99 protein-coding genes, 2 tRNA genes, 3 rRNA genes and 1 other RNA gene (2 of these 105 cut by a window edge) are annotated in these 115,343 nt (G+C 54.8%); 70 read left to right on the top strand and 35 right to left on the bottom strand.

The window, feature by feature from the left end:
* Positions 1–163, top strand: partial view of a WhiB family transcriptional regulator gene (locus tag CCASEI_RS10795; protein WP_147581137.1) — the 3' portion only. 86 nt of this gene lie to the left of the window's left edge; the window shows 163 of its 249 coding nt (coding positions 87–249); its start codon lies beyond the left edge, outside the window; it ends in the stop codon at positions 161–163.
* Positions 164–284: 121 nt separating this feature from the next.
* Here the strand turns inward: CCASEI_RS10795 and CCASEI_RS10790 are convergent, their stop codons facing one another.
* Entirely contained in the window at positions 285–755 is a 471-nt protein-coding gene (locus tag CCASEI_RS10790) for a metallopeptidase family protein (RefSeq protein WP_006821976.1), read from the bottom strand.
* 117 nt (positions 756–872) lie between these two features.
* On the opposite strand from CCASEI_RS10790, the gene CCASEI_RS10785 reads away from it, so the two are divergent.
* From CCASEI_RS10785 to CCASEI_RS10760, 6 genes are all read left to right on the top strand, one after another.
* A complete protein-coding gene (locus CCASEI_RS10785; RefSeq protein ID WP_006821977.1) occupies positions 873–1,325 on the top strand; it encodes a DUF3499 domain-containing protein in 453 nt (150 codons plus the stop codon).
* Positions 1,326–1,414: 89 nt separating this feature from the next.
* A complete protein-coding gene (locus CCASEI_RS10780; protein ID WP_006821978.1) occupies positions 1,415–2,782 on the top strand; it encodes a phosphomannomutase/phosphoglucomutase in 1,368 nt (455 codons plus the stop codon).
* A gap of 242 nt (positions 2,783–3,024) precedes the next feature.
* A complete protein-coding gene (locus tag CCASEI_RS10775; RefSeq protein ID WP_025387985.1) occupies positions 3,025–4,704 on the top strand; it encodes a nitrite/sulfite reductase in 1,680 nt (559 codons plus the stop codon).
* Positions 4,701–4,940, top strand: coding sequence for a hypothetical protein (locus CCASEI_RS10770; protein WP_025387984.1), 240 nt, complete (start codon positions 4,701–4,703; stop codon positions 4,938–4,940). The genes CCASEI_RS10775 and CCASEI_RS10770 overlap by 4 nt, the downstream gene beginning before the upstream one ends.
* Positions 4,937–5,689, top strand: coding sequence for a sirohydrochlorin chelatase (locus tag CCASEI_RS10765; protein ID WP_006821981.1), 753 nt, complete (start codon positions 4,937–4,939; stop codon positions 5,687–5,689). Before CCASEI_RS10770 ends, CCASEI_RS10765 begins: the two co-directional genes overlap by 4 nt.
* 27 nt (positions 5,690–5,716) lie before the next feature.
* Positions 5,717–6,685: a sulfite exporter TauE/SafE family protein gene (locus CCASEI_RS10760; protein WP_006821982.1), complete on the top strand. Its 969-nt coding sequence runs from the start codon at positions 5,717–5,719 to the stop codon at positions 6,683–6,685.
* A gap of 3 nt (positions 6,686–6,688) precedes the next feature.
* Here the strand turns inward: CCASEI_RS10760 and cobA are convergent, their stop codons facing one another.
* Positions 6,689–7,444, bottom strand: a complete 756-nt coding sequence (gene cobA, locus CCASEI_RS10755; protein WP_051461214.1) for a uroporphyrinogen-III C-methyltransferase — start codon at positions 7,442–7,444, stop codon at positions 6,689–6,691.
* A 54-nt stretch (positions 7,445–7,498) separates the two neighbouring features.
* On the opposite strand from cobA, the gene CCASEI_RS10750 reads away from it, so the two are divergent.
* Both CCASEI_RS10750 and manA read left to right on the top strand, forming a co-directional pair.
* Positions 7,499–8,521 carry a hypothetical protein gene (locus CCASEI_RS10750; protein ID WP_025387983.1) on the top strand — a complete coding sequence of 341 codons (1,023 nt, stop codon included), beginning with the start codon at positions 7,499–7,501 and terminating at the stop codon, positions 8,519–8,521.
* Positions 8,521–9,756, top strand: a complete 1,236-nt coding sequence (manA, locus tag CCASEI_RS10745) for a mannose-6-phosphate isomerase, class I (RefSeq protein WP_006821985.1) — start codon at positions 8,521–8,523, stop codon at positions 9,754–9,756. Before CCASEI_RS10750 ends, manA begins: the two co-directional genes overlap by 1 nt.
* Here manA and CCASEI_RS10740 read toward each other — a convergent pair.
* Positions 9,753–10,538 (bottom strand): hypothetical protein, encoded by a 786-nt coding sequence (locus tag CCASEI_RS10740; protein WP_025387982.1) that lies wholly within the window; start codon positions 10,536–10,538, stop codon positions 9,753–9,755. The two genes, manA and CCASEI_RS10740, sit on opposite strands and share 4 nt — an antisense overlap.
* 329 nt (positions 10,539–10,867) lie before the next feature.
* Between CCASEI_RS10740 and CCASEI_RS10735 the strand changes: the two genes are divergently transcribed.
* From CCASEI_RS10735 to secA, 8 genes are all read left to right on the top strand, one after another.
* A complete protein-coding gene (locus CCASEI_RS10735) occupies positions 10,868–11,221 on the top strand; it encodes a DUF4259 domain-containing protein (protein WP_025387981.1) in 354 nt (117 codons plus the stop codon).
* The gene (locus tag CCASEI_RS10730) at positions 11,221–11,835 is read left to right on the top strand and encodes a dTMP kinase (protein ID WP_006821988.1); all 615 of its coding nucleotides are present in this window, start codon (positions 11,221–11,223) and stop codon (positions 11,833–11,835) included. The genes CCASEI_RS10735 and CCASEI_RS10730 overlap by 1 nt, the downstream gene beginning before the upstream one ends.
* Before the next feature lie 2 nt (positions 11,836–11,837).
* A complete protein-coding gene (mtrA, locus tag CCASEI_RS10725) occupies positions 11,838–12,536 on the top strand; it encodes an MtrAB system response regulator MtrA (RefSeq protein WP_006821989.1) in 699 nt (232 codons plus the stop codon).
* Between the two features lie 119 nt (positions 12,537–12,655).
* Positions 12,656–14,167: an MtrAB system histidine kinase MtrB gene (mtrB, locus tag CCASEI_RS10720; RefSeq protein WP_025387980.1), complete on the top strand. Its 1,512-nt coding sequence runs from the start codon at positions 12,656–12,658 to the stop codon at positions 14,165–14,167.
* Entirely contained in the window at positions 14,164–15,855 is a 1,692-nt protein-coding gene (gene lpqB, locus CCASEI_RS10715; RefSeq protein ID WP_025387979.1) for an MtrAB system accessory lipoprotein LpqB, read from the top strand. The genes mtrB and lpqB overlap by 4 nt, the downstream gene beginning before the upstream one ends.
* A 99-nt stretch (positions 15,856–15,954) precedes the next feature.
* Positions 15,955–16,461, top strand: coding sequence for a ComF family protein (locus tag CCASEI_RS10710; protein WP_225868398.1), 507 nt, complete (start codon positions 15,955–15,957; stop codon positions 16,459–16,461).
* Between the two features lie 140 nt (positions 16,462–16,601).
* Entirely contained in the window at positions 16,602–17,261 is a 660-nt protein-coding gene (gene hpf / locus CCASEI_RS10705) for a ribosome hibernation-promoting factor, HPF/YfiA family (protein ID WP_025387977.1), read from the top strand.
* 151 nt (positions 17,262–17,412) lie between these two features.
* The gene (secA, locus tag CCASEI_RS10700; RefSeq protein ID WP_025387976.1) at positions 17,413–19,959 is read left to right on the top strand and encodes a preprotein translocase subunit SecA; all 2,547 of its coding nucleotides are present in this window, start codon (positions 17,413–17,415) and stop codon (positions 19,957–19,959) included.
* A gap of 11 nt (positions 19,960–19,970) precedes the next feature.
* On the opposite strand, the gene CCASEI_RS10695 is transcribed toward secA, so the two are convergent.
* On the bottom strand, positions 19,971–20,354 hold the full coding sequence (locus CCASEI_RS10695) for a hypothetical protein (protein ID WP_025387975.1): 384 nt from the start codon (positions 20,352–20,354) through the stop codon (positions 19,971–19,973).
* A gap of 120 nt (positions 20,355–20,474) precedes the next feature.
* On the opposite strand from CCASEI_RS10695, the gene CCASEI_RS10690 reads away from it, so the two are divergent.
* Together CCASEI_RS10690 and CCASEI_RS10685 are read left to right on the top strand one after the other, a co-directional pair.
* Positions 20,475–20,885, top strand: coding sequence for an HAD family hydrolase (locus CCASEI_RS10690; protein WP_006821996.1), 411 nt, complete (start codon positions 20,475–20,477; stop codon positions 20,883–20,885).
* A 1-nt stretch (position 20,886) separates the two neighbouring features.
* Positions 20,887–21,393, top strand: coding sequence for a DUF6912 family protein (locus tag CCASEI_RS10685; protein WP_179943917.1), 507 nt, complete (start codon positions 20,887–20,889; stop codon positions 21,391–21,393).
* A 12-nt stretch (positions 21,394–21,405) separates the two neighbouring features.
* On the opposite strand, the gene rsgA is transcribed toward CCASEI_RS10685, so the two are convergent.
* Positions 21,406–22,395, bottom strand: a complete 990-nt coding sequence (rsgA, locus tag CCASEI_RS10680) for a ribosome small subunit-dependent GTPase A (RefSeq protein WP_025387973.1) — start codon at positions 22,393–22,395, stop codon at positions 21,406–21,408.
* Positions 22,388–23,662, bottom strand: a complete 1,275-nt coding sequence (aroA, locus tag CCASEI_RS10675; RefSeq protein ID WP_025387972.1) for a 3-phosphoshikimate 1-carboxyvinyltransferase — start codon at positions 23,660–23,662, stop codon at positions 22,388–22,390. The genes rsgA and aroA overlap by 8 nt, the downstream gene beginning before the upstream one ends.
* Before the next feature lie 9 nt (positions 23,663–23,671).
* Between aroA and CCASEI_RS10670 the strand changes: the two genes are divergently transcribed.
* Positions 23,672–24,322 carry an SOS response-associated peptidase gene (locus CCASEI_RS10670; protein WP_025387971.1) on the top strand — a complete coding sequence of 217 codons (651 nt, stop codon included), beginning with the start codon at positions 23,672–23,674 and terminating at the stop codon, positions 24,320–24,322.
* Here the strand turns inward: CCASEI_RS10670 and ybaK are convergent.
* Positions 24,291–24,770, bottom strand: coding sequence for a Cys-tRNA(Pro) deacylase (gene ybaK, locus CCASEI_RS10665; RefSeq protein ID WP_025387970.1), 480 nt, complete (start codon positions 24,768–24,770; stop codon positions 24,291–24,293). The genes CCASEI_RS10670 and ybaK overlap by 32 nt on opposite strands.
* Before the next feature lie 18 nt (positions 24,771–24,788).
* On the opposite strand from ybaK, the gene CCASEI_RS10660 reads away from it, so the two are divergent.
* Both CCASEI_RS10660 and CCASEI_RS10655 read left to right on the top strand, forming a co-directional pair.
* Positions 24,789–25,391, top strand: coding sequence for a sigma-70 family RNA polymerase sigma factor (locus tag CCASEI_RS10660; RefSeq protein WP_006822001.1), 603 nt, complete (start codon positions 24,789–24,791; stop codon positions 25,389–25,391).
* Between the two features lie 596 nt (positions 25,392–25,987).
* Positions 25,988–27,172 carry an IS1249 family transposase gene (locus CCASEI_RS10655; protein WP_025387088.1) on the top strand — a complete coding sequence of 395 codons (1,185 nt, stop codon included), beginning with the start codon at positions 25,988–25,990 and terminating at the stop codon, positions 27,170–27,172.
* 141 nt (positions 27,173–27,313) lie between these two features.
* On the opposite strand, the gene CCASEI_RS15725 is transcribed toward CCASEI_RS10655, so the two are convergent.
* Positions 27,314–27,388, bottom strand: coding sequence for a 50S ribosomal protein bL37 (locus CCASEI_RS15725; RefSeq protein ID WP_095066802.1), 75 nt, complete (start codon positions 27,386–27,388; stop codon positions 27,314–27,316).
* A gap of 86 nt (positions 27,389–27,474) precedes the next feature.
* Entirely contained in the window at positions 27,475–27,735 is a 261-nt protein-coding gene (locus CCASEI_RS10650; protein ID WP_006822003.1) for a WhiB family transcriptional regulator, read from the bottom strand.
* A gap of 463 nt (positions 27,736–28,198) precedes the next feature.
* On the opposite strand from CCASEI_RS10650, the gene CCASEI_RS10645 reads away from it, so the two are divergent.
* Positions 28,199–28,651, top strand: a complete 453-nt coding sequence (locus CCASEI_RS10645) for a hypothetical protein (protein WP_035094455.1) — start codon at positions 28,199–28,201, stop codon at positions 28,649–28,651.
* Here CCASEI_RS10645 and CCASEI_RS10640 read toward each other — a convergent pair.
* Together CCASEI_RS10640 and CCASEI_RS10635 are read right to left on the bottom strand one after the other, a co-directional pair.
* Entirely contained in the window at positions 28,641–29,879 is a 1,239-nt protein-coding gene (locus CCASEI_RS10640) for an Rv3212 family protein (protein ID WP_025387969.1), read from the bottom strand. The two genes, CCASEI_RS10645 and CCASEI_RS10640, sit on opposite strands and share 11 nt — an antisense overlap.
* Entirely contained in the window at positions 29,876–31,108 is a 1,233-nt protein-coding gene (locus tag CCASEI_RS10635) for a DEAD/DEAH box helicase (protein ID WP_006822006.1), read from the bottom strand. Before CCASEI_RS10635 ends, CCASEI_RS10640 begins: the two co-directional genes overlap by 4 nt.
* A gap of 103 nt (positions 31,109–31,211) precedes the next feature.
* Here CCASEI_RS10635 and CCASEI_RS10630 point away from each other — a divergent pair, with 103 nt between their 5' ends.
* From CCASEI_RS10630 to CCASEI_RS10595, 8 genes are read left to right on the top strand one after another with little or no spacing between them, the layout of a single operon-like run.
* Positions 31,212–31,436, top strand: a complete 225-nt coding sequence (locus CCASEI_RS10630) for a DUF3107 domain-containing protein (RefSeq protein ID WP_006822007.1) — start codon at positions 31,212–31,214, stop codon at positions 31,434–31,436.
* Positions 31,437–31,457: 21 nt separating this feature from the next.
* Positions 31,458–32,408, top strand: coding sequence for a DUF3152 domain-containing protein (locus CCASEI_RS10625; protein ID WP_006822008.1), 951 nt, complete (start codon positions 31,458–31,460; stop codon positions 32,406–32,408).
* A 12-nt stretch (positions 32,409–32,420) separates the two neighbouring features.
* On the top strand, positions 32,421–33,197 hold the full coding sequence (locus CCASEI_RS10620) for a hypothetical protein (protein WP_038574673.1): 777 nt from the start codon (positions 32,421–32,423) through the stop codon (positions 33,195–33,197).
* Positions 33,194–36,358: an ATP-dependent DNA helicase gene (locus CCASEI_RS10615; RefSeq protein WP_025387967.1), complete on the top strand. Its 3,165-nt coding sequence runs from the start codon at positions 33,194–33,196 to the stop codon at positions 36,356–36,358. Before CCASEI_RS10620 ends, CCASEI_RS10615 begins: the two co-directional genes overlap by 4 nt.
* Entirely contained in the window at positions 36,345–39,578 is a 3,234-nt protein-coding gene (locus CCASEI_RS10610; protein ID WP_006822011.1) for an ATP-dependent helicase, read from the top strand. The genes CCASEI_RS10615 and CCASEI_RS10610 overlap by 14 nt, the downstream gene beginning before the upstream one ends.
* A 60-nt stretch (positions 39,579–39,638) precedes the next feature.
* Entirely contained in the window at positions 39,639–40,742 is a 1,104-nt protein-coding gene (locus CCASEI_RS10605; protein WP_006822012.1) for a potassium channel family protein, read from the top strand.
* 3 nt (positions 40,743–40,745) lie between these two features.
* Positions 40,746–41,474, top strand: a complete 729-nt coding sequence (locus tag CCASEI_RS10600; protein WP_025387966.1) for an NAD(+) diphosphatase — start codon at positions 40,746–40,748, stop codon at positions 41,472–41,474.
* Positions 41,471–43,549, top strand: coding sequence for an ATP-dependent DNA helicase UvrD2 (locus CCASEI_RS10595; protein ID WP_025387965.1), 2,079 nt, complete (start codon positions 41,471–41,473; stop codon positions 43,547–43,549). The genes CCASEI_RS10600 and CCASEI_RS10595 overlap by 4 nt, the downstream gene beginning before the upstream one ends.
* A gap of 24 nt (positions 43,550–43,573) precedes the next feature.
* Here the strand turns inward: CCASEI_RS10595 and CCASEI_RS10590 are convergent, their stop codons facing one another.
* The gene (locus tag CCASEI_RS10590) at positions 43,574–44,440 is read right to left on the bottom strand and encodes a hypothetical protein (RefSeq protein WP_006822015.1); all 867 of its coding nucleotides are present in this window, start codon (positions 44,438–44,440) and stop codon (positions 43,574–43,576) included.
* Between the two features lie 67 nt (positions 44,441–44,507).
* Here CCASEI_RS10590 and CCASEI_RS10585 point away from each other — a divergent pair, with 67 nt between their 5' ends.
* Entirely contained in the window at positions 44,508–45,038 is a 531-nt protein-coding gene (locus CCASEI_RS10585) for a M48 metallopeptidase family protein (protein WP_006822016.1), read from the top strand.
* Here the strand turns inward: CCASEI_RS10585 and CCASEI_RS10580 are convergent, their stop codons facing one another.
* Positions 45,039–46,505 (bottom strand): zinc-dependent metalloprotease, encoded by a 1,467-nt coding sequence (locus tag CCASEI_RS10580; protein WP_006822017.1) that lies wholly within the window; start codon positions 46,503–46,505, stop codon positions 45,039–45,041.
* A gap of 81 nt (positions 46,506–46,586) precedes the next feature.
* Here CCASEI_RS10580 and CCASEI_RS10575 point away from each other — a divergent pair, with 81 nt between their 5' ends.
* Positions 46,587–47,654: a YlbL family protein gene (locus CCASEI_RS10575; protein WP_025387963.1), complete on the top strand. Its 1,068-nt coding sequence runs from the start codon at positions 46,587–46,589 to the stop codon at positions 47,652–47,654.
* A gap of 90 nt (positions 47,655–47,744) precedes the next feature.
* Here the strand turns inward: CCASEI_RS10575 and CCASEI_RS10570 are convergent, their stop codons facing one another.
* Both CCASEI_RS10570 and CCASEI_RS10565 read right to left on the bottom strand, forming a co-directional pair.
* Positions 47,745–48,410, bottom strand: a complete 666-nt coding sequence (locus CCASEI_RS10570) for a hypothetical protein (RefSeq protein WP_006822019.1) — start codon at positions 48,408–48,410, stop codon at positions 47,745–47,747.
* Positions 48,411–48,469: 59 nt separating this feature from the next.
* Positions 48,470–49,000, bottom strand: coding sequence for a PPA1309 family protein (locus CCASEI_RS10565; RefSeq protein WP_006822020.1), 531 nt, complete (start codon positions 48,998–49,000; stop codon positions 48,470–48,472).
* A gap of 124 nt (positions 49,001–49,124) precedes the next feature.
* Between CCASEI_RS10565 and CCASEI_RS10560 the strand changes: the two genes are divergently transcribed.
* Positions 49,125–52,103 carry a UPF0182 family protein gene (locus CCASEI_RS10560; protein WP_025387962.1) on the top strand — a complete coding sequence of 993 codons (2,979 nt, stop codon included), beginning with the start codon at positions 49,125–49,127 and terminating at the stop codon, positions 52,101–52,103.
* A gap of 136 nt (positions 52,104–52,239) precedes the next feature.
* Here the strand turns inward: CCASEI_RS10560 and CCASEI_RS10555 are convergent, their stop codons facing one another.
* Positions 52,240–53,868 carry an IS30 family transposase gene (locus CCASEI_RS10555; protein WP_025387961.1) on the bottom strand — a complete coding sequence of 543 codons (1,629 nt, stop codon included), beginning with the start codon at positions 53,866–53,868 and terminating at the stop codon, positions 52,240–52,242.
* A 179-nt stretch (positions 53,869–54,047) separates the two neighbouring features.
* Between CCASEI_RS10555 and CCASEI_RS10550 the strand changes: the two genes are divergently transcribed.
* Positions 54,048–54,124, top strand: a tRNA-Met gene (locus CCASEI_RS10550).
* Between the two features lie 119 nt (positions 54,125–54,243).
* Positions 54,244–54,594, top strand: a complete 351-nt coding sequence (locus CCASEI_RS14805) for a hypothetical protein (protein ID WP_006821877.1) — start codon at positions 54,244–54,246, stop codon at positions 54,592–54,594.
* An 18-nt stretch (positions 54,595–54,612) separates the two neighbouring features.
* On the opposite strand, the gene CCASEI_RS10540 is transcribed toward CCASEI_RS14805, so the two are convergent.
* On the bottom strand, positions 54,613–56,274 hold the full coding sequence (locus CCASEI_RS10540; RefSeq protein ID WP_006821876.1) for an MDR family MFS transporter: 1,662 nt from the start codon (positions 56,272–56,274) through the stop codon (positions 54,613–54,615).
* A 145-nt stretch (positions 56,275–56,419) separates the two neighbouring features.
* Between CCASEI_RS10540 and CCASEI_RS14505 the strand changes: the two genes are divergently transcribed.
* From CCASEI_RS14505 to CCASEI_RS10515, 5 genes are all read left to right on the top strand, one after another.
* Positions 56,420–57,028 carry a TetR/AcrR family transcriptional regulator gene (locus CCASEI_RS14505; protein WP_006821875.1) on the top strand — a complete coding sequence of 203 codons (609 nt, stop codon included), beginning with the start codon at positions 56,420–56,422 and terminating at the stop codon, positions 57,026–57,028.
* Positions 57,029–57,186: 158 nt separating this feature from the next.
* On the top strand, positions 57,187–58,503 hold the full coding sequence (locus CCASEI_RS10530) for a HAMP domain-containing protein (RefSeq protein ID WP_025387960.1): 1,317 nt from the start codon (positions 57,187–57,189) through the stop codon (positions 58,501–58,503).
* Positions 58,481–59,941, top strand: a complete 1,461-nt coding sequence (locus CCASEI_RS10525; RefSeq protein WP_035094351.1) for an SLC13 family permease — start codon at positions 58,481–58,483, stop codon at positions 59,939–59,941. Before CCASEI_RS10530 ends, CCASEI_RS10525 begins: the two co-directional genes overlap by 23 nt.
* Before the next feature lie 13 nt (positions 59,942–59,954).
* Positions 59,955–61,190, top strand: coding sequence for a glycerate kinase family protein (locus tag CCASEI_RS10520; RefSeq protein WP_006821872.1), 1,236 nt, complete (start codon positions 59,955–59,957; stop codon positions 61,188–61,190).
* A gap of 165 nt (positions 61,191–61,355) precedes the next feature.
* Positions 61,356–62,777 (top strand): phytoene desaturase family protein, encoded by a 1,422-nt coding sequence (locus CCASEI_RS10515; RefSeq protein ID WP_006821871.1) that lies wholly within the window; start codon positions 61,356–61,358, stop codon positions 62,775–62,777.
* Here the strand turns inward: CCASEI_RS10515 and CCASEI_RS14500 are convergent.
* Positions 62,774–63,559: an AraC family transcriptional regulator gene (locus CCASEI_RS14500; RefSeq protein WP_025387958.1), complete on the bottom strand. Its 786-nt coding sequence runs from the start codon at positions 63,557–63,559 to the stop codon at positions 62,774–62,776. The two genes, CCASEI_RS10515 and CCASEI_RS14500, sit on opposite strands and share 4 nt — an antisense overlap.
* 291 nt (positions 63,560–63,850) lie before the next feature.
* Here CCASEI_RS14500 and CCASEI_RS10505 point away from each other — a divergent pair, with 291 nt between their 5' ends.
* From CCASEI_RS10505 to CCASEI_RS10475, 7 genes are read left to right on the top strand one after another with little or no spacing between them, the layout of a single operon-like run.
* A complete protein-coding gene (locus CCASEI_RS10505; RefSeq protein WP_025387957.1) occupies positions 63,851–64,921 on the top strand; it encodes a FecCD family ABC transporter permease in 1,071 nt (356 codons plus the stop codon).
* A 5-nt stretch (positions 64,922–64,926) separates the two neighbouring features.
* Positions 64,927–66,003: a FecCD family ABC transporter permease gene (locus CCASEI_RS10500; RefSeq protein WP_025387956.1), complete on the top strand. Its 1,077-nt coding sequence runs from the start codon at positions 64,927–64,929 to the stop codon at positions 66,001–66,003.
* Between the two features lie 21 nt (positions 66,004–66,024).
* Positions 66,025–66,912, top strand: a complete 888-nt coding sequence (locus CCASEI_RS10495; protein ID WP_006821867.1) for an ABC transporter ATP-binding protein — start codon at positions 66,025–66,027, stop codon at positions 66,910–66,912.
* Between the two features lie 26 nt (positions 66,913–66,938).
* Positions 66,939–68,714 carry a siderophore-interacting protein gene (locus tag CCASEI_RS10490; protein WP_006821866.1) on the top strand — a complete coding sequence of 592 codons (1,776 nt, stop codon included), beginning with the start codon at positions 66,939–66,941 and terminating at the stop codon, positions 68,712–68,714.
* Between the two features lie 10 nt (positions 68,715–68,724).
* A complete protein-coding gene (locus tag CCASEI_RS10485) occupies positions 68,725–70,473 on the top strand; it encodes an ABC transporter transmembrane domain-containing protein (RefSeq protein ID WP_006821865.1) in 1,749 nt (582 codons plus the stop codon).
* Positions 70,470–72,224, top strand: a complete 1,755-nt coding sequence (locus tag CCASEI_RS10480) for an ABC transporter ATP-binding protein (protein WP_006821864.1) — start codon at positions 70,470–70,472, stop codon at positions 72,222–72,224. The genes CCASEI_RS10485 and CCASEI_RS10480 overlap by 4 nt, the downstream gene beginning before the upstream one ends.
* Positions 72,221–73,252 (top strand): ABC transporter substrate-binding protein, encoded by a 1,032-nt coding sequence (locus CCASEI_RS10475; protein WP_006821863.1) that lies wholly within the window; start codon positions 72,221–72,223, stop codon positions 73,250–73,252. Before CCASEI_RS10480 ends, CCASEI_RS10475 begins: the two co-directional genes overlap by 4 nt.
* 110 nt (positions 73,253–73,362) lie before the next feature.
* On the opposite strand, the gene CCASEI_RS10470 is transcribed toward CCASEI_RS10475, so the two are convergent.
* A complete protein-coding gene (locus CCASEI_RS10470; RefSeq protein WP_025387955.1) occupies positions 73,363–74,286 on the bottom strand; it encodes a substrate-binding domain-containing protein in 924 nt (307 codons plus the stop codon).
* On the opposite strand from CCASEI_RS10470, the gene CCASEI_RS15720 reads away from it, so the two are divergent.
* Together CCASEI_RS15720 and CCASEI_RS10465 are read left to right on the top strand one after the other, a co-directional pair.
* Positions 74,202–74,489, top strand: coding sequence for a fumarylacetoacetate hydrolase family protein (locus tag CCASEI_RS15720; RefSeq protein WP_050808034.1), 288 nt, complete (start codon positions 74,202–74,204; stop codon positions 74,487–74,489). The genes CCASEI_RS10470 and CCASEI_RS15720 overlap by 85 nt on opposite strands.
* Before the next feature lie 121 nt (positions 74,490–74,610).
* Positions 74,611–74,687, top strand: a tRNA-Met gene (locus CCASEI_RS10465).
* Positions 74,688–74,823: 136 nt separating this feature from the next.
* Here CCASEI_RS10465 and CCASEI_RS10460 read toward each other — a convergent pair.
* The 4 genes from CCASEI_RS10460 to CCASEI_RS10445 all read right to left on the bottom strand — a co-directional run bounded on the left by CCASEI_RS10460 (position 74,824) and on the right by CCASEI_RS10445 (position 78,911).
* Complete coding sequence (locus CCASEI_RS10460) at positions 74,824–76,008, bottom strand: IS1249 family transposase (RefSeq protein ID WP_025387088.1); 1,185 nt, start codon at positions 76,006–76,008, stop codon at positions 74,824–74,826.
* A 204-nt stretch (positions 76,009–76,212) separates the two neighbouring features.
* A complete protein-coding gene (locus tag CCASEI_RS10455; RefSeq protein WP_025387954.1) occupies positions 76,213–77,307 on the bottom strand; it encodes a HigA family addiction module antitoxin in 1,095 nt (364 codons plus the stop codon).
* Between the two features lie 13 nt (positions 77,308–77,320).
* A complete protein-coding gene (locus tag CCASEI_RS10450; RefSeq protein WP_006823442.1) occupies positions 77,321–77,701 on the bottom strand; it encodes a type II toxin-antitoxin system RelE/ParE family toxin in 381 nt (126 codons plus the stop codon).
* A 73-nt stretch (positions 77,702–77,774) separates the two neighbouring features.
* Complete coding sequence (locus tag CCASEI_RS10445) at positions 77,775–78,911, bottom strand: YkvI family membrane protein (RefSeq protein ID WP_006823441.1); 1,137 nt, start codon at positions 78,909–78,911, stop codon at positions 77,775–77,777.
* A gap of 220 nt (positions 78,912–79,131) precedes the next feature.
* On the opposite strand from CCASEI_RS10445, the gene CCASEI_RS10440 reads away from it, so the two are divergent.
* Together CCASEI_RS10440 and CCASEI_RS10435 are read left to right on the top strand one after the other, a co-directional pair.
* Positions 79,132–79,437, top strand: coding sequence for a hypothetical protein (locus tag CCASEI_RS10440; RefSeq protein WP_025387952.1), 306 nt, complete (start codon positions 79,132–79,134; stop codon positions 79,435–79,437).
* Positions 79,438–79,773: 336 nt separating this feature from the next.
* Positions 79,774–80,940: a S1 family peptidase gene (locus CCASEI_RS10435; RefSeq protein ID WP_404825246.1), complete on the top strand. Its 1,167-nt coding sequence runs from the start codon at positions 79,774–79,776 to the stop codon at positions 80,938–80,940.
* A 227-nt stretch (positions 80,941–81,167) separates the two neighbouring features.
* On the opposite strand, the gene CCASEI_RS10430 is transcribed toward CCASEI_RS10435, so the two are convergent.
* The 4 genes from CCASEI_RS10430 to CCASEI_RS10415 all read right to left on the bottom strand — a co-directional run bounded on the left by CCASEI_RS10430 (position 81,168) and on the right by CCASEI_RS10415 (position 83,546).
* The gene (locus CCASEI_RS10430; protein ID WP_139017220.1) at positions 81,168–81,605 is read right to left on the bottom strand and encodes a hypothetical protein; all 438 of its coding nucleotides are present in this window, start codon (positions 81,603–81,605) and stop codon (positions 81,168–81,170) included.
* A gap of 32 nt (positions 81,606–81,637) precedes the next feature.
* Complete coding sequence (locus tag CCASEI_RS10425) at positions 81,638–81,850, bottom strand: hypothetical protein (protein ID WP_006823437.1); 213 nt, start codon at positions 81,848–81,850, stop codon at positions 81,638–81,640.
* Between the two features lie 87 nt (positions 81,851–81,937).
* Complete coding sequence (gene hisN / locus CCASEI_RS10420; RefSeq protein ID WP_006823436.1) at positions 81,938–82,720, bottom strand: histidinol-phosphatase; 783 nt, start codon at positions 82,718–82,720, stop codon at positions 81,938–81,940.
* Entirely contained in the window at positions 82,713–83,546 is an 834-nt protein-coding gene (locus tag CCASEI_RS10415; protein WP_025387950.1) for an inositol monophosphatase family protein, read from the bottom strand. Before CCASEI_RS10415 ends, hisN begins: the two co-directional genes overlap by 8 nt.
* 70 nt (positions 83,547–83,616) lie before the next feature.
* Between CCASEI_RS10415 and prfB the strand changes: the two genes are divergently transcribed.
* From prfB to ssrA, 5 genes are all read left to right on the top strand, one after another.
* Entirely contained in the window at positions 83,617–84,717 is a 1,101-nt protein-coding gene (prfB, locus tag CCASEI_RS10410; RefSeq protein WP_025387949.1) for a peptide chain release factor 2, read from the top strand.
* Positions 84,718–84,801: 84 nt separating this feature from the next.
* Positions 84,802–85,488, top strand: a complete 687-nt coding sequence (gene ftsE / locus CCASEI_RS10405) for a cell division ATP-binding protein FtsE (protein ID WP_025387948.1) — start codon at positions 84,802–84,804, stop codon at positions 85,486–85,488.
* Positions 85,489–85,493: 5 nt separating this feature from the next.
* Complete coding sequence (gene ftsX / locus CCASEI_RS10400; RefSeq protein ID WP_025387947.1) at positions 85,494–86,396, top strand: permease-like cell division protein FtsX; 903 nt, start codon at positions 85,494–85,496, stop codon at positions 86,394–86,396.
* 120 nt (positions 86,397–86,516) lie between these two features.
* A complete protein-coding gene (smpB, locus tag CCASEI_RS10395) occupies positions 86,517–87,026 on the top strand; it encodes an SsrA-binding protein SmpB (protein WP_025387946.1) in 510 nt (169 codons plus the stop codon).
* Between the two features lie 133 nt (positions 87,027–87,159).
* Positions 87,160–87,540, top strand: a transfer-messenger RNA (tmRNA) gene (gene ssrA, locus CCASEI_RS14800).
* Positions 87,541–88,207: 667 nt separating this feature from the next.
* Here the strand turns inward: ssrA and CCASEI_RS10390 are convergent.
* The 3 genes from CCASEI_RS10390 to CCASEI_RS10380 are packed head-to-tail and all read right to left on the bottom strand — an operon-like array spanning position 88,208 to position 91,184.
* The gene (locus CCASEI_RS10390; RefSeq protein ID WP_025387945.1) at positions 88,208–88,876 is read right to left on the bottom strand and encodes a hypothetical protein; all 669 of its coding nucleotides are present in this window, start codon (positions 88,874–88,876) and stop codon (positions 88,208–88,210) included.
* An 11-nt stretch (positions 88,877–88,887) separates the two neighbouring features.
* Entirely contained in the window at positions 88,888–90,204 is a 1,317-nt protein-coding gene (locus tag CCASEI_RS10385) for a hypothetical protein (protein WP_006823429.1), read from the bottom strand.
* Positions 90,201–91,184, bottom strand: coding sequence for an ATP-binding cassette domain-containing protein (locus CCASEI_RS10380; protein WP_050808132.1), 984 nt, complete (start codon positions 91,182–91,184; stop codon positions 90,201–90,203). Before CCASEI_RS10380 ends, CCASEI_RS10385 begins: the two co-directional genes overlap by 4 nt.
* A 1,740-nt stretch (positions 91,185–92,924) precedes the next feature.
* Here CCASEI_RS10380 and CCASEI_RS10370 point away from each other — a divergent pair.
* The 13 genes from CCASEI_RS10370 (at position 92,925) to CCASEI_RS10310 (ending at position 110,351) form a co-directional block, all read left to right on the top strand.
* Positions 92,925–94,001, top strand: a complete 1,077-nt coding sequence (locus tag CCASEI_RS10370; protein WP_025387942.1) for a sensor histidine kinase — start codon at positions 92,925–92,927, stop codon at positions 93,999–94,001.
* Between the two features lie 126 nt (positions 94,002–94,127).
* Complete coding sequence (locus CCASEI_RS10365) at positions 94,128–94,784, top strand: response regulator (protein WP_006823426.1); 657 nt, start codon at positions 94,128–94,130, stop codon at positions 94,782–94,784.
* Positions 94,785–94,835: 51 nt separating this feature from the next.
* A complete protein-coding gene (locus CCASEI_RS10360; RefSeq protein WP_006823425.1) occupies positions 94,836–95,195 on the top strand; it encodes a DUF488 domain-containing protein in 360 nt (119 codons plus the stop codon).
* A 253-nt stretch (positions 95,196–95,448) separates the two neighbouring features.
* Positions 95,449–97,155, top strand: a complete 1,707-nt coding sequence (locus CCASEI_RS10355) for an AbgT family transporter (RefSeq protein ID WP_006823424.1) — start codon at positions 95,449–95,451, stop codon at positions 97,153–97,155.
* A 1-nt stretch (position 97,156) separates the two neighbouring features.
* Positions 97,157–98,560, top strand: coding sequence for a M20 family metallopeptidase (locus tag CCASEI_RS10350; protein WP_025387940.1), 1,404 nt, complete (start codon positions 97,157–97,159; stop codon positions 98,558–98,560).
* Between the two features lie 291 nt (positions 98,561–98,851).
* Positions 98,852–99,895, top strand: coding sequence for a siderophore ABC transporter substrate-binding protein (locus CCASEI_RS10345; protein WP_025387939.1), 1,044 nt, complete (start codon positions 98,852–98,854; stop codon positions 99,893–99,895).
* Positions 99,896–100,012: 117 nt separating this feature from the next.
* Positions 100,013–101,044: an ABC transporter permease gene (locus CCASEI_RS10340; RefSeq protein WP_025387938.1), complete on the top strand. Its 1,032-nt coding sequence runs from the start codon at positions 100,013–100,015 to the stop codon at positions 101,042–101,044.
* Positions 101,045–101,057: 13 nt separating this feature from the next.
* Positions 101,058–102,083, top strand: coding sequence for an iron chelate uptake ABC transporter family permease subunit (locus CCASEI_RS10335; protein ID WP_025387937.1), 1,026 nt, complete (start codon positions 101,058–101,060; stop codon positions 102,081–102,083).
* Complete coding sequence (locus tag CCASEI_RS10330; RefSeq protein WP_006823419.1) at positions 102,080–102,835, top strand: iron ABC transporter ATP-binding protein; 756 nt, start codon at positions 102,080–102,082, stop codon at positions 102,833–102,835. The genes CCASEI_RS10335 and CCASEI_RS10330 overlap by 4 nt, the downstream gene beginning before the upstream one ends.
* A gap of 755 nt (positions 102,836–103,590) precedes the next feature.
* Positions 103,591–105,113, top strand: a 16S ribosomal RNA gene (locus CCASEI_RS10325).
* A 522-nt stretch (positions 105,114–105,635) separates the two neighbouring features.
* Positions 105,636–108,713, top strand: a 23S ribosomal RNA gene (locus CCASEI_RS10320).
* Positions 108,714–108,883: 170 nt separating this feature from the next.
* A 5S ribosomal RNA gene (gene rrf, locus CCASEI_RS10315) occupies positions 108,884–109,002 on the top strand.
* Together the 16S, 23S and 5S rRNA genes form the textbook arrangement of a ribosomal RNA operon.
* Positions 109,003–109,235: 233 nt before the next feature.
* Positions 109,236–110,351 carry a hypothetical protein gene (locus CCASEI_RS10310; RefSeq protein WP_006822932.1) on the top strand — a complete coding sequence of 372 codons (1,116 nt, stop codon included), beginning with the start codon at positions 109,236–109,238 and terminating at the stop codon, positions 110,349–110,351.
* Between the two features lie 18 nt (positions 110,352–110,369).
* Here CCASEI_RS10310 and CCASEI_RS10305 read toward each other — a convergent pair whose 3' ends face one another.
* The 5 genes in view from CCASEI_RS10305 to CCASEI_RS10285 are tightly spaced (at most 51 nt apart) and all read right to left on the bottom strand, a layout consistent with a single transcriptional unit that may run on beyond the window.
* Positions 110,370–110,654 (bottom strand): hypothetical protein, encoded by a 285-nt coding sequence (locus CCASEI_RS10305; protein ID WP_139017187.1) that lies wholly within the window; start codon positions 110,652–110,654, stop codon positions 110,370–110,372.
* 51 nt (positions 110,655–110,705) lie between these two features.
* Positions 110,706–111,851, bottom strand: coding sequence for a pyridoxal phosphate-dependent aminotransferase (locus tag CCASEI_RS10300; RefSeq protein WP_006822934.1), 1,146 nt, complete (start codon positions 111,849–111,851; stop codon positions 110,706–110,708).
* Positions 111,852–111,856: 5 nt separating this feature from the next.
* The gene (locus tag CCASEI_RS10295) at positions 111,857–112,498 is read right to left on the bottom strand and encodes a DUF3239 domain-containing protein (RefSeq protein ID WP_025387935.1); all 642 of its coding nucleotides are present in this window, start codon (positions 112,496–112,498) and stop codon (positions 111,857–111,859) included.
* Between the two features lie 49 nt (positions 112,499–112,547).
* Positions 112,548–114,179, bottom strand: coding sequence for a DNA repair helicase XPB (locus CCASEI_RS10290; RefSeq protein WP_038574660.1), 1,632 nt, complete (start codon positions 114,177–114,179; stop codon positions 112,548–112,550).
* Between the two features lie 33 nt (positions 114,180–114,212).
* On the bottom strand, positions 114,213–115,343 hold the 3' portion of the coding sequence (locus tag CCASEI_RS10285) for a helicase-associated domain-containing protein (protein ID WP_006822937.1). It continues 1,110 nt past the right edge of the window; 1,131 of the gene's 2,241 nt are visible here — the last part of the coding sequence; the start codon falls outside the window, past its right edge; its stop codon occupies positions 114,213–114,215.

Genomic DNA, 115,343 nt, shown 5'->3' with positions numbered 1-115,343 from the left:
CCCAGAAAAGGGGGGTTCGACCCGCGAAGCTAAGCGCATTTGCCAGGCTTGTGCCGTCCGCGATGAGTGCTTGGAATATGCACTTGAACATGATGAAAGATTTGGTATTTGGGGTGGACTCTCAGACCGTGAGCGTCGCCGCCTTAAGCGCCAGATTGGCTAATTGCGTTCAACTTTCAACGCGTGAGAGATTAGTGCCAGTGCCCTGACTGGTAGTGGTGTTGACGCGGCTAGGGGCAAAATTTAACAACATAACCTCACCATGTGGTGGGGTTGTTGTTTTGTCACCAGTTAAACCGGGGATCGATGACCTCAGGATCGATGTTGAGGTAATTGGCTACTAGGGCAGTCAATACTGCGCTGAGTAGTTCTTCGCGCTCTTGCCGGTTGGCACACCGGGACTCAATGGGCTTGCGAAAGACCACCAAACGCGCGCGAGTAGGGCGCCCCTCAGCGTCCACGCCGGCAGGCACAATGCGTCCCAGGGGGACAGGGCCATCAGCCACGATATCATCGGGCAAGATGGTGATGTCCGCGCGCAGGCGCATACGCGGCACGGTATCGACTGCGATGTCGAGGCCCAACAGCTCATCCAAATAAGCATTGTGGATGGGGGAGTAGGCTTCCAGTACCTCCATGTCGAAGTGCTGGCCACGGGTGCGAAAGCGTGGGGTTTGCTGCGGCAACATCGGTCCACGCAAGCCGCGACCATGTCGGTCGCGCGCGGGGCGAATGTGGTTGCGCGCTGTACTCATGCCCCACATTCTAAGACTTGCGCATTGAAATCTGTGCCGCGCCACGCGAGGGGGCGTGAGGGTGAGATTTGCTGGGGGACTATCTAAATCTCAAGTTAGGGTTTAGACTTGTTTCTCGTGAATGAGTTTCGTCGTTGTACCCGCCCTGGCTGCGGCCGTCCGGCCGTAGCGACGTTGACATATGCCTACAGTGAGCAAACCGCCGTTGTTGGCCCGTTGGTTGAAGAGCATGACCCGCATTCCTGGGACTTGTGCTCAGACCACGCGGATAAGATTACTGCTCCTCAAGGCTGGGAGCTCGTGCGCGTTGACCACATTGAGCTCTTTGATGATGAAGAGCTGATGGCCTTGGCCGAGGCAGTGCGTGAGGCTGGCCGCGTGACCACCGGCTTGGTGGATGACAACACTGCCGGCGCTGGACGCGACCCAATTGATTATCAGGCAAACTTTGATGGTGCAGATCCGCAGCGCTCAAACCATCCAGTCTTCCGCACTCGCCGCGTCGCAGATGCGCACCAGCGCCGCCGCGCTCACCTGTCGGTTGTGCCGGATGTGACCCCGGAGCCTTAAAAGGTTTTTCCTATGATGTCGGCAACACGGCCGCCAAATGAACTGCCCGATAGCCGCCTGATTGCTGAAGGCGGCTAAACTTTCGGGTTATGCGTAACCGTGAAGCACTGGATGTAGTGATTAAAGCCTATGACGTTCGTGGCGTTGTCGGCCAAGACATTGATGAAGCATTTGTCCGCGATGTAGGAGCAGCGTTTGCTGACCTCCTGCGCGGGGAGGGCGAGACCACTGTGGCTATCGGCCACGACATGCGCCCATCATCGCCTGCGTTGGCAGATGCCTTCGCTGAGGGTGTCACCTCTCAAGGCTTGGATGTTGTGCAGCTGGGCCTGTGCGCTACCGACCAGCTCTATTTCGCAGCGGGCACTTTCAACTGTGCCGGCGCTATGTTTACTGCCTCGCACAATCCGGCGCAGTACAACGGCATCAAGTTGTGCCGCAAGGGTGCAACTCCAGTGGGTGAGGCAACCGGCCTGGCAGATATCAAAGACAAGATGGTCGAAGGTATTGCGCCTGCCGATGTCACCCCGGGTACTGTCTCCCACCGCGACATTTTGGATGATTACGCGGACTTCCTCAACGACCTGGTTGACCTGAAGACCTCGCGTCCACTGGTTGTTGCCGTGGATGCTGCTAATGGCATGGGTGGGCACACCGTTCCAGCTGTCTTTGAAGCATTGCCTTTCGATGTCCGCCCGCTCTACTTCGAACTCGACGGCACCTTCCCGAACCATGAAGCTAATCCACTGGATCCAAAGAACCTTGTGGACTTGCAGAAATTTGTGGTTGAGCAAGGCGCAGATATCGGTCTAGCCTTTGACGGTGATGCTGACCGTTGCTTCGTAGTTGATGAAAAGGGCGATCCTGTGTCCCCATCGGCTATCTGTGCACTGGTAGCGGAGCGCTACTTGGCAAAGTTCCCAGGCGCGACCATCATCCACAACCTGATCACCTCCAAGACGGTGCCAGAGCTGGTTGCAGAACACGGTGGCAAGGCCGTGCGCACCCGTGTGGGGCACTCTTTTATTAAGGCGCAAATGGCAGAGCATTCCGCGGCCTTTGGTGGAGAGCACTCCGCGCACTACTACTTCCAGGAATTCTGGAACGCAGATTCTGGTATGCTCGCCGCCCTCCATGTGCTTGCCGCACTGGGGCAGACAGAGCAGTCTCTTTCGGAACTTATGGCTCAGTACTCCCGCTATCAAGCCTCCGGTGAAATCAACTCCACCGTGGCTGACCAAGCGGCTAGCCAGAAGGCCATCCTGGATGAGATGGCAGATGACATTGAGTCTGTTGATGAACTTGATGGTGTCACCGTGGAATTGAAGGGAACCGACGCCTGGTTTAACGTTCGCGCCTCCAACACCGAGCCGCTCTTGCGCCTAAATGTCGAGGCCAAGACCCAAAAAGAGGTCGACGGCATAGTCGAACGCGTGCTCGGAATCATCCGCGCTTAAGGTCATAATAGGAGGAGAAAACACTCCTTAACGCACTAAAACTCGCCTCTAAAGCAACCGCTTTGAGGCGAGTTTCGTGTTTTCCCGCATCATTATATTCGGCGGGACACTTTTCCATTCGTGCTGCTTGGCGGTGAAACCGGCATAAATAAATCTATAGACCGCTCTGTCTGTATTGTGCGAACTAAGTGGTGTGATTAACTTGGTTCTAAACGATTTAACTCCCCACGTTAGGACCAAACATGACCACTGCGACAGATAAAAAGCCACGCGCTCGGCGCGCGCCCAAGCCTGAAGGCCAGTGGAAAATTGACGGCACCGAACCGCTCAATAATGATGAGCGCATTAAGCAGGAAGATCCCGGCCTTTCTGCCAAGCAACGCGTTATTGATATTTACTCCAAGCAAGGCTTTGCTTCTATCCCGCCGGAGGACTTAGCACCACGCTTTAAGTGGTTGGGTATTTATACCCAGCGTAAGCAGAACCTTGGTGGTGAGCATACGGGACAGTTGTCCAATTCGGAGCTTCAAGACGAGTATTTTATGCTTCGTATCCGCTTCGACGGTGGCCGAGCTACTCCACAGCAACTGCGCGTTGTGGGTGAAATTTCTAAGGAATTCGCTCGTTCTACTGCGGACTTCACAGACCGTCAGAACATTCAGCTGCACTGGATTCGTATTGAAGACATGCCTGAAATCTGGGATCGTCTCGAAGCAGTAGGTCTTTCCACCATGATGGGGTGTGGCGACGTTCCACGTGTCATCTTGGGATCGCCTGTAGCTGGTGTTGCAGAAGACGAAATCATTGACGCCACCCCGGCGATTGAGACCATTGTCAATGAGTACCTTAACCGCGATGACGTGCAGAACCTGCCACGTAAGTTCAAGACCGCGATTTCTGGCAACGCCCGTCAGGACGTCACCCATGAGATTCAGGATGTTTCTTTCGTTGGCACCAACCACCCAGAATTTGGCCCGGGCTTTGACTGCTTCGTGGGCGGTGGCTTGTCCACTAACCCGATGCTTGCGCAATCCATTGGTGCTTTCGTGCCGCTTGAGCGCGTTCCAGAGGTTTGGCATGGTGTGGTCTCCATCTTCCGTGACTACGGCTTCCGTCGTCTGCGCAACCGTGCGCGCCTGAAATTCCTTGTTGCTCAGTGGGGCCTTGAGAAGTTCCGTCAGGTGCTCGAAGATGAATACTTGGAGTCCCCACTGCAAGACGGCATCCCAACCGTTCCACACATGGGCAACCGTGACCATGTTGGCGTGCACAAGCAGCAAGACGGCAACTTCTACGTGGGCGTGAAGCCGACCGTTGGACACACCACCGGCGAGCAACTCATCGCGATTGCAGAAGTTGCTGAATCCTTCGGCATCGAACGCGTTCGCACCACCCCGATGAAGGAGCTGTTGTTCCTCGACGTCAAGCCAGAAATCATCGAGCCACTATCCAAGGCACTCGATGAGACCGGTTTGTACTCCAACCCATCGGAGTTCCGCCGTGGCGTCATGAGCTGCACCGGCCTGGAGTTCTGCAAGCTGGCGCACACCACCACTAAGTCCCGTGCGATTGAACTCGTGGACGACCTAGAGGAAACCCTGGGCGATCTGGATGTCCCAATCTCCATCACGTTAAACGGTTGCCCGAACTCTTGCGCCCGCACCCAGGTCGCAGACATCGGTTTCAAGGGCCAGACTCTGACTGATGAGGACGGCAACCGCATCGAAGGTTTCCAGGTGCACCTCGGTGGCGCAATGGGCCTGAATGCGGACTTTGGTAAGAAGCTGCGTGGACACAAGGTCAAGGCAACTGAAGTAACTGAGTACGTCACCCGCGTGGTCACCAATTTCAAGGACCAGCGTCAACCCGGCGAGCAGTTCCGTGACTGGATTCTGCGCGCCGATGATGAGGACTTGTCATGAGGTTTCGTCGCGAGCCTAATCCCAACCGTAACCACCCACTGCACTGCCCATACTGCGCCGGTGAGCTGCTGTTTCCAGATGAGGAAACAGACTTCGCCTGGTCTTGCCAGGATTGCTTGCGCGTATTTTCCGTCTATTTTCACGGACAGGATGAAGCGCCAGTCACTCCGGCTGCAGCGCCGTCATCCCAAGAAGCACTGGCCAACTCGTTGAAGAAGAAAGGGCACGACCTATGAACCAGGCATTTATCGCATTGTCGCACGGGTCGCGCCATGCGCAGGCAGCACCAGGTATCGATAAGCTCGTTGCGCGAACCGCGGAACTGACTGGGGCTTATGGCAAGGCAGCTCACTTGGAGTTCAATACGCCTTCGCTTGTTGATGCCTCGCTAGAACTACGCGAGCACGGCTTCGACGAGGCCACATTGATGCCTTTGCTGTTTACCAACGGTTTTCACATGCGCTATGACGTCCCGAATGTCATGGAAGAAGCCCGTCGAGTAAGCGGCGTGGAGTTGCATCCCACCCCACGGTTGGGCACGGGAACTGAGCTACTGGAAATCCTCGAGACCCAGCTGGCACGCGATGTAGCGCCGGAGGAAAACCCACACGTCATCTTGTACGCGGTGGGCTCATCCAATGCCCAAGCCAATGAGTCCGTCGTGCGTTTGTCGGTTCGTCTGGCTGATGCCACTGGGCTGCAGACCAGCACCTTGTTCGCCACCTCCGGTGCCGGCAAAGCTGGCTACCTGTGGGGGAGTGAAGGCTTGCGCTTGCAGGCAACCGCACATCCACGAATGCACATGCTGCCACTGTTTGTAACGCAAGGGCTTTTGCTGGATTCTTTGAACCACTCGCTGCCAAACATGATGCAGCTCACGGGTTCGAATATTACCAGCTCACAGCCCTTGGGAACGCTACTTTCTGAAGTATTAGCTACCCGCCTTCACCAATCCCGTCGCGCCACCGCTGCTTTGTCAGCATGAGTGCCCCAAACTACTTAGGATGAACACATGCCCACGCTTATTTTTATTGCTATAGCAGGCTTTGCTGCGCAACTAGTCGACGGCGGAATTGGCATGGGCTTTGGCGTCACCTCCACGACGCTGCTGCTATTTCTAGCCGGACTGGGCCCTGCCCAAGCATCAGCTGTGGTTCACACAGCAGAACTGGGCACCACGTTGGTTTCCGGATTTAGCCACTGGCGCTTTGGCAACGTGGACTGGAAGATTGTTTTCTCCCTAGCCATTCCCGGTGCTATCGCTGCATTTATCGGCGCGACCTTGCTGTCGAATCTTTCTTTGGATGCAGCTGAACCCATTACCTCTACGATCTTGTTCATCATCGCGTTGAACCTGATGTGGCGCTTTAGCCGCGGAAAAATCAAGCGCACCGTTTCTAATAAGCCGCACTCCGCACCATTTTTGATTGGTCTCGGATCTGTCGGTGGCATGGTTGATGCCACCGGTGGCGGCGGCTGGGGGCCGGTCACCACGTCCACCTTGTTGGCAGCAGGCCGTGAAAAGCCACGCCGCGTAGTCGGTACCGTTTCGGCGGCTGAATTCTTGGTCACTCTTGGCGCAACCTTGGGCTTCGTCTTTGGCCTGTGGGAAGAGCTCGTCGCTCACCTCGGTGCTATCGTTGCCCTACTTATTGGTGGTTCAATTGCTGCTCCCATCGCAGCCTGGTTGGTCTCTCGTCTCAACCCGATTGTTCTTGGTGGCCTAGTTGGCACCGCCATTGCGGCGCTGAATATCTCTACCGTTTACGGTGGCCTCGGCTTCGAGCCTTCCACCTTCTGGGCATGGTTTATTCACTTAGGCATCATTGCAATCGGAATCGCTGCAACCTTGCGTGGACACTTCCGTGCCCGTGCACAGCGCGCCCAAGATGCAGAAGAGGAAGCAGCGGAAGCTGCCAAAGAAGGTGATGGTGCGGACGCGAAAGCAGTCCGCGCACCCGAAGAAGCAACCGCCCGCTAGTTCTTAGCGCAGGTCCGCGACTTCACCAATCACAAACACCGCCGGTGGCACAATCTGTGCCTCGGCGGTCTTTTCACCCATAGACGCCAACGTCGTCTTAAAGACACGCTCTTCATCTATGGTGCCGTTTTCAATAATGGCAACCGGCGTTGTCGCGGCGAGGCCACCGGCGAGTAGTGCATCCGCGATGGCACCCGCATTGCGAACACCCATGATCACGCTCAAGGTCGCACCGGAGCGCGCCAATGCTGCCCAGTCCACCTGGCTCTTTTCGTGTCCTGGAGGCAAATGCCCGGACACAACCGTAAACGCATGCACGATACCGCGCTGGGTAACTGGCACGCCGGCACTCGCCGGAACCGAGACCGCAGAAGTCACGCCGGGGATAACCTCAGTCGCGATACCCGCCTCGGCCAGGGCCTGGACCTCTTCAAAGCCACGGCCAAAGACGAAAGGGTCACCGCCCTTTAAACGTGCAACCTTCTTACCCGCGTGCGCATGTGAAATGAGAAGCTCGTTTATCCGGTCCTGCGACACTGACTTTTTATAAGGCAGCTTGGAGACATCAATTATTTCTTTTGAGTCCACATCGCACAGTTTGTTTAGCTCAGCGGTGGGGCCCAAATGATCCGCGAGAATCACATCAGCATTCTGCAGCGCATGCATGCCGCGCACCGTGATCAAATCCCACGCTCCTGGTCCACCACCAATGAGAACAACAGGTTGGGGACTTACCGGGGAATCTGCTGAAAAAGTCATGCAAATAGATTACCGCGCCACCACCGAAGTACACCTTTTACTAGGCTTGAACGCATGACAGATGATGGTTATTTTTCCGGGGCTTCGTATGACCCGGAAACCGTGCGATTTTTCGATGTCGCACACGAAGGTGCGCAAATCCGCACCATCGCCGCACATACCCAGCACCTGGGAACGCTACGCGGGGCAGAGTTTCGCTCCATCGTTATCCTGCCAACAGACCAAGTCGCGCGTGCGGCGGCAGAGATGGTTATTGAATTAATATCGCCGCTTCCATGGCCAATGTCGGTCACGGATAAGCTGCCACATTTTGTGGGTCCGCTGGACTTGGTCATCGTGGTGGGAGAGCGCGCGGATGCTGATTGGGCATCCTTGGCGCTCATTAGCGCCGCGCGTCGTGGTGCTACAACTGCACTCATCGGCCCAGGCCGCGGTCCGCTGAATGAAGACGCCCCCGCGGACACCATTAATTTCCCAATTCCGCCAACGGCGGATGGGGCATCACCAAGTCGCTATATCACCGGGCTTTTGGCATTGCTGTGGTCAATCACCGATGACGGTGTCATGGTGGCAGATCGTTTGCATGAGCTTGCCGATGCCGCGGATGCAGAGCTAGAGCAACTCTCGCCAGAGCGCGATGCCACCGTCAACCCTGGCCGCGCACTGCGTGACTTTACGGCGGATGCACGCGTGATCCACACTGGATCGCGCATTGATCAGCCGGCGGATCTCCCCGCGAGTATAAACGTCGGTCTTGCTGTGGCACGGTGTGCGGCAAGCATCTGGTCGACGCGTGGTCTTTCGGGAGAATTCCTCGAACCCGAACAAGTGCCGGTTGTATTAGAACGCAGTCAGGAATCTTCGGCGAGCGACGACATTTTCCATGACCCTTTCCTGGATGGGGAAAAGTCTCTAGTATCCTTGAAAGTAATTGTTTGGGGGCAAGCACAGTCACAACTGCCAAACTCGCTTGCCATGGCATGCACCGACACTGACACCAGTGATCTGGTTTGCGCCGTCCAACTACTCACGCGTGCATTCGCCGCGACCGCTTACGATGTTTCAAAGGAAGATTAATGCAGCTGCTTAACAGTGCGACCCGAACCTATTCATGGGGTTCAAAGACACTAATTCCGCACTTGCAAGGACAGGCCGCATCCAACCATCCCATCGCAGAGCTGTGGTATGGAGCGCACCCTGGGGGACCAGCCACCGTTGATGGCAAGCCATTAGAAGCTATTATTGCCGCCGACCCGCAGGCTGCGTTGGGGGAGCACGTGGCTTCGACCTATGACAATAAGTTGCCGTTCTTGCTCAAGATTCTCTCCGCCGATGAGCCTTTGTCTTTGCAGGCGCACCCTTCGAAGGAACAGGCCGAAGAAGGCTTCGCGCGTGAGAATGCCAAGGGTGTTGCGATGGACGCATCCAACCGCAGCTACAAGGACGACAACCACAAGCCCGAGTTGATTGTGGCACTGACTGACTTCTACGCCATGGCAGGTTTCCGGCCATTGGTTCACACGCGTGAGCTGTTCAATGCTCTCAATTGTGAAGAACTCAGCCGCTACGCCAACATGCATATCGCTGATGGCCGTCTTACCAGCGCGGATGAAGCAGATAGCCTGCGTGCACTGTTTACCACCTGGATTACCATCCCAGCAGTCAAGCGCCGTGAGCTCATCGCCGCCTTGCTTGAAAGCGCGAAGCAGCTACTGGCCACCGTGAACCAAGACTCTTGGATGCGTCCAGTGCTCAAGACCATCATTGAGCTGAACGAGCTCTACCCAGGTGATGTGGGCGTACTGGGTGCGATTCTGCTCAACCATGTCCAGTTGAGCCCCGGTGAGGCCATCTACCTCGATGCCGGTCAGCTGCACGCCTACGTGCGCGGGCTGGGCGTGGAAATCATGGCGAATTCTGACAACGTCTTGCGCGGTGGTCTCACACCAAAGCATGTGGATGTTCCCGAGCTAGTCAAAGTCTTGTCCTTCAACACCGTTGCTGACCCACGCGTCAAGCAAATTGACCGTTCAGATTCTGCACCCGTCCACGGCGCGCAGGCAATGAACTATCCCGTCCCAGTCGATGAGTACGCGCTGACCCGCTGCGAGTTGGGTGCTGGCGATGAAGTGGAATCGGAAAGCGAAGGCCCCGGCGTTATCTTGTGTACCTCCGGCACCTTAGTGTTGACCGCCGAAGACGGTTCCGTCCTGGAGCTGACGCCTTCTCAGGCAGCATGGGTTCCAGCCTCCGATGGCAAGATCATCATGACCACCCCAGATAACGCCCAAGCTTTTATCGCCCGGGTTTAGTTCTGGTCTGAACTATTTGGAGCTTGCGCCTCATCAGTAGGCGTAGGCTCCTCGCTGTCTTCTGGCTCACTTGGCTCAGAAGGTTCCGCCGGCTTTGAAGGCTCTGACGGCTTTGAAGGCTCTGACGGTTCAGCAGGCTCAGACGGCTCGCCAGGCTCTGAAGGTTCCGATGGTTCCTCAGAAGGCTGGGACGGACTTGGGATACCCGTTGTTGGATCATCGTCATCACGATCCGAGTAATTCGGACGTGTACGCGTTGGCGAATTGTCCGAAGTCTCATTATTCGGAGTCTGCGAATTAGAGGTACCGGGCTGTGGGGACTGGCTTTGGCCTTGACCCTGGATAGCAGAGATCTGCGTTGGAGTCTCGGTATCCGTTGCTACCGTGCCTTGGTCAGGTGCCTGCGCATAGTTATCAGGCTGCTGGCCAAAGATTGGCTCGGGACGGTACACATTCGTTGGGCTGGTGGTCTCACGGTGAGGATTAACCACGGAATTAGGTGCCAAGAAAGGATCGTCTGAGAAATCAGGAGTGTTGTCCTGGCTGCGTGAAGAATTATTCGATGAAGAATTCGCCCGGCGGTTCTCTGAATCAGACTCTTCCGACTCATCACGGTCCTGCGCGTCACGCTGAGTGGTTTCCGTCGTGGACTGCGTTGCCATCGTCGGATCGGCGTTAACCGAGGTCGGGGTGCCCATTCGCCACACACCAAAACCCACGGCAGCTGCCACAAGCAGTCCTACCGTGAAAAATATGGTGACGCGACGAACATCTGAATTCACAGGCGCCCTTTCGGTTGGTAACGAATTAGTAACGAGATTACCACGCTCTGCTGAGAATGGAAATAGGTCCACCTCAACTTTTTCCCGCGTGGAAAAATTAGGGCTGTTCTGCTGTTTCGCTCTGCGAACACTTGCCAAAAGGGGCTGTTGTGTTCAACCTTACCCAGGTGGTTAAGTGAGTCTTGATACTTGGTTGTTATTCAGTGCCGCCATGCCCGGCGGGTTTTACTAGGCTTCATGTATCAAGTTGGCTAGTGTCGATTGTGCAGTACTGTCATGGCAAGCAAATGCGTTGTGAAGGATAACGAAAATTAAAAGGAGCAAAGCCCATGAGCACTTGGGATGAGCATATTTTCACCAGTGACGTCAATGTTGAGTTTCTGGATGATCTGATCTCTTTGGAAGAAGACGACATCATTGAAGCGATCCGCGACGCAATCGTGTTGGCCACCGATGACAGTGGGGCAACCGAAGACGAAGAGCAGAACGCTCTGGCCGCAGCGACCATCGCCGCAATTTGGGCCGGTGCACCATTTTCTGCCGGCGAGGTTGTCTCCAATTACCCGTACATCCGTGATTTGGTGGGATACTCTTCGGAGACTCTCAATGAGAAGGCCACCTCTTTGCTGGAAGACGTGGAAGAAGAATACGACCTCGAGCCTTTCCTTGAAGCTCTCGCTTAATGATTATTGCGATTGAAGGGATTGACGGCGCCGGAAAAAACACGCTGGTGCAACACCTGCGTGGGGAGCTAGATATCCCAGTCGGGGTTTTGGCCTTCCCGCGCTACGAGGAATCTATTCATGCCCAGCTCGCCCAGGAGGCGTTGTATGGCCGCATGGGTGATCTGACTTCTTCGGCGTATGCCATGGCAACGTTGTTCGCGCTTGACCGGCATGGTGCAAAAGAGCAGTTACTAGCAGCAGCGGATAGCCCAGAGTTGTTGATTTTGGATCGCTATGTGGCATCGAATGCAGCGTATTCCGCAGCACGGCTTGCTGATGACTCGGTGATGGACTGGGTCTTTGACCTGGAATTCGGGCGTCTGGGCCTGCCCAAGCCGCAGTTGCAGATTTACTTGGCCACCGATGTGGAAGTGGCCGCAGATCGTGCTTCTTCGCGCTCGGCACAAGATGCCAGCCGTGAAAAAGACGAGTACGAAAAAGACGGAAACCTTCAGGCGGCAACCGCTGCGGCTTATGGCCGACTCGCCGAGTCCAATTGGGCAGGCCAGTGGATTGCCACTGCTGATAAGGGTATTATCATCGACAATGTTCGAAAACTTGTAGGGGAGTAAACGTGGCGCCAAAGATCCTGGTGGTGGATGACGATCCTGCCATTTCGGAGATGTTGACAATTGTTCTGGAATCCGAAGGATTGCAGCCTATTCCCATCACCGACGGCAATGATGCAGTCGCCGCTTTTGAGCAGCACAATCCTGAGCTCATCTTGCTTGACTTGATGCTGCCTGGAATGAACGGTGTGGATATTTGCCGCGCCATTCGCCGCGATTCCAATGTGCCGATTGTCATGCTCACCGCAAAGACCGACACTGTTGATGTCGTCCTGGGCCTGGAGTCCGGTGCGGATGATTACATCACCAAGCCCTTCAAGCCGAAGGAATTGGTGGCTCGTATCCGCGCGCGCCTGCGCCGTACAGAGACCACGTCGACGGAGATCATCGAAGTCGGCGATCTGCATGTTGATGTCTCTGAGCACACCGTGACCCGCCGTTCCCCGGACGGTGGCCCGGGCGAAGAGCTGTCTTTAACCCCGCTGGAGTTTGAACTTCTGGTGGAAATGGCTCGCAAGCCTGGTCAGGTGCACACCCGTGAGGAGCTGCTGGAGAAGGTGTGGGGCTACCGCCACGCATCCGATACCCGTCTGGTCAATGTTCACGTGCAGCGCCTGCGCGCAAAGATTGAACATGATCCGGAAGACCCGCAGATTGTGTTGACGGTGCGTGGTGTTGGCTACAAGACCGGCAAGAACGACTAGTAAATAGGTTCGTTCCTTCTGGTTGATGGAGGCAGTTAGTTATTAAGTCCCGGTTGCGTCATTTACGTGACGTGCTCAGTGAGCTGTGGCGTACCTCGTTGCAGGTACGCGTCATCGGCATGATCTTGATTGCCTCCACCGTGGTCATGATCATCTTGGCCTACGCACTGGTGTCGGTGCTTACGCAGCGTCTTGTTGATCAGAAAATCGACATCGCTGATCAAGAAATTGAACGCGCGCGTATTGCAGTAGAGCAGCAGATTAATGCCACTGGCTCAGCGAACTCAGTCCAAGTCAGAATCAACTCGGCCCGCGCTTCATTGACGCAAATGTCGGCTGAGGGCGGCGAATCCCACGCGGTGTATGAACCGGTCATCGTGGTTGAAAACACTGCCGGTGAAATCACCACTTCGCCAGAGGGCTATCGCATTCCGGAACCATTGCGTGCCTCGGTCGCAAATGACCAGGTGATGTACCAGTTCACCACGATTGACCAGCCGGGAGGTTCTTCTTACCGCGCGCTGGTCGTGGGCACGCCTACGATGGCGGATATTCCTGACCTCCAGTTGTATCTAGTGATGTCGATGGAAGATGAAGAATCCACCATGGCTCTGATGCGCGGCCTACTTTCGGCCGCTGGCGTCGTGGTCGTTGTATTGCTCGTAGGTATTGCCTGGCTGGCTATTCAGCAGGTTATTACCCCGATTCGTTCGGCCTCGCGCATCGCTCAGCGTCTAGCCGCCGGTCACCTGCGTGAGCGCATGGTGGTTGATGGCGAGGATGAAATGGGACGCCTGGCAGCGTCTTTCAATGACATGGCGGACAAGCTATCCAAGCAGATTACCCAGTTGGAAGAATATGGTGACCTGCAACGGCAGTTCACCTCTGACGTCTCCCATGAGCTGCGTACCCCGTTGACCACGGTGCGCATGGCCGCAGACCTTATCGCTGATGATGCTGAAAACCTGGAACCGCACACCCGCCGTGCCAGCCAGTTGATGACGCGCGAGCTTGATCGCTTCGAGGAACTGCTCGCGGACCTTTTGGAAATTTCTCGCCACGACGCTGGCGTTGCAGACCTGCAATCAGCCAACATCGATATCCGCTCCTGCATTGAATCAGCTATGCAGCAAACAGAGCACCTGGCCAAGGAACTCGGCGTCGAGGTCATTTCGAACGCGCCTGAGACTCCCGTGAACGTGCAGGCTGACTCACGGCGTATTGAACGCGTCTTGCGCAACCTGCTGGCCAATGCCATTGACCACTCTGAAGGCAACCCCGTCACCATCGATGTTGGGCATACTGAGACTGCCATTGCAGTTGCGGTTACCGATGAAGGCGTGGGGCTGAAGGAAGGCCAAGAGGAACTCGTCTTCAACCGTTTCTGGCGTGCGGATGCCTCCCGTAAACGCCACTCCGGCGGCACGGGCTTGGGCCTGGCCATTGCGCGTGAGGACGCGGTGCTGCACGGCGGTACCCTCGATGCCACTGGCATCCCGGGCGTGGGCTCGCGCTTCCGTCTGATTATTCCGCGCACCCCTGGTGCTCCTTTCGGAGACGAGCCTTTGCCGCTCATGGTGCCAAATGCGCCAGTTGTGGTTGAGGAAGAGGATGAGGAGGCAAATTCATGAAGCGCTTTATCGCCGCCCTCGCTATAACAGCATTATCTTTGTCAGCTTGTTCCACGCTGCCGAGTGCCTCCGACCCGCAAGTTCTGCGTTCTTTCTCACCTCAGCCCGAAGTAGACCCTGCGGTGGGCCCAACCCCTGGGCAAGAAGCTGACCTGTTGGTCCGTGAGTTCTATTCGGCGGCGGCTATTCCGTCCTCGGACTACAGCGCTGCGCGTTCATTCCTGTCTCCGGAAGCGGCAGAGAACTGGAACCCGGAAGAATCCATGCGCATCGTGGATCTCATTGAGCTGACTTCACAAAATACTCAAGGCTCTAACCAGCGCACGTTTACCGTTCGCGGCAGCGTCATTGGTTCCATCGCATCGGGCGGAAGCTATGTTCCAGAAAACTCTGGCTACGAAACCACCATCCGCATGGAGCAAGTCGACGGCGAATGGCGCATTACTGACCTGCCTGATGGCGTGGTGTTTGAACGCACCGAGTTACGCAACCATTACCAGCCGCTGCCGGTGTATTTCTATCGCCAGACGGGCAGCGTTCTTGTTACTGATAGGCGTTGGCTCTTCGGCAGTCAAACCTCCTTAGACGCGCAGCTGATTACGTTGTTGCTGGAAGGTCCATCGGCACGCATTGCACCGGCGACCACCACCGTGGTGCCGGAAGAAGCTACCTTCGTGGGCGTCGAAGACGGCGTCTACAACTTCGCGGGCATGCAGAACATGTCCGCCGATGACCGCCTGCGTTTTGCAGCTGAACTGGTGTGGACACTGTCACACGCAGGGGTGCAAGAACCATATTCCGTGACCGCTGATGGTGCGCCGTTGGTGGAAAACCTGGAATCCATGACCACCGATGACTTCGCGGAATACAACCCTCGCGTGGCATCAAACTCCGTTGCACCGTTGTACGCGCTCAATGACGGCAATATTTTGCAGGTCTCCGGCAACGCTGCCGAACCGCTCGAAGGTTCATTGGGCGATAGCGGCAATATTGAATCCGCTGATATCTCTGCCAATGGCGTCGTTGCCGCGGTGCGCCGCGAAGGTGATGAATCGCAGCTGATCTTCGGCGAAGTCGAAGGTCAACCAGAAGAAGCTCTGCAAGCAGAAACCATTTCCCGTCCGACATTTGAAAACGCCGGGCAGGCCGCATGGGCTGTGGTCGAAGGCGATGAAATCATGCGTTTGGTGCGCTCACCGCAAACCGGAGAAGTCACCACCACGCGCGTAGATAAATCTGAACTGGATGACATCGACGGGGAAATCTCAGTTATTCGCCTGTCCAACTCAGGTGCCCAGGCCGCGATGATTATTGGCGGTGAGGTCTACATCGGCGTTGTGGAGCGTCAGCGCTCCGGCGATTTCCGCCTCACCAACGTCTACAACCCGGCCAGTGAACTCGGTGGCACCGCGCTTAGCTTGGACTGGCAGGCGGACGGCTCGCTGGTGGTGGGCACTTCCACGCAGGAAACCCCAGTGTGGCGTGTTGAGCAAGATGGCTCTTCGGTCTCTACCTTGCCATCGGGCAATATCACCATTCCAGTGGTGTCCATCGCTGCTTCACCGTCGACGTTGTACATCACCGATTACCACGCCATGCTGCAACTGCCAGTGGAGACAGAATCCACCTACTGGCGCGAAGTCCCAGGCATGCAAGGGCTGCGCTCAGCGCCGATTGTGGCGAATTAAATGGAGCTGCTCCTCCCGCGCGCGTGCGCTGGCTGCCGGCATCCTGGCGCCGTATTGTGCCGGGAATGCCAGGAGAGCTTGCGGGAGGTTCCACAGCGGGTGTATCGCACTTCGCTAATCGGTGTCCCCGTATTTTCCTTAGGCGCCTATTCCGAATTAAGGCGCAACATCATCATCGCGATGAAGGAGTACAACAACCGGGCGGTGCGGCCCTATGTAGGCGCGGTGGTGCATGCGGGTTTGAGATATCTCATAGCCCGCGGAGACATTCCCGATGATGTGGTGTTGGTACCCGCCCCAACGCGTGCCAAATCAGCATCCTTGCGCGGCGGCGACCCAGTATTACATGTCTGCCAAGCAACGGGGATGAACGTTGAAAACTGCGTGCGCATTTTCAGGGGTGCTGCGGACCAGTCGACGCTTTCTGCCGAAGCGCGCCGGGATAATATGCGCCGCAGCGTGGAACTGTTCACCCCAGTGGTAAAAGCCCCGCTCATCCTCATTGATGATGTCATGACCACAGGTTCTACCTTGTCCGCGACGGTGGAAGTTTTGCGCGGAGCGGGGGCAGAAGTAGCGGGGGCATTAGTTTTTGCTGACGTTTAGGGCACATTGGTTATGACCACTGGTAGGATTAATAGTGTCACACACAGTAGATGTAAACATCGAAGTCACACCTACTGATTGTGAGTACATCCGGCCCCAGGGGCCCAATGTTTGGCCCCGCGAATACAGGGAGGCAAGTCATGACCGACACCACCACCACCACCGCAGCACAGGTCACCATTACCGGACGAAATGTGGAGGTGCCAGAGCACTTCTCCGACCGGGTCAAAGGGAAACTTTCCAAGATTGAACGCCTCGACCCGACGTTGACCTTCTTCCACGTCGAGCTGCAGCATGAGCCAAACCCTCGCCGTGATGCTCAGTCAGAGCGCATTCAGATCACTGCAACGGGCAAGGGACACATCGCTCGCGCTGAGGCGAAGGAAGACTCTTTCTACGCAGCACTTGAAACAGCCATGGCAAAGATGGAACGTTCTTTGCGCAAGGTCAAGGTTCGCCGTGAAGCAACCAAGTCCGGTCACCGTGCTCGTAAGGGCACTGGCGAATTGGCTGCAGAGATCGTTGCGGATGCTGAGGCAGCACGCGAAGATCAGCGCGAGGAGCGCTACGTTGACCCATACGCAGAGACCATTGAGGATCAGCGTCCAGGCCAGGTAGTTCGTTCCAAGGAGCACCCAGCAACGCCAATGAGCGTGGATGATGCTTTGAGCGAGATGGAGCTTGTCGGCCACGACTTCTACCTCTTCATCAATGAAGAAACCCAGCGCCCATCCGTGGTGTACCGCCGCCACGCTTTTGACTACGGCCTGATTTCTTTGACTGAGGACCCAGAAGCTTAAGCCTTAAGCTTTACGCCCAGTCGTGTTACTTCGGTAACGCGGCTGGGTTTTACTGTTTTATTTGGGGAGCTAAGGCAGTACTTAATAAATCCTTGCGTACAATAGCGGGGAGCTAGTCAACAATGTCGTGGAAGTAAAGGAATAATTACAAGTGTTTGGACTTTCCAAGCTGCTGCGTGCGGGTGAAGGACGCACCGTTAAGCGGCTCGACAAGATGGCTGACCAAGTCATTGCTCTCGAAGACGATTTTGCAGCGCTTTCCGATGAAGAGCTGAAGGGCAAAACCGACGAGTTTAAGAAGCGTCTGTCTGATGGGGAGGACCTCAACGACATCCTCCTTGAAGCTTTCGCTACTGTCCGTGAGGCTGCATGGCGCGTGCTGAACCAGAAGCACTACAAGGTGCAGATTATGGGCGGCGCGGCTTTGCACTTCGGCAACGTTGCCGAGATGCGCACCGGTGAGGGCAAGACCCTGACCTCTCTGCTCGCGGCTTACCTTAATGCGCTGGATGGCAAGGGCGTTCACATCGTGACCGTCAATGACTACCTGGCGCGTCGTGACGCGGAGATGATGGGCCGTGTTCACCGTTGGCTTGGTCTGTCCGTCGGCGTGATCTTGAATGACATGCGTCCGCCAGCGCGTAAGGAAGCTTATGCGTGCGATATTACGTACGGCACCAACAATGAATTGGGCTTCGATTATCTGCGTGACAACATGGTCCGCAATCTCAAGGATTGCGTGCAGCGTGGGCATAACTACTGCATCGTTGATGAGGTGGACTCCATCCTTATCGATGAGGCCCGTACCCCGCTGATTATTTCCGGCCCGGTTGATGGTTCTTCGCAGTTCTATGGTGTCTTCGCTACTTTGGCGCCGCGCATGCGTGAAGGCATCCATTATGAAGTGGACATTAAGAAGCGCACCGTTGGTGTCTTGGAAGAAGGCGTTGAATACGTCGAGGACCAATTGGGCATTGACAACCTTTACGCTCCTGAGCATTCCCAGCTGGTCAGCTACCTCAACAACGCGCTGAAGGCGAAGGAACTGTTTACCCGCGACAAGGACTACATCGTTCGCGATGGCGAGGTTCTCATTGTTGACGGTTTCACCGGCCGTATCCTGGCTGGCCGCCGCTACAACGAAGGTATGCACCAGGCGATTGAAGCCAAAGAGGGCGTCGAGATTAAGAACGAGAACCAGACTCTGGCGACCGTTACTTTGCAGAACTACTTCCGACTCTACGAAAAGATTTCCGGCATGACCGGTACCGCAGAGACTGAGGCAGCGGAGTTGAACTCCATCTACGAACTCGATGTGGTTCCAATCCCAACCAACCGTCCAAACCAGCGTGCGGACCACTCTGACCGTATTTACAAGACGCAGGAAGCAAAGTTCGCAGCGGTGGTAGATGACATCGCTGAGCACGTTGAGCAGGGCCAGCCAGTGCTGGTTGGTACCACCTCCGTGGAGCGCTCTGAGTACCTGTCCCAGTTGCTGGATAAGCGCGGGGTGAAGCACTCGGTGCTGAACGCGAAGTACCACGAAGAAGAAGGCAACATCATTGCCCGCGCGGGCCGTCCTGGCAACGTCACTGTTGCAACCAACATGGCTGGCCGTGGTACCGATATCGTGCTGGGTGGTAACCCAGAAGTCATCTTGGACATGAAGTTGCGCGAGCGCGGCCTGGATCCATTTGATGATGAAGAGAAGTATCAGGAAGCTTGGGACTCGGAGATTGAAGATGAGCGTGAGCGCTCTAAGCGTCTCGGTGATGAAGTGCGTGAATCCGGTGGCCTGTACGTTCTGGGCACCGAGCGCCACGAGTCCCGCCGTATTGATAACCAGCTGCGCGGACGTTCTGGCCGCCAGGGTGACCCAGGCGAGTCCCGTTTCTACCTGTCCATGCGCGATGAGCTCATGGTGCGCTTCGTGGGTCAGTCCATGGAAAACATGATGAACCGTCTGAACGTTCCAGATGATGTTCCGATTGACTCCAAGATGGTGTCTAACTCCGTCAAGGGCGCGCAGGCGCAGGTGGAGAACCAGAACTTTGAAATGCGTAAGAACGTCCTGAAGTACGATGAGGTGCTCAATGAGCAGCGCAAGGTTGTTTACGCGACGCGTCGTTCGATCCTGGATTCCTCGGACATCAAGGACAACATCCGCACGATGATCGCGGATACGGTTACCGCTTATGTCTCTGGCGCAACCACTACCGGTTATGTTGAGGACTGGGACTTGGACCAGCTGTGGAACGCGCTGGACGTGCTCTACGGTCCGACCATTGACGCACAAGAACTTGTTGATGGTTCTGAGTACGGCGCCCCGGGCGAGCTCACCGCAGAACAGCTCACGGACGCGTTGGTCAATGATGCTCTGGCTCAGTACGACGACTTGGAAGCAAAGATTTCTGAGATCGGCGGCGAGAAGCAGATGCGCGACACCGAGCGCATGATCATCTTGCCTGTCATCGACAGCAAGTGGCGTGAGCACCTGTATGAGATGGACTACCTCAAGGAAGGCATCGGCCTTCGTGCCATGGCTCAACGTGACCCTCTGGTGGAATACCAGAAAGAGGGTGGCGACATGTTTAACGCAATGAATGAGGGCGTGAAGGAAGAAACTGTGCGCCAGCTATTTATGTTGCGTAAGCAGATGACCAAGCAAGAGCAGGAACAAGAAACCAAGCAGGCTTAGAGCAAGCATGCTTAAAGCAAGCGAAAGGCACGCAGCTTATTGTGGCCTTTCGCTAGCCTTCCGGTGAAGGCAATCTGCTTGTCCCCATAGATGGCGGTACCAAAGTACTCGCCATCTTCGCGTCCATGCAGTGACTTCATCCACATCCGCAAGTTCTCAGAACGGTGAGCGCGGGACCATGAGCTCAGGTGCATGGTGATGGATGGGTCGAAATATGTGGGCGTGAGATGCGATAGCGGGCGAAGCCCTGCTGCGACATCGAGCGCGATGCCCACGAGTTTGCTGATTAAGACTCGCTGCGCTGCGTCCATATTGGTGGACGGGGCGGAGTAAATGACCGTGTCTTCTGGAATAAAGCGCAGCAAATGAGCGCATCCAGGAATCGGTTGATACACGTTGCGGGACCTTTCGTTGTAAGGTCCCAGGCGGGTACATTGTGGGCTTAGTAAACATTGTGTCATGAGATTGCGCTAGTCTCGAGTTAAATTTATTTATTATTTGGAGGAACCACACCCATGCGAGGACTAATCGTTGACTATGTCGGGGTCTTGGACGGACCAGACGAAGATGTAAAGCGTTGGCAAACACTCTTATCGGCAGCGAAAGCAAACGGTGTAGACCTAGCGATTTTGTCCAATGATCCAGGCGGCCCAGCAGCGGAACCTATCCGTGAATGGGAGTACAAAGGCCTGGTAGATGCGGTTATTCTCTCCGGCGAGGTGGGTGCTGAAAAGCCAGACCGTGCAGCCTTCCAGGCAGCAGCGGATGCGCTGGAGCTGCCTCTGAGCGACTGCGTGATGATCGATGACAACATCCTCAATGTCCGCGCCGCTGTTGAAAATGGCATGGTGGGCATGTTGTACACCGTATTTGACCGAACCAGCGTGGAAATTCAGGCAGTCTTTGACCTGGAGGGTGAGTTTTAGAGTGCGCGTATACCTACCCGCTACTTTCAACATGCTGGTTGAACTCAATGAGACCAGCGAAGTCTTCGCGCGCTCCGGTTGGGGCTTTGCCTCCACCCAGGCGTTGAAGGAATTTTATACCGAGGGCGATGAGGAAGAGATTTCCTACTCGGCGTTCCTCGAAGCTTCGATGGCCTCACTGCGTTTGCTGGCCATTGGGGATGAGCCACACTTTGCGAAGCGCCGCGTGGTTATCTCCGCCGACATTGATGACTCAGCGATTACCCCGATGCCGGATATGGGCGACCCGGTGGTCAAGCTGGAACCAGCCAAGGTGAGCCTGGATGACATCGTGTGCTTCCACATCGATGTTGAAGAATCCGAGGAAGCCACGGCCAAGGCCATTAAGGTCATTGATACCGCGGACCTTGGTGATGAGGACGCTGAGCTCGCTGTCGGTGACGCCCTGGATAACTTCATGGCGTACTACGATGTCAGCGAGCTGCCTTTCCTCGTCGAGCTTTTCTAAAAGTCGAGTTTTCTAGTACTCGTCGTTACTGCGCAAGGCAGTTAAGAGGGCCCTAACCGCATCGCGTCTGCGAGCGGTGGAGGTGCCCTCTTCCATTTTGTCCAAGGCACACTCTGGGTCAGCTGGGGGACCGGCGTGGGTGCAACCACGCGGACACTGCTCGACGATGGCGTCAAGGTCGGAGAAGACGTCCAAAACGGTGTCTGCATCCACGTGTGCGAGCCCGAAAGAGCGGATTCCGGGGGTGTCGATGATCCAGCCGTCATCGTCAGGCAAACGCAACGCTACAGACTGCGTGGAAGTATGCCGACCCTTGCCCACAGCAGAGACCTCACCGGTATCACGGAACGCGTCAGGCACGAGCCGATTAACGAGGGTGGATTTGCCGACGCCGGAGTGGCCAATGAACGCCGTGACGTGCCCGGAGATAAGCCCGGAGACTGCATCAAGAGTGTCATCAACGCCGGCTTCGACCACAGTGACATCCAGGTCGGCGAAGGTCGCTGCAAAGGGAGCTGCGTCGGCCAAATCTGTCTTGGTCAAACACAAGATGGGATGCACATTGCCGACGAACGCAGCGATGAGGGCACGTTCCACAAAACCCGCACGCGGTGGGGGATCTGCGACAGCGGTGACAATCAACATTTGGTCAGCGTTCGCCACCACGATGCGCTCATAAGGATCCGTGTCATCGGCTGTGCGGCGAAGAACAGATGTGCGCTCTTCTAGTTTGACGATTCGCGACAGCGTATCTTTCTTGCCCGAGGTATCACCCACCACGCCGACGCGGTCGCCGACTTCTACCGGGGTGCGGCCCATTTCGCGGGCACGCATGGCAACCACCACGGGACCATCATCAAGTGCTACGCCCCAGCGTCCGCGGTCTTTGGTGATGACCATGCCGAACTTGGCATCATCATGCGTCGGCCGGTCCTTGGTGCGCGGACGCGAGCCTTTACCAGGGCGGACTCGGACATCGGATTCGTCATAACGTCTAGCCATTAGGGTTCAGCATCTTCTCCCACATGCGGGCAAAGCCAGGCAAGGTCTTTGCAGTGGTATCAATATCGTCTACCTCAACGCCTTCAACCCGCAGGCCAATAATCGCGCCAGCGGTAGCCATCCGGTGGTCAGCGTAGGCATGCCACAGACCGCCGTGAAGTGGGGCAGGGTTGATCTGCAGACCGTCATCGAGTTCGGTCACGTCACCGCCGAGGCTGTTGATTTCGGTTGCAAGTGCCTTGAGGCGATCGGTCTCATGACCGCGCAGGTGCGCGATGCCAGTGAGCCGCGATGGCGTCTCCGCCAAGGCTGCGAGGGCCGCCACGGTGGGGGTGAGCTCACCGATCTGCGACATGTCCAGGTCGATTCCAGTGATACGTCCATCTGGATTGCCAACGGCGCGCAGGTATTCAGGAGTTTGCTCCACTGTTGCGCCCATATCGGTGAGGATTTGGCGGAAGGCATCACCCGGTTGGGTGGTGGTCGCTGGCCAGTCATTGACGGTCAGTGAGCCGCCAGTGACTGCTGCGGCAGCGAGAAATGGGGTGGCGTTAGAAAGGTCTGGTTCGATATTCCAGGTGCCGCCCTGGACGATTCCAGGATGCACCTTCCACCAGTTCTCGCCTTGTTCGACGGTGATGCCCGCCTGGCGCAGCATAGCCACGGTCATTTCGATGTGCGGCATGGAAGGCAGCGTGCCGCCCTCGTGGCGCACGGTGATGCCATTGCCGTAGCGCGGAGCGGACAGCAGCAGGCCAGAGACGAACTGGGAAGAACCAGAAGCGTCGATGGTGATTTCACCGCCGGCCGGAACACCGGTGGAGGTGACCGTCAAGGGCAGGGTGTCACTGGAGACTTCCACGCCGAGCTCGCGCAAGGCCTTCGCCATGGTTGCCATGGGGCGCACACGTGCTTGCTCATCGCCGTCGATTTCAACTGGCCCGGAGGCCAGTGCGGCGACCGGTGGGAGGAAACGCATGACTGTTCCTGCAAGGCCGCAATCAATTGAACCGCCGGACAGTTCACCTGGAGTGATACGAATATCGGTGCCTTCAGCTTCGACGCCAATACCAAGATTGCGCAATGCTGCTGCCATCAATTCGGTATCGCGGGAGGTGAGCGGGTTGCGAAGAAGTGAAGGTGAATCCGCGAGCGCAGCCAAAATAAAGGCGCGGTTCGTAATCGACTTGGAACCAGGAATCTGTTGGGTCCATTGAATTGGGCCTTGGGCCACGGGTGCAGTCCACGAATTTGTCATATCGTCCATAATAGGGGCATGTGCGGACGATTTGTTTTATTCACCTCAGAGTTACTCGGCCATGTCGGTGAGCTGCCCGGCGTCGAAGAAGTACACGCTCCCGATGGCGTCCCCAGACCGCGATATAACATCGCGCCGACCATGATGGTGCCGGTCGTGCGGGTGCAAGAATCCCTGGCCAACGTCGAACCGGGGCGCTGGGGGCTGCTTCCACACTGGAAGAAAGACTTGGATGGCCCGCCATTGTTTAACGCGCGCGGAGAAACCGTTGCTTCCAAGCCGTCATTTCGGGATGCATATAAAGGAAAGAATGGCTCCGGCCGCTGCCTGATCCCCATGAACGGTTACTACGAATGGCACGAGAAAGTACCGCACTATGTATCTCGCCCCGATGGAAAGCTCATGTGGGTCGCGGGTCTATGGTCCAGCGGGCTGGACCGGCTCTCCGCCACGATGGTGACTACTGAAGCACTAGAACCCATGGACTGGCTGCACAATCGGTTGCCGCGGTTTCTTTTAGAAGAAGAAATGCGCCCGTGGCTCGAAGGAGACATGGATGAAGACTTGCTGCAGCCCTCACCGAAAGAACTGCGTGAACTCTTTGAAATACGCCCAGTAGATAAGCCTGTAGGCAATGTCAGGAATGACTATCCAGCGTTAATCGGCTAAAGGTGGCATCGGCAAGCAATGCGAGGTCTTCAGCGGAAATCTCCAACTCAAGGCCCCTGCGACCAGCTGAAACATAAATGGTTTCATGTTCTTTCGCACTGACGTCGATGACCGTGGCCAGTTTCTTCTTTTGTCCCAACGGCGATATGCCGCCTGGCACATACCCTGAGGATCTCTGCGCCTTGGCGGTATCTGCCATCGCAGCTTTCGGCGCACCCAACGCTTTTGCCGCACGTTTCAAACTCAATTTCTCCGGCACAGGAATCACGCACACCGCAAGGGTGCCGGTAGACAGCTCAACCACCAGAGTTTTGAAAATCCGCGCGGGGTAACCACCAATGGATTCAGCGGCTGCCTCGCCAAAGTTACTGGTGCCGGAATCAAAAGAATGCACCTGATGCGGCACGCTGGATGCTGCAACTACCTGTAGTGCTGGAGTCTTGGCCATGTGACTAGAATAGTAAAAATGGCCGCCAATACTACGAGGAGGACGCCAGTGGCTGATTCTTTTGAGGAACAAGCCCTTCCATTGCTTGATCAGCTCTATGGTGGCGCCCTGCGTATGACCAGGAACCCACAAGATGCTGAAGATCTGGTTCAGGAGACGTACCTCAAAGCGTTCAATGCCTTCGATTCTTATAAGCAAGGTACGAACCTAAAAGCCTGGCTGTACCGAATCATGACCAATACCTATATCAACTCCTACCGGAAAGCGAAACGCCGCCCGACGGAGTCATCCGCGGATGAGTTGACAGACTTTCAGCTGTACACAACCTCCGGGCATGATTCGACTGGTTTGGAATCTGCCGAGGTTGCGGCGTTGAAAGCAATGCCGGATTCGACCATTTCCGAGGCCATGAATGACCTCCCGGAGGACTACCGGATGGTTGTCTACTATGCCGATGTGGCCGGTTTGGCGTACAAGGAAATCGCAGAAATTATGGATACTCCCTTGGGAACCGTGATGAGTCGGCTTCATAGGGGAAGAAAATTACTGCGAAAGGCGTTGAAGGATGTAGCTCGTGATCAAGGAATTGGATTAGGACACCCGGATATGGAGGACAACTAATGTCGCATGATGATCACTCGCGGTGTAGCTCCGAAGAAATAGAGGCGCTATGCTGCGAACTCTTAGACAATTGCACCTCTGAGCAGCGCGCGGAAGAAATCCGTGCACGTATCTCAGAATGCACATGTTGTTCCACGCGCTTGGACTGCGAAGAAGAAGTCCGCCAGATGGTAAAAGGGTGCGATGAATCCACGCACGCGCCAGAGACGCTGCGCGCGCGAATCAGTTATCAGATTCACGTGTCGCAAACCGAAGTACACTGGCAGGGCTAAGCCCACGCCGAGTGTGACATGGAAGTACCCAACGGGGGAGTGCTTCCAGTGTGGCCGGTGCAGGCGCGAAAACGCGAGTACGCGTGCGCGGTGTTTAAAAGCACGGCCCAAAAACAGCCTTGCGCGCCCTTCTAAGGCCTTGAACCCAAGCCATGGGTATTTAGGGCTAAGTAAAGAAAAGTGTGTCTGAATTAGCTTACTTCTGCCAGCTCAACAACTGTTTTTAGCCGGTTAATAGGTCTCCAAGAGCTATTAACCGGCCTTTTGCGTTCAATACCGAGATCCCGTGAAAAGTGTGCTAACCGGTTCTGGTTTGATTTTCCGGTGAGTACAAACAGACCAAGATGCCCCATCTGTACAGGGCTAATGAAGAAAAACGGATACACACAAGCCGGCACCCAACGCTGGCGATGCACACAAGGCTGCCGCGGATCCTCAGTAAGAAACAGCCAACAAGCCAGCAAAGACGCCGCAACCTTCCGACTGTTCTACACCTGGATCACCACGGGTCGTTCCCTCAACAGCCTCGCACAAGAACACAACACCACCCGCCAAACCCTGCACGCACGCATGAAATGGTGCTGGCTGATACAACCTAACGTAGAAATCGACCACAATAGGGTCTATGACCAGCTATTTATCGACGGCACCTACCTCAACAAACAGTGCCTGCTCATCGCCGCAAGCCTCGACCACGTCGTCGCATGGCTGTGGTGCGATAAAGAATCCACCACCAACTACATCAAACTCATCTCCCAACTACAGCCCCCACTGATCATCACCCTCGACGGCGGGACCGGAGCCTTATCAGCAATCAAAAAATGCTGGCCCACCAGCCACATTCAACGCTGCACCGTCCACGTTCAACGCCATATCAGACGCCAAACCACCTCCAGGCCACGCACAGAAGCAGGCAAAGCCATCTACGCACTAGCCCTGTCGCTGACCAAAGTAGAAACCCCCGACGACGCCTACCAATGGACTACAAACCTGCTGGCCACCCACGAGTTTTACAAACCCACACTCGCTAAGAAAACCTTTTATAAACGCGGTCAACACCCCAGCGGGAAAACCTGGGACTGGACACACAAACGAGACCGCACAGCCATGAATTCGCTAAACAACCTCAACAGCAAAAAATGGCTATTTACCTGGATAGAACCACCCGAAGGATTCATTGGAACACCAAAATCCACCACCAACAGCCTTGAAGGTGGCATCAACTCACCGCTCAAACTCCTCGCCAGAAACCACCGCGGAATGAGCAAAGAACACCAACGCACCGCCATCGATTGGTGGCTCGCATCAAAAACGCAGCTGCCTGCCGAGCCCGTAAAGACCGCCAGGCAGCAACGCTGGGGTAAAGACGCACTCGCCAAAGTCAACGCCTTACTCGAAGCGGAATCACCCACACCACCAGAAATCGGTGGCCCAAGCGGATACGACACCGCAATCGATACCACCTACCAGCACTCTATGGGAATACAGAAAGGATGGCTAGGTAGATAACACAATGTCCGCCGGCAACACACCGACAGACACACTTTTCTTTACTTAACCCGGTATTTATCAACCAAGACGTTAGTCTGTCCACAGAATGCCGAACACCCCGTCGCCTTGTGAAAGGTGACGGGGTGTTCGGTGCTTGTCTTATGAGTTAGGACGCTTGCCGCGGTTAGCGGACTTCTTGCGGCGATCCTTACGCTTACGACCACGCTTGCTCATCGCATACTCCTTTTATTGAAGGTAAATGAACTTCTGCTTACTTTAGCGGCAAAGAACGCCAGAACATAAATCGGGGTGGGTATCTCTTAAGCAGAGATACGGGTGCGACCGCGACCGCGGTTGCGGCGACGCTTGAGTGCGCGACGCTCTTCTTCAGAGAGCCCGCCCCATACGCCAGCATCCTGGCCGGATTCCAGAGCCCACTTCAGGCACTGAGTTGCAACAGGGCAACGGTTGCAGACAAGCTTTGCTTTTGCGATCTGGGTGAGTGCAGGGCCAGAGTTTCCTACTGGGAAGAACAGCTCTGGGTCTTCATCTCGGCATACTGCTTCGTGGCGCCAATCCATGATTTATTCTCCTAACTAGATAATGAAAGACAGCGTTTTCAAACGTTGCATAGATGCAACGCATGAGGGTGTTCGTGGGTTGTGCCAGGCTGTGGCGAGTCAGTGGGAATCAGGCTCTTGGCCCGTTCGCGTCGCTGCGCCGTGTGGTTTGCCTGGCGTTAACTTCAAGCTTTCCTGAAGTTAAGAACTGATTAAACAGCTCGTTGTTTTTGCTACTTGGAAATAATCGCATGTTTCCCTACAGTTGGCTAGAGGTAAACGTCAAATTGTGACCAAGCTAACCCCGATTGCCGCTGGTGACTTAAGAATTTTAAGCAGGTTAGGGTTGGCTAAGTTTGGCCAAACCATTGATAACCTGCACCTTTTTGTTGAGGTGCTTGAGTGTGGTCGAACTTACTACGTCAAATCGCATGTGGGGAAGGGGTGGGCGGCGGTTAACCATGGCCGAACATTCCAAAGTATGATGTCCCGCGTGAGCCAAAAGAATGAGAAACAAGTGAAATCGGGTCCAAAACCGCCACCATCAGTTATTTACGCTGCACTTCTGGCGACGCTGCAATCCATTGCGGCCATCGTATTCGGAGTCTTATTGCTGGTGCGTGACTTGTCGGGGGCAGAAAATGAATCGATGGTGACATCGACAAGCACCGCGTCCCACGTCGGTACTGGTACCGCGATCTTTATCTTCATCATCTTTGGTTTTGTGATCGCCTCATCCTGGGCGATGATTCGCGGCTGGCGGTGGGGGCGCGGCGCGATCGTGCTGGTGCAGTTCATTTTGGCCGCCAGCTCGTTTCAAATGATGACCGGCGGATCCGTGCTGTTGGGCATTGTCACCCTCATCTCAACCTTGTTGACCTTGTTCCTCATCTTTATGGTCAAGACCTCCAACGAATGGTTCGCGCTTAACTACTAGTTAAAGCCACCAATTCGCCGTCGCGCGACTCGACGATGTTGCCATCGGCGACACCCAAGTACACCTCACCATTGTACCCGCCCCGGTCCACGGGGATGGTGCGCTCGGTTTCACCCGTGGTCCAGTTGACCACGTCAATGCCCTCGCGGGTAGGAATCAGCGCGCGGTCGCCTGCTGAAACGCCGGTGCCGATAGCTTGTTCCAACACGTGGTCTACGCGCAGAGCGGTGGGAGTGAACAGGTAGAGCCTTTCGCCATCAAACCACGTCATGTGGTGCGGCAAATCGGCAGTGGCCGGCGCGAAGGGGGAAGCGGAGTCATTGATTGCCTGCGAAGGCGCAACATCCGTGCGGGAGGTCTCATTGCCGTTGTCGTCATAGGAAATGACGGCTGGCGTCTCACCCGGCACGTACACAGCGGCAGCGGATTGGCCGACTGCAACCAAACGAATTCCATCACCGGTGACGGATACATCCTGGGAGATTTCAGGCTCACGCGAATCTTCCGGGGTGGTGTTTTGGAAGCGTAAGAAATTCGTTCCCTGTGCCGACGGGCAGGTTTCAGAAACCACGAGCAATTCCGTACGCGTCAACGCAGAGTTAATAGTGCAGGACTCATTGGGCTGCAAGTCAGGTTCTTGTTTGGCCTCAACATCACCGTATTCGACGGTGCGCACTAAATCAGAGCGCCACAAATCAACCCGGTCGGAGCTGACGGTGCCAATGCGGTCATTGGAGTAAATCGCGTGGACAGTATCTGAGTTATTCGCGCTGCGGGTATCGGCATACATGCCCGTGGCGGCATCAATAGACACCACATCGCCGCAACCACGGCCATTGCGATAAGTGACAACCACGCGGTCCCAGGCAGTGCCCATGGAACAAATCTCAACATTGTCACGGGTGTAGGTCCACGCGGTGGAACCATCCGGGTTGGTGGCAGTGACCGTGTGGTCATCATTGCTCATGACCAAGCCCCGGCTGGCGATGGGACGAAACTGCCCCGCGACGGACTCATTAGGCAATCGGAATGCTTCGGTTAAGGCTTCCGGCGCTGCTTCCAGATAGCTTGCCTGATGCTCAGCACCAGGGGTGTTTTCCCGCTGCAGAGAGGCGTGCGAAATATCTGACGTTGCAACGCTGAATCCGAGTGCAACAGCGGCGATAGCCGTGATGGCACCCACCGCAAGCCAGTCAGCTTTGGTGCGGCGTAAAACTGGAACGTTCATCGGCGGCGACCACCACCACCGCCATCACCGGCAACCTTGCGTGCCGGCCCGACTGAGTCTTTGGCATCCGCTGGAATATCGAGTGCTTCGAGGAACTCCGGGGACGTGCTAAACCACTGCGGTGGCTCAGGCTGCTCAAGGCCCAGCTCGGAGTTAATACCTTGCCATTTCACAAGCTCATCGTAGCCCACCAGCGTGATTGCGGTGCCGGAGTTGCCGGCACGGCCGGTGCGGCCAATGCGGTGCACATAGGTCATCGCATCATCGGGGACTTGGTAGTTGATCACGTGGGTGACATCATCAATGTCAATGCCGCGCGCTGCAACATCGGTGGCCACCAAAATTGGCACTTTGCCGTCGCGGAAACCACTTAAGGCGCGTTCACGGGCCTGCTGGTGCAAATCGCCATGGACTGCGCCAACGGTGAAACCAAGGTCAGCTAATTCTTGCGCAACCTGCGCCGCGGTGCGCTTAGTGCGAGTAAACACAATGGTGCGCTCGCGTTCGGGAATCTGCAGGATGCGGGAGAGCACCGGCAGCTTGTCCATGCGGTGCGCCTGGAAAACAACCTGGCGGGTGGACGCGTGCGTGTGCGCCGAAGACTCAGCATCAGCGCGAATATGCACGGGCTGTTTCATAAAGGAGCGCGCCAAGCGCACAATCGCACCCGGCATGGTGGCCGAAAACAGCATGGTCTGATGCGGGCTGTCCTCGAGTGCCGCCAGAATCTTTTCAATATCGGGCAAGAAACCCAGATCCAACATTTCATCGGCTTCATCCAAGACCAACACGGAGACCTTATCCAGACGCAAATCTTTGCGCTGATAGAGATCAAGTAGTCGGCCTGGAGTACCCACAACAACGTCCACACCACTGCGCAAAGCTTGCTTCTGCGCATCGAAATCCCGCCCGCCCAAAATGGTGGTTATCCGGACCGGGATTTGAGCAGCTGCAATCGACAGATCACTAGCCACCTGCACCGCTAGTTCGCGGGTGGGGACAACGACCAGCGCGCGCGGGGTTCCGTCCAGCTCAGGGACGTCGGCAGCGTCAAAAACGCGGTCCAATAATGGGACGCCAAAGCCGTAGGTTTTGCCCATGCCGGTGCGCGCTTGGCCGATGAGATCGGTGCCGTTTAGCGCAATCGGCAACGTGAGTTCTTGGATGGCAAAAGTATGGTTGATGTCCCGGGCTGCAAGTGCATCGCAGATCTCTGCTGCAACACCCATGGCGGCGAAGGTCGGTGAAGACGTATTGTTAATTGACACACCTAGATACTAACTGTCGGGGTTATAGTGGGGCTAGTAAGTGAAAAAGTTAGGAGAATATTTCGTGGATATTAAGTTTGGTTTTGCAGATACCCCTCGTGAGCTTGTCATTCGGGTAGCTGGTGATCAGGATGAGCACCTGCAGCGCGTCAATGATGCACTGGCTAATAACACCAACGTGGAGTTGGAGGATGAAAAGGGCAAGAAGTTCATCGTTCGCACCGAGCGTGTCGTATACGTTGAACTGGGTAGTTCCAGCCAGCACCAGGTTGGTTTCGCCGGAGTATAAAATCCCGGTAATCTAAGGCACATGGATTCTTCTAGGCAGAACTCTGACCACGCGCCCGAGCGTCTAGAATCTAACCCTATTGTGCGCCATATTGTGCGCTTCGCCGAGGAATTTGGATGGTGGCGGGTTGTCGCCATCCCAATTCTGGCGGTGATCACAGTGTGGGTTTTGGTAGACATTCTGATTGCTAAACCAGTTGATGGTTCAGAGCCAGAGCTTTCCGATGTTCCAGTGACCACGTCACAACAGGCCACCACGGGAGAAGAAGACCCCGAGGCAACAGGCCCTGACCCAGCAGAAGTCAGCGCGGCGATGGCTGCGGTGACAGATAATCTTCCAGCTGGCGGCGCTTATTCTGAAGGCGGCAATGGCACATTCCGTCCGGTTGGCACCCCAGGCCAGGACGTGGGCGAGGGCAACGAAATCATCATTCGCTACTCCATTGAAGTAGAAAACGGTATCAACACCATTCCTTATGGTGGGGACACGGCGTTTGCCACGATGGTGGACGCAACACTGGCGGACCCACGCGGGTGGACTGAAGATGACCGCTTTAAGTTTGTGCACGTACCAGCAGATTCCAACCCGGATACGCGTATTCAGTTGACCTCACTGTCAACAGCGGCCGAACTCTGCGGTGCAGAGTTGGCGATGGAAACTTCCTGCCATACCCGCATTACTGGTGAATCCACGGTGTTGCTCAATGAAGCACGGTGGGTACGCGGTGCCGTTCCTTTTGAAGGCGATTTGGGCAATTACCGCCAGTATTTGATCAACCATGAGTTTGGCCATGCCATTGGTTATGCCGACCACCAAGCATGCGGCGGTGACGACCAGCTCGCACCAGTGATGATGCAGCAGACCTTGTCGCTGAACAATGCTCAGTTGCATGAGATGTCCCCGGAAGAGGTTTACCCGGATGAGGATGTCACGTGTAACCCGAACCCTTGGCCTTACCCACAAGCTAACTAGGCAGGAGAGTCCATGCCACAGATTGCTTCACCACAGCCGTCCGAACAGGTTTTAAGCGCGTTTAATGCCAGCATGACCCAGCCGGAAAAGATGTCTTCGGCCTGGGATTATGGGTGGCGCGTGGACGATGTGGTTTTCGCTCGCGCAACCGATATGGCACCGTGGTCAGCGAAGCTGCGTTTGAAGTTAGACATCCCGGGCGCACGCGTTGTGCGCCCGATGCGCTCGACGGATGGCCGTTTTGTGGTCGGCGGCTGGAAAGCGAATCGCCATGTCGCGGGCTCGTTGAGCAAGCGTGTTGATGAGACTGCGGCGTTGGCTCTTCGCTGGGATGAAGAAATGGGCACCCGGGGTGATTCGGCTCCGCAGCGTGATGATGTTTTCTCGCGCGCGGAAATGCTCGCCTGGGAAGAAACGGGTGAGGGCTATCAGGACCTGCCGAAGAACCTTGCCACGGTTATTGGCCATGCGGATTTGCTGGCCACCACCATCTACTCGGGCTCGAATGCACCGGTGATTGTGGATGTTATTCCAACTGCTGCACTGCGTCCGAAGGGCTACTCGGCGGCGCTGGTAATCATTGACGGGCTAATTGCGGGTGCATGTGATGACGGCATCTGCGACCGTTTCGCCCATGTCCCCGGTATTGACCAGCTTCTTCTGCGTGCTGTGGCATATCGCCGGCACGTGAATAACCTGCATCCGGAATCGAAATCGTACACCCGTTCACACATTGAAAGGGTGGAAGAATATCTGTTGTCCCGTGTCAATGCGACAATGGGTTCATGAGTGTTGAGCCAACCACCAACCCCCTAACGCGACTGATTCCGCGTGATGTGGACATCACGCCGCGGACCTGGGATATTCCGTTCCCAACCAAGGGATCCTATGTGGTCACCGGCAACGCGGGAACAGGGCTAACAAGCTTTCTCGCAGACACAGTCATAAACCAGATTGCTCAAGGCCAAGACCCAGACAGCATTTTGGTGGTAGCGGCCTCGAAAGAGTCCGGCTCGCGTTTGGGTGAAGACATCACCACTCGATTGGCCGCACACAACGGCCAGGACTTTGTTTCGGAATCCGCCATCGTGCGCTCGGTACACTCTTTGGCTTTTGCGCTCTTGCGCTCAGATAGCACTGAGGAAATCCGCCTGATTACAGGTGCGGAACAAGACGCGGTTATCCGTGAACTTCTCAAAGGCCACGTTGAGACAGGTGCTGGGCAGTGGCCAGCCGATATCCGCCCGGCGTTGGGCTACATTGGCTTTGCACGCCAACTGCGCGACTTCCTTTTGCGCGCGATTGAACGCCAGCAAACCCCAGATTCACTCATTGCCCTCGGCCAGCAATACTCGCAGCCGATGTGGAGCTCCGCTGGGTATTTCCTGCGTGAGTATGAGCAAGTCATGGCGTTGTCTAACCTGCATTCTTATTCTGCAGCAGAACTTGTCACCCAAGTGCTCTTGCGTGAGCACCTGACAGATAATCATCCGTGGGAGACCATCGTGGTGGATGAAGCACAGCTGCTGGATCCAACCTCGGGTGAGCTCATCCGCAGGCTCGCCGCCACGGCGAAGCTGGTGGTCATCGGCGGTGACGCTGAGCAAGCAGTGTTTGCTTTCCGTGGTGCGACAACAGATTTCTTAGAGACTTTCCCAGCGGATCATCGCATTGAACTTTCTTCCTCACGCCGCCGCCCGGAACCAGCAGGTGTGGCGATTGTGGATTCGGAGCGCACGCAGCGTGATGTGCTCGCGGACTTTGTACGCCGCCGCCACTTGGATGATGGCGTGGCCTGGAAGGACATCGCGTGTATTGTTCGCTCTTCCGGTGACTTAGGTCCGATACGCCGCACTCTGCTTGCCGCGGGAGTGCCCGTGCATATCAACCCAACGGACGTGGTGTTATCAGAACAGCGCCTGGTGGCAGCTATCTTGCTGGCTATCCAAGCGCTGGAAAACCCGCTGGCAAATAAGGAACTGGAAGAGTTGCTCACCGGCCCCATTGGAGGTGCAGACCCAGTGGGATTGCGCCGCTTGATACGTGCACTACGCCGTTGGAACCCAGAGGCGCGCGGCATGGATATGCTGCGTGAGATTCTAGAAACAGAAACCATTGAAGAATCACTGCTCGAGGTGCTCAACAACTATGAGAAGAGCACGCTAGAGCGCATCATCGGCATTCTCAGCAGCGGCCGGGAAGTACTCAACCAGGGTGGTTCACCGGAGGAAGTACTGTGGGCAATTTGGTCCAAGACGGAGCTTGCTAATCGGCTGCGCAATTCATCCTTGCGCGGTGGTGCGACTGGTTCCCAAGCAGACCGTGATCTGGATGCCATGATGAGTTTATTTGACGCTGCCGGTGACTATTCAGAGCGTCGCCCCGGTGCGGATCTGGCAGCGTTTATTGAACACATCACGGAGCAGGTGCTCCCGACCGGGGTTCGCGATAGGCGCACCGCAGTGCCTGATGCTGTTAGCATTCTGACCGCGCATGGTGCCGTGGGACGCGAATTCGACACTGTAGCGGTAGTCGGCGCGCAAGAAGGTGCATGGCCCGCGCTGGGAGAGACTGGCACCATCTTTGCCCAAGAAGAACTCATTGACCTCGTGGACTTGGGCATTGACCCGAACATCCCAGTCAACAACATTGCAGACCGCCTGCAGGAAGAACGCCGCCTGTTTCATGTGGCCACCACGCGCCATACCTCCCGCATGTTGCTGGTAGCAGTGGATAATCCCGATGGTGATGAAGTAGCAGAGCCTTCACGCTTTATTGATGAGTTTGCCAACCGTCCAGGCAGCCATCGAAATATCCCGGAACAGCTGCAGCGCTTGGCGCGGCAGGAGACATTTCGCAAGCAGCTCCTGGCCCGCGAGATGGGCCTGGAGCCACCGGCGACGGTGGAATTGCAGGAATCTGACAAAGAAATTGACCCGCTGCAGGTGTCGGTGCTGTCTGTATCCTCTTTCATCGCGCAGATGCGCACCGTGGTGGGAGATGGCGAGGCAACTGAGAGCGCACGCGCACAGGCCGCGCGCCAGCTCGTACGCCTGGCGGAGGCCGGGGTGCCAGGTGCTGACCCAGAGCAGTGGTGGGCAACTCAGACAGTGGCAGAAGAACGCCCGCTGAACAACAAGCCGCGGTTGAGCCCCTCACGCATTGAAGCACTTTTGAAGTGCCCGTTGAATGCGATGTTGAAAGACACCGCTGACAACAACAGCGACAAATACCACCTGGTGCGCGGCAACCTCGCCCACGCCTACATGGAGGCACTCGGCCGCGGTGCTGATGAAGAACTAGCGCGCCGGGAAACGGTAGAGGCTTTTGAGAAGATTCAAACTTCTCCAACCTGGAAGCGTGCGCAAGAACGCGATGAGTTTGAACAGCTTTTGGTGCGCACGAATCAGTGGATTCAAGAAACCCGTGGCAGGCTGGAATTAGTGGATGTAGAAGTCCGCGTGGATGTGGAATCCGAACCAGGTGTGCGCATTACCGGCTACATGGACCGCCTGGAGCGCGCTGTCGGAGAGGGTGGTGAAGAAGGCGGTCTGCGCGTTATTGACCTGAAGACGGGCTCTTCGAAGCCTTCGGATGAAGAGACTTCGGCGCACCCACAGCTGATGGCGTACCAGCTGGTCTTGGCCCATGGTGAGTTGCAGCAAGAAGGTGGGTTGACCAAGGTTGTCAGCTCTTCGCAGGGCGAAGAACGCGATGGAGCGACTTTGGTTTATCCGGGAACCGACACCAAGAAGATTGGTACCGCGGACCAGGCTCGCAAGGGAGACGAAGAGCTCGCCGAATTCGCGGCACTCTTGCCGCCACTGCTCGATGAGTTGGCTGGCCCGCGGGTGACGGCGCGAATTAGCCCGGAATGTGACCGCTGCCCGCTTAAACCCATTTGCCCGGTGCAGGCCGAAGGAAAGGTGACCACGGATGTCAACGCCTAATTTTTCTCCCGCTGATATTGCGGCGGCAGTAGGCAAGAAGTTTGCGCCCACCGCCGAACAGGCCAAGGTCATCGAAGGCGGCTTGGGGCCAAAGCTGGTGACAGCCGGCGCGGGTGCCGGAAAGACTGAAACCATGGCATCCCGCGTGGTGTCTTTGGTAGCCAACGGTCTAGTGCGCCCCGAGCAGGTGCTGGGTCTGACCTTTACCCGCAAGGCAGCGCAGCAGCTGGAGCAGCGCATTAGAAAGTCATTGATCCAGCTGCGGGATACGGGATTGTTTGCCCCAGGCAGTGAAGTGGCGAAGTCACTGGAATCCATCGCGCCGAAGGTATCCACCTATGACTCATTCGCCGGAGAGCTAGTGCGCGAATATGGCCTTTACCTGCCCGTGGAGCCGAGCGCACGATTGATTACGGATGCGGAGCGTTTCGCCATTGCGCATGAGATTGTGAGCAATTATGAGGGCGCGATGACCACGAAGACTTCGGTGGCAACGGTCGCGCAAACGGTGCTGAAACTCGCCGACAGCATGGGCAATGTGCTCATGGATGCTGATGATATTCGTGAGCATGCCCGGGTGATGCTCAGCGATGCAACGGAGCTGCCGAAGGCACGCAAGTCTGGCCCGGAGTTCTCACAGGAGCTGCAGAAGATCCTAGATGTGCAGCAGATTCGCGTGGAGTACTTAGAGCTGGTTGCCGCCGTTCAAGCCGAGCAGCATGCGCAGGGCGTGGTCAGCTTTGGTGAACAGATGTCTTTTGCTGCGCGCGTGGCGGATGCCAATCCGGGCATTGGTACGATTCAGCGCCAGCGCTACCGCGTGGTCATGCTGGATGAATACCAGGACACTTCGCACTCCCAGCGAGTGTTGTTGCGCAGTTTGTTTGGCGGTGCGCCACACCCGAACCTGTCAGTAACAGCCGTGGGTGACCCGATGCAGGCGATTTATGGCTGGCGCGGTGCCACCACGGAAAACCTCAACGCCTTCATTCGGGACTTCCCGTTGGATGACACGACTGCGGCGCCGCAAGACCAATTGACGGTGTCGTGGCGTAACCCTTCCCGTGTGCTGGATTTGGCGAATGTGGTGGCAGATGACATCTTTGCCGGCGCCAACCCGCGTCCGGTGGATAGGCTTAGCGCGCGCCCTGGCGCAGAGGCTGGCGATGTAAAGCTGGGCTATTTTGAGACCCTTGAACTAGAGCGCGAGTTTGTGGCTCAGCACATGCGGGCTATCTATGACCAGACACAGGAAAACAAGGAGCCACTGAGCGCTGCTGTGTTGGTACGCACCAACCGGCATGCCGCCGAAATTGGTCGACACTTGGAAGCACATGGCGTTCCCTTTGAAATTGTCGGTCTGGGCGGGCTGTTGTGGGAACCAGAAATCCAAGACTTGGTAGCAATCGCCACCATGCTGGTGCGCCCACAAGACTCCGCATCCGCGCTGCGCATTTTGGCCGGCCCGCTGTGCGGACTGGGCATGTCCGACATTGTGGCGCTGCACAAACGCGTAGAAAACATGACCGGTGCTTCGGATGAACGCGTGGTCTATACCCCAGGCGATGACCCGCTAGAGCATCTGCGCGCGCAGCTGCAGCAGCAGGTAGATAACGCCACCACCAAACGTCCCGAACAGATTCTGGGATTGGCCGATGCCGTGGCGGATATGGGCGAGGCGGAACGCTATACCGAGGAAGGCCGCGGGCGCATCGAAAAGCTTGCGTCAAAACTGCGCCACCTGCGCAGCTATTCCTTGGGCAAATCCTTGCCCGACCTGTTTGCTGATATTGAATCCATCTTCAACCTGCGCACTGAGGTCTTAGCCCGCGACCGCGCTGGTGGTGCCACCCACCTGGATAAATTTGCGGACATCGTGGCCAGCTACCAGGGCGATACCCTGGGCGGACTGCTGGATTATCTGGAACTTGCTCGTGAACATGAAGATGGCCTGGACCCCGGTGAGGTCCCAGCCGTGGATGACCGCGTGCTGGTGCTGACCGTGCACAAATCCAAAGGCTTGGAATGGGAGCATGTGTCCGTTCTGCACGCTGATTCTTCGACCTATGGTGCGAAGGCGAACTCTTTTATCACCAAGGTGGAGCAAGTGCCTTCGGAAGATGACGTGATTGAGCCGGAGCCGCAGTATGACAAAAACGGCGATGAGAAACCCATTACCCGCACCGATTATGGCAAAGCGGCAAAGGCACTGGAAAGACAGTACAAGGATGCCAATGCGGAGGAATCGGCGCGCCTGTTTTATGTCGCGATGACGCGTACGGAGAAGTCTTTGACCGTCACCGGTGGCGGTACAAATGCGCATAAGGCCGGGCATGGTTCCAAGAAGGGGCCATACGTTTACCTGGAAATGCTGGCGGAGAAATTCCCTGACTTGGTGGTGGAGTGGAATGTTCCGGAAGACCCGGCCGATGAAGCGGCCGATATCAGTGCGGATTCGGGCCAGTTTCCATTCCTGCAGCCCACCCCGGCAGCGTTGTTGGGCGCACAGTTGGTCAACGCCGCGAAGGAGAACCTGCCGGAGCACCAATCTGGTGAGGAATTCGGACTGTGGGAAAGTGATGCCACAGCACTGATTGAAGAACATCGCGCGCTGACCACCCCGGTGGTGGAAGTAACCATGCCGAGTGAGCTGACTGCCTCTGATGTGGTGAGTCTGCACACCGACCCGGAGGAATTCGCGCGCCGGCGCCGGCGTCCCGTGCCGTTTAAACCGAACTCTTATGCCAAGCGCGGTACTGCCTTCCACACCTGGTTGGAAGACCGCTTTGGCATGGAAGCCTTGTTGGAAGAAGATGAACTTCCCGGCACCGGCGAGATTCCCGTGGCTGATGTGGAGGCTCTCAAGGAGAAGTTCCTGGAATCCGAGTGGGCGAACCGGACGCCACATGCGGTGGAGGCAGGATTCCGGTTTAGCTCCGGCGGACAGATTCTTAACGGCCGCATGGACGCGGTGTTCAAGCAACCAGATGGTTCCTGGTTTGTGGTGGACTGGAAGACGGGCCGCCCGCCGAAGGGCAAGGACATGGAAAGTGCCGCGTTGCAGCTGGCCATCTACCGTGAAGCATGGCGCAGAATCGTCGCCGATGGTCAGCCCATCCGCGCGGCTTTCCACTACGTTTCGGATAATTTCAGCTTCGAACCACGCAACCTTCCTGACGGGGAAGAACTTGCGCGTCTATTGTCTACTGTGACGGACTAGAAGGTATATGCTTATCAGTCTTAACGGCTTCTATTATGTGGAAAGGTAGCCTTCTAGATCATGCCAGCACGTGTTAAACGGGTGAAAAACCGGATCGCAGAATCATTCCGGTCAGCCGTGGAATTGTCCTCACAGCCGGATCACGCGCTGATTGATATCATCACAGTGCCTCGTAACTTGGCGGCAAGTCCATGGAGACAACTAGGTAAACGCCTTATGTGGGCTTTCGCCCTTGTGGTCTTCGTCACTTTTCTTGTGTACTTTGACCGCGAGGGCTATAGCGAAGACCTCACGTGGATTGATGCCGCGTATTATTCTTCAGTCTCATTAACCACAGTGGGCTATGGCGATATTGTGCCGGTCACCCAGGAAGCACGTTTGGTGAACTTGCTGGTTATTACACCAGCCCGTCTGGCCTTCCTGGTGTTGTTGGTTGGTGCTACGCTTTCGGTTCTGACGGACCGTGCTCGCCGAACATTTCAGATTTCACGTTGGAGAAGAACATTGCGTAACCACACCGTTGTTATTGGTTATGGCACCAAGGGTGCCGGCGCTGTTGCAGCATTGCTTGCCGATGGCATCTCACCATCCCAAATTGTGGTCATTGACCAAAATCGTGCTGCGTTGGCCAATGCGGAGCATCACGGTCTAGTAACTATATACGGGACGGGCACCAGAGCAGATGTTTTGAAGATCGCCGGCGTTCCTCAAGCGAATGCTGTCGTGGTGACTCCGTCCACCGATGACACGGCGGTGCTGTGTACCTTGGCGGTGCGTGAGCTTGCTCCTTCCGCAAAGATTGTGGCCTCTGTGCGTGAATCCGCCAACCGCCACTTGCTGTTGCAGTCCGGTGCGGATTCTGTGGTGACTTCCGCTGAAACCGCCGGACGCTTGTTGGGTCTGGCCACGGTCACTCCAACCGTGGTGGAAATGATGGAAGATCTCCTCTCACCCAATGAGGGCTTTTCCGTTGCGGAGCGCCCCGTGCGTGAATATGAGGTGGGCTCCAACCCACGCCACTTAGCCGATATTGTGCTGGCGGTGCTGCGCAACGGTGACCTGATTCGTGTGGATACGGCCGGGGCATCGGCACTAAAACCAGGTGACCGCTTGCTGTATATCAAGCATGACACTGAAGACCCTGCGGAACTGGTGGACGAATAATCTATGTTTGTCCCGGTTACTGAACAGGGCTTGGTGCCTGTGGATGACACCGGGAAACCAGTCCTTCTCGATCACCCCGCCCACAACATGACGGTGCGGGTGAGCGAACACCCTGAGTTGTGGGCGTGTGCGATTGAAGAAGACCATGCGCGCAGCTTGGGCACGCTTGTTTCCGCGCGCGCCTTTTTCGGCGATAGGCTAATCACGCGCGCTATCGGCATGATGAAATACCGCTACCTCAACCGCTTTGATGCAGTCACAGGCCAGCGCTTAGAGTTCCCTGATACCGGCGTGGTGGGCCATCCTGAACAGCACCCCGGCATGCTGTTTCCGCGCCTGGACCCAGCGGTTATAACGCGAGTGCATCACCCCGAAAAAGACGCAATCTTGATGGGGCGGGATAAGAAACGCCCGCAGTATTTTTCCCTGATTGCTGGATACGTGGATATCGGAGAGTCCCTGGAAGAAGCTGCTTGCCGGGAGGTCAAAGAAGAGACTGGCTTTGATGTCCGGGACGTCAAGTACTTTGGTTCTCAGCCCTGGGTTTTATCCGGTTCTTTGATGATTGGCTTAAGCGCAGTGGCAAAAGAAGAGTCTTTGGCTCACCCCGGTCCGCGCGATGGAGAATTGGTTGAGGTCCGGTGGGTGGACAAGACTGAGATTGATACGTTGAATGTGCCAGGTGCTGGTTCAATTGCGCACAGGTTATTAGAGGAGTGGTATTCGCAGTGAGTTCCTTTGAGTTAGATTTGGAGGCGCTGGATGATGACCAGCGCGCTGCTGCAACCGCACCGCGCGGCCCGGTCTGTATTTTGGCGGGTGCTGGCACGGGTAAGACCCGCACCATTACGTACCGCATTGCGCACATGGTGGACCAAGGCTTTGTGTCCCCACAGCGGGTACTAGCCGTGACGTTTACCTCCAAAGCCGCGGGTGAGATGCGTGACCGCTTGATGTCCATGGGTGTCACGGGCGTGCAAGCCCGGACCTTCCACGCTGCGGCATTGCGGCAGTTGAAGTATTTCTGGCCGCAGGTAGCAGGGGATCTGCCGTGGCGTTTGGTGGATAACAAGTTTCCTATCGTCTCCCGCGCGGTACGCAACGTAGGTATGGATCCAACCAAGGAAACCGTGCGCGATATCTTGAGCGAAATTGAGTGGGCGAAGTCTTCTCTGATTTCCGCCGACGGCTACGTCGATGCACTCAAAGCGCACGATCGTATTGCGCCGAAGGATCCGCAGAAGGTGGCGAAGGTCTACCAGCGCTATGAAGAGTTCAAGTCTCAGCCCGATGGCATGCTGCTGGACTTTGATGACCTGCTCATCCACGTGGCTGGTGCATTAGAAAATGCACCAGCGGTAGCAGAAGAGTTTCGCCAGCAGTACCGCACCTTCGTTGTAGATGAGTACCAGGACGTCACTCCCCTGCAGCAGCGGGTGCTAAACGCCTGGTTGGGGGAGCGCGATGATTTAACCGTGGTGGGTGATGCCAATCAGACCATTTACTCATTTACCGGTGCATCACCAGATTTCTTGCTGGATTTCTCGCGTACCTATGACAACGCCACCGTGGTGAAACTGCAACGCGACTACCGCTCCACGCCACAGGTCACAGACCTGGCTAACACCGTCATTGAAAAGGCCGTGGGCCGTGCCGCCGGTACGCGCCTGCGCTTGGAGGGCATGCGTGAGCCCGGCCCCGTGCCGAAGTTCCAAGCCTATGAATCTGAAGAGATTGAAGCCAAGGAAGTCGCAGGTGAGATTCTCACCCTGCTCAATCAAGGCGTTGCGGCAAGTGAGATTGCCATTTTGTACCGCACCAATTTCCAGTCAGCGGTCTTTGAAGAAGCACTCGCGGATGCCGGAATCGTGTACCAAGTTCGCGGTGGTGATGGTTTCTTCCACCGCCAAGAAATCGTGGAAGCAACCCGGGCACTTCATCGCGCGGCACGGCGTTCAGATCTGCCGAATGACCCAGTCGCCATTGCCAAGGCCGCTTTTGTGGAAATTGGTCTATCGGACAATGAGCCTGAGGGTGCACAAGCCCGCGAACGTTGGCAGTCACTCAGTGCCCTGGTGGATCTAATTTCCACCATCGTGCGTGATAACCCTGGCATTGACTTACCCGGTGTCATCATGGATCTGCAGCGCCGCGCCAGCAACAAGCAGGCACCCACCATGGAAGGTGTCACGTTGTCTACGCTGCACGCAGCGAAGGGCTTGGAATGGGACGCCGTCTTCCTAGTTGGCCTGACTGAAAAGCTGCTGCCCATCAATCAAGCCATCAAGGCTCAAGATGACCGCGGTGATGATGAGGCGATTGAAGAAGAGCGCCGCTTGTTCTATGTCGGCATTACCCGCGCGCGCATCCACCTGCTGTGCTCCTGGGCCTTGGCTAAGACCACCGGTTCTCGTGCTTCGCGTCAGCGCACGCGCTTCCTCGACGGCGTGGTGCCTGAGCTGGGAGATTCTTCCGCGCACAGCTCCCGTGTCTCGCGCCCCAAGCGCTGCCGTGTCTGCCAGGGCTACCTGAACGCGCCGGCCGATAAGGTGCTGGGACGCCATGAGACCTGCGAATCATTGGCAGATGAAGAAGTCTTCAGTGCTCTGCGCCAATGGCGCGCACGGGTATCCAAAGACATTGGCAAACCCGCCTACGTGGTCTTCACCGACGCCACCTTGCTCTCAATATCCGAGGCACTCCCGTCCGATAAGAACGGGTTGCTGTCCATCTCCGGGGTGGGCCCGCGCAAACTCGATGAATACGGCGACGAAGTCCTCGAAGTCATCCGCGGCGTGCACTCTTAGGTCCGCACTCGTGGCGGTGAACCCTTAAGCGTGAAAGCACGCCGGGCACTGCTGGTGCGAGCCCACCAACCGGTGCAGGGACTTGCCGTAGATATCAATATCAATTAGCTCCCCGGCGTAGTAGCGCTTGTTTGGCGCGCCGGGCGGAAACGGCCGGCCCACCAGCCAATCAATAATGACAGCTGCTTGCGCGGTCACAGCCGCGAGCACCTGCTCATCAGTGTTAATCTGCTGTTCTTTCAACTGCTGAGTGATCACTGCCCAGCGCGGGTCGAGCTCCGCGCGGTGCAGCTCAAAACACAGCGGGCACGGCCCTTCACCTTTCAGCCGCAGTGGACCGATGAAGCCGCGCGAATCCACAATGGAAATCGGCATCCAAGAACATGAGTCCGGAAGAGCGTGCAGTGCCGAAGCAACCTCCGGGGTTTGGTGCAGTTGGTCAACGGCTAACACCACGGTGCCGTGATCCATGGTGGATAAATACACGTGCAACATTTCCCAATCCAAAGGTGAGCGCACGCCCAGGCCGCGTTGCAAACACATCGCGCGAATGGATTGCGCCAGCAGTGAATCGCCCAAGACCACGATGCGTGGCTCGTTTCTTTGCGGATGAATAATCGCGTACTCCACCAGGTCATGAAACAAGCTGCGCGCCGCCAGCATGCTCATGCCCGTGGATGAAAAAACCCGTTCCCACTGATAGCGCGTGCGCGGTTCATCATGCTGCGCATCACGCAACACCTTCACCAGAGTTTGTGCCTTGGGTGATTCAATGATGCCTGCGCGCGTGGCATCCATCCCGAACTGAATGTGTGTCTCATCGCGGACAAAGATTCCAATGCCCGGGCCAAGAACGTACTTGGTGTGCTCACCAATTTCTCTATCAATCATGACTTACCCCCGTTTAAAGATAAGTCTGCCATGATTTGAATAAGCACGCACGATATTATTGGCACTCATGTCGAATTCTTCTCACATGCCTGTCAAGGTCATTCGCTCTGCCAAGCGCAAGCGCACCGTTGCGGCACGCCTCAACGCGGGCGTTTTAGAAGTACGCATCCCGGGCTGGATGAACAAGAGTGAAGAAGATGACGCCGTCGCGGACATGCTGCAGCGCGTTGCCAAGCGCACGGTTTCCCAGCATACTTCTGACGATCAGCTGGAACAGCGCGCGCAGGAGCTCAACGCTAAGGTCCTAGACAATAAGGCGCAGGTTGGTTCTATTCGCTGGGTGAGCAATCAAAATACGCGCTGGGGGAGTACGTCCATTGCGACTGGCGATATTCGTATTTCAGACCGGCTGCAGAAGGTGCCGGATTACGTCTTGGATTCGGTCATTGTTCACGAACTCACGCACACCTTCATCCCCGGACACTCCAAAGAATTTTGGGAATGGGCAGATAGGGCGCATAAAGCAGAGCGCGCTAAAGGCTATCTAGAAGCCTTCGCGCGCTTTGGTCAGGCTGAAGAATCAGCAGAAGCAGAATAACTACTTCTCATCAGAGCCGGAGGAATCAGAAGGTCCGGACTCGCCGTCCTTGTCGTCCTTCTCATCCTTATTTTCAGCGTCTGAGCTCGAATCAGCCTCAGAATCCTGAGCCTTCTTTGCTTCATCATCTTCGCTGACACCGGTTTCACCGTTGCGGAGCATTTCTTCCAGCTTGGCAAACTCAGCATCAAAATCATCGGTGGATTCATCATCCAGCAGGCCATCAATGAAGGCAGCAGGGTTTTCCAGGTGCTCTGCGGAAGGAATGAAGTCTGGGTGGTCCCACACGTGGTCACGCTTGTCCACACCAACAGCGATGGTGGAACGACGCCACAGCTCAGCAGCGGCTTCCACGTTCGGGGCGCCGAATTCAATGCCGACAACCTTGGCGAATGCCTTTTCAGCAGAGCCACCGGAGTTGCGGCGGTTCTGCCAAGCGCGCGCCATCGCAGGAGTCGAAGGGATACGGGTGCTCAAAGCCTCATTGACCACGTATTCAACCCAGCCTTCAACCAGCGCCAGCAGGGTTTCCAGGCGGGTAACGGCCGCAGCATTGCGGGAGGTAATCCGCGGGCTAAGGTCCATACCTTGCAGCTTGCCGATGGCATCCTGAATAGCCTCTGGATCCCCAGACTCCAAGTTGAGCTCGCGGGTGGCTTCTTCTAAGTGGGAGGTGTCAATCTCCAGGCCGATGGCGTATTCCTCCACGGAGGAGACTAGGCGCTCAACCAACCATGGAACATGCTTGAACAGGCGCTGGCGGGCTGCCTCGCGGGCGGCGATGTAGACCAGGACTTCCTGGCTTGGCACCTTCAAATCACGCGCGATGGACTGGATATTGTGCGGCAAAATAGCGTTCACACCAGCTGGTGCAACTGGAAGACCGAAGTCCGAGCCTGTTAGGGCCTGACGGGCCAGGTCACCAAGGGCGTGGCCGAGCTGCATGCCAAAGTTCATGCCTGACATCTGCGTCATCATGTTGGCAATCGGGCCCATCATTTCCCGGGCTTCTTCCGGCAGGGACTCTAATTGGGCATCAGCCATATGCTGCGCGACAGGAGAAACCATGCGCTTCCACATTGGCATGGTCTCATTCAGCCAGGTCTGCGCATTCCACGCCTGGGTGGACGCAGATGCAGTTGGAAGCGAGGTGTGCTCATCAATCCACAGTTCTGCCAAACGCACGGACTCTTCGACCGCGCGCTTGTCTTCATCACTAATAGGTTTTTCAGAGCCTAATTGCTGGCGGGCGATGCGCTCTGCCATGTCATAATTCACAGGTCCCGAGCCATCCGGGGAATTCATGGAACTGCCCATGCCAGAAAGCATGGCGCCGAACTGGTTAAGCATGTCGCCTAAACCGCCGCCACCAGCTCCGGAACCAAAGTTAAAGCCGAAGGGATTGTTATTACGATTGTTTTCGTCGTCGTCATCATTGTTGAATGAAAAACCGAATCCATTACTCATACTCCCAATGTACCCAGGGTGAGGTGGATATCTCCATGGTGATAGCTACGCTGACAGCGAACAAGGGTAGAGTATTTTGGCGTGAGTACACCGTCGAACCGCAGATTAACCACCCTGGCCTTGGGCGCAGTGCCCATCGTGCTGCTCGGTGGGTTAATGAGCATTGACCACATCCCAGGAACAGAAATTTCTCTCACTGTGCCTTATGCGGCGCAGGGGCCGGGACCAACCGTCGATACACTTTCAAATGTTGACGGGCTAGACGTCGTTGAAATCGAAGGCGCTGAGACCTATGAGACCTCAGGGCAGCTGAACATGACGACGGTGGCGGTACGCACCAATATGTCACTGTCGCAGGCAATCGGGCGTTGGCTTACTACCGATGACACCATTGTTCCGCTCGAAACCGTCATCCCAACGGGCACTAGCTCCGAGGACATGAAGGTAGCGAACCAGCAGGCCTTCGTCCAATCTGAAGCCGCCGCGACGGTCACCGCCATGGATTACCTGGATATCCCCGTCCACGTTGTCGTGGCCGGGGTGATGGAAGAATCTGCAGCCTTCGATGTGGTTAAGCCTGAGGATGTAGTCCTCGCCGTTGATGGTCAGGATGTTTCTGAACCAGCAGAAGTACAAGAGCTCATTCGCGCCAAGGCGCCTGGCGATGAAGTCACGTTGACGCTAGAAAACAACGGCGAAGAACGCGAAGAAACCGTGAGCTTGGGTGAACACCCTGATGATGCAAGCGTGCCTTTGCTGGGCGTAACCATGACATCCGCACCACGTGATGGCATGAATGTCACCTACAACCTGCAAGATGTCGGCGGCCCCTCGGCCGGCATGATGTTCTCACTCGCGGTGATTGACAAGCTGACTGAAGAAGACCTCACTGGCGGTCACTTCGTTGCAGGCACCGGCACCATCTCTGAAGACGGCACCGTGGGGCCAATCGGCGGCATTGAGCACAAGATTGAGGCATCAAAAGAAGCCGGTGCGGAATTGTTCCTCGCACCGGCCGCGAACTGCGAAGCCGCCACCAGCCGCGATAGCGGCGACATGGTCATCGCGTCTGTTGAAACCCTCGACGACGCAGTCCAAGCCATGGACGATTTCGCCAACGGTGAGGAAGTCCGCACCTGTTCGGAATAGCCTTAGAGCAAAGCTCACCCCATTCACTATTCGTAAAATTCTGAGCTCTTCGCATTAAAACGTAAAATTCTGAGCTTTGCTCCAAGAATTTTACGGGGTGTAGAGCCCCAGCTCAATGAGGCGGTCTTCTGGATCTTCCTGATCGGTTGACAGCATCTGCTGGACCACGAGGCCCTCGTTGTTGTCCACGACGGTCAGCACAGCGGTGCTACCGAGGGTGGACCAGCCAACAACGCGGTCGCCGCTGTCTTCCAAGACAGTGGAGCTGCGCAGCTCAGTGAGCACCTGGGTGGTCTGGGTCGCGCGGTTGGAAGACTTGGAGAACTGGATCTGGCCTACTTCTGGGCCAGAGCAGTTGTAGTTGTTCTCATTGCCCACTGGGTCACAAGAATCAAACTTTTCAAAAAGCTCACGCGGGGCAATGGAGCCGAAGATTTCATAGGCATCTTCAACATCTTCGCTGATGCTGCCGGAGCTAGCCGATGTCGTCTCCGTTGGTTCTTCAGATTCTGACTCAGAAGGTTCAGCGGTTGCAGACTCCGACTCCGACTCAGAGGTTTCTGTGCTGGACTCGGTTTCTGAGGACGTGGACTCTTCCGAGGTCTCGGAAGTTTCTTCCGTGTTCTCAGTGACGGTGGAAGTCTCCGGTGCGGGCTCAGGAGCAGGTTCTTCAGTGTTGCCGCACGCAACAAGAGTGGCTGCTAAGAATACTGCGCCAGTTAGTTGCATGATGCGCGGCTTGCGGGATTTAAGCACGGAACCTACTCCTCATGTAGTGCGTGAAATTTTAGCCTTTTACAGTCTAGACGAATTAATTACAGCAAATCATCCGGGTCTTGCTCCAGACCATAACGAAGCGCTGCTACAACACCCGGGGCTACATTCGGACCGCCCCGTAGTTGGACGTCGTCTTCGGCGAACGGCCCGGCATCGGCAAGCTCTTGCTCCGTTGGACGAATCTGCAACACAGTTTGCTCTAAGCCTTCTTCCCGCAAACAGCCTGAAAAGAGTCTGGCAGGACGAGGCTCAGTATCAGTAGAAGATGTGTCCTTGAACATAATTTCTTGCGCCAACACCGCACCCTCAACCTGATGAGGCCACGCAATACGAGAGACATAATCCGCCAACTCTTCGGAGCCCGGCTGGATATTATCCGGAAGATTATCCTGAACAACCAAGGTCAGCGGCGCGGAATCATCATCCAAGTCAATTTGATCAACAACTAAAGCCGTAGGAACCAACGCGAAAAGTGTAGGGGGAGCCTCCCAGCCCTCCGCGTGAACAAAGTCCACGGCTTCCATCATCGCTTTGTTAAGAGCTTGTTGATTAAAACCTGGGGAACTCATGAGCAACCTCGTTCGTTAGCTAGATGGTACTGGCCGTAAAATTGGCCAACTAATAGACAATTTTGGCACACGATATTGATTGGAGCTGGCGTTGGTTTCACATACAGCCCAACCCTCCGCCCCTATGAAACGACCGCCCCGCATTTTAGCGTGGGTGCTCGGCATCATCGCAGTAATACTTTTCATCGGACCATTGTTCGTTGGAGTGTATACCGACTGGAAGTGGTTTGGCGCAATTGACTACCGCGGGGTTTTCAACACCGCAATCATTGCACGAGTAGTCCTGTTCCTCGTGACCGCGCTGGTCGCCGCCGCTGTTGTGTGGCTGGCTGGATACTTCGTGTGGCGTGGCCGGCCCGACGACATGGACTTGGGCGACTTGAACTCGCCGGTCTACCAATACCGTCAAGCAATTGAAAAGTCTGTTGGCACCTTCCTCAAGGTGCTGCCACTGATCATCGGTTTGATGACGGGCTTTTTGCTGCAAAGCTCATGGCGCAGCATCCTGCTGTTTGTCAACGGCACCGACTTCGGTGAGACCGACCCACAGTTCGGACTGGACTACGGTTTCTACGCATTCCAGCTGCCTGTCTTCCAGCTGATTGTCTCCACCTTGTCCATGCTGACCTTGGTGGCCCTGCTCATCGCACTAGTCGGCCACTACGTTCTGGGCGGCATCCGCATTGGCAACCAGGCTGCGGGCATCAAGGGTTCTTTGTCTAAGCCTGCTCGTATTCAGCTGGCAGTCACCGCCGGTATCTGGATGCTGCTGAAGGTAGTGGACTACTGGCTGCAGCGCTACGCGCTGCTGTACAACTCCAATGACATGTTCTCCGGTGCTTCTTACACCGACTTGAACGCACAGCTTCCAGCAAAGATCATTTTGATGGTCATCGGTGTGTTCGTTGCGGTAGCTTTCTTCGCCGCGATTGTGCTCAAGGACTTGCGCATCCCAGCACTTGCCGTTGTGTTGATGCTGGTTTCCGGCATTGTGATTGGTGGCGCATGGCCAATTTTGATGGAGCGTTTCTCCGTTCAGCCAAATCGTTCCGCGAAAGAAGCTGAATCGATTGCTCGCAATATTGAATCAACTCGTTACGCATATGGGCTTACTGATGAAGAAGTGACCTACATCGAGGACTGGGGCGCGGAAGAAACTTCCGATGAAGCAGTCGCTGCCGATGAAGCAACGATTTCTAACCTGCGCCTTCTGGATCCGGACATTTTGTCCCCTACCTTTACCCAGATGCAGCAACTGCGTAACTTCTACGGCTTCGCTAAGACTTTGTCCATGGACCGCTACATGGTTGATGGTGATCTGCGCGACTTCGTTGTTGCTGCGCGTGAGGTTGACCCGAACGCACTGCGTGAGAACCAGCTGAACTGGATTAACCGCCACACCGTTTACACCCACGGCAACGGCTTTGTTGCTGCACAGGCAAACCGCGTTGATGAGGTTGCACAGGATGCAGGCTCTACCCGCGGTGGCTTCCCAGTCTTTAACGTTTCTGACCTGCAGACCCAGGCCGGCGAAGAAGCTGAAGGCGAAGGCGAGACCCTAGATGCTGAGTCCGAGTTGGGCATTCACGTGGACCAACCTCGTATCTACTACGGCCCAGTGACCGCTTCTGCTGATGATGGTGCGGATTACGCCATCGTTGGTGACACCGGCAACGGCCCAGTGGAGTTTGATACTGATAACTCCAGCTTCACCTATGACGGTGAGGGCGGCGTGGACATTGGCAACATGTTTGACCGTGCTGCTTACGCTTTGCGCTACCAGGAAATGAACCTGATTCTGTCCGACCGCGTTGGTTCTGAATCGAAGATTCTCTACGACCGTGACCCACGTGAGCGTGTGGAAAAGGTTGCTCCTTGGTTGACCACTGACTCTGAGACCTACCCAGCTGTGGTTGATGGCCGCATCAAGTGGATTGTGGACGGCTACACCACCCTCGACCGTTTCCCTTACTCGCAGGGTGAGAACCTGACTGAGGCTACCGCCGATGCATTGAATGCTGAAGGTACCCAGCAGCGTCTGATTTCTGATGAGGTTGGCTACATCCGTAACTCCGTTAAGGCTACCGTCGATGCTTATGACGGCAGCGTGGAAATCTTCGAGTTCGACACCGAGGACCCGGTGCTAAAGGCTTGGGAGGGTGTATTCCCGGACGTTGTGAAGCCTGAGTCTGAGATTTCTGATGAGCTGCGTGCTCACTTCCGCTACCCACAGGACATGTTCAAGGTGCAGCGTTCAATCCTGGCGCGTTACCACGTCGATGATCCAAACGTCTTCTTCAACAACGACGCCTTCTGGTCTGTCCCAGCTGACCCAACCGGTGCTGACCAAGAGAACCTGGACCAGCCTCCGTACTACGTTGTGGCCGCTGAGCCTGAGACCGGTGAACCAACCTTCCAGCTGATTACTTCCTTCCGTGGTCTGTCCCGTGAGTTCTTGTCTGCTCACATGACTGCATCCTCGGATCCTGACAGCTACGGCGAAATCACTGTTCGCGTTCTGCCAACCAATACTCAGACTCAGGGTCCGAAGCAGGCGCAGGATGCCATGATGTCTTCGGATCAGGTGGCACGAGATATGACGTTGTGGCGTGGATCGAACGACCTGCATAATGGTAACTTGCTGGCCTTGCCAGTAGGCGGCGGTGAAATTCTGTACATGGAGCCGATTTACTCGCAGCGTAAGGACCAGGCTTCGGCCTTCCCGAAGCTGCTGCGTGTTCTGGTTTCCTACAAGGGCCGCGTTGGTTATGCACCAACCGTGGATGCCGCGCTTGAGCAGGTGGGTATTGATTCCGACGCAGTTCAGGACATCGAGGTTGTTGATGATGGCGGCGATGCCGGCACCGATACGGACGCCGATGAGCAGCCTGCTGATGAAGCACCAGCTGAGGATGACACCCCAGCCGCTCCATTGCCTGAAAACGCTGAGGAAGCTATGAACGCTATCAACGACGCGTTGACTGGTCTGGAAGATGCCCGCGACGGCTCCCACGAGGAGTACGGCCGCGCATTGGATGAGTTGGACAGTGCCGTCCAGCAATTCCAGGACCTTCAGACTCCTGCTGAGCAGCCAGCCGAATAATCTGGCAACAACGCCTGTGAGACTAGGGCTGTAGTCTCACACAGCACAGTAAAAGCACCAACCCAATGGGCTGGTGCTTTTACTGATCTAGACCGAATCTTGAATTCTAGGCGTCGTTGCACCGGTTAATGTGTATTTAGGTGATGCTACCGGTTTCTTTGAGTGCTTGTGCCATGACTTCGGCTGGTGTTTTCCAGCCCAGGATTTTCCTGGGTTTGTGGTTGTGGATATTGGCTATCATTTCTAGGTCTTCAGCAGAGTATTGTGACAGGTCAGATGATTTCGGAAGGTTGCGCCGCAGCCTTCCGTTGGTGTTTTCGTTACTACCTCGCTCCCACGGTGAACCAGGATGTGCGAAATAGATTTGAATATCAGTGGCCATACTAAAGGCTTTATGGCCAGCCATTTCCGATCCCTGGTCCCACGTTATTGATGACCATATTGATTTATCCAGGTTCTGCACCGACGCGGTCAACGACTGCAACACAGCCATGGAATCATGACGGCCTGGTAAATGACCTAAGACAACGAATCGGCTGACGCGCTCAACCAAGGTGATAATCGCGGACTTGTTGTGCGCTCCTAAGATGAGGTCGCCTTCCCAATGCCCGGGGATGACGCGTTCATCGACTTCGTCTGGGCGCTCATCAATCAGAATCATCTTGTCGACAAACCGGTCATTAGCTTTATCTTCGCGTGGGCTAGTGCGCTTGCGTCGACGTACTCGTCCGGTGGGAAGTGTCAGTCCTTCGTCTTTGAGTCGACCCTTCGCTTCTAGGTAAAACGCTTCATAGATGGTTTCATGGCTCACTCGCATCTCCTGATCATCCGGATAGTCATGCCGGATACGCCCAGCAATTTCTTCTGGTGACCATTGTGCCTGCAGCTTTTCCACAACATAATTACGCAATCGTGGCGATGCCACCAGCTTTCCCAACTGTGGACGAGCCCTGCGTGCTACAGCTTTCAATTGTGCAGCTTCTGGACGATAAGGACCTTCAGCACTGTGATTGCGGCGAAGCTCGCGGCTAATAGAAGAATGCGACCTGTGAAGTTTGCGGGCTATCTCTCGTACGCCAAGACCTTCCCGGTATAAGTCAGCTATCGTCACGCGGTCTAGGTGGGATAGATACCGTGAGCTAATCGGCTTATACGGGTCGGTGCCAGGTGGCAGTTTGGGCTCCGGCCTGCGATAAGGCTCGATAGCTGCGTTGACCTGCAAAAGGCGGTTCATAAGCTTGTTATACACTTTCGCCAAAGGGCCTGCAGAAACAAAGCTATTGCGGGGCGGCTCACCATAGTTTTCTAAGCCGCTTTCGAAAGAAGTCGCTGTTCGTATACAAATCTCGATGGCAGACGCAGCAGACTTTTTCGGCAGGCCAGCCAGGCGCAAACGCAGGTAGTCCACCCGCAGATTAGTGTTGTTGATTCTGCGCTGTGGCCAAGATACGGGACTGACAAGGCCTTGCTTTGTCGCGCGATTACGCAAAACAGTATCTGAGATCCCTAGTTGCCTAGCAGCAGCATAAACGGGGATACCAGCACGAACTAATTCCAATGCCCGTAATACGCGCTGTTCGTCAACAACACGAGGACGATAATCGATCAGTTCTTCAGCATGGGCATAAAACCATGCATGCCTGCGATTGCAACCCAAACGCAACACTGCCTGACGTAGACTCATCCCCTGACCGAGCAAGTCGCGAAGACCTTCTTTATCTGCATCCGACAACGAGTGGAACGGACCACTAGGACGGTTATTCATTGCACTACCTCCGACTAGAAATGGTGCAACGACGGTCTGAAATTAAGAATCCGAATCCATCACTGCTCTGTCCCTGTTCTTCCGTTGATTTGGGTCTTTTCCCACCCGTGTGTATAGTTGAGCAAGTCGCCAACGCTTGAACTTCAAGCAAAGCGCAGGTGAACGTAAAGTTCATTCGTCGCGGGGTGGAGCAGCTCGGTAGCTCGCTGGGCTCATAACCCAGAGGTCGTAGGTTCGAATCCTGCCCCCGCTACCAATTACAAAATAGCCACAGTCAGTAGAAATGCCGACTGTGGCTATTTTCGATCTATCCACGAGCCTGTGCTCGCGCTACGCTTGCTCCAATTGACGAGGACTACGAATTGGGGAGCAAACATGACAAATCGCGAGGGCGAATTGACTGATGAAGTCATGTCTGTAATACCGAGTGAAGTTGAACCCCATCGGCGCTGGCATACAGCCGATGTTCATGATGCTCGTGCGGACCTTGAACTCTTACTTCTAGCAAGCAATGCACATGACGTCTTTGCCAAGCTCATGCGAGGAGAGAAAACCTTCAGTGCAGAGGAGATCATCACTCTTGGGGAGTTGAACTTCAGATGCTGGCTTCAAGGCTATGAACCCATTGCAATTCTCATTTCTGGAATGCCGGTGCGTCTTAATACAGGAATGGACGCCGTGCTGGATGAAGCACTGGCGTCCAAGATTGTTAAGCGTGCCGAGTAACGGCGTGCTCAAAGGAGATTACGAGCTGAGTTTGCCGTCGTCGTTCGAAGTCGGGGTGGCGGAGGCGTTGGAAGCGGTTTGGGCTTCGGCGCGCTGCTCGGCTTCGAGGCGTTCGGCTTCTTCGCCGCCGATGGCTTCGCCGCGGGCAACGAGGCCGGACTCGGTTTGGAGCGGGATTTCCTTGAGGAAGAATGCGAAGATAAGCGCCAGAACCAGGAATGGGATGACGTACCAGAACACTGGTGCCAGGGAGTCGGCGTAGGCGGCAACGATCCCGTTCTGCACCTGCTCAGGCAGGGTGCTCAGCGTTTGCGGGTCAATGGTTGCGGTTGCATCGGCAGCTTGGGAGGCGTCGAGGCCGGAGCCGGTGAAGACATCGTTAAGCCGCTCTGCCAACCGTGCGGTGAAGTAAGCGCCAAAGACTGCGGTGCCCAAAGACGCACCGACCTCACGGAAGTAGTTGTTCGTACTGGTTGCGGTACCAACGGTATCCGCAGGGACAGAGTTCTGAGCAACGAGGACGATGATCTGCATGACAAAGCCCAGGCCCGCGCCGAAGAGTGCCAGGTAGGCACAAATCAGCCAGATTGGGGTCTCCGCCGACAACGTGGTCATGGCGAACAGCGCCGCGATGGCAAGGATGATGCCGATAATTGGGTACATCTTGTACTTGCCGCTCTTGGCCACCCACAAACCGGAAACAATCGAGGTCAGCATCAAGCCAGCCATCATTGGAATCATCAACAAGCCTGACTCCGCAGCAGACGTGCCGGAAGCCATCTGCAGGAAGGTTGGCATAAAGCCCAGTGCTGCGAACATCGCAATGCCAAGGGTGAAACCAATGCCGGCGGTGATGAGGAAGAGCTTGTTGCGGAACAGCGACAGCGGAATGATTGGATCTTCCGCGCGGGACTCCACGAACACGAAGATAGTCACCGCGATGGCCATGCCCGCGCCCCACATCCATGTGGAGACCGTATCCCAACCGTGGTTGGCGTTGCCACCAAAGTCAGTGAACATGATCAAGCAGGTAGTCGCCGCAGACAAGAAGAGAACGCCGAGCCAGTCAATGCGCTTGGTTGCCTTATGCGTTGGCAGTTGTAGCGCGAAAACACCGATAAAGAAGGCGATGATGCCGATTGGGATGTTTATGTAAAATGCCCACTGCCAGGTCAGGTGGTCCACAAAGTAGCCGCCGAGCAGGGGGCCGGCAACAGCGGAGATACCGAAGACCGCGCCCATGGGGCCCATGTACTTACCGCGTTCGCTCGCGGGAACAATGTCTGCGATAATCGCCTGCGACAAAATCATCAAGCCACCGCCGCCGAGGCCCTGAATGGCGCGGAAGATAACAAAGGTCCAGAAATCACCGGAAAATGCACAGCCGACGGACGCCAGGGTAAACAGTGCAATAGCCAGCAAGAACAAGTTGCGTCGGCCGAGCACGTCGCCGAACTTGCCATAAATAGGCATCACGATGGTAGTTGCCAGCAGATAAGCAGTGGTAATCCACATCTGGTGCTCAACACCGCCGAGCTGACCAACAATCGTTGGCATGGCGGTGGACACGATGGTCTGGTCCAAGCTAGAGAGCATCATGCCGGCCAGCAAAGCGGAGAAGATAATCCAGATACGGCGCTTTGTCAGCAGTAGCGGCGCATCCTTCGTCATTGTTGTCATGGGAGGTTCCTCTTTGAGAAGGGGGATGTACTTTATTCAAATTACAGTTACTGAAAATACAAAGTACACCTACTGCAATTGAGGTGCCAACCTAGTAGTCTGAGAAAATAGACGCAAGGGATTTAAATTGAGATGGAGGCCATAGATGACCAGTCCACGCGCGGAAGCAACCAAGACTGCTATTGAAGACGCTGCTTTGGATCTGGCGCTAGAACGCGGTTATGAACAGGTCACCGTCGATATGATCTGCGAACAAGTCGGTGTCACCCAACGAACCTTCTTTAACCATTTCCCCACGAAAGATGATGCGCTTTTAGGCCGTGACCTCCCCGAAGTGGATGAGCGGGCCGCGCGCGAGTTTATAGTCTCAAATGGCTCTCTGCTGCTTGACGCCGTTTCACTGATAACAATGCCCACGGAGGGACGCACACATCATCGCGCCTCTGACCGCTGGAAGGTCATTGCTGCGACTCCATCGCTGCTGACCAAACAAATGGAAAGACTGGAAGCTTTGGAAGGTGAGCTCAACGAAATTATCACCTTGCGCCTGCGCTCCCAGTATCCGCAGCGCTCAAAAGAAGAACTTGATGATGAAGTCGCAATGACAACCCACATGCTCAACGGAGTATTCCGCTGGATTGGCACCCGCGCCGAAATTGATGGCCACACGCCTGAGGCTTTCGCCGCCATTGCTGACCAAGCGCGCGGGACTTTGCGTGATGTGGTGCAGCATTCTGCCAGTTCAGACGAGTAGCAGCGCGCCATTCTCCTGAGGATGCGCTTCGCACTTAGATACAAAAATCAGACATGAAGATTGTTTAATGAACGCCTAATGGCAGCTTCATCCTTCGTTTATACGGTAGTCAGCATTCCAAATTGGAGTGCTGATTACTTATATGGAGGGAGGCTGCAATGCCTGACATGGCTCGTCATTCCTCGCGTTCACGGCTGTTGTTCTGGTTGTTAGGTCTAGTTGCAATTTCGCTTTTGGCTATCGTGCTCACCACGCGGACGGTGCTGCTGGGCGCTGTGCCGGAGAAAGCCAATGAAGATGTGATCCAGGAGCTAGAAGAGTTTCGGTCCCTGGCACAAGTCGGAGTGGATCCGGAGACTTCGCAACCTTTTGCCTCAAACACTCGGTTGTTACAGGTGTTCTTGTCCCGGCAGATTCCAACCCGTGATGAAGCATTGGTGGGAATTGTTGATGGAAGGCTTGTTGGACTTCCAGGTCCTGCTGGCCGCAGCTTGGCGGAGGGAGATCCGCTCATTCAACATGCCACCGAATCACCCATGCCGGCGGGAGTATACGTACCCGATGACGGCGATCCGATTCATTGGGGGACCGTCACCGTCGATGGCGGCGAGGGTTCGCAAGAGGTCAAGCTGATGGTGGCCCGGTTTACGGACTCGGATTACCGCGAGATTGCTGAACTCATGCGGGTGGTCGCTTTGGTCGCGGCCGGGGTTCTGGTGCTAGCGGCGTTTCTCGCGTGGCTGATCACTGGACGTTTGCTCGCACCCATCCGGAAGGTTTCGCACCAGGCGGCCGAAGATAGTCGTAGTGGTTCAGCCACCCGGCTGGGCTTTGATGGTACGGATGAAATCACGGAGTTAGCCAGGGCATACAACGACGCTTGGGTGCGTGAATATGAAGTTCGTGGAATCAACCAGTCGGTCACGCAGGCTGCGGCGCGTGAGATCCGCGAGGGTATTAATCAACCGGAGAAGCTGCGTGCGACGTGTGAATCATTAATGGCACTTTCGCGGCTTGCCCCGGGCACGCGCGGTATTGCTACTGAGCAGGCTGACTTGGGCGTGATTGCGCGTGATTTTGATGCGCAGGCATTCGATGCATCCGGTACGGCACAGGTGGATCGCACAGCGCTTGCCGATGCCCTACGTGCCATCGCCGGGATGTTGGCGCCGCATGCACAACAGCCATTGCGTGCTGGTGCGCACGTCAATGGTGATACTGCCCGGCTGTGGATTACCGCCGCGGACTTTGTCGCCGATGATGAGCAGGCTGCCGCGATGATCTCATGGCCCGTCAGCTCCACCTATGCAGCCGTTGTGCGCACCGTGGCAGATTCCCACGGCGGACGCGCGCTGGTGACTGCCGATGCCTCATCTGGCACCACGGTGCTCCTCGAACTTCCCGCGGGAGGTGAACATCATGACGAAAGCAGCAAGAAATCAAATAGCAGGGATGCAGACCGTAATAAGCAGTAGCCCTCCTGCGCCGCGGCTTTTGCCAAAGGTTGGACGGCAGTTCGCCCGTCCACACTTAGGCTCATGGAAGACGGCCGTCGGTATCGCCGTAGTCGCCGGGGTGTGGGTATTGACCAGCGCATTAAGTCCGGAGGCGCAGGCCACACTGACTGTGTTTGCCGCCGCGATTTGGCTGTGGGTATTTGGCACGTTGAATGATACTTACGTGGCACTGGGCGCAGCTAGTGCCCTGGTGTTGGCTAATGCGTTGAGCGCAGAGGAGTTCTTCGCAGCGCTTGGCGATGACACTACGTGGCTTCTCATTGGCGCCTTCATTCTCTCCGCCGCGGTGACACAGTCCGGGCTGGCACTGCGGGCAACGGCGTGGTTAACGCGCCGAGTCAGCACACCGCATGGGCTGGTACATTTGCTGGCCTTGGCTATTACAGCCACCGCCTTCGCGGTACCTGCCACCAGTGGGCGTGCAGCGCTCATCCTCCCAGTACTCATTGCGCTGCGCGGCGTGCTGCCGACACCGCAGCAGTGGCTGGTGAAAGTGCTGGCCTTGGTATTGCCAACCGTTGTGTTGTTTACCGCGGCAGCATCGCTGATTGGTGCTGGCGCGCACCTCATTACGGTGCAGATTCTGGGCACCAATGACTTACCGGAGATTTCCTTTACCCGCTGGATTGTGCTGGGCCTGCCCTATGCACTGGTCATGGCGCATGTCTCCGCAGAAGTGGTGCTGCGGATGTTTTCCACCTCCGCGCAGCGCGCCGAGAAAGTACAGCTCACCACTGCTGACTTTGGCGACTCGGTTATCGGGCCCTTGTCTTCTGATCAGCAACGCTCAATAGCCATTCTGGGCGCGGCAGTGGCGCTGTGGTTTAGCGAATCCTTGCACGGCATTGACCCAGCACTAGTGGCGGTCTTGGCGGCGTTGCTGATTTGCTCGCCACAGATGGGCACCGTGGATTTCAAAGAAACCATCCGCCAGGTTCCGTGGAACTTGCTGCTGTTTATGGCAGCAACCATCGCCATGAGCGGGGCACTACTGTCTTCCGGCGCAGCGGATGTCCTTGCTACCGCAATCCTGGGTTCAGCAAACCCGATGGTGTTCGTAGCATTGGTCATCATTGTTTCTTCCGCAGCGCACCTGGTTATCCAGTCGCGTTCCGCGCGCTCAGCGGTGCTGATTCCACTGGTGGTGGCCACAGCACCCGCGGTGGGTGTTAACCCAGTGGCGGTGGCTTTTATCTCCACCGTGGCAGCGGGCTTTTGCCACACTTTGCCGTCCTCGGCAAAGCCACTGGCCATTTTCTCCGGCCACGAGCCCGCTCCATTTGCTAACCGCGAACTCATGCGCATGGCAGCGGTTCTCTTTCCCATTCACCTTCTAGTCATGGCGCTATTTGCCTGGCTGATATGGCCAGCTCTTGGCCTCAACCTCTACCTATAAAAGGAGTTTTCCCATGTTGTACGCACCTGAACGTATCCTCGTTGCACCTTCCGGATTCAAGGAATCCCTCTCAGCGATTGAAGTCGCTGATGCGATTGCCGCCGGCATCCGCCGTGTTCTTCCTGGCTCCCGCGTAGACACTTTCCCCGTCCCCGATGGTGGTGAGGGCACCGTGGACATCCTCGCGCAGCGCCAGGGCGCAGTGACCCATACTGAAACCGTGATGGGACCAGTGGGCAAGAAGGTCCAAGCCACCTGGGTTGAGTTCCCGGAGTCTGGCGTGGGTGTCATGGAAATGGCATCCTGCGCGGGTCTGGCCTTGGTGCCCAGCGATATGCGCGACCCAGGTGCCACCACCACGTATGGCGTTGGTGAGCTCATCAACATCATAATTGCGCATGGTTGCTCAAAGATTGTAGTTGGCTGTGGTGATTCCGGCACTTCTGATGGCGGTGCGGGCGCACTGGAAGCACTCGGTGTTGTGGCCTTGAATAAGAAGGCCGAGAAAGTAAAACGTGGTGGTTCCAACCTGGTTCACGCCAAGAGCTTGGACACCTCGGGGATGAACCCACGGCTGCGTGATGTCACCATCACCATGGCGTGTAACCGCCACAATGTGTTGACCGGTAAGCGCGGTGTTGCGCGCGTCTTCGGCCCGCAAAAGGGCGCTACGAAGGCACAGGTCAAAGAGCTAGCCGAGGGTTTGAGCCGTTGGGCAGATTTGCTTGTCGATACCTTCAAACCCGTCGCCGACCTTCACAATGGACCTGGCTCGGGTGCTTCTGGTGGACTTGGTGCAGGTTTGATGGCCTTGGGCGCTGTCGCGGGTGAACGCTTCGATGTTTTGCTGGAACAACTTCCAGCGGAGCGCAACCTGGATGAACTCATCTGCGTCGCTGACCTAGTGATCACGGCAGAGGGCGCGATTGACTTCCAAACCCCACGCGGCAAGGTCCCCGCAGAAATCGCACGCCGATGCCAAAAGACTGGCGTGCCACTGATGGGACTTGCCGGCTCTTTGGGCGAAGGCGCACCAACCGTTCACGATGTCGGCATTGGCGCAGTGCAATCCATCATGACCATCCCTATGGACTTAGAAGATGCCGTGCGCGATGGCCGGGACTTGCTGGTCGATGCCTCCGAGCGCGCCATGCGCCTTCTGCAATTAGGCTGCACAGTCGCAGGACGTCAAGAGACTAAGCTCCGTGCCCTGTACACGAGGACGATTGCACCAGTAGCGTCGCCTTAAAGTAGCTTTGCCATTTGGCTGTCTATAAGATTTCCAGCGTTCAACGCAGCAAAGTGTTAGTTATCCAACGGCCAACACAAGCAGTGAATGCAGGTTCGGATAGGATCGTGGACACATCAGTTTGATTCGTTTATCGGAATATGTGATGCGGATAAAAGGACGAAAATGAACAGCCAGCCACGCGCAGTTGTTGTCGGTGCAGGCCCTAATGGGCTTACTGCCGCAGCGCGGCTGCTTGTTGAAGGCTGGGACGTTGATATTTATGAATCTGCGCCGGCACCTGGGGGCGCGGCACGCTCAACGGCATCGCTCTTTAATGGGGAAATCGTGGACCTGGGCGCTGCGGGCCATCCATTTGGTGTTGCTAGTCTGGCATTTCAGAAACTCAATCTTAAAGAACATGGCCTGAAGTGGAAGAATGCCCCATATGAGATGGCACATCCGCTTGATGGAAAAGAAGCGGCCTTTTTATCGCGCTCTGTTGAACGGACGGCTGCAGACCTGGGCTTTGATGGAAAAGCATGGACCAGGCTGCATGGTCATGTCGTGCAGGATATCGATAAGCATCTGGACAACCTGCTGGGCTCGATGCTGCGAATCCCCAAGCATCCAGTTCACATGCTGCGATTCGGTCCACCGGCGTTGGCTTCAGCAGCGCTATTAGGAAAGACGCTCTTTAAGACGGAACAAGCTCGTGCGCTCCTGGCGAGCAGCGCGGTTCATGCAATTACCTCACCAGCCAGGCCATTGACCGGAGCTTTCGGAATTCTCTTTGGTGCGCTGGGGATGAGCAGGGGATGGCCAGTTGCAGAAGGCGGTTCTCAGGCAATCGTGGATGCGTTAGTTTCTGTCATTTATAGCAAAGGCGGCCGAATCCACACCGGCGTTGAAATCAGTGACCTCCGGGAGCTTCCAGCTGCCGATGCCATCATCTTGAACCTCACCCCGCGGCAGATTTTGCAGTTGAAAGGAACCGACCTTGCTTTGAAAGCGCGCGAGCGCTTGGAGAAGTGGAAATACGGTTCGGCGGTATACAAGGTGGACTTCTTACTCAACGAGCCTGTGCCGTGGAAAGACTCGCGGGTGGGTACAGCAGCAACCGTGCACGTGGGAGGAACTGTTGATGAAATTAGTTTTGTTGAACGTGAAGTCGCAGCTGGCCGAATGCCGGATCGCCCATTCGTTATGGTCTGCCAACAGTATGCCGCGGATCCGACACGAGGACTGACGCTGTGGAGCTATGCGCACGTTCCGCACGGCTATGTTGAGAGTTATCCTGGTGAAATTCGTGAACTTATCACACAACAGATCGAACGTTTCGCGCCGGGCTTTCGTGAGACAGTTGTAGACGCCACACGCACATCACCGTGCGAATTAGAAGCTTGGAATGCCAATCTTGTTGGTGGTGATATTGCCGGAGGTTCTATGGCGGGCCTCCAATCTGTCATGCGGCCGGGCGTTTCCCTTAATCCTTATCGCCTCGGGCCGGGACTATTTATGGCCTCCGGTGCTACACCACCCGGAGCCGGTGTTCACGGGATGCCGGGGTGGTGGGCAGCAGAATCAGTGCTCAAAACCTGGCATTAGTTTCGCGAATAATTCTCAACGTGCTCGTTGAAATAGCCGCTGGGGGACAGGCCGGTGCGTTTCTTAAACGCCCGGCCAAAGGCACTCGCGGTGGAATAGCCCACGCGTAGCGCAACCGCGTCGATGGCAAGACCATCGGCGATAAGCTGCTTCGCCCTAGCTATGCGCGACTGCATGCGCCATTCCTGGAAAGTCTCATCGGTCTCCGTGAGGAATGCGCGCTCAATTGTTCGCGGGGAAGCATGTACCGACGCAGCTAGTTGGTGAAGAGTGCGGGGGTCACCGGGGTCATCGTTAAGCATCTGTGCAATCTCTTTGGCCGCAGGACTCTCTGGCCACGGCAAGGTGCGAAGCTGCATGCTGAGCTGATCCAGAACATATTGGTCCAGCCCGCGGCTTGATTGAAGTAAAGAATCGCCACTTTGAACCAAGCCCATGAGATTGCCGGCGAGCTCCTGATCCACATGAAATATGTGCGGCGAAGCCATCTCGGGTGCGATGGCTAGATGTTTAGCGCCAAAGAAAATTCGCAATAACACCGAATCTGCGTCCACCTCAATATCATGATGAACCCCGGCGGGCAGCCACAATGCCTGCTTCGCGCACAGCCCAATGGGCTTTCCACTGGCAATGATGGTAGCCGCGCCACGGTACTGCCAAAACAACATGTGGGCTTCGGGGTGTACGCGGTCACGCACCTGAATCGGCTGAATGGTTGGCAAGGTATTTGTGCTGGCAGAGCCGTTAAGCCGAGACTCGGCCAGACTTAAGCTCGCAGTCATTGAAATCTCCTGTGCAATCTCCGGCCACCACAATATTTCGGTCAAAAGTACTTGTGTCGTTAACGGGGTAGAAGGTGGCGCAAAATGTGTAGCTACCTAGCTTAGCCTCCCCTAACCTTAATGGGTGTATTTGGGTGCAAGCTCACGGAGCAATGTTTAAGTGTGCACCTAGCGCACTGGACTTAAAAAGACATGCTTTCCACCCTGGGAAGCTGCTCCAACTTGAAAGGAATCCGTGGATAGTCAATTTGTAGCCGAACATGGGCTACCGCAGTGGGGAATGGGGGAGAAATGACTTCTATAGAAGCAGTGGAAACTCCAATTGCCCCAAGCGCGCCGGGGACTCCTGACGTAGTGCCGAAGCGCACGTTGTACCGTCGACGCTCCTTAGGTCTGTTGCTCATTCTTGCTGCGCTGGTAATTACGGGGCTACTCAGCATTGCGGTTGGCGCTAACCCCTTGCCTTTTGATTCTGTGTGGCACGGCCTGACCGCTCGTGATGACAGTGAAGCCTCCATTATTATTTGGTCACTTCGTGTGCCGCGCACCGTTGTTGGTCTCTTAGTTGGTGCCGCCTTTGGTGTTGCTGGTGCCTTGATTCAGGCCATGACACGTAACCCTCTGGCTGACCCCGGCATCCTTGGTGTGAACGCCGGTGCTGGTTTCGCAGTGACCGTCGGCGTTGGTGTCTTTGGCCTGTCCAGCGTCACCGGATACATCTGGTTCGCATTCATTGGTGCCGCTGTTGCCACCGTGCTGGTTTATCTCATCGGTGCATCTGGCGGTACTGCCAACCCAGTGACTTTAGTGCTCGCCGGTGTTGCGTTGGCCGCAGTTTTGGGTGGCGTGACCACCTTCTTGACCCTGATTGACCCAAATACTTTTGAAAGCATCCGCAACTGGGGCTTGGGGTCCATTGCACGCACGGATTTGGCAGACACCATGAAGGTGCTGCCCTTTATCGTGGTGGGTCTGATTATTGCCCTGGCGCTGTCCAACTCGTTGAACTCCATTGCCTTAGGCGATGACCTCGCCGCCTCCCTGGGAACGCGGGTGGGCCGCTCGCGCGTCTTCGGCATTATCGCCGTGACCTTGCTGGCCGGCGGCGGCACCGCCCTGACCGGTGGCATTGGCTTTGTCGGTTTGATGATCCCGCACGTGGTCAGGTGGTTTGTCGGCCCCGACCAGCGCTGGATTATTGCATATTCTGCGTTGTCTGCACCCGTGCTGGTTCTCGCCGCCGATGTTCTGGGCCGCATTATTGCCCGCCCGGGCGAGATTGAAGTCGGCGTGGTCACCGCGATCGTGGGTGCGCCAGTGCTGATTGCCCTGGTACGTCGAAGCAAAGCGAGTGGTCTGTGATGTTAATGAAAGATTCTAAGAACACCGATTTCGGCTATTCTTCCCTGACCGTTCGCAACAAACTCTTCTCTTTCAGAATCCCGATGCGGATTCTGGCGGTGTCACTCATCCTGGTCATACTCGGCACCTTTGCCGCCACCGTGGCCATCACCTTGGGCGATTTCCCGATTTCCTTGGGCCAGGTAGTCCAAGCCATCGTTGGCGTGGGCGAGGAATTCCACCTGTTGATTGTCCGCGAATGGCGCCTGCCGGTTGCCAGCGCCGCGGTGGTATTCGGTGCGCTTTTGGGATTGGGCGGAGCCATCTTCCAGTCGCTGACGCGTAACCCTTTGGGTTCCCCGGACATCATCGGCTTTGATGCTGGTTCCTACACCGCTGTTGTGTTGCTCATCCTGGTCTTCGGCAACATGCAGTACTGGTCCATCGCAGGTGTGTCCATTCTTGGCGGCATCATCACCGCTTTCGTTGTCTACCTTTTGTCCTGGCGCAAAGGCGTACAGGGCTTCCGCCTCATCGTGGTCGGTATTGGTGTCTCCGCCATGCTGACGTCATTGAATTCCTACATCATCACCCGCGCTGACGTGGATGACGCCATGGTTGTTGGCATTTGGGCAGCCGGTTCTATTACACGCGTGACCTGGGCATCGCTTATCCCAAGCGTGGCAATTGCTGTGATCATCTTTATCCTGGCGGTGCTGCTAGCGCGCTCATTGCAGCACATGGAAATGGGCGATGACACTGCATTGACCCATGGTTTCCGCGTTGGCCCAGCCCGACTGGCGCTGATTGTGGTGGGTGTTTCCACCACCGCGCTGGTCACCGCGGCAGCTGGTCCGATTGGTTTTGTTGCCCTGGCTGCACCGCAGTTGGCGCGACGTTTGACCAGCTCACCGGGTGTGAGCCTGTGGCCATCGGCAGCAATGGGCGCAGCCCTGCTGTCTATCGCGCACTTGCTCTCCTTGGTCATTGCCGCCTTCTATCGTCCCATCCCAGTTGGTCTGATCACCGTGTCTATCGGTGGTTGCTACATGATCTGGCTGCTGGTGAGAGAAGCCCGCCGCCACTATGGCCGTATCGGTTAAGCACGAGACAGGAAGAAAATAATGAACACGAAAGATAATTCAACCGCGTCTCGGTTGCGGATTGAAAACGCCACTATTGGCTATGACAAGACAGTCATTAGCAAAAACATCTCTGTAGAGATTCCACACAACTCATTCACGGCAATTATTGGCCCTAATGGTTGTGGCAAGTCCACGCTGCTGCGCGGGCTGGCGCGAGTTATTACACCCGCTGAGGGGCACGTGTATTTGGATGATAAAGATATTTCCAAATACAAGCCCAAAGAAGTCGCACGCGTGCTGGGCTTGCTGCCGCAGACTTCTCTAGCGCCAGAAGGTATTCGCGTTGCAGACCTGGTGGCACGTGGACGCGCGCCTTATCAGTCTTTGATTCAGCAATGGCGCCAGTCTGATGAAGACGCCGTCAACATGGCCCTGACTGCCACCCGTTTGACGGACCTGTCTGACCGTTACGTGGCGGAGCTATCCGGTGGTCAACGCCAGCGCGTGTGGATTGCCATGCTGCTGGCGCAGCAAACACCCATCATGTTGCTGGATGAGCCCACCACCTTCCTGGATATCGCGCACCAGTATGAGCTGATGGAGCTGCTGCGTGACTTCCACGAGGAAGGTAAGACCGTGGTCACAGTGCTCCATGACTTGAACCAGGCGGCACGCTACGCCGATCACCTCATTGTGATGAAGAAGGGCGAAGTGATTACCTCCGGCGTTCCGGAAGAAGTGTTGACCAAGGAGATGGTCGCGGATGTCTTTGGACTCGAAGCCATGATCTGCCCAGACCCAGCCACCAGCACTCCAACCGTGGTGCCATTGGATCCTCGCGTGGCCAACCAGCAGCCGAAACTGACAGAAGACGGAACCCAAGTCGCTGCTGGGGTCAATAATCCAGAGTTTTCTAACACCCACTAAATTCCATCCTCTAAGGAGCACGCGTCATGGCCAACAGCCTTCGTCCACTTGAGATTTTCCCGATTACCACCCGTTTCCTTAAGGTCATTAGAGCAGAAGATGTCACCCCGGGCATGCGCCGCGTGACTCTCGGCGGTGAGCAACTCAAAGCTCACACTGCAGACAACGGTTACCCGGTAGCTGAATTTCGCTCGGATGGTTTTGATGATGAATTCAAGATTCTCATTGACCATCCAGAGGCGGAGAATTCTGTTGGCCCAACGCAGCTTGATGGCGTGCTCAATTGGTCCCGCGGTGAAGGCGCCAAGCTAATCCGTACCTATACCGTTCGCCGCTGGGATCCAGAAGCCGGTGAGATTGACGTGGACTTTGTCAACCACGGCGTAGGGCCTGCCACCAGTTGGGCGCGCAACGTGAAACCGGGGGAGACCATTCAGATTGCCGGGCCGAAGTCATCGTCGGTGCATCCGGAAGGCGCTGATTGGGTGCTCATCGGCGCGGATGAGACCGCATTGCCGGCAGTGGGCCGATGGCTGGAGGAATGGCCCGAAGGAGCCCGGGGCCAGGTGTTTATCGAGGTTGAGGAAGAATCCCACCGCCAGGACCTAGTTGTTCCAGAAGGTGTGGAGTTGACCTGGCTGGTGCGCCACGGCGCTGAGGCTGGCACCACCGCATTGCTTTTCGATGCTTTGAAGGCCGCCGAATGGTGGGACGGCAACGTCTTCGCGTGGGTTGCTGGGGAGGCTGGAACACTGACTCCGATCCGCCGTTGGCTAAAGCGGGAAAAGAACCTGGACAAAGACCAGATTGAAGTCACCGGTTACTGGAAGAAACAAAAGGTCACAGCCTCTGCCGAAAACCCTGAGCTGCCTGATTTCAGCGCGAGTGAAAATGTGCGCGAGGTATTCCATGAGCTCAGCGAAATCACCCCGGGCTTTGCCCTGCGCGTCGCCGCGACCTTGGACCTTGGCCCCATCATGGGCTCCGATGTGAACAGTCTTGAACAGTTGGTGGAAGCAACCGGCGCGAATGAGTTTGGTCTGTTTAAACTCCTGCGTTATCTCGAATCAATTGAGGTCACGCAACAAACCCCTTCCGGTTGGAAGCTTACGGACATGGGCCGTGAGCTAGATACAGAATACGTTTCTGAAGACCTCAATTTGGACGGACCTTTCGCCAGGCGTGAGCTGGCGGTGGTCACGGGTCTGCTCGACGCGGTTCGTGAAGGCACTCAAACCAATTACTCCGAAACTGACGGTTTGATTCAACAACGAGTAGAAGCAGAGACCGAATACGCAGGCTGGGTCGCTGGTGCACTTGCTGCCGATGGAGCCTTCGCCAACCTCCGCACCGTGGCCATTGCTGGACCTGGCGTCCGCGCCTTTGCCCAGGCGATTGCCGATAAACACAAAGACACTGCTGTCACCATTGTGGGAAACAAAGCCGAACTTGCCGCGCACCAGGCTAATACCACCAATGAGCGCATTACTCTCCACACTGACTTAGGCGATGCGGATGCCGTGCTGCTGGTTGAAGCAATCAATGAACGCTCAGACTTTGAATCCATCGCGCTGCTAAAAGAAGCTGCAACGCACGGCCGCTTGTACTACTTTGCCCGCGTGCTGAACCCAGTCCGTGCTCATGACCACGACTTTGAAGAAGACCTTGGGCACTTTGTGCTCAGCGGCGGTGGCTCGCGCACCGCGGAAGAACTCGACGAGCTCTTTGAAGCAGCCGGACTTGGTATTCCACAACGTCGCACCATTGGCTGGGGCTTGACCCTGCACGAATTCGGCGTGTGAGGTTGCCTAAATGACTGTTGTTAACCCCGCTGATTCTGCGGAGGACCCGGTTCATGACTGGGGCCAAGGCCAAGCACCTGATAATCCAACACCACCGCGAATCCTCTTCGATCCCAATTGGACACCACGCCAGCTCAGCTTCGCACTGATTCGGGCTAACGCGAAGCGGCTGAGCGCAGCATCCCTGCTTCTCATGACCTTTGGTATTTGCAACATGCTCATGCCCACGGTGGTCGGACGCGTAGTAGACGATGTTGCAACCCCTGCCTTTGGTGGGGTGAGATTCGCAGACTTCTCTTATGACCTGTACCTGTGGTTCGGTGCACTGGCTGGGCTGTATGTAGTCATGCACTTTGGTTTCCAAATAGGAAGCCGCACCGGTTGGCTAGCCGTGCAACGCTCACAATATGAGCTCTCCCAAGCAGTCATCGAACGGGTCTTGTCCCCGCGCGGATTCGCGGGCGCACAACGCGCGCCGGGCCAGCTGCTTTCTATCGCCACTGGTGATACCCAGCGCGCCAGCCAAGTCTTTTACATCATTGTTTATCCGCCCAGCCAAGTCGCTGCGCTGCTGGTCGCAGTCATCACATTGTTCATCATCAATCCCTGGTTGGGCTTGGGCATTGTTATCGGTCTGCCTATCCTGTTGGCACTGATGCATCTTGCGGCCACACCGCTGCGGGCGCGCAGTTTGAAAGAGCAGTACACCTTGGCTGATGCAGCCGGTGCCGCAGCCGACTTGGTGTCAGGCTTTAGGGTTATCTCCGGTCTTCATGCCCAGAAAACCGCCGCGGCGAATTATCGGACTTTTAGCCAGGAAGCCCTGCGCACCACCATCTCAGCCCGAAATGCCCGGGCTGCTTTCGAAGGCGTGACCACCACGGGGTCCCAGTTGGTGGCGGTGCTTGTGGCGTTGGCCGCGATTGTCATGGCGCTTAACGGCATGATTTCCGCCGGCGAGCTGATTACCGCAACCGGTGTTGCTGTCATCATGATTTCCCCGATTCAAGAACTCGTGGGGACCCTTGGCTCCATGTGGGCGATTTCGCAGGCTTCCTCACAACGCGTGCTGGACCTGCTCAATGCCGGTTCCCACCCTGCAACAGCGGGCACCGTGGAGCTCGAAGATGATGAGAATTTCATCGCCTTTGAAGAATTAGACCTTGCCGGAAACAAGGTGGACGGGCGCATTGAGCCGGATGAATTCGTGGTGTTAAACCTGCCGCAGGAATCTGCAACGCAACTGACTGAGATTCTCACGCTCAAACGAATGGCTAAGGAAGGAACCTTTGTCATTGGCGGATTCGATATCACCGCTATTACTCCAAAGTCCCTGCATTCACAGTTGCTGGTTCTTCCACACCACCCAGGACTGTTCGCCGGCACGGTGTTAGAAAACGTGCAGTTCAACGGCGGTAGGGAAGTAGATGCCCACGACGCCCGTGAGGCTTTAGAAGTTGCAGCGTTGGGCGACCATGAGCTTCCCGATGGCCTCGCGGCCCGCCTTGGTGACGGCGCACTAGAACTATCCGGTGGCCAGCGTCAACGCATTGCACTGGCACGCGCAGTGGCTGCGAACCCACGCATTCTAGTCCTAGTGGAGCCCACTACGTCGGTGGATGCTGTGACGGAGGAGATCATAGCTAAGCGGCTGCGTGCCCGCCGCGAGGGACTGCTGACGGTGGTTATTAGCTCTAGCCGCGCGTTTAACGCTATTGCTGACCGCGTGATTGCCCCGGTGAAAGTGAGTGTGACATGAGCAATCAACACCTACTAAGCGTTGCTGGCTCATCCCAGATCAGCTCATATTTGTGGCAGATGCTGCGTGGCCGGTGCCTGGCGTTGCTGGGAGTCTTGCTGCTATTTCTCGCGGAATCAGCCACCGCGCTGGTGGTACCGCTGCTGATTGGCCGTATTGTTGACCTGCTCAATACCAATGGGAGCAATGGCGTACCTGAGAGCTTTCCGCAGATGATTGCGCTGCTTATCGGCGCCGCTTTTGCCGCGGGGCTCTTTGCCTGGCTGGGCGGGGTGGGGATTGCTCGCATTACGGAGACCGTTATCGCTGAAATCCGCGAGGATTATGTTGGTGCTGCATTGCGATTGCCGCGTTCCACCGTGGAAACTGCCGGCACAGGCGATGTGGTCACGCGTGCATCCGATGACATCGCCCAAGTCTCCGGCACCCTGCCGGATGTATTGCCACGATTCTTTGTTTCTATCTTTACCGTGGTTTTGATTGCTGGAACCATCACCAGCATTGACTGGCGCTTTCTACTGATCTTCCTCGCGCTCACCCCGCTGTACGTGGTGCATGTGCGTTGGTACTTGCGCACCGGCCCTCCGGTCTATCAAAAACAGCGCGCGGTGGAATCAGTGCGTGGCCAGCATATTTTGGGCACCCTGGACAACCTGGATACGGTCAGTGCCCACCAGCTCGGTGCGCATCAGCTAGATCGGGTTTCTGTTTCCTCATGGGACAAGGTTCGTTGGGCAATGCGCACCCGCATTGTTCAAAACTGGTTGTTTGGCCGACTCAACATCGCCCAAGCAATTGGTATTTTCGCAGTGCTAGGACTCGGCGTGTGGCTGGCCTTTCGGGGAGAAGTCACCCCGGGTGCAGTAACTGCTGCAGCGTTGTTATTCCAGCGCATCATTGGCCCGGTTAATGGGCTGATGTATGTCATGGATGATTTCCAGGAAGCACTGTCCTCTCTGAGCCGCCTGGTTGGTGTTGTTGAAGTTCGGCAAAAGCCTGGAGACCATAACAGCAGTGACACCAACTTCGACGAAAACCAGAACCGGACGTTAGTGAGAATCCAAGACCTTGATTTTGCATATCCAAACGGATTTGAAGCACTCAAGGGCATTGATGTGGATATTGCACCCGGGGAAACCATCGCTGTGGTGGGTGCGACAGGCTCTGGAAAATCTACCCTGGCATCGTTGGTTGCCGGGGTTTATTCACCAAGCAGCGGCCTGCTTGAACGCAGCATTTCTGCCGATGAAGTCTATTCGCTTTCCCAAGAAACCCACGTCTTCATTGGTACGGTGCGCTCGAATCTGACCCTGGCAAAGCCAGAGGCCACGGAGCAAGAAATCATCGATGCCCTGCACCGGACTGGTGCCCATGGTTTTGTCATGGCCTTGCCGGAAGGCCTTGATACGGCGGTTGGCCACGGAGCCCGGAACCTGGAGCCGGCCCAAGCACAGCACCTGGCGCTTGCTCGTATGAGTCTGCTTAATCCGCCGCTGATCATCTTGGATGAAGCAACAGCTGAAGCAGATAGTGCCGATGCTGAGGTCCTGGACAAGGCATCACTCGCCATTACTTCGAACAGCGCGGCCATTGTCATTGCCCACCGCTTGTCCCAAGCAGCCAGCAGCGACCGCATCCTGGTCATGGACAACGGCCGAATCATCGAATCCGGTACACACGAACAACTACTTGAAACTGAAACTAGCTACGCCCGGCTTTGGCAGGCGTGGTCTGAAGGAGCAACATCATGATTAACAATTCTTCCCGTCGTCGCGCGCTCAAGTTCGCAACCCTCTTGACCGCAGGCGCCTTGGTCATCACTGGTTGCTCAGCGGAAGACAACAGCACGACTCAAGCAACCGAGTCTTCGAGCAACGAAGCTGGTGGCGAAGACTCTGCAGCGCAGGGCGATACCCGCACGGTGACGGACTATGAAGGCAATGAAGTGGAAGTGCCATCTGATCCACAGCGTGTGGTGACTTTGCACTTCGCCGCCACCGAGGCGTTGGTGGACTTAGGGCTGGCACCTGTTGGTCAGGGTGGTTACACCGAAGGCCTGTTGCCATCAGAAAAGGCCAAGGACATCGAAAATGTTCCTCAGGTCAGTGAACGCGAAGGCATCGAACTGGAAGCAATCGCTGCTTTGGAACCTGACCTGATCCTGGTGCCGAACTATGTTGAAGCAGTCGATCTTGAGCAGCTTCGAGCCATCGCGCCGTCATATATCTACATGCACGGTGGCCAAGACCGCGCCGACTGGCGGGGACGTGTTGGGCAGGTAGCGGATGCCGTGAACCAGGCGGATAAAATTGATGAGCTCGAAACCGCCTTGGAAGACCGCCAAGCTGAACTGAAGGAAAAGCACGCTGATGTGCTGGCAGACCGCCGCTTCGCCGTAATCAATTCCTACAACGAGCAAGAAGTTGACCTCAACAGCGATGCCAGCATGCTGGGCAACATCCTTGGTCCAATCGGCGTTCAGTGGTCCGATCAGATCAATGAAACCGTCGGCGATGAAGACGGCGGCGAGTTCACCGTCTCCCTTGAAGAAATCAACAACGCTGTCGGCGATGCCGACGTGTTGTTCTACGGCACTAACCTTGCCTTTGAACCAACCGAAACCTTCGAAATCCTGCAGGAAGAACCGCTGTACAAGAACCTCAAGGCAGTAGAAGACGGCAACGTGTACCCAATCGGCAAGATGACAGTCGCCGGCTACACCGATGCGATGTTTAGCCTGGACCTTCTCGATGAAGCGCTTGAGGATCTAGAAAGCTAAATCACGGCGCAAAGCGACGATTAAGCCAACATCAGAATAATTAACCCTGGGCCCAAGATTTGGGTCGAGGGTTTTTAATTGCACTATATAGCAGGGCAACTGTGAAATTCTTAATTCCTTGTGGGGCCAGGTCCGCTTGACCTGCGAGGAATAAGAGTGGGGATGAAGCTAATAGCTCCGGGAGTTGTAGATTCCTGCCGCAACAGGTCTACAGCTTTTTCTGCAATCTGATCAAAGGGAGTTCGCACTGACGTTATTGGAACAGAAAGCTTTTCTACCAGCGGGATATCGTTGTAACCTACGATTGAGATATCTTTTCCAAGGCTGAAACCTAGTTTGGCTGCAACGTGAGCAACGCCGATAGCGAGGTTGTCATTCGCAGCAAATATGGCGGTGGGATGTGTGTCTCTTTCTAGAAGCAATTTAGCGGCTGTTTCGCCAGCTTCGATGCCATAACCACTAAAGATGATGTTCTCCTTGGGCAGATCGATGCCAGCTTCTTCAAATGCGCTCTGAGCCCCTTCTACTCGACCGTGGGCACTAGATGTAAACGATGGACCTGTCACGATTGCGATATCAGTATGTCCAAGATCTATGAGATGTCGAGCAGCCAGATACCCGCCCAGGTTATCGTCACCTGAAACAGTTGGGCTTTTTCCATCTGAACGAAGAGCCAAGACATGTGGAAGGTTTTTGCGCCTCAAGCGCTCAGGTAGCTCATCATCGAGGCGAGCGGTCGCAAGGATTAGCCCGTCTACATTGCGATCCAGGAGAGATTCGACGACCTTTGCCTGGCTCTCAGGAGTATCGCCGCAAGTTGCGACAATCGCAAACATGCCTTTGGAGCGCGCTGCACGTTCGACAGCTTCATACATCAAGGACATGACCGCATCAGTAAGTCGTGGTACTAGGACGCCGATTAGCCCGGACTCTCTGCGTCGTAGTCCGGATGCATAAACATTGCGGCGATAGCCAAGCTCTTCAGCTTTTCGACATTCCACAGATAATTTCGTACCTCTCGACTTTCGCGACATTACAGCCGGGAGACGTGATCTCTACAGGCACTCCTAGTGGTGTTGGTGTGGCGCAGAAACCGGAGCGATTCTTAGTTCCCGGCGAGGTTCTAGAAACGACGGTCGAGGGAATTGGTTCTTTGAAAAACATGGTGATAAATGAGGAGGTTAAAGGGCTAAATATTAAGCAGCCAAGAAGGGGCTCTGCGCTCTCCGTCTCGTGACTAAACCCGATAGAGCCAGCTATGGTTGGACTACCACGGACCTGACTTGGATTTTGTTAGTGCCAATGTTGTTGATAGAGTTGGGTCCGTGCCATTGACATGCAATGTTGATGACAATCGGCGCGGGGTGGAGCAGCTCGGTAGCTCGCTGGGCTCATAACCCAGAGGTCGTAGGTTCGAATCCTGCCCCCGCTACCAAATGTGAGACGATGTCCCCCTTTCCTTCGGGAGAGGGGGACATCGTCGTCTGCGTCCATTTTGCCAGTAGCGAGGCTTCAAATGGGGTTAAGTAAAGAAAAGTGTGTCTGTCGGTGTGTTGCCGGCGGACATTGTGTTATCTACCTAGCCATCCTTTCTGTATTCCCATAGAGTGCTGGTAGGTGGTATCGATTGCGGTGTCGTATCCGCTTGGGCCACCGATTTCTGGTGGTGTGGGTGATTCCGCTTCGAGTAAGGCGTTGACTTTGGCGAGTGCGTCTTTACCCCAGCGTTGCTGCCTGGCGGTCTTTACGGGCTCGGCAGGCAGCTGCGTTTTTGATGCGAGCCACCAATCGATGGCGGTGCGTTGGTGTTCTTTGCTCATTCCGCGGTGGTTTCTGGCGAGGAGTTTGAGCGGTGAGTTGATGCCACCTTCAAGGCTGTTGGTGGTGGATTTTGGTGTTCCAATGAATCCTTCGGGTGGTTCTATCCAGGTAAATAGCCATTTTTTGCTGTTGAGGTTGTTTAGCGAATTCATGGCTGTGCGGTCTCGTTTGTGTGTCCAGTCCCAGGTTTTCCCGCTGGGGTGTTGACCGCGTTTATAAAAGGTTTTCTTAGCGAGTGTGGGTTTGTAAAACTCGTGGGTGGCCAGCAGGTTTGTAGTCCATTGGTAGGCGTCGTCGGGGGTTTCTACTTTGGTCAGCGACAGGGCTAGTGCGTAGATGGCTTTGCCTGCTTCTGTGCGTGGCCTGGAGGTGGTTTGGCGTCTGATATGGCGTTGAACGTGGACGGTGCAGCGTTGAATGTGGCTGGTGGGCCAGCATTTTTTGATTGCTGATAAGGCTCCGGTCCCGCCGTCGAGGGTGATGATCAGTGGGGGCTGTAGTTGGGAGATGAGTTTGATGTAGTTGGTGGTGGATTCTTTATCGCACCACAGCCATGCGACGACGTGGTCGAGGCTTGCGGCGATGAGCAGGCACTGTTTGTTGAGGTAGGTGCCGTCGATAAATAGCTGGTCATAGACCCTATTGTGGTCGATTTCTACGTTAGGTTGTATCAGCCAGCACCATTTCATGCGTGCGTGCAGGGTTTGGCGGGTGGTGTTGTGTTCTTGTGCGAGGCTGTTGAGGGAACGACCCGTGGTGATCCAGGTGTAGAACAGTCGGAAGGTTGCGGCGTCTTTGCTGGCTTGTTGGCTGTTTCTTACTGAGGATCCGCGGCAGCCTTGTGTGCATCGCCAGCGTTGGGTGCCGGCTTGTGTGTATCCGTTTTTCTTCATTAGCCCTGTACAGATGGGGCATCTTGGTCTGTTTGTACTCACCGGAAAATCAAACCAGAACCGGTTAGCACACTTTTCACGGGATCTCGGTATTGAACGCAAAAGGCCGGTTAATAGCTCTTGGAGACCTATTAACCGGCTAAAAACAGTTGTTGAGCTGGCAGAAGTAAGCTAATTCAGACACACTTTTCTTTACTTAGCCCTTCAAATGGCACCCTGAAGGTGAGGCATGTACAGGAATCTTGTCTACTGTGGACGGGGAGCCTTCCATTCTTCTAGCTGCTTAATAACTGTGGGTGCGTTTCGAGTCAACGTGGATTTCCAAGAAAGTCGGGACTCTTTTTGAAGCCTCCCAATCAAAAGTATCGGGTGAATGGCAAGGTCCTCAGATTTCGCCTCAACCCAATCCGCGCTGATTCTTTCTGGGACATCCTGTAATGGATCCGAAATGGCAAGTTGTGCAGCTAAACGGTCTGCCTCATCTTCTATTGAATCTGACTCACTTGAGAGATCATCCAGAATGACTTCACTATCGTCCGAAACATGTCCCAAAAGCACATGGGCGACCTCGTGCAGCAGGGTGAAGAACACCTTGTCTAGCCGTTTTCCGCGGCCTGAAAGTCCAATAGTTGGATGCCCGTTCACCAATTGGGCGCATCCATCAAGCTTGCCTCCTGGGAAAGACTCCACGTAGACGAGTTTTACGCCAACCTCGGCAAAAACCTTCTGGAACTCTGCGAAAGCGTTTGGATCTTTCGTTCGAGCAGACAACGTCTCAGCCAATTCCCTTAAAGCTTTGGGCGAATACGTCGAGACCTCCAGTCGTTCTGCGCTAGCTCGAACACACGCAGCCCAGGATTCTTGGAGAACAGTTATGGATTCTTCATTGTTACTCCGACGCGCAACGAACTTAGTGGGGGATGGATCCTCGAAACTCGATTTTCCAAACAGATTCAGGACCTCTTTGGCTTGGTCTGTTGGGTCCTTTGAACGTACGAATCCACGTTTGACTAGGTGGGATATTGGTGCGAGATCTCGGATTTGTGCTCGGATTCTGACCTCATCTAGGTTGTGTTGAGTTTGGGCATCTTGGGACTGCTTCCAAAGAAAATACGAGTCTTGCAGATTGAGCCAAAACTCAGCGGATGTCCCCAACGCGGTACCGATCTGTGCGGCGGACTCGCGAGTGATCTCCTTCTTGCCTGAGATGATTTCTGAGACAAACTGAGCTGGGCGTCCGAGAACTTCGGCAAAATCGGCTTGGGACCACCCGCGCTCGTCGAGCTCATCGGCTAAGAATTCTCCCGCGGGAAAGCGTTCAGCGGCTACTACTGTGTTCATTTTTAACCTCCTCTCAGTGGTAGTCGACGAGTTCAATGACGATTACTGTGCGGCCTGATTCGTCTGACTTAAATTGAAGAATCAAACGATACTGCTTGTTCAAACGGATAGATGAAGTACCAATTCTGTTTCCTTTGAGCTGTTCAAGGTGCAGTGACTTTAATGCTCTTAGGTCACGTTCGTCTGTGGCGGACGTTAGAATCTGAATTTTCTTGCGGTAGGCCTTGACGAGATCGGAACTCCATTTCTTCGATTTGAAGTTAGGGTCATTGGCCATCCGTTGCAGTTCGTCATCATCGAAGAGGATTCGCAATAGATCAACCTCGTCCAGTTTGCCGATGCCTCGCCAATATGACGCGACCGAAAAGTTAATGGCTCGAATAGGGTTCTTCACCCCTGGTATGAAGCACTATATCCCTCAAGTTTATCGAAAGCAAGAGTATTGAGATTCGAAGCGATCTAATTGTTTACTTTGCCCCGAGGCGCGCCTGAATCTGGCGGTAGGCAAGGAATCCGAAGAAGACGAGTCCGAAGTAGCCGATAGAAGGGTAGACGAATCCGACGAGAGCGGCGAAAGGCAGCTTCAGGCCGCCGATGAGTGCGACGAGCGTCAGAGCGAGGCAGACAATGGTGTAGGTGCTGCGGGACTTCAGCGGGAACTGGTCGGCGACGGTCCACAGCATGGGTGCTGCGGTGGAGTAGATGCCCAAAAGAGTAATGGTTGAGAAGACGTAGCCAAGCCACGGGGCGAGGTCAATGCCGAGCATCACCAGGGGAGTGGCCTCGTTATAGACCATGGGCAGTGTGGCAAGCAGTGCGAGCGCGCACAGCCCCATGACCCCGCCGTAAAGGAAGCCAGTGAGAATACTTGGGCGAACAGTGGATTGCAGGGAGCGGTCTTCGCGGCCAAGGCTGGTAAGAAAAGGCACTGCGATAATCAAGATGGCGGTGCTGTACAAAATAGTGCCGATAAACCAGTTCTCACTCGCCTTGGCGGGTTGGTACTGGGCAAGGTTTTCGGGGACATCGGCAAGCGCTGCGAAATTCTCAACAACTACCCATAGCGCGACGATGCCAATCACGATGACGATGAGTGGCCCAATGCGGCCGATGATTTCCACGAGGTTGCGGAAACCAAACATCAACGTAATCGCCACAACGGCCGCCATGCCGGTTGCACCGACCCAGGTGGGCATGTCGAAGACGTCCCCGAGCAGCGCGCCGGCGCCGGCGAACATGGTCACCGCAATCATGAAGACGAAAACCGGAACGCAGTAGCGAAGCACCGTGCCCACTACGGGTCCGCAAATATCCGTGAACGGTTCGACCTTGTTGTCCTTATTCTTCCGGCCCCATTCGGTCAGTGATGACAACAGCCATGAGAACAACAACACCACGATGATGATGGCGACCATGCCCCACCAGCCGTGCGCGGTGAAGTACTGCAAACTCTCTTGTCCCGTGGCGATGCCCGCGCCGATGAAAAATGAACACTGCGCGCCGGTAAACAGCAGAACATTCTTTATCCTGCTCGCGGGGGAAGTGGCACCTCCAGACAGCTGTGCGCTTGTCCTGTTCAGTGTTGATGTGCTGCTGTCCTGCATGCAATATTCCTTTAGAGATTAACAATTGGCGGCAAAAGAACACATGAAAGCTCGCGTGCGACGCTGTGCAACTGCGCCGCTCGAGCTTCGGCAGTTATGTGACCTTAATCAAATTCACCTCTCTCATGGTTGTGGATCACTTTCCGAAAGTCATTGGTAATGCGTTGAAGATCTGTTTGACATATGTCGCACAAAGAAATGGATAGGTAGATTGAAGTTCATGATTGAGCGAAAATTGCCGGCGTTGATTTTTGGCAACGTGGTTATCGAGTCATCGTTATTGGGAGGCGAACTCCGGGTATATGGCGAAGATTGGTGTTCTTATTCCACGGGTGGGGGCCGGGCTGTCCAACTGAAGTATCCCCTCGACGAAATGCGGTCAAAGGTGGATGCGGAGACGGCGCAGCAGTTTAGTGAGCAATTGCTGCAGCATGTAGAAGATGGGCTGGAGGCGACGTATACAGGTGGGGTCGAGCGTGCGAAGTGGGAACTGTGTCGATGGCTCCTGCGAGATGAAGACGTGTGAACGCAGGAGTAGCTGAGTTAAAGCGCGGCGGACGTGCGAAGCCTGAATCTTTGGGTTTCCTGTGGGAACAAGTCACGATCGGGGGTACTCGAAGGTGTATTACATGGTTGTGAGCTATCTCAAGTAGTGGGCAATTACCTGCGGTTTTGGGATCTGCTATTGAAAACCCGCAGGTGGGAATTCGGGTGGATTGTCACGGGAGTGTAACGCTGAGGAATTTTGGGCGACGCGGGGTGTTTGCTCGTGACATGATGGGGGAGCTCGTGCGGTGTGATGCTGCACTGGGAATTATGTGTGTGTGAGACGTGGAAATGAGGCAATAAGCTTATGCGCTGTATGCCGCACCTAAAAAGGGTCTTAGTGGGCTCGGCCTTTGCGGGTGCATTTTTTATTGGAGCCCCAGCTGCGGGAGCTGCTGAACTACCAAATCCGGTCATTGATTCGGCAGGATTTGTAGATCATGTTCGTGGGGAGCTGTCGAACTTCGGCGTTGAGGCCCCTGAGGTAGATACTCAGGTAACTGACGCCGTTGATGACGCGCTGCACCAGGTAGTTCCGCAGGAAATGCCGCAGGTACCGGATGTGCCTCAGGTACCTGAAATTCAAGCGCCAGCGGTGCCTGAGTCAGTAGCGCCTGAAGTTGATGTGGTAGAAGAATTCGCTACTGAGGTCTATAACCAGACTGAAGTGCTGACTAACCCGAACCCGATTGGATTGCAGGAAGCAACCCAGCCGGAGTTTAAGCCAGTACTGGTGGACCCGAACTATGTATGGCGCAACGACATGTTCTCCAAGGTTGCCGCAGGCAAGCCTTTTGAAGAGTTCGTGCTGCACCGTGCACCGGGTTCTTACTTCGATGCACCTCGTGTGCCCGAAGAATCCAATCAGTCCATGACCAGCGGCAAGTCCTTGTACGGTCCGGGCACTCCGATCTACATCAATGATCAGACCATGTGCACCCTGACCATGGCAGGTACTGACGCTGAAGGTCGCAAGGTTGGCCTGACTGCTGGTCACTGCGCCAACGTAGGTGACTCTGTGGCATCTGCTGACTCCTGGCAGGTTGGCCCAACCGGCACCGTCGTGTCCAAGAGCGATGAACTGGATTACGCAGTCATCGAGCTGGGCTCCGATGCTGAGGTCACCAACTCCTACAACGGCGTTACCGCAACCGGTGTTGGCGGAACCGTCAACCCAGGTGATGTTGTCTGCAAACGTGGCGTTGCAACCGGCACCACCTGCGGCATGACCTTTATGAATGGCAACAACATTCAACTCAACCAGGTATGTGCCACCGTCGGTGACTCTGGTGCCCCAGTGTTCAAGGATGGCCGAATCGTTGGTTCAATCTCCGGCGGTTACCGGCCAGGCAACGTTGGTGTTTCGTGCGTGACCCCTCTGCAGGGTGCGCTGCACGTTCCAACCGTTGCATCTGATTCCAAGGCAGTAGTCGCGGATATGAACCGCCGCGGCGGAGTAGGCGCAGGCTTTAAGTTGGCCTAGCACTACGCACTGTTTAAACAACAAGGAAGTCCTCGAAGTTATTGCTTCGAGGACTTCCTTGTATGTGCATCGCACTTACAAGAGCAAAACCACGTCAAGGCATGCTTGCTTGCCGATGCGTCGGCGTTTCCTCTTGAATCGGCTTGTAGTCCCTTTCAGGTGGGGTTTAAATCAGATCCATCGCTCCCATCGTGCTCAAGTTATGCGTGTTCAAAGATGACTGCGGGCTAGTTGCCGAAGTCAGTCAACGTCCATATTGAGTCTGGCTGGATGAGCGTGAAGTCGAGCGTGGCTGAGATTGGTTCCAAGGTCAAGGACTGAGAGCTTGAATTTGTGGGGTTACATAAGTCCATTTCTGAGCGCGCGAAGCGAATCCATTTCTCATTGCGGTCGTCGGATGCGAGGTAGAGGTAGTTCTCATCTTCTGAAAGTCCATTGTCCGGAATGGGGGAATCTTCCGTGCCAAGAGCATCATCAACAGCATGCTGGGGCGAATATGGGCAGACGGTGGCGAATTCGGCCCACTCCGGCCCGTAGATGTCGCGCAGGATGGCGGTGGCATCGGCGGGTTCACCCGCGATGTTGCTTTCAAAAGTCTTCAGGTGCGCCAGCAAAGGATCGTTTGCGCCGCACGAGACCAGAGCAAGCGCGGCAACTGTGGTCAAAGCAGCTACCGGAAAGGTTTTGGTGTGGCGCATCACTGTTCGGAAGGCGCTGTCCCGGAAGCATCAGGCTTCGGACGGTTGGTTCTGTACACAATCCAAGCGAAGAAAACCCCGAGCGCGACAAACACAATCGGAGCAATGGCATCGGAATGTTGCAAACCTATATAGCCGCCAACGAAGACTGCCATGACGAAAACGATGAGTGCTTTGATGATGGCATTTCGCGACTGTTGTGAGTCGGACATGAAAAGCCCCCTTTCTTTTCCAGCGTGCTTCAAGCACATCACAATTGCCGGGGTGGGGCAATAGCGTAGAAGAAAGGGGGAGTGAAGCTACTTGTTGAGCTTGCTCAAGACTTTCTCGTGCAGCAGGCCGTTGGTGGCAATGGCAGAGCCACCGGCGGGGCCTTCATTGCCGTCGAGGTCGGTGAAGGTGCCGCCGGCTTCAGTGACCAGCAGCGATGGTGCAGCCAGGTCCCAGAGGGAGACCTCGGGTTCGGTGGCGATGTCCACAGCGCCTTCAGCAACCAGGCAGTAGTTCCAGAAGTCGCCGTAGCCGCGCAGGCGCCAGGTGGATTCGGTCAGGTTGATGAAGTTATTGAGCATGTTGCGCTCGCCCCAGCCAGACAGGGAGGAAAACGCCAGGGAGGCATCGTAAAGACGGGAGACTTCAGAGACCTTCAGTTGCTTTGGCTCACCACACCAGACGCGGAATGCGCCAGCGCCTTTCGATGCATACCAGCGGCGACGCAACGCCGGCGCTGACACGACAGACACCACCGGAACGCCATCTTCCAGAAGCGAAATCAGTGTCGCCCAGACCGGCACGCCTCGAACGTAGTTCTTGGTGCCGTCAATCGGGTCAATGACCCACTGGCGTCCTTTGGTCACAGCATCCCCGCCGAATTCCTCGCCTAGTACCTCATCTTGCGGGCGGGCCTTCTTTAATTCGGCGCGTAGCTTTTTCTCACACGCCAAATCAGCGTCCGATACAGGTGTCATATCGGGCTTTTCTTTGACCGAAAGGTCGGAGGCCTCAAAGCGGTGCATGGTCACAACATCGGCGTGACCTGCTAGTTCTAGCGCTAATCCGAGGTCTTCTTTGTACTTACCCACGAAGCATGTTCTCCATTTCCGAAACTACCTGCTGGTTGCCAGCGATACACCATTCAACTCCACCGGCTTCAACTTTGGAAGTCGCACCCCCGGCAGCGTGTACTAATGCCTGGCCAGGCAGCCAATCCCAGTCCGGAACGGTGTGCTGAATCCATGCCCCCATCGTGCCATCGGCCACGGTGGACAGGTCCACAGAACCTGCACCCAGCATCCGCACGGAGGCAAAGTTCTGTGCCACGGACTGCCATGCGCCACGGATGGCATCGTCAGCCATAAAGCGTGGATGCAAGTAGGTGGCGAGGCAAATCTGCGACGCCGGAGCATCGACAAGCTGTGCAACGGCGTTATTATCCCGCGAGGTGGGGAAGTCCCTGCCGCCGAACCACGTGTAGCCCATTGCCGGGCGATGCACTGCACCCAGCACGGTGCCGTCCTCATCAGTCAATGCCAACGCCGAGCACCAGTAGTCGGAGCCGTTGGTGAAGTTATAGGTGCCATCGACTGGATCGATGACCCAGGTACGCCCCGACTTGGACTCACGCTGCGCGCCTTCCTCACCGATGATGCCGTCATCGCCGCGGATGGCCTCCAACACGCCTGCGACGAATTTTTCTGCCGCGCGGTCTGCTTCGGTCACGACATCGGACACGGATGTCTTTTGCTCGGTGGAAATGCCCTGTTCACGCATGCGCCACGCCAAACGCCCGGCGTTGTACACCAAAGCCTGGGCAAGGTGTGCATCCGAGTCATCGACGTGCGCGACGATGAAAGTCTTGGTGATAGCTGCGAGCATCTCTTCAAAAGTGGGCTGAGCTGATTCAGTCATAGAAGCTATTGTTGTCGCTTTATCAGGTGATTGCGAATTGAAATGCTCCCGCGCGGTAGACTCTAGTGCCATGCAACCGGATATTTCTGCAGCGATTGATGATCTTTCTGCCACCTTGACCACTATTGAAAAGGTCATGGATCCGCGTGCGCTTGAAGAACGGGCGCGTGAGCTGGAAGCTCAGGCCGGTGATCCATCACTGTGGGATGACCCAAACCATGCGCAGAAAGTTACCTCGGAGCTGTCCTCGACCCAGAGCAAGCTCAAGAAACTGTCATCGCTGCGGCAGCGCTTGGATGATCTGCCGGTGATGTATGAGCTTGCAGAAGAGGAAGGCGATGCATCGCTTGTCGATGAAGAACTTGCCGACCTGCGCGAAGCCATCGAATCTTTGGAAGTAACAACCATGCTTTCTGGAGAATATGACCAGCGTGAAGCAGTGATTAATATCCGCTCTGGCGCCGGTGGCGTGGATGCGGCGGACTGGGCGGAGATGCTCATGCGCATGTACACCCGCTGGGCAGATAAGCACGGGCACAAGGTGGATGTCTATGACATTTCTTATGCCGAAGAAGCCGGCATCAAGTCGGCGACTTTTGTAGTCCACGGTGAATATATGTACGGCACGTTGTCCGTCGAACAAGGCGCACACCGCTTGGTGCGCTTGTCGCCCTTTGATAACCAAAACCGCCGGCAGACTTCCTTCGCCGAGGTCGAGGTTTTGCCCGTCGTGGAGCAGACTGACTCTATTGAGATCCCCGATGCGGAAGTCCGCGTGGATGTCTACCGCTCTTCAGGCCCTGGCGGACAGTCCGTCAACACCACGGACTCGGCAGTGCGCTTAACGCACGTGCCCACGGGCATTGTGGTGACCTGTCAGAATGAGAAATCGCAGATTCAAAATAAGGCGTCTGCGATGCGCGTGCTGCAGGCGAAGCTGTTGGAGCGCAAGCGCCAAGAAGAGCGCGCCGAAATGGATGCACTCGGTGCCGGCGGTAATGCATCGTGGGGTAATCAGATGCGCTCTTATGTCCTGCATCCTTATCAAATGGTCAAGGACCTGCGCACTAACCATGAAGTGGGCGATCCATCGAAGGTACTCGACGGCGATATTGATGACTTCCTCGAAGCAGGCATTCGCTGGCGCATGGCAGAGATGCGCGAAGCCTGAAAGGCAGATGGGCACGGGCTGTAAATACTGAATAAACCTGTATTTTAGTTTTCGTACGCATCTAATGTTGCTAGTGTTGCACCTGTGATCACGTTCGAGAATGTAACCAAGGTTTATTCCACCTCCACCAGACCGGCCTTAAATGATGTGTCTTTTAAGATCGAAGACGGCGAATTCGTCTTCCTCATTGGCCCGTCTGGTTCTGGTAAATCCACGTTCTTGCAGCTGATGGTGCGTGAGACGAACCTTACGGCCGGCGATATTTACTTCAATGACTTCCACGTTAATCAGCTCAAAGGCACAGAAATTAACAAGCTGCGCCAATCCATTGGCTATGTCTTCCAGGATTTCCGCCTGCTGCCCAAGCTTGATGTGTACTCCAACGTGGCTTTCGCGTTGGAAGTGATTGGGAAGAAGAAAAGCCGCATCGAAAAGCAAGTGCCTGAGGTACTTGACATGGTTGGCTTGGGGACGAAAGCCCACCGCATGCCAGCTGAGCTATCCGGTGGTGAACAGCAGCGCGTTGCTGTGGCGCGAGCTTTTGTAAACCGCCCGAAGTTGCTGCTTGCCGATGAGCCCACCGGCAACCTGGACCCTGGCACCGCTGATGAAATTTTGACCTTGCTCAATCAAATCAACCGCCACGGCACTACCGTGGTGATGTCCACGCACAATGCGCGTGCCGTTAATGATGCACGTCAGCGAGTTATTGAGCTGAGCAATGGCAACCTGGCGCGCGATGAGCACAACGCGGAATACGGAGAGGCTTAAAAACAATGCAGATTAAATTTGTTCTCCGTGAAGCTTTCAAAGGTTTAGGCCGCAACCTTACCATGACCATCGCGCTGGTGATTACCACCGCGATTTCAGTCGCGCTGGTGGTAGCCGGTGTCTTGGTGTCGAATATGGCGCGCGAAACCCAAGCGATTTATCTCGAGCGCGTCGAGGTGATGATTCAGCTGGATGAAGAAATCTCCAACACTGACCAGGACTGTTCTACTGACGCCTGTGTCGAGGTTAAAGAGCTGCTGGAAGCTGATGACGGGGTAGAGACAGTAACTTATCGCTCCCGTGAGGACTCTTATCAGCGCTTTGTCGAAGTCTTCCAAGACACCGACCCAGTGCTGGTAGAAGAAACTTCCCCTGATGCATTGCCAGCTGCGCTGCATGTGCGACTAGTTAACCCGACCGATACCGCGCCGATTGATGCAGTGCGTGACCTACCGCAGGTGGACACCATCGTTGACCAAGTCGAAGAAGTGCGTTCGGCGACGGATAACCTTAACTCGATTCGAAATGCCACCTTCTTGCTGGCATTTGTGCAAGCGGTTGCTGCCATCTTCTTGATTGCGAACATGGTGCAGATCGCCGCCTATAACCGTTCCACGGAAATTGGCATCATGCGCATGGTGGGTGCTTCTCGCTGGATCACCCAGGCACCATTCGTATTGGAAGCGGTGGTGGCATCGTTTATCGGTGTGGTTCTGGCCGGACTTGGCGTCTTTGCCGCGAAGTCTACGATCGTGGATTCTTCGCTTGCATCCCTGTACGAATCTCAGCTGCTGGCGCCGATTCGAACCTCTGATATTTGGGTCTCGTGGCCACTGGTTGGCATTGCCGCTATTTTGGCTGCGGCGATTACGGCCTCGGTTACTTTGCGGGCCTACGTGCGCAAATAGTGCGACTGACTTCGCGCTGCTAACCGCCAGCACCAAATTCAATACGAAAGAACGGACAAGCATTATGTTGTCCGTTCTTTTCTTGAATAGCAGCCCTTAGTGCAGGTAGGGTTAATTATTATGGCTAAAAAGGGCAAGAAGAAAAAGAATGCGGTAGGCGCTGACGGTACTCAAACGTTGGCGACTAACCGGCGTGCCCGCCATGACTATAAAATTCTCGAGGAATTCGAGTGTGGCATTGTCTTGCTGGGCACGGAAATTAAATCACTACGTGAAGGCAAGATTTCTCTAACCGATGCTTTTGCAACCGTAGATAACGGTGAGGTTTTCCTGCGCAATCTGCATATTCCGGAGTACTCCATGGGCTCGTGGACGAACCATTCGCCTAAGCGCACCCGGAAGTTGTTGTTGCACCGTCGTGAAATCGACAAAATCATGGGCCAAGTCCGTGATGGCAATAAGACCCTGATTCCGCTGAAGGTTTACCTGCGCAACGGTTATGCAAAGTTAGAGTTGGGTCTTGCCCAAGGTAAACAAGACTACGACAAGCGCGAGGACATCAAGCGCCGCGACCAGGACCGGGACATCACGCGTGAGCTTGGCCGGCGTATCAAGGGCATCAACGCCTAATTGCTTCGCCGAGGAAAGCTGAAAGCAGGTTTGCTGGCGAGAGCTTCGCTTGCGCCGCAAGCTTGTGGGAATGAACCGTGCTGCTGTAGTGTTGTAACGACTGTAGGAAGATGCACATCCCGCCTACAGCAATGGGGTTGATTTGGTTTCGACTTCGCTCATTGAGCCAGGGGAAGCGTGCCGGTGAAGGCTAGAGACCACCGTTAAGCGTCGTAGCAACCAATAAACGCAGAGAAGAACTCTCAGCGTGACTACGCCCTCGCTGCCTAATTACAGCGACGCGTGTCTGTCAGCCTAGGTTTTGTTCCTGACCTAGAACCTGGCATCGACTAGGGAACTTGCCGTCTGGCTGGGTCGACAGGACCAGACGGGACTTCTACTGGCGACTGGGCTCATCATCCGGAACGTGTTCGTCCGAGCCGGAGAGCCGAGCAGAGATCCCGCGCGAACTGCGCACGGAGAAGCCCTGGCAAGATGACGGAGGACCCGGGTTCAAGTCCCGGCAACTCCACTTATAGCATTTCCCCTGGTCGTTATTGACCGGGGGTTTTGTTATGTCTGTGCTGGTAGTGCCTATGATAGTGGCATGCCACAAGTGGCCATGAGTGAACTTGAACCGTATTGGTTACTGGAAAGTTACGGGAAGTATTTCCATTACGATTCCCGGAGCCGGGAAGAACTTCCGCCATGGCTACTAAAAGACGCGCCCGGCGTGATTTCGGCACCGTCCTTAAAAAGGGCAAAAGATTTTATGCGGAATACACCGGCATCGATGGAGCGCAGCACATGCCCGGGCATAGTTTCGGCACCTGTACCGATGCAGACGGCTGGGGATGTGTAAACGATTGATTAGTCGCTGACTGAGCGGCCCTTACCTCCTCAGTCACGGCATAACCCAAACAATTGCAGACGACTACGGTCGAATCTGTCGTCCATCCCATGACAACGTGCTGATCGCTTTTCAGGGAAACGTCACGAGCACTTTGGAACATCGAAGGTGGCGATATGTCTCACGACATGACATCGCCGCCTTAAACAAAATCCGAATGGCCCAGTTATCACCATCTATCCGGAGCGCGCGTACCAACTAAGCCAAAATGGCAATGTGTGCATTTCACTTGCCGTCGTGCTTCTTAAAGTCAGAAGCTGCGTATTGCAAATTTCCATAGAATTTAAGAAGGTTATCCATGAACTCTCTCGAAATCCACTGCGCTACGACTCAAGCCGGCGGTTCGATATTGAATGACTCCCGCCACAACTACAGCGAGCGACGTTGTGATGATATGCGGCCATGAAAACCAGGGTCCTGGTTGTTTGAAATAGTCTAACGGCCACAGATGAATCGTATGATCTACGTAGAGAGGCGTCATACCCGCAACCCATAAAAGGATCACGAAAGGGATACCCCGAAGTCTTCCAATGAACGGGATAATAATTGCCGTTACAGCCGCGATGAGGGTGCTGTTGTTGACAATGAGACCGCTTTCAGGAACTTCCACGTATATCGCTCCCGTGGCACCTTTCAGAAAAATTACTTGAAATATGATGGCAGCTGAGGTGGCGATGATAAGCACTATGAATAGCGCACAAACGTAGCGAGCCAATGCTAGTTTTTTCGCGCGGGTTCGCCAGATATCTACACTTGGCATCGTTGGAACAATTAATGCCATGACAGCAATCGCGGTTAGATTTGTGAGAATTTCGATATGTGCAATGGGGACAGTTTCTAAGCCAACCTCAATTAGCACGAAACTCCCGTCCCCGAGACCCCAATTCATAATTGGAATACAAATCAGCAGGAGAACCAGTGGAATCGTTGGGATCGACTTTCGAAGAGCACTAAACGGCATGTATAAACTCCTTAACCCGTTACAGCGTCGAGCATCTCGTACGTGCCGTTGCATGAATGGATTTCGTCCCAATGCGAAGAGAGGAATGCACTAGCCATTTCGTGAGAAGCTTCATCAAGTGGGTTGTAAGCCTCACGAATCTCACCATCTTCATTTACAGCCATGTATAAGTATCCATAGCTTTCTAAATTTTTCGAGGTTGCTCCAGATTCCGTGATTAAGTAGGCTGCAACACGTTCTGCAACGTACGCCCCTTCGGAATTAGCAGTTGTGCAGTTTGAACTTCCCACGATGTGCATCGCGAAATCGGAATAGTCCGCTTTTCTTTCATCTCCAACAATTCTGAGTATTTTTGAGTCAGGGTCTTTCCGCAAAGAGCCTGAATTGTACTCATTCATGTTGACCGGTGCAGTTTCGGCAGGAGCAAGCGTAAGCATTGCATTTGCCTCTTCCACCATATCCGGCAACGCAAGTTGATCAGCTTGATTAACACATATTACGGATCCGTTATTGGTGGTTTTACAAACATCATTTTCTGCCTGGTGTGGCTGCCCAATTGTGCCCTGGACTCCGATAAGGAGCACTGAGACTAGGGCTATCCCTGAAATAGCGACGCCGCTTTGTCGAGCTACAGGTTGATTGCGCATTTTGTAAATCACTACCCACAGCAGCAACACCAGGAGTCCAGCAGCACAAATAGCGAGCGGCATTGGAACAAAATGGTTATATACGTTGAACTGGTTGAATAAGCCTTGATACGGTGCGCGCGCCGGGACGAGCGCCCATACTGATTGACTGTTCGTCGCAATTACAAATACAAAATACGCTATAGGGGCCATCACGATTGCCGCTATGGTGGAAGGGAAAGCGCTGAGGGCTTTGCCAACAAACACTGCGACCAGAGACATGGAAAACGTGAATGTCGCACACGTGATAACCGTTAAGATGAATTCAACAGGAAAGCTCTCATTGTCGACAGTTGCCCTTAAAATCAGCGGTAACTGTCCCAAAACCAGCATCAGAATGCTGTATACGCTGAGGGTCAAAGCAACGCGAACTAACTGGCTGAAAGGCGTGATTTTCCCCAACCCGGTATTTGTGATGACCCGTGGAGCAGCGAGCGATGCCGCGTTATACGCACTGCAAATGCTGACGAAAGTTCCTGAAAGAAAGGTCAGCCAACGAACGGTGCTGTCAATATCTGGCCATCGGACATAGGAAACGCTAAAGCCAGTAATGCTGTAATAGAGGGAGAACCCCAAGGCAACAGCAAGGCTTATTAATCCAAGAGCAGGTAGAGCTGGTGAGCCCAATTTCCGCACGATCACAACGCGTCCTCCTCTTGACTACTGATTGAAGCACGTTGAGAGACAAATGCGAGTGCGTTTTCAAGCTTATCTGAAGAATTCAGGCTGTTGTCAGTAGCAGCAGCGGCAGAAAGTTCATGCCACGTTCCGTGAAAAACAGCTCGTCCTTCGTGGAGAGCCAAAGTCTTTTGGCTAAGGCCCTCTACGTCGTCGATAAGGTGTGTTGAAATCACAATGGTTGCTTGCTGAGCGAGAGCCTGTAGAATCTCGCGGATTTCCAAGCGGGATTGTGGGTCAAGGCCTGCAGTAGGTTCATCGAGAAACAGTATATCTGGACGATGAATCAGTGCTGCGGCAATTCCAAGGCGTCGGTTTTGACCACCAGAAAGAGACCCTACCTTTTCCTTGGCCTTCAAACTGAGGCCGACTAGCTGAAGTACTTCTGGTATCCGCGGTTGAGCCTGACTTCGGGACATGCCGGACACCCATGCTGCGTAAGCGAGCGCTTCATCGCACTTCATGCCGGATACAAACCGCACATCTTGCGGAACATAGCCAATGCAGTCGCGGTAGTCTTCAGAAGACTTGAAACCTATGGTTTCGCCATTGTGTTGTAGAGTTCCAGAAGTAGGGGAATCAATAGTGGCAAGAATTTTCAGCAGAGTCGTCTTACCGCTACCGTTCGCTCCAATGAGCGTTGTGATGCCACGCTCGAAGGTCGCGGAAACTTGGTCTAGCGCGACCTTTTTCCCGCTGACTCCTGAAAATATACGTGTTATATCGTATGCTTTTAACACTTGGTTTCCCTCCTTAAGGAATCTGGCGCCGGATAATAGAATCCGACGCCAGAAATAGTAAATATAAGTTACGAGCGAAAGTGTGGGATTAACAAGCGCCTCTGTTATCGCCGCGAAGAACTGTTCCCGTTGAGCTGACGATCCTGCCATGGTAAGTGCCAGCCCCTTGACACGCCCCATATGCTCGAGCCGTCTGGTTTCCATAACCCGTGACGCTACCAAGCACAGCGTCTGGGAGAAGTGCACGGTGTTTTCTGAGTTCAACTGTGAACGTCGCAGTATTTAGGCAATTCTCACGGGCGCCCTGAACTCCTAGCCAATTGGTGTTCATATCCCATCCGACATCCCAAATCACCAGGCGACAACTTCCTGCAGGACCGGTTTCTTTCTTTGCAAAGGTTTGGAATCCGGTCGTGTCCTCAACGGATTTCGATTCTTCGTGACTGGACCATGAAGGTGGTACAGCCTCAGGGGAAAAGTTAGGGTGAGCATTTGCTGAACCAATTGTTGTGGTAAAGCCGATAATGCTGGCACAAATTGCAGCTAAAGCACGGTGTTTCATGCTGGAAGCCTTTCTGCTCGAAGATTCCAACTATCCCTCCTATCCCTCGAGCGATAGTGAATATGGATTGAGTGGCTTTAAGGTGGCCCCTCACAGGGAAAGCGTATTTCTTGCGAAGTTTTCTAGCAATAGAATTAGTATTAGTTGATAAACCTGTGTCAATAATGAATTTTCTATTGTATTTCGATCCTGTTTAGACTAAAGGTCGACAGATGTTCGTTACCTTCGGGCATTAGATTCCGGAGATAGAACGTGAGCTCGGACTTGCTTGACGTATCGAATATCTCGTTGAATTTTCGGATTCTCCTATTGATTGAGGCGCAAGAGTAGTTCGTTAACCTCGCTATTCTCACGGTTTTGAGATCTGCACTTAGATGCCTAAGTATCTCGAGGTCATCGTCAGTGAAGCGGGGTAGAAAGGATCGAAATAGTGATCCTTTGGGTGAGCTAATGAGACCAGTGAGCAAGGAGGATGAGACTCCAAAACCATGCCTAATTGTTGAGGTGAGACACCGTTCAATTGCCGCTGCGGAGTCCGTCGTGCAGGCGAATCCGCAATTTGGCGAGTCGGAAAGGATCTGCTCAAACCCCTTGCTGAAGCCAGGCAGCAGTACCAGAGTTGGCGATCGAGAGTTTAAGAATGTCGTGAGTTCTAATATATTTGTGTCTGAACTGGAGGCCAACTCAATGACGCCAATAGACGTCGGTGAATGGTCTAGCCATTTGCGCGCATCTTCAAGGTCATTTATATGGGCAAATCTCCCTATTTTAAGGTATTGATTGTTGCACAGCTTCCAGCTGGAGCTGGAGCTGGAGCTGCTTGAAACAAATATTCCGTTGTTTGGCATAGCGAAGTTCCTTTGGTGTCTATGCAGTTACTATCTTGTGGTTGCGGCGCAAGGCTTTCTGGAAATAATTCCTTGAAAAGTGCACGGCCATTTGTTCTTGTGTAGCAAATTTGTTTGTATCTGAGGGCTGTGATGGTTTCTTGCCTTGGCTAAGCGATGTTGCAGACATGGTTGCATATTAGCCCGGCTTGAGCCTCAAAAACTCGGGGAATGATTGAATGGCGGTAGAAAGGTAACTTAAGTTCCCTCAGCGCTTTGACCATTGAAATGGCTCAGTCGTGACTGGCGAATCTGAGCTCTGGATGTCGATGCCTTGCCTTTTAGGAAGCGATACCAAGAATCTTTTATATCTTTGATGTCTGGGTGTTGCTATTCTAGATATGGGTATACTTCGAGCGCATTGGAGTTTCGGAAAATTGTGGATACGGAACATTTGCCGCTGGGAAGCAACCCAAAATGGCATTTGTACTAATCATTCGGTGTATAAAAGGTCTGTGGCTTTTACCCCTGATGGTTCCAAGAGCAAGGGTGGGTATGAATAGCAATTCCAAAGCAAAAATTGCATGGGGTATCGCGGCTTTTACTACCCTGGGTGTGATCGTTGAAGTCACTTTTCGAATTGACGAAATCACCTGGCAGCAGGCTTCACTAGCTCTTGCTGCGGGAGGCCCGATACCAGCTGCTGTTTACCTGCCGGCTTGGTATTCGGTGGTAGGTGTATCCATTATTCAATTCTTATCGGGGTACTACTTCGCTACCGTGCATCCAGTTTTGTTCTTCCTTTCGTGGATTCCGGTGATCGCAATCTTGTGGTTTCGTGGAAAAAACCTTGGGGCTCTTCTAGTTACGATAGTGCTGGTTTATATCAATAGCATTGCGCCTGAGGTTGGTGACTGGCAACCGGATTTTAACTCCGCTATCTTTATGGTGGTTTTCATGGGAGTGCTTTTAGCTTTCTTTGAACTGGTTCTGCGCATCGAAAATGCTCGAAAAGAAGAAGCGGAACGCTCTGTTCAAATGGCAATTTCGTTACACACGCAAGTTGCTGGATCTTTAACAAAAGTCCTGATCGAGCTAGAGAAGTCGCCAGACTATTTTCAATCCAAGGAGACTCGGGGGTCGCTCGAGATTGAAATTCGAAATGCCCTGCTGTCAACGAGACAATTACTGGAGATACTTACGAAACCAAAAGGAAATGGTCAGGGCAAAGTTGCAACGGCAGAGTATTTTTCTGACGCCTTGGATATGGCAGTCCATGAATTGGAGGACAATGGGTTTAATGTAATAGAGCAACCTCGGGAACGGACCCAGGTGAAGTTGAAGTCAGACCTCCAGGCAGTGATTGCGGCGATTTTCGCGGAGTTAGCTAACAACCTGCTGAAGTACGCAGATGTTAATCGGCCAGTCCTGCTCAATGTCATAAGTTTGAACTCAGACGTTCAGGTTACTTTTAGCAATTTCCTCAGGGCAGAAGAATTTGATGCGTTGAAGAGCTCTGGGTTAGGTCTCTCCATAATAAAAGACATGATTACCTCCATCGGGGGCCAGATACATTCGGGACTTGAGTCGCCGGAACAATGGAAAACAACAATAATAATTCCGTTAGCTTAAAGACAGGATTGAAAATGAGCTTTTTTTCGATAACTAATTTATTTATTTCGACTGTTTCTTTCGGTTATACCGACCCAGCCGCAACTTTTTGTCAGAAGTTCCCCGCTCTTCCGATATGCGCGAAAAATGGATAGTAAAGCAATCAGGATTCTGCTTGTTGAAGACGATGTGATGCTCCAGCGGAGTTTACTTAAATACCTGTCTGGAGAAGCGGGTTTAGAGATCGTTGGCACGGCGACGAATGGATTTCACGCTTTAGAGATTCTGGAGCGTTGCTCAGTCGACGTTGTAGTTTCAGATCTTCGGATGCCTGGAATGGATGGGGTTGAGCTATTTCAAAGGCTGAAGGATAAGCAGGATGGCCCCCGGTTCATCGCAATCACTGCCCACGACAGGGATGAAGCCATGCTGGAGCTGCTTCGAAATGGTGCCAATGGATACATAGTAAAAGGTGACAGTATCAAGGAAATCAGTCGTAGTATTTACGCTGCAATGCATGGTGAAACTGTCGTCTCGTCTTCTGCTATGACTAGGCTCCTGACGCGTGTGGAAAACGCAACTGAACGTCCGACATCGCCCGATACCAGTGGTTTAGCCCCGACGGCAGCTCGCATTTTAGATCTTGTATGTCTTGGTCGGTCGAATCAGAAAATTTCTGAGGAGATTGGGATGAACATTGCCTCTGTAAAGAAGCAAGTATCGGGATTACTGAAATACTTCGAAGTGAGCTCACGTTCAGAGCTAATCGTATCGATGCATCGTCAAGGCTACATGGCTAAATAATAGGTGGAAGATTTGCTGTTGCACTAGAGTACGCGTGGAAGGGTTGCTCGCATGATTAAGATAGTAAAGGTACATGACTACGTCTCGGGCAAAGAAACTGCGCCGGGCAAGAAAGTCTTGGTGGACAGGTTGTGGCCACGCGGGGTGAAGAAAGAAGACTTGCCGGGTCATTGGCTCAAAGAAGTGGCGCCGTCGCCGGATCTGCGCAAATGGTTCGACCATGATGAAGACAAATTCAAAGAATTTTCTAAGCGCTATAAGGAGGAGCTGACCGAGGCAGATTCCAGTGGCAATGAAGACTTGGCCACGTTGCAGGAGATGGTTGATGACGGTGATGTCTCGCTGATGTACGCGGCCAAAGACCACGATATTAATCACGCGGTGGTGCTGAAAGAATGGCTGGAGAGCTGACTAGAATCTGCTTCATGGGGTGAATAAATCGGGGGCAAACGCGATACGCAGCTGATTTTTCACAGAATTAGCTAAATATCGTCGTTAATAGGGGTTTTCATGCATTAATAGGGGCTAGATGCGGGGGAGGGCATTGGTAACAGATTGGTACCGCGACCCACACATCGGTTGCGACGTGGTTTAAGTCTCATTAGTTTGGCTGGATACGCTGTTGCAAAATGTATGACGCCTAACTGGACTAAAGGAGAGCGCCATGGCCGATGATAAAAAGCATGCACCCCATGACGATCTAGAAAACTCAGGAGCAACTGAGAACGTCGGGGAATCCAGTTCGTCTGTGAAGACATCGACAAGCGAGCATGACCCGTACCAAGACAACCAGTCGACTGGTACCAAGTGGCTGGATAAATTCTTAAACGGTATTGAATACCTAGGCAATAAGCTGCCCGAACCATTTACTATCTTCCTTGGGTTATTCCTGCTAACAGGTATCTTGTCCACCATCTTTGCGTGGCAAAACATCACCTTCCAAGTGCCAGGCAGCGATGAAGTGCAAGAGATTCACGGCCTGTTTACTGGTGAGGGAATGACGTGGCTGACCACCACAATGGGCGAGAACTACCTCGGCTTCCCGCCGCTGGTTACCGTGCTGCCCATTCTGTTGGGTGTGGGTATCGCGGAGCGCTCCGGCATGCTCTCAGCGCTGATTCGCAAGCTCTTTGGCTCAGCGCGCCCTGCCGTCCTGCCTTATGCGGTTGGTGTTATCGGTGTGACTGGCTCCGTTATGGGCGACGCCGCCTTCGTGGTCATCCCGCCGCTGGCAGCGATGGTGTTTAAAGCAGCGAACCGTCACCCGGTAGCGGGTCTATTGGGTGGTTTCGCCGCCGTCGGTGCGGGCTATTCCACGGCGCTGGTGCCAACCTCGTTGGATGCTTTGTTCGCTGGTATTTCAACCGCGGTGATGGAAACTTTGCCGGACTTTGACTTCCAGGAAGTCACGGCAGTGTCCAACTACTTCTTTAATATTGCATCCTCGATTGTGCTGGGGCTGATTGCCGGTTGGCTCATCGATAAGGTCCTGGAACCACGCATGTGGCGCCAGGATGTCCCGACTGAAGAGGATATTGACCCAGAAGAGGCCAAGGAACGCGGCGACCGCGATGCCGAGGGCAACGAACTCTCCGCTGAGCTATCTGCCGAAGAATCCCGCGGCCTGGTGTGGTCCGTTATTTCCATCGTTATTTTGACTGCGATCATTCTGGCAGCCGTCTTGGTGCCAGGTTCCCCATGGCGCAATGAAGAAGGCGGCTTCTTACCATCCTCGCCGCTACTAAGTTCCATCGTCTTTATTATCTTCGCGTACTTCATCGTCATGGGCCTGGTCTACGGCTACGTGGTCAAAACCATCCGGGGCATGAAAGACGTTGTGGATATGATGGGTCAGTCTTTGGCTTCCATGATGGGATTTTTGGTGCTGGCATTTATCTTGGGCCAGTTCATCGCGCTGTTCTCCTGGACCGGCATTGGTACCTACAGTGCGGTGAAGGGCGCAGCATTCCTGGAGCAAATCGGTCTTACCGGCTTCCCAGCGATCCTGGCGTTCTGTGTCCTAGCATCGCTGCTGAACCTGCTGATTATTTCCGGTTCTTCCATGTGGACTCTGATGGCGTCTGTATTCGTTCCGATGTTCGCCTTGCTAGGCTACGAGCCAGCCTTCATTCAGGCCGCTTTCCGCGTGGGTGACTCCGCAACGCAGATTATTACCCCGCTGAATCCCTACCTGATTGTGATGTTAGGTCTCTTGCAGCGCTATGAACCGCGCGCCGGAATTGGTACCTTGATGGCGCGTCTGATTCCTTTTGTTATCCCATTCTGGGTAGCGTGGGCGGTACTGTTAGGGGTGTGGTACTTCGTTGACCTGCCGCTTGGCCCTGGAAATGGCGTTATGATCGGTAGCTAACATGTGTACTGAAAATTCTGGTCATTTTGATAATCCGGGTCTGCGGCACCCGCAAGTGCCCTCGACTGCCTTCTTGGACGCCACGTCGGATTTGATTGAAGCAAGGGTGACGGCTGCGCAAAAAGCACAAGGAGAGCAAGAGCTGCGCCTAGATGCCTACCCACAGCAGCAAGAGCTGTGGGCGGCAGTGGATAGCTATGTCGCGAGAATCCAGAGAGACCTCGATTTCATCGTTGAGGATCTGCACGCGCACCCAGAGCTAGCCTTTGAGGAAGTGCGCTCGCAACAAGTGCTCGCCAAAGTGCTTAAAGACCATGGGCACCATGTTGAACTTGGCGTGTACGGTGTCAGCACAGCCTTCGAATCTTCGGTGCAAACCCCGGGCTTTGATGCTGACAAGGATCCGAGCATCGTGATTATGGCGGAATATGATGCGCTGCCAGAAATTGGTCATGCCTGCGGACACAATATAATTGCCGCATCTGGCGTGGGTGCATACCTGGCAGCGGCGAAGGTGCTTTCTTCGCAGGCCGCGGAAGGTATTGAGGGCAGGATTGTTTTACAGGGCACACCTGCTGAAGAAGGCCATACCGGCAAGGAGTACATGATTCGCGGCGGCAGTTTGGAAGGCATCGATGCTGCGGTAATGATCCACGGCTTTGGCTATGACATCGCTTCACACGCGTGGGTGGGGCGTCGTTCCGCCACGGTGCGTTTCCATGGGGTAGCAGCGCATGCCAGCTCCCAACCCTATATGGGAAAAAATGCTCTCGATGCGGCATCTTTGGCGTACCAGGGTCTAGGCCTTTTCCGTCAGCAGATGCCGCCGAGCGATAGGTTGCATGCCATCATCACAGCGGGTGGACACCGGCCGTCGATTATCCCGGCGGAATCGACCATCGAGCTATACGTTCGCTCTTTAGGTGTGGACACGTTGATGGACATTTCCCAGCGTGTTAATGAAATCGTGGAGGGTGCAGCGCTGATGGCGGGTTGTGGGTTTGAGATTCAGTGGGATCCGCACCCGATGTCGTTGCCGGTGCGCAATAACCCATCGATGGCTGCACGCTGGGCGGATACCCAAACCCAACGTGGCAGGGTAGCGCTGCCAGAGGGGACGGTGCCAGATACGCTGGCGGCATCGACAGACTTTGGCAATGTGTCCCAGCGCGTGCCGGGTATTCATCCCATGGTCAAGGTTTCTCCCGATGACGTGGCATTGCACACTGAGGCATTCGCGGCGTGGGCTAAGACCCCAGAGGCAAAGAAGGCCGCAGCCGACTCCGCTGTAGGATTGGCTCAGGTCACGCTAGATTTGCTTGCCGATGCTCCCTTGCTTGCCCAGGCTAAATCTGAGTTTGAACTTGCTGGTGGGGTAGTGGCGGTAGATGATCTAATCGCATAATTGGCCGTTTCAGGTGAGCCATATGTCACAACATCTTGGGAGCTATTTCCATTTCATCCAGTGGGAAAGGGGTAGAGCACTGGCGCTTTGCACCCTAGTTCCACCTGAAGGCTGATTAGGGGGTGCAACTTCTGGTGGGTTCCGCTACCCCCGATCATGAATTTTGGTCTTGTAACTAATCCTTGCCTCAGTTAGGTTAGCCTTGTCAGAGCTTGGGGAAAACAAATACTTTCTACTAGATCCCTTAAAGCCCGGAATGAATACTTTACTGAGAAAGGTTTACCTACAACCATGAAGATCCGTCACGCCCTCGTGGCTTCTGTTGCTGCTGCATCCCTCGTGTTGGCATCCTGCTCCAACTCTGAGACTGACTCCACTGGCGCAGCTGCAGAGACCACCGCTTCTGATCCCTCCGCATCCGAAGACTCAACCGATGAAGCAGCTGCCGGCGAAGGTGAACTGGTTGTTGAAGACAACTTCGGTGAGAAGACCATCTCCCTGCCAGTAGAGAACCCAGTTGTCACCGACAACCGCGCATTCGAGCTTCTTGCAGAGTGGGATGTTGAGCTGGCTGCTGCACCAATTGGCCTGATTCCAGACACTTTGTCCGATAAGTACAACGAAGACACCATCGAGTTTGATCTTGGTTCCCACCGCGAGCCAGACCTGGAGCAGATTGTTGCAGCACAGCCTGACCTGATCTGGAATGGCCAGCGTTTCTCCCAGCACGGCGAAGACATCGAAGAGCTTGCTCCGGAGGCAACCCTCGTTGACTTCACCCCACGTGATGAAGAGCCACTCGATGCAGAGCTGATTCGCCTGACTGAGAACCTGGGTCAGATCTTCGGCCACGAGGATGAGGCACAGGCTCACATTGATGAGTTTAACGAGGCTCTGGAGCGTGCGAAGGAGGCGTACGATCCAGAAAAGTCCGTCATGGCGGTTAACACTTCCGGTGGCGAGATCAACTACATTGCTCCATCCATTGGTCGTACCTGGGGCCCACTGTTTGACCTGATTGGCTTCACCCCATCCCTCGAGGTTGAAGGTGGTTCTTCCAACCACGAAGGTGATGACATCTCTGTTGAGGCAATTGCAGAGTCCAACCCTGATTACCTGGTGGTTCTGGACCGTGACGCAGCTATTTCTTCCGAAGAGCCAGATTACTCCCCAGCATCTGACCTGATTGCTGACAGCGCTGCGCTGCAGAACGTCACTGCAATTCGGGAGGACAACATCGTTATCGCTCCTACCGACACCTACATCAACGAGAACATCGTGACCTACACCGAGATTCTCAACCTCATCGCTGACGCATTTGAGGCTCAGAACTAAGAGCCCTGTTGCAGCTTGAGTTAAGCTGCAAAATCCAATGCGATGAAAACCGGTTGACCTTGGGAAATTTAAACCCTGAGGCCCCAACCGGTTTTCCGTTTGAAAAGGTAAATAATTATGGATAACTCCTCGAGCTCGGCGCCAGCAGCAGATGCGCCGGCAGCGGGTACTGAGACGGTAGTCCCGCAGCGCCGCTCCCGCGGAAAGCTCTGGAACTGGAAGCTGTCGGTGGCAACATTAGGTACTATCATCTTGCTGTTGATCTCGTTGTCAGTAGGCGAGTACAGCATTTTGACCAGCGACTTTGGCTGGGAGATGTTCGGCATTACCCGCATCCCTAGGACAATCGCACTTATCCTTGCTGGTGCAGCAATGGCCATTTGTGGTTTGGTCATGCAGCTTCTTACTCAGAACCGTTTCGTCGAACCATCTACCACCGGTACTACTGAGTGGGCCGGCCTGGGCCTGTTGACCTGTTTAATTCTGTTCCCACAGTCTTCCGTTCTGGTCAAGATGATTGTCGCCGTTGTTTTCGCGTTTATCGGAACGATGATCTTCTTCCTGTTCCTACGCAGGGTTACCCTCCGCTCGTCCATGGTTGTCCCGATCGTGGGCATCATGCTTGGCGCGGTTGTGAGTGCAGTATCTTCCTTTATCGCACTGGCAACTGATGCTCTCCAGCAGCTCGGAATCTGGTTCATGGGTTCATTTACTTCGGTCTACAAGGGTCAGTATGAAGTCCTGTGGGTAGTTCTGTTCGTTGTGATCGCGGTATTTATCTTTGCTGACAAACTGACAGCAGCAGGTCTGGGTGAGGATATCGCGACAAACATTGGGTTGAACTACAACCAGGTTTTGCTTCTGGGTACAGCCTTGGTCTCCATCGCAACTGGTGTTGTCACCGTTGTCGTGGGCGCGTTGCCATTTTTGGGTCTGATTGTTCCTAACATCGTCAGCATGTTCCGTGGTGATGACCTGCGCTCCAACCTTCCATGGGTATTGCTCTTGGGTATCACGATTGTGACCCTGTGTGACCTTCTTGGGCGAACCATCATCTCGCCTTTTGAAATGCCAGTTTCTGTCATTTTGGGCATCGTCGGTGCAGTAGTCTTTGTCGGACTGATTGTGAGGTCAACCCGTGACAAATAAAATAGAGGCCAGCATGGCATCCAAGGGCAAAGAAAAAACGCGTCACGTTGGTGCGTTCCAGTCGGCAAAGGCGGCACGTAAATACTGGATAATGATCATCGTCATGTCGGTGATGGCAGTCCTATTCTCATTTGGTCTGCTTTCTTATGAAAACCCGATGGAATTTGGTACCAAGGAGTACTGGCTCATCGCCAATCGCCGTCTTGACGGTGTAATCGCAATGGGCTTGGTTGCCGTATGTCAGGCAGTAGCGACGGTTGCGTTCCACACAGTGACCAATAACCGAATTCTGACTCCATCGATTATGGGTTTTGAATCGCTCTACCGAGTAATTCACACCTCGACGATCTTCTTCTTCGGAGCTGTTGGCCTCAACAATGCCCGGACGCTCGAGATGTTCGTCATCCAGCTCATCTTGATGGTGTTTCTCTCGCTGCTGCTGTACTCCTGGCTGTTGACCGGGCGCTCACAGAATATGCACGCTATGTTGTTGGTCGGTATCGTCATCGGCGGTGGCCTTGGTTCGATTTCGACTTTCATGCAACGAATGCTGACTCCAAGTGAGTTCGACATTTTGACCGCGCGTCTATTTGGCTCTGTTACCAATGCTGATACGGACTACTATCCCATTGCGGTTCCGCTCATTATTGGCGCGACTACGTTGATGTATCTAAACTCCCGTCGTCTCAACGTATTGTCACTCGGCCGCGACGCCGCAATCAGCCTGGGCGTTAATCACAAGGCGAATGCGATTTACACGCTGGTACTGGTTTCCATCCTCATGGCAACCACCACGGCACTCGTTGGTCCAATGACCTTCCTTGGATTCCTCGTGGCAACCTTGGCGTATCAGTTCGCTGAAACCTATGACCACCGCTTCTTGTTCCCAATGGCCGCCATTACTGGCTTTGTAGTCCTAACCGGCGCATACTTCATTATGAGACATGTGTTCTACGCACAGGGCGTAGTCACCATCATTATTGAACTGGTAGGCGGTTCCGTGTTCCTGTACGTCATCCTAAGAAAGGGTCGACTGTGATTACTCTGACTGGCGTCAAAAAGGCGTATTCCTCAGAAACCGAAATTGGCCCTGTCAACCTTGAGATCCCAGCGGGCGGCATTACCGCGCTGATTGGCCCCAACGGTGCAGGTAAGTCAACACTGCTAACAATGATTGGCCGCTTGCTCGGCATGGACTCGGGCCAGATTCAGGTCGCCGGGATGGACATTTCCACGTCAAAGTCGAAGGACTTGGCCAAGATCGTCTCCATCCTCCGACAGGACAACCACTTCATTACCAAGCTGACCGTGCGCCAGTTGGTCGGTTTCGGACGTTTCCCATATTCCAGTGGACGTCTTACCGATGAAGACGAAGAGATCATTACTAAGTACATTGACTTCCTTCACCTTGGCGCATTAGAAGACCGCTACCTAGATCAGCTCTCCGGTGGGCAGCGTCAGCGCGCATATGTCGCGATGGTTCTGTGCCAGGAAACTGACTACGTGCTACTCGATGAGCCTTTGAACAACTTGGACATCGCTCACTCCGTGGAGATGATGCGCCACCTCAAGGAAGCTGCCGAAGAGTTTGGCCGCACCATCATCGTGGTTCTTCATGACATCAACTACGCAGCCCGTTATGCCGAGTACATCTGTGCGGTAAAGGATGGTCAGATTGTGGCTTTCGGAACGCCAGAAGAAATCATGCGGGAAGAAGTGCTTACTCCAATCTTTAATACCCAGATTCAGGTCATTGGGGGACCTGGTGGATTGCTCGCTTGCTACCACTAAACGCCTACGCGAAATAGCGTGACGCTAAATCTCAGTAGCTTCACGCAAGTTCAATTTAATGCCCGTCACCAATCAGGTGGCGGGCATTGTGCGTCGCAGGGAAGCACTTCTTCATGATGTGCCAAACGATTGCAGGACGCCTGAAATAGGCGGTGACGTGCAGATATTTGTCAATCGAAAAGCCCGATTTGCCTTAATCGACGAAGATCAACTACCTTTATGGATGTCGCCGAGAGGTTGCCGCAAGGTAAACGCGAAGCGAAACAAATAAGAACTTCAAAGCAAGGATTTGACACAGTCGAATCCATAGCGTAAGTTTAATAAAGCCGCTTAAGAGCGGGGTGAAGATAGAAAGCCCTAATCGAGCGTGCGATTGTTGTCTGAGAACTCAATAGTGTGCCAATGTACTAGATATATTATTTTTGTCTGTGTTGTGTGGATGAGGATTATGTTGGGCTAGATACTCTTTTGGGTGTTTGGTTGTTGGTGTGTACCGGATGTCACTTGTCGTTAATTGGGTGTCATTGAAAATAGTTAAATATTTTAACGGTGCATATTGAATATCGATGTAATTGTTGTCTGTAGTGATACAGGATAAACACTTTTTACCTTACTCAGTCAGTTTGTTCTGGTTGGGTTTGTTGATTTCTTTATGTAGTAATTTTTGGTCAGCTTCACACTTGGTAGAGTTGCTTTGTGTGTTGTTTGTCTTTTTTGCTTGGTTTGGGCTTTCTCGCCTTAATGTTTTTGCATTTTTTGTGGAGAGTTTGATCCTGGCTCAGGATGAACGCTGGCGGCGTGCTTAACACATGCAAGTCGAACGGAAAGGCCTCAGCTTGCTGGGGTACTCGAGTGGCGAACGGGTGAGTAACACGTGGGTGATCTGCCCTGCACTTTGGGATAAGCTTGGGAAACTGGGTCTAATACCGAATATGACCACTTCTTGGATGTTGTGGTGGAAAGCTTTTGCGGTGTGGGATGAGCCTGCGGCCTATCAGCTTGTTGGTGGGGTAATGGCCTACCAAGGCGGCGACGGGTATCCGGCCTGAGAGGGTGTACGGACACATTGGGACTGAGATACGGCCCAGACTCCTACGGGAGGCAGCAGTGGGGAATATTGCACAATGGGCGCAAGCCTGATGCAGCGACGCCGCGTGGGGGATGAAGGCCTTCGGGTTGTAAACTCCTTTCGCTATCGACGAAGCCACTTGTGGTGACGGTAGGTAGATAAGAAGCACCGGCTAACTACGTGCCAGCAGCCGCGGTAATACGTAGGGTGCAAGCGTTGTCCGGAATTACTGGGCGTAAAGAGCTCGTAGGTGGTTTGTCGCGTCGTCTGTGAAATCCCGGGGCTTAACTTCGGGCGTGCAGGCGATACGGGCATAACTTGAGTGCTGTAGGGGAGACTGGAATTCCTGGTGTAGCGGTGAAATGCGCAGATATCAGGAGGAACACCGATGGCGAAGGCAGGTCTCTGGGCAGTAACTGACGCTGAGGAGCGAAAGCATGGGTAGCGAACAGGATTAGATACCCTGGTAGTCCATGCCGTAAACGGTGGGCGCTAGGTGTAGGGGGCTTCCACGTCTTCTGTGCCGTAGCTAACGCATTAAGCGCCCCGCCTGGGGAGTACGGCCGCAAGGCTAAAACTCAAAGGAATTGACGGGGGCCCGCACAAGCGGCGGAGCATGTGGATTAATTCGATGCAACGCGAAGAACCTTACCTGGGCTTGACATGTACCGGATTGGGCTAGAGATAGTCTTTCCCTTGTGGTCGGTATACAGGTGGTGCATGGTTGTCGTCAGCTCGTGTCGTGAGATGTTGGGTTAAGTCCCGCAACGAGCGCAACCCTTGTCTTATGTTGCCAGCACGTTATGGTGGGAACTCATGAGAGACTGCCGGGGTTAACTCGGAGGAAGGTGGGGATGACGTCAAATCATCATGCCCCTTATGTCCAGGGCTTCACACATGCTACAATGGTCGATACAATGGGCAGCGACATCGTGAGGTGAAGCGAATCCCTGAAAGTCGGCCTTAGTTCGGATTGGGGTCTGCAACTCGACCCCATGAAGTCGGAGTCGCTAGTAATCGCAGATCAGCAACGCTGCGGTGAATACGTTCCCGGGCCTTGTACACACCGCCCGTCACGTCATGAAAGTTGGTAACACCCGAAGCCAGTGGCCTAAACTTGTTAGGGAGCTGTCGAAGGTGGGATCGGCGATTGGGACGAAGTCGTAACAAGGTAGCCGTACCGGAAGGTGCGGCTGGATCACCTCCTTTCTAAGGAGCTTATATTTTATAACCCGCATCTTGAGTAGTTTCTTGAGGTTTGTTGGGTTGGTGGTTGATGACCCGAGTGTGGTCATGCCACCATGTTGAATCGGAGTGGAAACACACCGCCGGTCGAAGAGATCGGTAACAGAATCTTTTTAAGCACATATACAGGCAATCTTTTTCTAGGTTATTGCGTTGGCACACTGTTGGGTGTCTGGGACAACAATCCATTTTTTGTGGGTTGGTCCTGGTGCTCACATCAGATTTGAGACACACACGAACTTTTAGGTTGTGGTTGTTGATGGTGGTGTGGGGTGTTGTGTGAGAACTGTATAGTGGACGCGAGCATCCACCACGCAAGCGTTGGTTTGTGTGGTGTGTGTAATTTCTTATTTTTTTTGTGAGAACGACATGCCATTGCTGATGCTTTCGAGTGTTGGTGGTGGTGTGTGTTTAGTATTTTTTAGTTACGGTTGTTCACCCCCATTTCTGGTGGTCATCTTGTGGTGGTTGTTGGTTGTGGGGTGTGTGTTCGTTATTTAAGGGCGCATGGTGGATGCCTTGGTATGCTGGGCCGATGAAGGACGTGTAAGGCTGCGTTAAGCCTCGGGGAGTTGTCAATTGAGCGTTGATCCGAGGATGTCCGAATGGGGAAACCCACCTATCGTTATGGGTAGGTACCCGCTAGTGAATTCATAGCTGGTGTGGGGGTTATACGTGGGGAAGTGAAACATCTTAGTACCTGCAGGAGGAGAAAATAATAATGATTCTGCTAGTAGCGGCGAGCGAACGTGGATGAGGCTAAACCGTGTGTATGTGATACCTGGTAGGGGTTGTGCATGCGGTGTTGTGGGGCCATGATTTTTTGTATCTACCAGTACAAAGCGCGCAGTGTGTTGTTAGGTGAAGTGGGTTGGAATGCCCGGCCGTAGAAGGTGAGAGCCCTGTAGGTGAAGACAATGTGTTGTGTGTGTTGTGGTGCCCGAGTAGCAGCGGGCTCGTGGAATCTGCTGTGAATCTGCCGGGACCACCCGGTAAGCCTAAATACTCAGTGTGACCGATAGTGTATGAGTACCGTGAGGGAATGGTGAAAAGTACCCCGGGAGGGGAGTGAAATAGTTCCTGAAACCATGTGTCTACAATCCGTCAGAGCCTCTTTTGTTGGGTGATGGCGTGCCTTTTGAAGAATGAGCCTGCGAGTCAGCGGCATGTCGCGAGGTTAACCCGTGTGGGGTAGCCGTAGGGAAACCGAATCCTAACTAGGGTGTTTCAGTGGCATGTTCTGGACCCGAAGCGGGGTGATCTACCCATGGCCAGTGTGAAGCGATGGTAAGACGTCGTGGAGGCGCGAACCCACGTAGGTTGAAAACTGCGGGGATGAGTTGTGGGTAGGGGTGAAAGGCCAATCAAACTCCGTGATAGCTGGTTCTCCCCGAAATGCATTTAGGTGCAGCGTCGTAGTAGCTTGGTGGAGGTAGAGCTACTGGTTGGTTGAGCGGGACTATCATCTTAGCAACATCAGCCAAACTCCGAATGCCATCAATGTGTTCTACGGCAGTGAGACTGTGGGGGATAAGCTTCATAGTCGAGAGGGAAACAGCCCAGATCGCCGGTTAAGGCCCCTAAGGGTGTGCTAAGTGGAAAAGGATGTAAGATCGCGAAGACAGCCAGGAGGTTGGCTTAGAAGCAGCCATCCTTGAAAGAGTGCGTAATAGCTCACTGGTCGAGTGGTTTTGCGCCGACAATGTAGTGGGGCTCAAGCACACCGCCGAAGCCGCGGCAAATAATTATGTTATTTGGGTAGGGGAGCGTCGTGCATGGGTTGAAGCGTTACCGTGAGGAGGCGTGGACTGTGTGCGAGTGAGAATGCAGGCATGAGTAACGAATTGAACAGTGAGAATCTGTTCCGCCGGATGACTAAGGGTTCCTGGGTCAAGTTCGTCTTCCCAGGGTGAGTCGGGACCTAAGGCGAGGCCGACAGGCGTAGTCGATGGACAACCAGTTGATATTCTGGTACCCGTATATGCGCGCCCGTGGTAAAGCATTGATACTAACCACCCACAAGCATGTGCCTTTTATCCTTCGGGATTGTTGGTGTGTGTGCGTGCGTGGGGCCTGAGATGTGGTCCAAGCGATGGGGTGACACAGGGAGGTAGCCATGCCACTTATTGGATTGTTGGTGTAAGCGTGCAAGCCGAGTGATAGGTAAATCCGTCGCTCATAATGGTTTAGGCGTGATGCGTAGCCTTTATTGGTGAAGTTGGTGATCCTGTACTGTCGAGAAAAGCCTCTAGCGATGTGTGTATATGGCCCGTACCCTAAACCGACACAGGTAGTCAGGTTGAAAATACTAAGGCGTTCGGGTGAACTGTGGTTAAGGAATTCGGCAAAATGCCCCCGTAACTTCGGAAGAAGGGGGACCTACCTAAGTGAGCATACTTGCTATGTGAGCTTGGGTGGGTCGCAGAGAATAGAGGGAAGCGACTGTTTATCAAAAACACAGGTCCATGCGAAGACGTTAAGTTGAGGTATATGGACTGACGCCTGCCCGGTGCTGGAAGGTTAAGAGGACCGGTTAGAGACTTTCGGGTTTCGAAGCTGAGAATTTAAGCCCCAGTAAACGGCGGTGGTAACTATAACCATCCTAAGGTAGCGAAATTCCTTGTCGGGTAAGTTCCGACCTGCACGAATGGCGTAACGACTTCTCTGCTGTCTCAACCACAGGCCCGGTGAAATTGCACTACGAGTAAAGATGCTCGTTACGCGCGGCAGGACGAAAAGACCCCGGGACCTTCACTATAGCTTGGTATTGGTGTTCGGTTCGGTTTGTGTAGGATAGGTGGGAGACTGTGAAGCTGCAACGCTAGTTGTGGTGGAGTCGTTGTTGAAATACCACTCTGATCGGATTGGATACCTGAACCTTGGCCCATGATCTGGGTTGGGGACAGTGCCTGGTGGGTAGTTTAACTGGGGCGGTTGCCTCCTAAAATGTAACGGAGGCGCCCAAAGGTTCCCTCAGCCTGGTTGGCAATCAGGTGGTGAGTGTAAGTGCACAAGGGAGCTTGACTGTGAGACTGACAGGTCGAGCAGGGACGAAAGTCGGGACTAGTGATCCGGCACCTACTTGTGGAAGTGGTGTCGCTCAACGGATAAAAGGTACCCCGGGGATAACAGGCTGATCTTCCCCAAGAGTCCATATCGACGGGATGGTTTGGCACCTCGATGTCGGCTCGTCGCATCCTGGGGCTGGAGTAGGTCCCAAGGGTTGGGCTGTTCGCCCATTAAAGCGGCACGCGAGCTGGGTTCAGAACGTCGTGAGACAGTTCGGTCTCTATCCGCCGCGCGCGTTGAAACTTGAAGAAGGCTGTCCCTAGTACGAGAGGACCGGGACGGACGTACCTCTGGTGTGCCAGTTGTTCCGCCAGGAGCATTGCTGGTTGGCTACGTACGGAAGGGATAACCGCTGAAAGCATCTAAGCGGGAAGCCTGTTTTAAGATGAGGTTTCTGTTGAGGTTCCCTACAGACTATAGGGTTGATAGGCCAGACCTGTACGCATTGTAAAATGCTAAGGCTACTGGTACTAATACACCAACAAACAAACACACCAAACACATAAGTCACACTGTGGCTGGTTTGGTATCGCAATCGTAACGAGAAAATACTCAAAAAAATAAGAACACATAAAGACTACTAGGTCTTTGTCGTGCAACGCGTCCACTATGCAGTATCTGACACAACACCCATAGCATCAGAACACTGATTGTTCCGATGATTTGTCGGTGGCCATAGCGGCAGGGAAACGCCCGGATATCCATTCCGAACCCGGAAGCTAAGCCTGCCCGCGCTGATGGTACTGCACCCGGGAGGGTGTGGGAGAGTAAGTTACCGCCGACACAAAAACAAAAAACAACTACATATACAAGAAGAGGGTTAGAACCGAGAAACACGGTTCTAACCCTCTTCTTGTCGTTTTACTACTTTCTCTCTTGTAAGAGCTACGGGGAATGCTCCCCAAATTGGCTTTATCATCGTTGAATTGGATGACGTTATAGCTGGTTACTGCTAGATTTAGCTTGATAGCAACATTGGCTTTGCGATATTCCCTGTGCCCTACAAGAAAGTTGCAAATGACTGGGTATTCCCTAAATCCATCCCGCCGTTCCCGACGTTTGGGTCTGTCTCATAGAGGTATTGCCTCATTAGCAGTCGTCTCCTTGGTTTTCGCTCTTGCTTCTTGCGGTACGTCAGATGCGGAAACGGATGAAGGAGCTTCTCCTTCTGTCACAACGATTACAATTACGTCCACTGCGGGGGAGACGACTACTGAGACGTCCACGACTGAGGATTCTGATGCGTTGTCGTTGGATCTGTATCGCCGCGTTATTGAAAGTCCTGAGTCCTTTCCAGTTAAAGGTGATGCAGATTTTGTGGCTCGGGGAAACTACTCCTACGCTCTAATTGAAGCAACGGGAGATGACCATCCGGAGCTTTTGCTGATGGTTCATGCTCGTGAATCTTCACCGATTAGTGTCTTCACTATTGAAGATGAAAGCTTGGTCCATGCTGACGGGGTTTTGATTGATGGTGCTCCCGGCGGTGGAGGTCTCAGGCTGCGGGTCAAGGGCTCCATCTCCGGGTCTGGTCTGTACCAGATTGACCATCATTCTTTGTCCGAAGACGGCCAGAGTACTCTCTTTGACTTTACAGACGGGCAATTGTTACGTGTCGAGGAGCCATCCTTCTTTAAGCTAGCTTCTCCGCCTTCGGATCATCACGATATCGAGTGGTTCGATACTGAAGAGCCTTCTGGCCTCGATGAGTGGGAGGGCGCTGGTACTTCGTCTAGTAGCAACGCTGAGCCTGTTGAATCTACAGCCGCATCAGAGTCTGAAGATTGGGGGACTTACCAATTCACTGGTGTGGTTGAAAAGGAGACTGCGCTGGAACTTATGGACGGTGGTGGGATGCCCAATAGTGAACCACTTGATGAGGAACACTTGGTAATGGTCCTTGATTCGCCAATGAATATAACGGCCCAAACTGTTGGTCCTCACACTCGTAGTGCGTTTATCGGCGAGGTTAACCTGCCGGGCTTCTTCCTTCAGGACGAGAGCTATGATTGGTCGCAGCATATCGGTGAAAGAATCACTATTTCTGCCGAACCCGAACATATTAGATTCCCGACTGATGCCAGTTTGCCGCTAGGTATGCTACGAGTTTTTGGCTTCAACTACATCAAATAGTCTCGCAGGGGGCTAGTGCTAGCGCAGGATGAGGTTGCCAGCGAAGTTTAGGGTGCCGAATACCAGCAGGAAAGTGGTCAGTCCGGCGAGGAAGATGATGAAGGCGAGGATGTTCCAGCGCTTCGTTTGGTTGAGGTGAGCGAGGAACAGGCTGACGTAGATCGCCGCTGTGCCGCCTACGAAAATAGAGGCGCCGATGACTAAGCCCGGGATGGGTACGGCGACGGCCACGATATAGGCAATGATGGCAACGACGGCGAGCCCCATTAGATTGCGGGCTGTTCGCTTAATGCTAAAATTCATGATTTCCCCGTAGGTATTGTGACCGCTAGTGGTCTTAGCCTAGCAGGAGCGCTAGAGGCGGAACAGGGGTGTTTGGGCCAGGCGTTCGGAGGCCTCGCGCAGGACGTCGTGCCGTTTGCAGAAAGCGAAGCGGACAAGTGGCTTCCAGGTCTCCTTGTGGTCGCTAAATCCCGCCAGCGGGATAGCAGCAACACCCTGGAGTTCTGGCAGACCCATGCAATAGTCGGTGCCGTCGTCGAAACCGAGAGGGGAGACATCGGCGACGATGAAGTAGGTGCCGGCGGTGTCGTACACTTTGAGGCCGGCGTTGCGGAGGCCATCGGCAAGAATATTCTTGCCCACCGCGAGGCTATCCACCATGCGGCGCAGCCAGGCGCGTTCATTGTGAATTGCGTGCGCGACCGCTGGCTGAAACGGGGTGGCGCCAACATAGGTCATAAATTGTTTGGCCTTGATGACTCCATCGAGAAGCGCTGGCTCCGCAATAGCCCAGCCGGTCTTCCAGCCGGTGGCGTTGTAAGACTTCGCGGCAGAGGAGCTCGTCACTGTGCGGGACTTCATGCCGGGCAGCTCATTGATGCGGGTGTGCTGGTTGCCTTCGAAGATGAGGTGCTCATAGACTTCATCAGAAAGCACCGTGAGATCGTGTGCGACGCAAATGCGCGCGAACTCCTCCAATGCCGCGCGAGAAAACACCGAACCGGTGGGGTTATGCGGGGAGTTGATAATAACCATGGAGGTTCTATCCGTAATGGCTGCGGCAAACGCAGCCGTGTTTAAATCCCAGGTACGGTCGACCTGACGCAGCGGGACGGAGACGCGCTGTGCGCCGGCCAGCGCAATGGCGGCGGCGTAGGCGTCATAATACGGGTCAAAGACAATGACCTCAGAACCGGGCTCAACAAGGCCCAAGACGGTCGCGGAAATAGCTTCCGTCGCGCCGACGGTAATCAGAACTTCCTCGGTGCCAACCCCGCGGGAATCAGCCACGGCCGAGCGCAGCACTTCCACGCCCTTGCCGGGCGCGTACTGGTTGTTGCCGCGTGCAATTTCGCGCTGCGCAATCTCCAACATGCGCGGCGGGCCATCGGTGTCAGGAAAACCCTGACCGAGGTTGATGGCGTTGTGCTTGGCCGCCGCAGCGGACATGGTGGCGAAGATAGTCTCGCCAAAAGGCTGCAACCTGCGTACTGTCATGCGCCTTAGAGTACCAAGAGGTCGAACTTAGTTGCCTTAACATCGGTCAGGCGTTTGCGGGCGCGTTCCAGCATCTGCCACTGCTCCTGCGGAACCGACTTGCGCGCGATGTCAACGACTTCTTGATCCGGGGTGCCCCAGGCAATCGGCATGGGAGTAATCTGCTGCCAGTGCTCACGTTCATTCGAGTTAACCTGGCCAGACACCGCAGCCACCGGAACCGTAGTGCCCACGGTGCGGGTGGTAATCCCAGGGATGGCGGTGACGGTGCGCAGCGTTGCCGCCCAGCGCGGCGGGCTCTTCGGGTCAACATTGGTGTTAACCAAAGCCATCAGTACCATGTCGCGCTCATTGACTTCCACAATCACGCCTGGAGCCAGTGGGTAGCGGTCATAGAGCTCCTGTGCCGTGCCCACCTTGCGTGCGGCAACAACGCCAACGATGGCGCACATGATGCCGAAGAGCCCGAGGCCGAGCCCGACGGTGATACGCCATGTGTCATCAATAAACATGTACGTCGCCACGCCGGCAATAACCAGAAGCAGACCCATAATCAGGCCGGACAGCCGCAGACGTCCCGAATCCTTCAGTAGCTCATTGTGCTTTTTTGCAAAAGCTTCGTCGACCTCAAACTTAAAAATCTTCATTAAGTCTCAATTCTACGTATCAGGATTAGGAATCTAGCGGCAGTGGGGCCTAGAGGTCGCTGGCATCTAACAACCGGTAGGCATAGCCTTGCTCGGCCAAGAAACGTTGCCGGTGCAAAGCATAAGTTGCATCAATACTATCGCGAGTGACCAAGGTGTAAAACGTTGCTTCGCCTCCATCAGCCTTTGGCCGAAGCAGTCGGCCAAGGCGTTGAGCCTCTTCTTGGCGGGAGCCAAAGGTTCCCGATAGCTGGATTGCCACGGCAGCTTCCGGTAGGTCAATGGAGAAGTTAGCCACCTTGGAGACCACCAGTACTTGGATGTCGCCTTGGCGGAAGGCTTCGAAGAGCTTCTCACGTTGGGCATTGGAGGTTTTGCCGTGGATGAGGGGAGCATCAAGCCGCTTTGCGATGTCTTCTAGTTGCTCGACGTAGCCGCCGATGATCAGCATCTGCTGGCCAGCATGCCTGCCGATGATTTCTTTCACGGCTGTAAACTTCGCGTCCGCGGTTGCTGAGATGCGGTAGCGGTCGCGGTTTTCTGCGGTGGCATAGACCATGCGTTCTTCGGCGTTCATGTCCACGCGCACCTCGACGCAATCGGCAATCGCGATGAAACCAGACATCTCCAGTTCTTTCCACGGCGCGTCATAGCGCTTCGGACCGATGAGTGAGAAGACATCGCCCTCGCGGCCATCTTCACGCACCAAAGTTGCGGTGAGTCCCAGCCGGCGGCGTGACTGCAGGTCAGAGGTCATGCGGAAAACTGGTGCGGGCAGAAGATGCACCTCGTCATAGATGACCAGGCCCCAATCCCGAGAGTCGAAGAGTTCCAGCGCGCGGTATTCGCCCTTGGTTTTACGCGTGACCACTTGGTAGGTGGCGATGGTGACCGGCTTGATCTCTTTCTTTTCACCGGAGTATTCGCCGATCTCATTTTCTGTCAGTGTTGTGCGGCGCAGCAGCTCATCGCGCCATTGACGGCCAGCCACGGTGTTGGTGACCAGAATGAGCGTGGTGGCCTTGGCCTTGGCCATTGCAGCTGCACCGACGATGGTTTTGCCGGCGCCACAGGGCAGCACAACCACACCGGAACCGCCCTCCCAGAAAGAATCGGTGGCGTATTCCTGATAATCACGCAGTGCCCAGCCGGACTCATCGAGCGCAATCGGATGTGCTTCACCATCGACGTAGCCGGCGAGGTCTTCGGCGGGCCAGCCGACTTTGAGCAATTCTTGCTTGATTCGCCCGCGCTCTGACGGCGGGATTGAAACCGACAAGTCATCAATGCGTGCGCCGAGCATCCCGCCAATCTTTTTGTGCCGGACGAGCTCTTCAATGATCGCCTGCTCCGTGGATTCCAGAATCAATCCATGCGCCGGGGACTTGAGGATTCGGACGCGGCCGTAACGCGACATGGTCTCGGCGACATCGACAAGCAATGCTTGTGGCACCGGGAAACGGGAGAAAGTCTCCAGCACGTGCACGGCCTGCTCCGCGTCGTGGCCAGCGGCCTTCGCGTTCCACAACGCCAACGGCGTGATGCGGTAAGTGTGGATATGCTCCGGTGCGCGCTCGAGCTCCGCGAAGGGAGCGAGCGCCGCGCGAGCTTCATGCGCCTGGGGATGATCGACTTCGAGTAAGACTGTCTTATCAGACTGCACAATCAGCGGACCATTCATTTCACCCAGTTTAGGTGACGCTCCCGCTTCTTCCTAGTCCATCACCACTGCTGAGATGCGATGCAGCGGGAAGCGCACCGTGTTTGTACCCACGAGGGCATCTACCTGGCCGCCGTCCACGCGCAGCGGGGTCGCGCCGACGGTGGTGGGCTCGCCGTGCTTGTTGGCATACGTGATTTTCACCGGGTGGCTGCTGCGGGCTGCAGCTCTGAGTACCGCCGTGAAATCTTCTGCCGAAACGGCAAGCTTTTTAGGCTGCGAATGAGACTTGGAAATAAGGTGTGCCACCGCGCGCTCGACATGGTCATCGCCCGTTGTTGTCCGTGTCGTGGTGCGTGCAGCGCCAGCACGAGAGGCTTTGGCGGGTTTGGAGGCCGGTACCAGAGCGGGTTCGGGGCGGACATCGATGGATACGCCTGATTCATCTTCTGCCGCTGGGCTAAAGCCCTGCGCGCGCAGCTGCTCAAGTACTTCAGATAAAGGCAACGAAGAGACTGCTACCGTCGGCGCAATCGCACGGAGCTCCGGCACTGTGGCGGCTGCCTGGGTGAGCATTGTCGAGTCATCACTGCGGACATAACAGCGCACCGCTGAGGAGCGAAGGGTGCCGTGGCTGCGCGCGACGTCATCGATAAGCACTGCGATAGCCTGGGGAACATCCCCCCACGTGTGTGCGGAAAGAAAGTCTTTCATCTCCGCACCTGTGAGCGCTGAGTCTAGTCCGCGGCGAATGGACGCGTGATCGAAGCGGTACACGCTGGCCAAGCCCGGGGACTCCAGCGTGGCAAACGATGACAACACGCGCTGGACAGCCGGGGTGAGCGGGCCGGGTGCCATGACGGTGTGATCGGCCTGGATGATGAACTGCTCAATCGGCTCTGGGCACAAGCTGCCTGTGGCCTCGAATGATTCTCGCACCACGGCTGTTGCTTGCCCGCGCGCGATGGCGCCAATCCACTGCACTTCCTGCAATAGGTGCGTGAGCGTATCCCGGTTGGTGTGCAAGATAGTCAGTGGATGAAGATAGGCAAAGGCTTGCCAGAAGGTATCTTTACCCAGCGGCTCATTCGCAGCCTTGAACGTGTGCACGATAAGCGCGCGCAGCTCCGGAAGCCGCGGGTTTTCCACCTCTGGGTCAAGCCCGCGCTGGGATTCCCAGTAGGC

It is taken from the genome of Corynebacterium casei LMG S-19264 (assembly GCF_000550785.1).
Classification (GTDB): Bacteria; Actinomycetota; Actinomycetes; order Mycobacteriales; family Mycobacteriaceae; genus Corynebacterium; species Corynebacterium casei.
Note: the sequence above shows the minus strand (reverse complement) of the source record. Positions and strands in the feature narration are given on the sequence as shown.

Coding starts and splice junctions, on each gene's coding strand:
- CCASEI_RS10500 (WP_025387956.1), top strand. CDS start 64,927: ATGAAAGATTCTAAGAACACCGATTTCGGCTATTCTTCCCTGACCGTT.
- CCASEI_RS10735 (WP_025387981.1), top strand. CDS start 10,868: ATGAGCACTTGGGATGAGCATATTTTCACCAGTGACGTCAATGTTGAG.
- CCASEI_RS10620 (WP_038574673.1), top strand. CDS start 32,421: ATGCCACAGATTGCTTCACCACAGCCGTCCGAACAGGTTTTAAGCGCG.
- CCASEI_RS10530 (WP_025387960.1), top strand. CDS start 57,187: ATGCCTGACATGGCTCGTCATTCCTCGCGTTCACGGCTGTTGTTCTGG.
- CCASEI_RS10625 (WP_006822008.1), top strand. CDS start 31,458: ATGGATTCTTCTAGGCAGAACTCTGACCACGCGCCCGAGCGTCTAGAA.
- CCASEI_RS14505 (WP_006821875.1), top strand. CDS start 56,420: ATGACCAGTCCACGCGCGGAAGCAACCAAGACTGCTATTGAAGACGCT.
- CCASEI_RS10425 (WP_006823437.1), bottom strand. CDS start 81,850: ATGTCCGACTCACAACAGTCGCGAAATGCCATCATCAAAGCACTCATC.
- CCASEI_RS10355 (WP_006823424.1), top strand. CDS start 95,449: ATGGCCGATGATAAAAAGCATGCACCCCATGACGATCTAGAAAACTCA.
- CCASEI_RS15720 (WP_050808034.1), top strand. CDS start 74,202: ATGCATAAACATTGCGGCGATAGCCAAGCTCTTCAGCTTTTCGACATT.
- CCASEI_RS10610 (WP_006822011.1), top strand. CDS start 36,345: ATGTCAACGCCTAATTTTTCTCCCGCTGATATTGCGGCGGCAGTAGGC.
- CCASEI_RS10485 (WP_006821865.1), top strand. CDS start 68,725: ATGACTGTTGTTAACCCCGCTGATTCTGCGGAGGACCCGGTTCATGAC.
- CCASEI_RS10475 (WP_006821863.1), top strand. CDS start 72,221: ATGATTAACAATTCTTCCCGTCGTCGCGCGCTCAAGTTCGCAACCCTC.
- CCASEI_RS10650 (WP_006822003.1), bottom strand. CDS start 27,735: ATGGATTGGCGCCACGAAGCAGTATGCCGAGATGAAGACCCAGAGCTG.
- hpf (WP_025387977.1), top strand. CDS start 16,602: ATGACCGACACCACCACCACCACCGCAGCACAGGTCACCATTACCGGA.
- CCASEI_RS10540 (WP_006821876.1), bottom strand. CDS start 56,274: ATGACAACAATGACGAAGGATGCGCCGCTACTGCTGACAAAGCGCCGT.
- CCASEI_RS10605 (WP_006822012.1), top strand. CDS start 39,639: ATGCCAGCACGTGTTAAACGGGTGAAAAACCGGATCGCAGAATCATTC.
- lpqB (WP_025387979.1), top strand. CDS start 14,164: ATGAAGCGCTTTATCGCCGCCCTCGCTATAACAGCATTATCTTTGTCA.
- CCASEI_RS10600 (WP_025387966.1), top strand. CDS start 40,746: ATGTTTGTCCCGGTTACTGAACAGGGCTTGGTGCCTGTGGATGACACC.
- CCASEI_RS10345 (WP_025387939.1), top strand. CDS start 98,852: ATGAAGATCCGTCACGCCCTCGTGGCTTCTGTTGCTGCTGCATCCCTC.
- CCASEI_RS10580 (WP_006822017.1), bottom strand. CDS start 46,505: ATGAGTAATGGATTCGGTTTTTCATTCAACAATGATGACGACGACGAA.
- CCASEI_RS10760 (WP_006821982.1), top strand. CDS start 5,717: ATGCCCACGCTTATTTTTATTGCTATAGCAGGCTTTGCTGCGCAACTA.
- CCASEI_RS10660 (WP_006822001.1), top strand. CDS start 24,789: ATGGCCGCCAATACTACGAGGAGGACGCCAGTGGCTGATTCTTTTGAG.
- CCASEI_RS10310 (WP_006822932.1), top strand. CDS start 109,236: ATGACTGGGTATTCCCTAAATCCATCCCGCCGTTCCCGACGTTTGGGT.
- smpB (WP_025387946.1), top strand. CDS start 86,517: ATGGCTAAAAAGGGCAAGAAGAAAAAGAATGCGGTAGGCGCTGACGGT.
- CCASEI_RS10350 (WP_025387940.1), top strand. CDS start 97,157: ATGTGTACTGAAAATTCTGGTCATTTTGATAATCCGGGTCTGCGGCAC.
- CCASEI_RS10295 (WP_025387935.1), bottom strand. CDS start 112,498: ATGAAGATTTTTAAGTTTGAGGTCGACGAAGCTTTTGCAAAAAAGCAC.
- CCASEI_RS10515 (WP_006821871.1), top strand. CDS start 61,356: ATGAACAGCCAGCCACGCGCAGTTGTTGTCGGTGCAGGCCCTAATGGG.
- CCASEI_RS10445 (WP_006823441.1), bottom strand. CDS start 78,911: ATGCAGGACAGCAGCACATCAACACTGAACAGGACAAGCGCACAGCTG.
- mtrB (WP_025387980.1), top strand. CDS start 12,656: ATGATCTTGATTGCCTCCACCGTGGTCATGATCATCTTGGCCTACGCA.
- rsgA (WP_025387973.1), bottom strand. CDS start 22,395: ATGGCTAGACGTTATGACGAATCCGATGTCCGAGTCCGCCCTGGTAAA.
- CCASEI_RS10490 (WP_006821866.1), top strand. CDS start 66,939: ATGGCCAACAGCCTTCGTCCACTTGAGATTTTCCCGATTACCACCCGT.
- CCASEI_RS10765 (WP_006821981.1), top strand. CDS start 4,937: ATGAACCAGGCATTTATCGCATTGTCGCACGGGTCGCGCCATGCGCAG.
- CCASEI_RS10780 (WP_006821978.1), top strand. CDS start 1,415: ATGCGTAACCGTGAAGCACTGGATGTAGTGATTAAAGCCTATGACGTT.
- CCASEI_RS10505 (WP_025387957.1), top strand. CDS start 63,851: ATGACTTCTATAGAAGCAGTGGAAACTCCAATTGCCCCAAGCGCGCCG.
- CCASEI_RS10565 (WP_006822020.1), bottom strand. CDS start 49,000: ATGAGTTCCCCAGGTTTTAATCAACAAGCTCTTAACAAAGCGATGATG.
- CCASEI_RS10525 (WP_035094351.1), top strand. CDS start 58,481: ATGCAGACCGTAATAAGCAGTAGCCCTCCTGCGCCGCGGCTTTTGCCA.
- prfB (WP_025387949.1), top strand. CDS start 83,617: ATGCAACCGGATATTTCTGCAGCGATTGATGATCTTTCTGCCACCTTG.
- CCASEI_RS10750 (WP_025387983.1), top strand. CDS start 7,499: ATGACAGATGATGGTTATTTTTCCGGGGCTTCGTATGACCCGGAAACC.
- CCASEI_RS10435 (WP_404825246.1), top strand. CDS start 79,774: ATGCCGCACCTAAAAAGGGTCTTAGTGGGCTCGGCCTTTGCGGGTGCA.
- CCASEI_RS10390 (WP_025387945.1), bottom strand. CDS start 88,876: ATGCCGTTTAGTGCTCTTCGAAAGTCGATCCCAACGATTCCACTGGTT.
- CCASEI_RS10615 (WP_025387967.1), top strand. CDS start 33,194: ATGAGTGTTGAGCCAACCACCAACCCCCTAACGCGACTGATTCCGCGT.
- aroA (WP_025387972.1), bottom strand. CDS start 23,662: ATGGACGATATGACAAATTCGTGGACTGCACCCGTGGCCCAAGGCCCA.
- CCASEI_RS10305 (WP_139017187.1), bottom strand. CDS start 110,654: ATGAATTTTAGCATTAAGCGAACAGCCCGCAATCTAATGGGGCTCGCC.
- CCASEI_RS10340 (WP_025387938.1), top strand. CDS start 100,013: ATGGATAACTCCTCGAGCTCGGCGCCAGCAGCAGATGCGCCGGCAGCG.
- CCASEI_RS14500 (WP_025387958.1), bottom strand. CDS start 63,559: ATGACTGCGAGCTTAAGTCTGGCCGAGTCTCGGCTTAACGGCTCTGCC.
- CCASEI_RS14805 (WP_006821877.1), top strand. CDS start 54,244: ATGACAAATCGCGAGGGCGAATTGACTGATGAAGTCATGTCTGTAATA.
- CCASEI_RS10365 (WP_006823426.1), top strand. CDS start 94,128: ATGGATAGTAAAGCAATCAGGATTCTGCTTGTTGAAGACGATGTGATG.
- CCASEI_RS10455 (WP_025387954.1), bottom strand. CDS start 77,307: ATGAACACAGTAGTAGCCGCTGAACGCTTTCCCGCGGGAGAATTCTTA.
- CCASEI_RS10770 (WP_025387984.1), top strand. CDS start 4,701: ATGAGGTTTCGTCGCGAGCCTAATCCCAACCGTAACCACCCACTGCAC.
- CCASEI_RS10775 (WP_025387985.1), top strand. CDS start 3,025: ATGACCACTGCGACAGATAAAAAGCCACGCGCTCGGCGCGCGCCCAAG.
- CCASEI_RS10300 (WP_006822934.1), bottom strand. CDS start 111,851: ATGACAGTACGCAGGTTGCAGCCTTTTGGCGAGACTATCTTCGCCACC.
- manA (WP_006821985.1), top strand. CDS start 8,521: ATGCAGCTGCTTAACAGTGCGACCCGAACCTATTCATGGGGTTCAAAG.
- CCASEI_RS10670 (WP_025387971.1), top strand. CDS start 23,672: ATGTGCGGACGATTTGTTTTATTCACCTCAGAGTTACTCGGCCATGTC.
- CCASEI_RS10555 (WP_025387961.1), bottom strand. CDS start 53,868: ATGAATAACCGTCCTAGTGGTCCGTTCCACTCGTTGTCGGATGCAGAT.
- CCASEI_RS10290 (WP_038574660.1), bottom strand. CDS start 114,179: ATGAATGGTCCGCTGATTGTGCAGTCTGATAAGACAGTCTTACTCGAA.
- CCASEI_RS10730 (WP_006821988.1), top strand. CDS start 11,221: ATGATTATTGCGATTGAAGGGATTGACGGCGCCGGAAAAAACACGCTG.
- CCASEI_RS10585 (WP_006822016.1), top strand. CDS start 44,508: ATGTCGAATTCTTCTCACATGCCTGTCAAGGTCATTCGCTCTGCCAAG.
- cobA (WP_051461214.1), bottom strand. CDS start 7,444: ATGACTTTTTCAGCAGATTCCCCGGTAAGTCCCCAACCTGTTGTTCTC.
- CCASEI_RS10560 (WP_025387962.1), top strand. CDS start 49,125: ATGAAACGACCGCCCCGCATTTTAGCGTGGGTGCTCGGCATCATCGCA.
- CCASEI_RS10370 (WP_025387942.1), top strand. CDS start 92,925: ATGAATAGCAATTCCAAAGCAAAAATTGCATGGGGTATCGCGGCTTTT.
- CCASEI_RS10690 (WP_006821996.1), top strand. CDS start 20,475: ATGCGAGGACTAATCGTTGACTATGTCGGGGTCTTGGACGGACCAGAC.
- CCASEI_RS10440 (WP_025387952.1), top strand. CDS start 79,132: ATGATTGAGCGAAAATTGCCGGCGTTGATTTTTGGCAACGTGGTTATC.
- CCASEI_RS10645 (WP_035094455.1), top strand. CDS start 28,199: ATGTCCCGCGTGAGCCAAAAGAATGAGAAACAAGTGAAATCGGGTCCA.
- ybaK (WP_025387970.1), bottom strand. CDS start 24,770: ATGGCCAAGACTCCAGCACTACAGGTAGTTGCAGCATCCAGCGTGCCG.
- CCASEI_RS10590 (WP_006822015.1), bottom strand. CDS start 44,440: ATGATTGATAGAGAAATTGGTGAGCACACCAAGTACGTTCTTGGCCCG.
- CCASEI_RS10335 (WP_025387937.1), top strand. CDS start 101,058: ATGGCATCCAAGGGCAAAGAAAAAACGCGTCACGTTGGTGCGTTCCAG.
- CCASEI_RS10640 (WP_025387969.1), bottom strand. CDS start 29,879: ATGAACGTTCCAGTTTTACGCCGCACCAAAGCTGACTGGCTTGCGGTG.
- CCASEI_RS10470 (WP_025387955.1), bottom strand. CDS start 74,286: ATGTCGCGAAAGTCGAGAGGTACGAAATTATCTGTGGAATGTCGAAAA.
- CCASEI_RS10380 (WP_050808132.1), bottom strand. CDS start 91,184: ATGGAAACCAGACGGCTCGAGCATATGGGGCGTGTCAAGGGGCTGGCA.
- ftsX (WP_025387947.1), top strand. CDS start 85,494: ATGCAGATTAAATTTGTTCTCCGTGAAGCTTTCAAAGGTTTAGGCCGC.
- CCASEI_RS10480 (WP_006821864.1), top strand. CDS start 70,470: ATGAGCAATCAACACCTACTAAGCGTTGCTGGCTCATCCCAGATCAGC.
- CCASEI_RS10520 (WP_006821872.1), top strand. CDS start 59,955: ATGTTGTACGCACCTGAACGTATCCTCGTTGCACCTTCCGGATTCAAG.
- CCASEI_RS10360 (WP_006823425.1), top strand. CDS start 94,836: ATGATTAAGATAGTAAAGGTACATGACTACGTCTCGGGCAAAGAAACT.
- CCASEI_RS10790 (WP_006821976.1), bottom strand. CDS start 755: ATGAGTACAGCGCGCAACCACATTCGCCCCGCGCGCGACCGACATGGT.
- CCASEI_RS10495 (WP_006821867.1), top strand. CDS start 66,025: ATGAACACGAAAGATAATTCAACCGCGTCTCGGTTGCGGATTGAAAAC.
- CCASEI_RS10635 (WP_006822006.1), bottom strand. CDS start 31,108: ATGGGTGTTGCAGCAGAGATCTGCGATGCACTTGCAGCCCGGGACATC.
- CCASEI_RS10415 (WP_025387950.1), bottom strand. CDS start 83,546: ATGACTGAATCAGCTCAGCCCACTTTTGAAGAGATGCTCGCAGCTATC.